Source organism: Thiothrix sp. (genome assembly GCF_028714775.1).
In the GTDB taxonomy this organism is placed as follows: Bacteria; Pseudomonadota; Gammaproteobacteria; order Thiotrichales; family Thiotrichaceae; genus Thiothrix.
This window is the reverse complement of sequence record NZ_JAQTLS010000012.1, coordinates 1-115,343: the sequence shown is the minus strand read 5'-3', so window position 1 is coordinate 115,343 and position 115,343 is coordinate 1. Positions and strand designations below refer to the sequence as shown.

The following is a 115,343-nucleotide window of genomic DNA, read 5'->3' as shown; positions in this document are numbered from 1 at the left end:
AAGGAACGTCACCCACATGTGGTTATCGGCGTCGGCGGCTGCGTTGCCAGCCAAGAAGGTGACGCGCTGCGTGCCCGTGCCCCGGTGGTGGATGTGGTATTCGGCCCGCAAACCTTACACCGCTTGCCGGACATGATCCGCCAAGTGCGCACCCAACACACGCCAGTGGTGGACATCTCCTTCCCCGAAATCGAAAAGTTCGACAACTTACCGGAACCGCGTGCCGACGGCCCGACTGCTTTCGTGTCGATCATGGAAGGGTGCAGCAAATACTGCACGTATTGCGTTGTGCCTTATACCCGTGGCGAAGAAATTTCCCGCCCCTTCGACGACGTGCTGCTGGAAGTAGCGCAATTGGCGGAACAAGGCGTGCGCGAAGTCAACCTATTGGGGCAAAACGTCAATGCTTACCGGGGCACGATGGAAGATGGCTCGATTGCCGACTTAGCACTGCTCATTACTTACGTGGCGGCAATTGACGGCATTGACCGCATCCGTTTCACCACGTCGCATCCCAATGAATTCAGCGACAGCCTGATCCAAGTCTACGCGGATGTACCGGAATTGGTCAGCCACCTGCATTTGCCCGTGCAAAGCGGTTCAGACCGCATTTTGGCAGCGATGAAACGTAACCACATGGCGATTGAATACAAAGCCAAAATCCGTAAATTGCGTCAAATCCGCCCCGACTTGTATATGTCATCGGATTTCATCATCGGCTTCCCCGGCGAAACCGAACAGGACTTTGCCGACACCATGAAGCTGATCGAAGACATCGGTTTCGACAACAGTTTCAGCTTCATTTACAGCCAGCGCCCCGGCACGCCAGCCGCCAGCTACCCCGATGATGTGCCGCTGGAAGTGAAAAAAGCCCGTTTGCAGCACCTGCAAAGCCGCATTTTGGAACAAACCCACACCATCAGCCGCAGCATGATCGGCACGGTACAACGGGTATTAGTAGAACGCCCCGCCCGCAAACATGAAAACCAAATGGCAGGCCGCACGGAAAACAACCGGGTGGTGAACTTTGATGGGCATCCACGCCTGATCGGCAAGTTTGTCGACATCCGCATTACGGAGGCTATGCCGAACTCACTGCGCGGGGTGGTTGTGGCGGTGGAAAGTGAGGATACGCGGATGTTAATGTTACCCCTCTAAATAAAATCATCCCAAACCGCTAAGGAGTGAACCCATGATAATGAAAACCACGCTAAAACCCCTGATTGCCTGTGTTTTGCTGGTAGGCATCGGTAGCTTACAAGCAGAAGAGGCGAAAAAAGCCCCCGACATGCTGGATGTCAAACAAATTGGCATGGAACTGGCGCTGGACATTGCCCGTGAGGCCGTGCTCGATTGCCGCGCTAAAGGTTACAACGTGGCGGCGGTGGTGGTTGACCGCAGTGCTTCCGTACAGGCGGTGTTGCGTGACACGCTGACAGCGCGTTTCACCCTGCAAATCGCCGAAGAAAAAGCCAACGCCGTGATCATGTCGGGTGTCAGTTCTGGTGAATTCCGTAGCAGCCGTGCCGACATCAAGGATGAAATGAACGAAGTTGACGGCATCACCATGCTTGAAGGTGGCTTGAAAATCGAAAGTGGCGGTGCGTTATTAGGTGCTGTTGGTGTCAGCGGTGCGCCCGGTGGCGATAAAGACGCAGGCTGTGCGCAAGCAGCACTGGACAAATTAGCAGAACGGCTAGAGATGATGTAATTACCCTCACCCCAAACCCCTCTCCCGCCAAGCGGGCGAGGGGCTAAAGGTTTTAGAGCGCCGCGATGCGGGCTAAAGCGTCTTCGAGGTTTGCCATGCTGGTGGCGAAGGAAATGCGGATATGCCCTTCCAAACCAAATGCCGAACCGGGGACGACGGCTACGCCAGTTTTATCCAGCAGGTACGCGCTTAATGCCAGATCGTTTTCCAGCCCCAAACGTTTGATCATGCCAGCCATATTCGGGAAGCTGTAGAACGTGCCATCGGCAGGCAGGCATTCCACCCCATCCATCGCATTGAAAGCTTTCAGCACGAACGCATGGCGCTGTTCAAAAGCATCCACCATGGTTTTGATGAAGCTTTGGTCGCCATCCAATGCTACCCGTGCGGCGTATTGCGAAATCGACGTGGGGTTAGACGTGCTTTGCGACTGGATAATGTTCATCGCTTGGATCAGCTTTTCAGGCCCGCCTGCGTAACCAATGCGCCACCCGGTCATGGCATACGCCTTGGAAACACCGTTCAGCACGATGGTGCGATCGAATAAATCAGGGCAAGCATTGAGGATGTTGACGAATTTCTTGCCCGCAAACAGTACGTGCTCGTACATATCGTCGGTCGCAATCAAGACTTGCGGGTGACGGCGCAACACTTCACCCAAGGCAGCCAACTCTTCCAGCGTGTAGGTCACACCCGTGGGGTTGGAGGGGCTATTGATCACAAACAAGCGGGTTTTAGGGGTAATCGCCGCTTCCAGCTTGGCAGCGGACAGCTTGAAATTCTCAGCTTGCCCTGCTTCGACAATCACAGGCTCGCCATCTGCCAACAACACCATGTCAGGGTAAGAAACCCAATACGGCGCGGGAATAATGACTTCATCCCCAGCATTCAACAAGGCTTGGCATAAGTTGTAGAAACTTTGCTTGCCGCCGCATGACACCAAAATTTGCTTGGGGGAATAGTCCAAGCCGTTGTCGCGCTTGAACTTGCGGATAATCGCCTGTTTCAGCGCAGGAGTGCCATCCACAGCCGTATAGCGGGTTTCACCTTTTTGAATCGCCTCAATGCCTGCCTGCTTGATGTGGTCTGGCGTATCAAAATCAGGCTCACCCACGCCCAAGCCAATAATGTCACGCCCGGAGGCTTTGAGTTGTGCTGCCAGCGCACTGACTGCCAAGGTAGGTGAAGGTTTGACGCGCCCAACGCGCCCTGAAAGTTGTATATCCACTTAAAAACCAACCGTATTTACGTTTTTCCAGAATGCCCGGCAAAATGCTGTCACTCGCCGAGCCTTTGAAGCCCTGTTGCGGGGCAATAATGTTACTGCAAGATGGCGCTGCGCATAAGCTAAAAAATCAATTTTCCGCTACGCATACCCCATTTGGTTGTCAGAAGCCCTACTCTAGTTTTACCCGCAAGCACGACGCCGACGGCGCAACCAACCGCAACGCCCGCCCCAAAGTAGCGCGGTTAGCAAGCACATGAATCCCCTGCTTCGCCCGTGTCACCGCCGTATACAGCAACTCGCGCCCCAGCAGCGGCAAGTCTTCCGCTTCCGGCAAAATCAACAGCACGCGGGTAAATTCCGACCCTTGGCTTTTATGGATGGTCATTGCCCACGCGGTTTCGTGCGCAGGCAAACGGATCGGCGCAACCGCCCGGTATTGCCCCGCTTCCCCGGTCGGGAACCACACCCGCAATTCCCCGCTGGCATTCGGTAGCGCAATGCCAATATCACCGTTGAACAAATTCTGGCGGTAATCATTTTGCGTCACCATCACTGGCCTGCCCACATACCACGGCCTCAGCACACCCGATTGCACTGGCAGCAGGCGTTGCATCACGCCATCCACCCACACATTCAAGGCTTCCACACCCTGCCGCCCCTTGCGTAAAGGCGTGAGGATGCGCAAGGCATTAAACGCGCTAAATACCGCTTCCGTTTCGCCCGCCTGCACTGCATCCGCATACGCCGCCCAACCGTGCCGCAGGAAGGCCGCATCCAGCCCGCCGCCCGATTCATCCAAGCTCACTTCGGGAAATTCCGGGGAAGCCAGCACTTCCAGCAAACGCTCTTCATCCGCATCGCGGATCGCTTGCGCCAGTTGCCCGATGCCATCCTCCGCGCCGAAACGGTAACTTTTCTGCAAAACCGTGATGCTGCCCTGCAATGCTGGAGCCGCACACAAGTCGCGGAAAATCGATCCCGTTTCCACCGATGCCAACTGGTCTTTATCGCCCAACAAGATCAGCTTAGCCTGCGGCGGCACGGCTTCAAACAAATGCGTCATCAAGGAAATGTCGATCATGGAGGCTTCGTCAACGATGACCACATCGGCAGGCAGCGGATTTTCAGCATGATGGCGGAACCCCACCCGATTGGGGATGAAACCCAGCAAACGGTGCAAAGTACTGGCCTGCGTTGGAATACGTTCGGCAATTTCCGTGGGGAATGCCAAACGTTGGCGGGTTTCGGTGATGGATTCTTGCATCCGCATCGCCGCTTTACCCGTTGGCGCGGCAAGCAAAATACGTTCGGGGCGGATTCCCTGTTCCAGCAAGTGCGCAAGGGTGCGGGTAACGGTGGTGGTTTTGCCTGTGCCGGGGCCACCTGTGATGATTTGGAAGGCATCACCCCGAGCTAAACGTTCGCGAATGCATCCCACCAAACGCTCTTCATACCGCCAGTAGCGGTACAACCACGCATGGCTATCACCCAAAATCAGCGGTTTGTAATCCCCCGGTTCACCCACCACTGCCCCTTGCACGGCATCGCGGTCAAAATTAGGCAAACCAGCCAGCGGCGCGGCAATGACCCCATTGCGGGTACTCTCGCTGACATATTTCGCCAGCAAGCGCAACGCGGCATTGTCCGCAGCGCCACCCAGCCGTTGCAGCAAGGTGGCAAGCTGTTCATCCAGTGGATGAGATATAGCTGCTATCAAATTGTTTTTACGTACTCTTTGAGGAATGCGTTGAAACGCGCCCCCACTTCTGGGTGACGTGAGGCATATTCCACATTGGCTGCCATATAGCCCATTTTCGAGCCGCAATCGTGGCTTTTGCCGGTCATGTGGAAAGCATTGACCTGATATTCACGCATCAGCAAGCCGATGGTGTCAGTCAACTGGATTTCATCCCCTGCACCCAACGGAGTGCGTTTCAGCCAGCCCCACGTGTGCGGGGAAAGCACGTAACGCCCGACTACGGCGAAGTTGGATGGCGCTTCGTCTTGGGCAGGTTTTTCCACAATCGCGCTCAACGGCACGGATTCACCCGGTTCTACGGTTTGCCCGTTCAAATCCACGATCCCGTAGGACGACACTTTTTCCATCGGTACAGGTTCGACCATGACTTGACTAAAGCCAGTTTCATCGTACAAGCGCAGCATCTCGGCGAGGTTTTCCTTGCTCAAATCGCTGGCGTATTGATCTAGGATCACGTCCGGCAGCACTACCGCGAAAGGCTCGTTACCCACTACCGGGAACGCACACATGATGGCGTGCCCCAAGCCTTTGGCCTGCCCTTGGCGCACGTGCATGATGGTGACATCACGTGGGCAAATGGAACGCACTTCGTCCAGCAACTGACGTTTGACGCGCTTTTCCAGCATGGTTTCCAACTCGAAACTGGTGTCAAAGTGGTTTTCGATGGAGTTTTTACTGGAATGCGTAACCAACACGATTTCATTGATCCCGGCAGCGATACATTCGCTCACCACATATTGGATCAACGGCTTATCAACAATCGGCAGCATTTCTTTAGGGATGGCCTTGGTCGCTGGCAACATGCGCGTGCCTAGCCCCGCGACCGGAATGACTGCTTTGCGGACTTTATGATTATGATGCATGAAAAGTGTCCCTCTTATTCCTCAAGTGATTGTGCAATGCGTGAAACTGTACCGTATTACAGCCTGTTTATCATCATTTCCTCATGGTATCCTTCCGCGATTGTTTTCTTGCAGTAAAGTCATGATGAAACCTGTTCTGGCCCTAATTGGCCGCCCTAATGTTGGCAAATCTACCCTGTTTAACCGTCTGACGCGCTCACGCGACGCGCTGGTGGCGGATTTCCCCGGCCTCACCCGTGACCGTAAGTATGGCACTGGCGACCTGAACGGGCGCGGTTACTTGCTGATTGATACCGGCGGTTTAAGCGGCGAACAGGATGGCATTGATGCACAAATGTTCAAACAAACCCAAGCCGCGATCCAAGAAGCCCATGCCATCCTGTTTATTGTGGACGGTAAACAAGGCATGACCGCCGCTGATGAGAGCATTGCGCAAGACATCCGTGCGACAGGCAAACCCATTTATTTGCTGGTCAACAAGATTGACCGTGTTGACCCTGATCAAGCAGCGGCAGAATTTTACGCACTGGGCTTTACAGAAGTTTTCATGGTTGCCGCCATTCAAGGGCGTGGTGTCACCGTCATGATGGAGGCCGTGCTTGACCATTGCGGCGCGACCTCGACGGAAGAAGACGAGGCAGAGCAAGAAGATGGCAGCATCCGTATCGCTTTCGTAGGGCGTCCGAATGTCGGCAAATCCACGCTGGTCAACCGCATTATGGGGGAAGAACGGGTCATCGCTTTCGACCAACCCGGCACAACCCGCGACAGCATTTTCATCCCCTTCGAGCGCGATGGGCAGAAATACACCCTGATTGACACCGCTGGGGTACGCCGCCGTAGCCGCGTGGACGAAACCATCGAGAAATTCAGCATCATCAAGACACTGGATGCTATCCAACGGGCGCACGTGGTCATTATGCTGGTGGACGCCCACGACGTGATCGCCGACCAAGATGCGCATTTGCTGGGGCTGATCCTTGACGCAGGCAAAGCACTGATCCTCGCGGTCAATAAATGGGACGGGCTGGAATCCGACCAGCGCGATTGGATCAAGCAGCAGTTGGAAATCAAACTGCCATTCATTTCGTTTGCGGAAACCTATTTCATCTCCGCCCTGCACGGCTCCAACGTAGGCTTGCTGTATGCGGCAGTGAAACGCGCTTACGATTCCGCCATGATGAAAGTGCCAACCCCACGTCTGACGCGGATTTTGGAAATGGCAATCCAACAGCACCAACCACCGCTGACCCGAGGGCAACGCATCAAGCTGCGCTACGCCCACCAAGGTGGCAGTAACCCGTTCCGCATCATTATTCACGGCAACCGCACAGACTATGTGCCAGAAGCCTACACGCGCTATCTGGCAAACTATTTCCGCCAAACCCTCAAGCTGACTGGCACACAGTTACGCATCGAATACAAGTCGGGCGAAAATCCTTACGAGGGTAAGCACAAAACCCTTACCCCACGTCAGGAACACACCAAAAAACGCCAGATGGCGCGGGTGCGGGAAATCAAGAAAAGCGAAAAGAAGAAAAAATAAGCGCGGCATAGCAGCATAAGGCACTTATATTTTGGCGAAGATTCCTGTAGTTTTCGCGCCTTTAGTGTCTTGGAGCATAAAACGCTATGTCACGCATTGTTATTCTGGGTGCTGGTGTCGCCGGACATACAGCCGCAAGATACCTTGGCAAGTGGATCGGCAAACAACACGAAATTGTTGTCGTTTCACCCAATGCCAAGTGGAACTGGATTCCCTCCAATATCTGGGTTGGCGTCGGGCAGATGACCGAAGATGATGTCACCTTTGAACTGCGCCCGATTTACAACAAACTGGGCGTAGCTTTCCACCAAGCCAAAGCCTTGTCCGTACACCCTGAAGGCAGCGCTGACAGCGACACCCCCTATGTCATGGTGGAATACACCGACCCGGCACGTAGCGGGGAAAGTGAAAAAATCAGCTACGACTACCTGATCAATGCCACTGGGCCAAAACTGAATTTCGCAGCTACCCAAGGCTTGGGGCCGGAAGCTGGGCACACAGTTTCGGTTTGTACTGCCTCTCACGCGCTGGAAGCCAACGAAAAGCTCCAAGCCACCATCGACAGCATGAAAGCTGGAGCCAACAAGACCTTCGTGATCGGCACAGGTCACGGTATGTGCACCTGCCAAGGCGCGGCGTTTGAATACATCTATAACGTTGACCACACCCTGCGCGAAGCGGGCGTGCGCGATAAGGCGCGTATTGTCTGGCTGAGCAACGAATACGAACTCGGCGATTTCGGCATGGGCGGTGTACACATTGCACGCGGTGGCTACATCACCAACGGCAAAACCTTCGCCGAATCGCTGATGGTGGAACGCGGCATGGAATGGATTGTGCGTTCGCATGTCACGAAAGTGGAAGCCAACAAAATCCACTACGAAATACTTGATGGCAGCTTCCACGAACTGGATTTCGACTTCGCCATGCTAATCCCACCCTTTGCAGGTGTCGGGCTGAAAGCATTCAGCAAGTCCGGCGACGACATTACCGCGCAAGTGTTTGCCGCTAACGGTTTCATGAAAGTGGATGCGGATTACACCGTCAAGCCGTTCTCGGATTGGAGTGCGCAAGATTGGCCTAAGACTTACCAAACCCCGGCTTACCCGAATGTATTCGCGGTTGGTATCGCTTTTGCCCCACCGCACCTGATCAGCAAACCGATGCAAAGTGCGAACGGCACACCGATCAACCCTGCCCCACCACGTACTGGGATGCCTTCCGCGACGATGGCGAAAGCCGTTGCCATGAGCATCCGTGATATGGTCAAGGGGGCAGAAAAACCTACCCATACCGCCTCAATGGCAACCATGGGCGCGGCTTGCGTGGCTTCCACTGGCTCCCACATCTTCAAAGGGACTGCCGCTACCATGACGGTATTCCCAGTCGTGCCGGATTACGAAAAGTACCCCGAATACGGGCGTGATTTGGATTTGACCTTCGGTGAAATTGGGCTGGCAGGACATTGGATGAAATACCTGCTGCACCACATGTTCATTTATCAGGCGAAATTGCGTCCGGGCTGGTCATTGTTGCCAGATTAATGCATTGCGGGATTTATTGAGGAAAACACCATGTCAGTCAAAAACAAAGAGCCTTACCAACAGGCGTACTACCCGCCTGTGCCGACGGGGATTACCCGCTACATGCGGACATCCATCATTTGGCAGTTGTACCGTTTCGTGATCATCAACCTGAAAATGCTCAAGTTGATGGCGAAATCGCACCACTAAACGGCAAGTCGCTTAAGCCAACAGCAGTTTAAGCGACACCAACAGCGAGACCGTCACTAACACCGGGCGGATCAGGCGCGTACCATGCCTGACCGCCATGTGTGTACCGATGTAACTGCCGACCATCTGCCCTACCCCCATTACTAAACCTACCAACCACACGATATGCCCCGACAAGGCAAAGAACAGTAGCGCGGCAATATTGCTGGTGAAATTCAGCAATTTGGTATTTCCTGTCGCTTTCGGCAAACCAAACCCCAACAACGCCACATAACCCATGGTGTAAAATGTACCCGCGCCGGGGCCAAAGAAACCGTCGTAAAAACCTGCACCGAACCCTACAGTTACAGCAAACACTGGCGGTGAAATAAGCTGTTGCTGATCCAAATCGCTGATTCTCGGCGAAAACAGGAAATACAGCGCGAACAGCATCAACAGCAACGGAATCGCCTTTTCCAGCAAGCTGGAATCTACCTGCTGCACCAGCAACGTACCGCATACCGAGCCGATGAATGTCAGCGCGATTGCCAATTTTTGCCCTTTCACATCGACCAAGCCGTGACGGGTGTAATTATATGCCGCCGTCGAAGAGCCGAAACTGGCTTGCAGTTTGTTGGTTGCCAAGCTTTCCAACGGCGTGAAACCTGCCCACAGCAGCGCGGGAATGCAAATGAGGCCACCGCCGCCACCGATGGCATCGACCCATCCGGCAATAATCGCCAGAATAAATAGGATCAATAATAAAGAGGGATCAAACGCAGTATGGAATAAAGCTAATATCATGCAGTGCAGTATAATGGAGGCTTCGTAAAACCAACACGGATGTCGACATGCTGCTAAACATCGAAAAACCTTACACCGGCAAATACGCCCTATCCCATCTCGGTTTCCGCCCGTTCTTCCTTGCCGCTGGCGTGTTTGGTGTCATAGGGATGCTGTTGTGGCTGGGCATGTACCATTTCAACTGGTTATTGCTGCCATCCACCTATGCGCCGATGAGTTGGCACGCGCATGAAATGGTTTTCGGTTACGCCGTTGCGGTCGCTGCTGGTTTTCTGCTGACTGCGGTTAAGAACTGGACAAACATCCAAACCATCCACCAACAACCCTTGCTGATCCTCGCGTTGGTATGGCTGTTGGTACGGGTGCTGCCCTTTACGGGTTTCCTGCCGCTGGCGGCACTGGTCGATACTGCCTTTTTGGTGTGGCTGAGCGTGGAAATCGCACGCCCGATCATCAAGACCAAACAGTGGAACCATGCGGCACTGGCAGGCAAAATTGCGTTGCTGGTTCCTGCCAATATTGTGTTTTACCTTGGTTTGCTAGGGTATTGGCCTGCGGGTTTGCAAATCGGCTTATATACAGGTTTCTACATTATTCTGGCGCTGATTTTCACGATGGGGCGGAGGGTGATCCCGTTTTTCATTGAACGCGGTGTGGGTTGCCCGTTTGAAGCGAAAAATGATGTGTGGGTTGACCGCATCAGCCTGATCCTGTTTTTGCTGTTTGCCATCGCGGATGTTGCGGCAATGGGTACGGGCAATACGGCTGCCGGTTTCCTCGCAGCAATCTTGGCACTGGCGCAAGTGCCCTTGCACGCCTTCCGCTTGGTTGGTTGGTATCACCCGAATATCTGGGAAAAGAACCTGTTGTGGGTACTGTATCTTGCGTATTGCTGGCTGATTGCCGGTTTCGTGTTGAAATTCCTCGCGGCTGCGGCAGGCGTTTCACCTTGGATCGGGCTGCACGCTTTCAGTGTTGGCGGTATTGGCATGATGACCATAGGCATGATGGCGCGGGTGGCACTGGGGCATACCGGGCGTAATGTGTTTGACCCACCGCCGATCCTGATGGTGATTTTCTTGCTGCTGTTCAGTGGCGCATTCATCCGCGTGCTGAATGTGTGGCTGGTTCCCGAATTTTATGGCGTGTGGATTTTAAGCGCACAATTACTGTGGATTGCCGCTTTCAGCCTGTTCGTGTGGCAGTATGCGCCGATGCTGATCAAGCCACGCATCGACAAACGTTACGGCTAAATTTCTAACCTTGAGTAACATTATGCAAATCCAAAATCCACTGGCACAGAACCGCTGCAACGAACTCGACCTGATTGGTAAGCACTTGCCGCTAAGCAATGCCACCGCGCTGGAACTCGGCTGTGGCACGGCGCGTATGACGCGCTTGCTTGCTGAACGCTTTCCGCTTGCCCGTATCATTGCCACCGAAGTTGACCAAATCCAGCACGCCAAAAACCTCGAAGAGCAACAAAATGACGGACGCATTGTGTTCAAATCCGGCGGTGCTCAAGCTATCGACGCCCCGGATAACAGCATCGACGTGGTATTCATGTTCAAATCCCTGCACCACGTTCCGCCCGAACTGATGGCGCAAGGGATGCAGGAAATCGCCCGCGTACTCAAACCCGGCGGTTTGGCATGGATTTCCGAACCCGTATACGCAGGGGATTTCAACGACATCCTGCGCCTATTCCACGACGAAAAGGTGGTGCGCGAACTGGCGTTTCAGGCGATATGCGAAGTGGTTACTTCCGGCAAACTGGAACTGGTCGAGCAAATTTTCTGTAACACTGAGTCACGCTTTGCCAATTTCGAGGAATTTGAAGAGCGCATCCTCAACGTGACGCACACCAACCACCAGCTTGATGATGCACTGTATGCCACCGTGAAAGCCCGCTTCGCAGCTCACATAGGAGCGGAAGGGGCACGGTTTGATAACCCGATACGGGTCGACCTATTACGCAAACCGGGTTAATTCCCTGCGCCGTATTTCAATAGACTTGGCGGGCAAACAGGCGTTCCAGCCTGTGCTGCCAGCGTTGCATCCGCTCGCCACGTGGCTCTTGCGGAACAGCGCCATGCAGGGAACGGCTTTTAGGAAGCTGCCGGAACATTAAGGGTAGTTTGTCATTGTGCCGGAATGGCTCTGCCATCGTATTCATTTGTGCCACACTCCTGTCGCTTATTTATATTTTTTAACCACGCCAGCCGTATTGGCGACGCTTGTGGCAAGCATAGCGTGTAGATGTGCAGAAAATGTGTAGAGCAGATGAAAGGTTTTTGTATACCGGGGCGTAATAGCTACGCCCGGTTAATGAGCTTACTGGCGTTCGAGCGGACGGGCATCCGCTGCGATCTTGTCCAATACGCCGTTGATAAATTTGTGTGCCTGTTCCGCGCCAAATTTTTTCGCCAGATTAACGTATTCATTGACCACCACTTTGAAAGGGGTTTCGATGTGGTTTACCAGTTCGCAGGTAGCTACCCGCAACACGGCATGTTCAATCGGGTCAACTTGGGACAGTTTGCGGTCAAGGTGCGGGGAAATCCGGTTTTCCAGTTCCTCACCGCCCTCTATCGCGCAACGCATCAGTTTATGGCAAAAGGCCGCATCCGACTTGCGGAAATCTTCCGCCAATTCACGATCTTCCTGAAAGTACAGGTATATCTCATTGAATTCATTACCTGTGATAATCCATTGATAGACGCCCTGCATTGCCAGCCGCCGTGCAACACGACGACGGGCAATTAATTGCTGGGATTCCGAAAGGGGTTTGCGACCAGCCATTTGTGTTTATTTCCTGATCTTACGCAGCAAAGAAACCATTTCAATCGCAGACAGAGCCGCTTCCGCGCCTTTGTTGCCTGCTTTTGTCCCTGCCCGCTCGATAGATTGCTCGATGGTATCCGTGGTCAGGACACCAAAAATAACCGGCAGTTCGTGTGCCAAACCAACCGATGCCAGCCCTTTGGAGGCTTCACCTGCGACATAATCAAAGTGCGGCGTGCTGCCACGGATAACCGCGCCCAACGCGATAATGGCATCGTAATCACCATTAGCCGCCATTGCCTGTGCCACCAATGGCAGTTCGTATGCGCCCGGCACACGTACTACATCAATGTCTTCCTCTTTCACGCCACCATGACGCTTGAGTGCATCAATTGCGCCGGAAAGCAGGCTTTCGACGATAAAACTGTTAAAACGCGCAACGACGATGCCGTATTTTGCTTCCTGTGGTGCGTAATCACCTTCGATAACATTGCAGCCCATTGAATAATCCCAACCTTAATCCTGAACGTAATCAACAATTTCCAGACCGAAACCAGCAATCCCGTGGAAGCGTTTGGGCGCACTCATCACGCGCATCCGACGGATGCCGAGGTCAGAGAGGATTTGCGCACCAATGCCGTAGGTTTTTAGCTCAGCCGGTGAAGAGCGGGCATTGTCCCGCACTACGGGGCGAGATTCAAACCCTTTCAACTGTTGCAACAGGTTTTGTGTTTGGATCGGTTCACGCAGGATAACGATTGCGCCCTTACCCTCGTCGCTGATACGTTTCATCGCACTGCGTAAAGGCCAACCGCAACCCGGCTCCGTTAATGCCAGCAGGTCGCATAGCTCATTTTCCAAATGCACACGCACCATGACGGTATCGTCGGCACTGACTTCACCTTTGACCAGCGCCAGATGTATGTCGTGTTTGGCGAGTTCTTGGTAAGCAACCAGATGGAATTGGCCGTATTCCGTGGACACATCTTTTTCAAAGATACGCTCGATGGTCTTTTCATTTTGCACACGGTAACGGATCAGGTCTTCGATAGTCCCCATTTTGAGGCAGTGCTTTTCGGCAAAGATTTCAAGGTCAGGGCGACGTGCCATTGTGCCGTCTTCGTTGAGGATTTCCACGATTGTCGCGGCTGGCTCAAAACCTGCCAAACGTGCCAAATCGCAGCCCGCTTCGGTATGGCCTGCGCGGGTCAATACCCCGCCCGGTTGCGCCATCAAGGGGAAAATATGCCCCGGCTGTTCAATGTCGGCAGGCTGGGCATTCGGTGCAACCGCCGTGCGCACGGTATGGGCACGGTCATAAGCCGAAATGCCTGTCGTTACACCTTCCGCCGCTTCAATCGACACGGTGAAATTGGTGCGGTGTTCTTCGTCTGTCGCGGAAATCATCAGTGGCAGGTTCAACTGCTTGCAACGCTCACGGGTCAGGGTCAGGCAAACCAAGCCGCGCCCTTCTTTGACCATGAAATTGATGTCTTCCGGTCGCGTGAGGGAAGCCACCATTAATAAGTCGCCTTCATTTTCGCGGTCTTCATCGTCAACAATAACGACCATTTTACCGGCGGCGAGGTCTTCGAGTATCTCTTCTGTGGTGTTGAATTGCATAGGGTTCCTGCATCTATCCATGCGACTGACTGGCTAACGTGTGGGTACAGTCTACTTTAGGGTTGAAAAGGCGCAATCATACGCGAAAACGCGAAATGTGACCAATGCTAGCCTTTTCCGCCATGAAATAACGCAAAAGCCCCCTTAAGCCGCAGCCTTGATTGTTCTTCAACAGCGGAAACAGTAATATTCCTTATGTGTAGTGCATATTGCGGACTGCAAGGATAAAGGAGAGGGTATGTCAAACATCAAAGGCAAGGGGCATTGCCAATCGTGCCAGATTCGGCACTTAAGCATTTTCGCCCAATTGCCGATAGACCGACTGGTTGAAATACAGCTCTTCCAGCCGTCTGTAGTTACCTATGCTGCTGATGAAACGGTCTATCATCAAGGTGATGTGGCACTGAATGCCTTCACCTTGCGCCGGGGGCTGGTCAAGCTGATCAAAACCCTTCCCAATGGGCGCACCCAGATTGTCCGCGTATTGCGGGCAGGCGATTTGTTTGGCTTTGACGGCTTTGCTGGTGAACCTTACAACCATACCGCCATCCCCTTGAGTGAAATCGAAGTTTGCCGCCTGCCACTGGGCGAACTGATGGAGCTGAAAAAACAAAACCCTGAAATCGAAAACACCATGATGCGCCGCTGGATTCAGCACTTGCGTGAAGCGGAAGACATGATGCTGGAACTGGGGGCAAAAAAAGCTGCCGAACGTTTGGCCTCATTCCTGCTGCGCTGGTGTGAGAACATGGGTGGCGGCTGGGTAGTGCTGCCGCTTTCCCGTGCTGAAATCGGCGAGTTGCTGGGATTGACGATTGAAACGGTCAGCCGCTTCCTCTCAGACTGGAAACGCCAAGGTTTCATCAACGAACAACGCGGCAGCATCCAAATACAAAACGTTGAGGGTTTACGTAAAACAGCTTGTTCCAGCGGAAGCTGCTGAAGGTGAACCGGATGTCAGCAGAAGCCAACCTCAACCTTTACATTACTGCTGTCCACCCCTGCCCTTATTTACCCGACCGGCAAGCCGTCAACCTGCTGGTTGACCCTTGTTTCAGCATGACCACAAAGTTGTATGCCCGTTTGTTGGACAGCGGCTTTCGGCGCAGTGGAACCGATGTCTATCGCCCCCACTGCAAGACATGCACGTCCTGCGTTTCAACGCGCATTCCGGTCGAACATTTCAAACCTAACCGCTCGCAGCAACGGACCAAGCAACGTAACCGCGACTTGCAGGTACACGTCAACCGGGGGGAAGGTTTCAAACCCGAATACGGTGAGTTATACCGGCAATACATCAACCAACGCCACAAAGGCGGCGGGATGGAAACGGATAGCATGGAAACATTTGCCGGTTTCCTGCTCAGCCGCTGGAGCGAAACCTTATTGGTGGAATTCCGTGACGGTGATGACCTGCTGGCAGTGGCAACGGTCGATGAAACACCCAATGGCCTGTCGTCGGTATACACCTTTTTCGCCCCCGATATTGGTGAAAAACGCGGCTTGGGAACGTATGCGGTACTGTGGCAAATCGACTATGCCCGCGAACGGGGTTTGCCCTATGTCTACCCCGGCTATTGGATTGCTGAGTCACCAAAGATGAATTACAAGACCCGTTTCCAGCCGATTGAGGGCTTGAGAAATGGTGTTTGGGAAACGCTGGAACCAGCCGATAAAAGGTCGTGCAGATCGTCTGAAAGTTAATGGTTGCGGTTATATTTCATGCTAGTTTTTGGGCTACCCCGTCACCGCATGAGAGTCAACAATGCTCAAAACTTTCACCCTGAATACGATTTCCCATCAGCAAAAAACCCCTGAAAGTGGCCTGATTTACTGGAATGTCACTGATGAAAACAGCCGCAAACGCAAAATCACGGGCATCACGGGCTTAAGCCAGCAAGGTTTCATCAAAACCGTCACCTCACAGCACCGCCGTGAACTGCCTTTGGTGGAAATTCTTTCCCAACATGGCGAAGGCGATACATTTTGCATCGACTTCTCACTGTTCAATGAAACATTTGGTTATGTACCACGGGAAATCCACCCAGAAAGCCAAGCAGCTCCACCGCCCGCCAACCGCCTGAGAGACAGCTTGCGGGCGTTGTTCCAGATACCTTTCCGCTAAGGATTAATGGCGGAAGTGGCGCATTCCGGTAAAGACCATCGCCATGCCATGCTCATTCGCAGCCGCAATGACTTCCTCATCGCGCATGGAACCACCCGGTTGGATTACCGCTTTGATACCTGCTGCTGCCGCGCTGTCGATGCCGTCACGGAATGGGAAGAAAGCATCCGATGCCATGACCGAACCCGGCACAACCAAACCTGCGTGTTCGGCCTTGATACCAGCGATACGTGCGGAGTTAATGCGGCTCATTTGGCCTGCGCCCACACCGATGGTCATGTCGTTTTTCGCGTAAACAATCGCGTTGGATTTGACGAACTTGGCAACTTTCCACGCAAATTGCAGGTCGCTCAATTCGCTTTCAGTCGGCTGGCGCGTGCTGACGACGGTCAGTTTATCCAGTAACGGGATGTCAGCGGTTTGTACCAACAGGCCACCGTTAACACGCTTGTAATCCAGACGGTTAGGGTTTTCAGCACCCCACATATCCACGGTCAACAGGCGCACGTTCTTTTTCGCGGCAACCGCTGCTACTGCTTCTGGTGAAACTCCCGGTGCAATGATGACTTCGACAAATTGGCGGTCGACGATGGTTTTCGCGGTTTCGCCATCCAGCGGGTAGTTGAAGGCGATGATGCCGCCGAATGCGGATTCGGGGTCAGTGCTGTAAGCGCGGTTGTAGGCTTCCAGAATATTTGCGCCGACTGCCACACCACACGGGTTGGCGTGCTTAACGATCACGCAGGCCGGGGCGGTGAATTGCTTCACGCATTCCAGCGCCGCATCGGTATCGCCAATGTTGTTGTAAGACAATTCCTTGCCTTGTACTTGGGTGGCGCTGGCAATGCAGCCCGCCGGAGCATCGTATTCAGCGTAAAACGCACCTGCTTGGTGGCTGTTTTCACCGTAACGGCAGTCTTGTTTCTTTTCAACTTGCAGGCTGAAAGTGCGTGGGAACGCTGCGGGCTGTTCGTGCGTTGCACCATCCACCCGTGCGCCGAAGTAGTTGGCAATCATGCCATCGTAACGTGCGGTGTGTTCAAAGGCTTTGACCGCGAGGCTGAAACGGGTTTCAGGCTTGATGCAGCCGCCACTGGTTTCCATTTCGGCTTGGATGCGCCCGTATTCGCCGGGTTCAACCACAATGGCGACGTGGGCATGGTTTTTGGCACTGGCGCGAACCATTGCCGGGCCGCCGATGTCGATGTTTTCCACAGCGTCGTCAAAGCTGCAACCGGGCTTGGATACGGTGGCTTCAAACGGGTACAGGTTAACCACGATCAGGTCGATACGCCCAATACCGTGTTCTGCCATGATGGCATCGTCCACACCACGACGACCGAGGATGCCACCGTGAATTTTCGGGTGCAGGGTTTTCACCCGCCCATCCATCATTTCGGGGAAGCCGGTATGGTCGGAAACTTCAATTACCGGGATGCCCGCAGCCGCCAGCAATTTGGCAGTGCCGCCGGTAGAAAGCAGTTCAACGCCTTGGCTATGCAGGAATTGGGCGAATTCCACCACGCCAGCCTTGTCGGAAACGCTCAACAAGGCGCGGGTTACGGGCAGGTTGGAAACAGTCGTCATCGTGTGAATCTCTGGGGGGAATGAAAAACAGAGTATTCTATGTCCATGCCTGTTTCCCTGCAATGTCAGATTTGTTGCGGCTCCCCTTCTGCTTGCGCTGCCGCTGGCTGTGGTTTCGGTGGTTTGGGCGGTTTAGCTTGCCACAAACCGCCATGATTCAAGGCTTGCCAGCCCCAACGCAGCCAACCCAACAACGCCACTGCCAACCACAATGCCCATGCCAACATCAGCAAGCGGTAATACAGGATCGGGACGCTGATCACTGCGGGTTGCGGCAAGGTATTACCCGCCCGGTCCTGATACCACATGAGATTTTGCGCCCACGAACCATTGCCCGCGATCTGCATGTCCGGCGTTCCCAGTAGCCCATTTGCCACCGCCCCCACCAAGGATGGCAGCGCAAACAGCGTCAGCAACACCAAGCCGATTTGCATGAGGTTAAATTTCCAATACGGCAATTCACCCGACCATTTGCCACGCATTGCCAAGGCAATCAGCCACAAGGCCATCAGTACCATCAGGTAAGGGCTGCTTTGGCTCAAACCGATACCGAGCAGGAACCATTGCCAGCTTTTCAGCGGGGTAAGCCCAGAACGTCCCAACACCAGCGCGAACACCAGCAATACACCCAACATGCCCCAAAACAAAACAGCAGGCCCTGCCAATGGCCCTTGTACCCACAATACCCAACGGTCTTCCGGCAGTTGCAGGTGGAATTCGCTATTCACACTCGGCAAACCCAAGTCCAGCGCGGGGAAAGCGTAACGGGTCGGCATCGCCCCCGCTTCCTGCCATTCCAGTACCGCTTCCTGTTTGCGCGGCAGCAACGGCAGGATAACTTTGCCCTGCTGTTGCTGGATGGCTTGTTTCGTGCCGTCGATGCTTAAGCTTTTCAGCACGGCATTGTCAGGCAAGGTAATGGTGTGTTGCGAACCACGGCTGCTATCCAAGTTCAGGCGCAAACTCACTTCCCGCGCCCGCTTGCCAACCTCAATCTGGGTCTGGCTGGCAAGGATCGTGACGGTTTGCCCCGCCGTGCCTTGTGGACGGTTTACTGCCAACTTCAGGGTTTCACCTGCCCATGGTTTCCACAGCAATACACCTTGCGCATCATCTTCTTGGTAATCGTTGACGGGTAGGCCAGTAGCCTCCACATGCCACACGGTGCTTGCTGCAACTTGCCACTCTTCCAGCCATGCGCTGTTTTTGCTGGCAGTTAGCGTGATTTCCCCGGTTTGCGGCAGGCGTGATGTCCACTCCAAACTGTCTTGTTGCGGCTTGAGGTTGATTTGTAAGGCATTGTCCTTGATGGTGAATTGCTCGCTCAACGGCTGTTCGCCCACCAATAGCGGTATCGACAAGCTGATGGGCGCGGCACTGTCAGAAACACGGGTAATGGTGGTGACAACATACCAATCCAGCCCCAAATCCAGACGGCGCTGGATTTTCACAAAGGCGGGCAAATGCGGCATGTCTTGCGTGCCTGCATCCGCCACGGCTGCGGTACGGTTAAGCTGCAATTGGTCTTCGGGGACACCGTTATCGCGGATGCCATCCACTTGCCAACCTGTACCCTGCCATGTCACGCGGTGCGGCTTGAGCGGTAATGGCAAGGCCAAACTGCTGCGTGCCGGTAATACGCCTTGCAATACAACATCGTGCTGGCCTTGCGCCAACACCACCCACAGTTGCTGTTCGTCATCGCGGCGCAGGGCTTGTGCCGGTTTGCCATCCACTACCACGGTTTGCGGCAACCACGTACTTTGGCTCCCCGGCAGCGGCAAAGCGACCTGTTCGGCGGCATGGGCACGTAAACGCACCTGCAAGCCATTGTCCTGTAAGGCAATATCCATCACGTCAATTTGCGCACAGGCGGGTAAACATTCCGGCGCACGCAACAGGCGTTCTTGCAGGGTTTGCAACATCGCATTGTCCAGGGTCGGTGATTCCGCAGCGACCACAGGCGTAGTTTGCAACCACAACAGCAGCGGCAAAGCCAACAACAAGCCCATGCCCACTTGCGCCCCATTACTTATATGCGGCAGTTTCCGCCATGCAGTGAAATCACCCGCCAGCAATGCCAAACGTGCAGCCAAGACCAACATCACCGCTACCCCCAGCACTTTCAGTAAGGAATAAACCAGCGGGGAAACCAACCATAAGTTAGCCGTCTCTTCTGGAGTAATCACACCTGACCATTCCAGCGTTACTGTTTTGCCCTGCCAACTGGGTAAACCCGGCCCGGTTTGGATCATGCTGTTGGGGTCAATATTGCGCAAGTTGGCAACCCGTTTGGCATCCAACCCACCGCTCACGGAGGCGGATCCGTAACTGTAGCGCCCCTTGTCAGCCATTGCTTGGGTGGGAGCCATTTTGCGTTCGGCTTGTTGTGCCAAGTCCGACAAAACAGCATTGGCTTGTTCTGTTTCCATTTTCCCAGACATTTCGACAGCGGCATCCGCAGGCATAGCAGGTTCCGCAGCCACAGGCGACGGCGCAGGTGGTGGAAGCGGGACTCCGGGCGGCGCGGCGGCTGGCACGGCATCATACTTCTGCATTGCCCCACCCAAACCAAAGCCAAAACCGTCGGTATCACGCAGCGCGGCACTTTCCTCCAATTGCGGGTACAAGGCCGTGCGCACCGTGGTGATGGTGTAAGGCAACACAATCAACACCAAGGCCAACAAACTTACCCAACGGTAATAACCCAGCCAGCGTTGCATCCAGCCCGTCGGCAAGGCACGCAACAGCGCCGTAACCGCCAATAAGTTCAGCCAGATGTATTGCGGCGCTTCGGGCTGATGCCATGTCAATGCCAAAGCCACACCCGCAACCGCGCCCCAACGCCAACCGTACAAATAACCCGTAGCCACCAATGTCAGCAGCACAAGGAATAAATCCAGCAAATCCCACTGCTGCAACCACGTATCCGGCAAGTTATCCGTACCCGTCGCCGCGAACAACAACCAACCCGGTGGCAAATGCAGGGTCGTGGTCACTTTCTGCAATTCCTGCTGCCAACCACTGACTGGCAGGCCAGAACGCCCCGCCTCATAACGGCTATCCGCTTCAAGATTGATCGAACGCTGACGCACTTCCACGCCATCCGCTTGCCCTTGTGCTTGGCGGGTAATCAATTGCGCTTCACCACCCAAGCTCACGCGCCCCAAATGGATCGCAGGCAACACTTCCAGACGTGATTGCTGTGCCAATGTGCCATCCAAACGGTCTTGCAAGGTGTACCCCGCACCGTCGGAATCCAGCCACAGTTGGCGCGTCAGGCTCAGTTGCGCAGGGCTGTCGGTCATACCCCGGTGCTGTTCCACCAACTTCATGGCGCTGCCCGCCGTCAGCAAGTATGCAGGCAAACTTGCCCAGTCTTCCGGCAAACGGGTTTGCGTCGGGTCAACGCTGTTCACGCCTTCCACCTGCACTTGGCGGATGTGCGTGTCTGCTTCAAATACCCACACCTCTTCTGGTGGCCACGGGGCGGCACTGGTGGGTAAAGCCAAATGGTCGAGGGTAGTGGTGGCGCGTCCGGTCAGTTTGATTGTCCATTCGCCGGGGCGTAGCTGCACTTGCAGCTTGCCGTCCTGCCCCATACGGGTCGGTAACGGGCTATCCAATTGCAGAGGGATAAAATCTGCCAGCAGCACCGGAGCCAATTCCGCATTACGCTGCTTGCCGGATACCCGCAATTGGATGCTGGTGGTCACTTCCAGCGGGTGCGAATCGGATACCTTACGGAACACCTGAACATCAAGGTTATCTTCGCTAGCGGTATCGTTAGTGCGGTTCAACCACAAACCGCCTTCGTCATTGAATTCTGGGGTAGCAATCGCCGCACCATTAACCGCCAATTGCACCAACCCGGTTTCCGGGGCAACAAACAAGGCTTCCGGCAACTTGTCCCAAAAAAACTGCCCAGTGATGTCGTAACTGCCTGCTGGCAATTTCAACACCGGGTAATTGTCCTTTTCTGTCACCACCACGGGCTGTTTGCCCTTGTCTTGCACCTGCTGCGGCCAATGCTGCACGTCACCGGGCAAACGCACCACGGTTTCTGCATACACTTCCCAATGCTGGGTAAATGTGCCGCCTTTATCGGTCAATTGCAGCTCTAAACGTCCGGGCCACGCGCATTGGCGGCTATCTTCGTTAAATAGGTAGGGGCAAGCATGATCTTGATGCCCATCCAACGCCCATCCTACCCACGGTTTGAGCGGGTCGGGAACTTGGTCGGGAGGCAAAGGGTCGGCGCGTGCCGAAGAAAGCAGGAAGCAAGTCAGCAACAGAGCGAGAAAACGCAACATGGTGGTGTCCTCTGAAATATTATTCTTAGGAACTATTATCACCTGTTGGGGGCATAGAGTATATGCCCCCTATCGCCAATTATTCCCACTCAATCGTCGCAGGCGGTTTCCCCGAAATATCATAAACCACGCGGGAAATACCGCGTATTTCATTGATAATCCGCCGTGACAGCAGATCAAGGAAGTCATACGGCAAATGCGCCCAACGTGCAGTCATGAAGTCGATGGTTTCGACCGCCCGCAGTGCAATCACGTAGTCGTAACGGCGACCATCGCCCGTGACACCCACCGATTTTACGGGCAGGAACACCGCAAACGCTTGCGAAGTCTTGTCGTAGAGGTCGTGTTTGCGCAGTTCTTCAATGAAGATGTGGTCAGCCAAACGCAGCAAGTCGGCGTAGTCTTTTTTCACTTCGCCCAAGATACGCACGCCCAAGCCAGGGCCGGGGAACGGATGGCGGTAAACCATTTCCGGCGGCAAACCGAGTTCCACGCCCATCACGCGCACTTCGTCTTTGAAGAGTTCGCGCAGTGGCTCGACCAAACCCATTTTCATGTTTTCTGGCAAACCGCCAACGTTATGGTGCGACTTGATCAAGTGCGCCTTGCCTGTTTTCGCGCCCGCAGACTCGATCACATCGGGGTAAATCGTGCCCTGCGCCAGCCATTTTGCGGAAGTTAGTTTGGAAGATTCTTCGTCGAAAATTTCGATGAACATGCCGCCGATGATCTTGCGCTTCTTTTCCGGGTCAGTGACACCCGCCAAGGCAGACAGGAAACGTTCTTCCGCATCCACACGGATGACTTTCACACCCATGTGTTCGGCGAACATCGCCATTACTTGGTCGCCTTCGCGGTAACGCAACAGGCCAGTGTCAACGAAAACGCAGGTCAATTGCGTACCAATCGCCTTGTGCAACAAAGCCGCCACCACGGAGGAATCCACGCCGCCAGACAAACCAAGGATGACTTCATCCGTACCGACTTTTTCGCGCACAGTACGGATGTTTTCTTCGATGATGTTCGCGGTCGTCCACAAACCCGCGCAGCCGCAGATGTCTTGCACGAAACGTTGCAGGATGCGCTTGCCCTGCCTAGTGTGGGTCACTTCTGGATGGAATTGCAGCGCGTAGAAATGGCGCGTTTCATCCGCCATGCCTGCAATCGGCGCAGAGGCCGTGCTTGCCATCAGCTTGAAGCCTTCCGGCAGTGCGGTAACTTTATCGCCGTGCGACATCCACACATCCAGCAGGCCGAAACCGTCAGGCGATACGTGGTCTTCAATTTCTTTCAACAGCGCCGTATGCCCGTGCGCCCGCACTTGCGCGTAACCGAATTCGCAATGGTCGGAGGTTTCCACCGCGCCGCCCAGTTGCACCGCCATGGTCTGCATCCCGTAGCAAATGCCCAGCACGGGTACGCCCAAACTGAACACGTTATCCGGGGCTTTCGGCGGTTCGGCATCAGTGACGGATTCAGGGCCACCGGAGAGGATAATGCCCTTCGCACCGAACGAGGCTACCGCGTCAGCATCCACATCCCACGGGTAAATTTCGCAGTAAACACCGACTTCACGCACGCGCCGCGCAATCAATTGGGTGTATTGCGAACCGAAGTCGAGGATCAGTACGCGGTCAGCATGAATATTTTGTGTCATGAAATTACACCCGGTAGTTTGGTGATTCTTTGGTGATGGTCACGTCATGGACATGCGATTCACGCATCCCCGCGCTGGAAATACGCACGAACTGCGGCTTGGTGCGCATTTCTTCCATATCTTTGCAGCCGACATAACCCATGCTGGAACGTACCCCGCCCATCATCTGGTGGATGATTGGAGCCAATGGGCCTTTGTATGGCACGCGGCCTTCAATCCCTTCCGGTACGAGCTTGTCAGCGGCATTTTCAGAGCCGTCTTGGAAGTAACGGTCGCTGGAACCTTTCGCCATCGCGCCCAAAGAACCCATGCCACGGTAAGATTTATAGGAACGCCCTTGGAACAATTCCACTTCACCCGGCGCTTCTTCTGTGCCCGCGAACATGCCACCCAACATCACAGTATGCGCCCCCGCTGCCAAAGCTTTGGCGATGTCACCGGAATAACGGATGCCGCCGTCAGCAATCAATGGAACGCCAGTGCCTTCCAACGCTTTCGACACGTTCATCACCGCAGAGATTTGCGGAACGCCCACGCCTGCAACGATACGGGTGGTGCAAATAGAACCAGGACCGATACCGACTTTCACCGCGTCTGCACCCGCTGCGACCAGTGCCAATGCCGCTTCACCCGTGGCAATGTTGCCGCCAATGACTTGGACTTCAGGGAAGTTTTTCTTCACCCATGACACGCGGTCGAGTACGCCTTGGGAATGCCCGTGTGCGGTATCGACGATGATCACGTCTACACCTGCTTCGACCAGCGCCCGCACGCGGTCTTCCGTGCCGTAACCTACACCGACCGCTGCACCGACCAACAACTGGCCTTGGTCATCTTTACAGGCATTCGGGAAGTCGGTGGATTTTTGGATGTCTTTTACTGTAATCAAGCCGCGCAATTGAAATTGGTCGTTGATGACCAGCACTTTTTCAATGCGGTAAGTGTGCAGCAATTTGCGGATTTGGCCTTTGCTTGCGCCCTCCTCCACCGTCACCAAGCGCTCTTTCGGGGTCATGATGGTGCTGACAGGTTCATCAAGCTTGGTTTCAAAACGCAGGTCACGCCCGGTTACGATACCGACCAAATCTTCGCCTTCCACCACAGGTACGCCAGAAATGTTATTGGCGCGGGTCAAGGCCAAGACATCACGGATCGTGGTGTTAGGCCCAACCGTAATCGGGTTTTTGATGATACCGCTTTCGTATTTTTTCACCGTGCGTACTTGATCAGCTTGCGCGGCAATGCTCATGTTTTTATGGATAATGCCCATGCCGCCCTCTTGGGCGAGTGCGATGGCAAGACGGGCTTCTGTTACCGTATCCATCGCCGCCGACAACAGCGGAATATTCAAGGTAATGTTGCGGGTCAAAGGGGTTTGCAAGCTGGCGTCAGCAGGCAAAACCGTGGAGTGTGCAGGTACTAAAAGAACGTCGTCAAAGGTAAGGGCTTCCTGAAGGATACGCATGAGGCTTATGTCCGGTCTGTGAAAATAAGCGCTTTATTATAGGGTTTGACCTTAGCCCGGTAAACTGTTATCAAACTACACCCGATCTAAGCAAACGCGCCATGCAAACCGAACGTACCGTTTTCACCGTTTCCCAACTCAACAGCGAAGTCAGCCACCTGCTGACCCACGGCTTCCCTGCCCTGTGGGTAGAAGGCGAAATCTCCAACCTCGCCCGACCCTCATCCGGTCATATCTACCTGACTTTGAAAGATGCCGGGGCGCAAGTCCGCTGCGCAATGTTCCGCAACCGCGCTATGTATTTGAAAATCCGCCCCGAAAACGGCATGAAAGTGCTGGTACGCGGCAAAGTCGGGTTGTACGAACCGCGCGGCGAATTCCAGATGGTGATAGAACAGATGGAAAGCGCGGGCGAAGGCGCATTGCAACGCCAGTTCGAGGAACTCAAACGCAAGTTGCACGCACAGGGGCTGTTTGCCGACGAACACAAGAAGCCGCTACCCACCTTCCCGCGCTGCATCGGCGTCATTACTTCACCCACGGGGGCAGCGATCCGCGACATCCTGCACGTCTTGAAACGCCGCTGCCCACAAATTCCGGTGATGGTTTACCCTGTTGCGGTGCAGGGCGAAGGTTCCAAAGAACAAATTGTGCGAGCCATCCAACAAGCTGGGCGCGAACAGCGCTGTGATGTGCTGATTCTGGCGCGGGGCGGCGGTTCCATCGAAGACTTGTGGTCATTTAATGAGGAAAATGTCGCGCAGGCCGTTTACGCTTGCCCCCTGCCCATCGTCAGCGGCGTGGGGCATGAAATCGACTTTACCATTGCCGATTTCGTTGCCGATGTCCGCGCCCCCACACCTTCGGCAGCGGCTGAATTGGTCGGGCCGGAAATGGCGGTGCTGCAAACCCATGTCCAACGCTTGCAGCACCAATTGGGGCGCATCCAACAACGTTACCTGCAACGGGCGGACGAACACTTCCGGCGCTTGCAACAACGGTTGGAAAACCAACGTCCCACCAACCGCTTACAGCAGAAAGCGCAGCGGCTGGATGAATTGGATATGCGCCTTGCCTCCGCGTTTACCCGCCACCTACGCCGCCAACAACAACACCTAGGAAATTTGCAAACCCGCCTGCAAACGCAATCCCCTACCCGCAGCATCCGCCAGCAGCAAGAACAGCTTACCCGCTGGCAACACGCCCTGCCCCGGCTGATGCAACAACGGCTGGACAAAGCCCGCGACCACCTGCAAATACAGGTCGGGCAATTGCAGGCACTTAGCCCATTGGCAACACTGGAACGCGGTTACGGGATTGTGCGGGCGAATGCGGAGGGGCAAGTGATCCGCAGCGTTGCGCCGTTACGGCTGGGGCAGACGGTGTTTACCCAACTGAAAGACTGTGGGTTTGAGAGTATCATCACAAAAATTCAGCCCATAGCCTAATACCACCACTCACGGAGGACGCACTATGTTTAACGTGAAACTACGCAGTCATAACTTTAAAAGCATTCACTGCTTATTACTCGCTATCACTTTGCTTTTTCAAGCAAATATCGCAAATGCCATTTACCCATACGCACCCAAGATGGAAATTGGCAACCCACAAAATCTTAGCGAAGCCACCATATTCTCCGCTTATACAGGTGAACCCGCCTTTTTCTGGGATGACCGCAATAAAGAATTAAACTTATGGAAAACGGATGGTGCATCGAAAAACGATTTACATCTCGCCACGTTTCCAGTCAATAACCATTCCGATTTCAATGGCTCACTTCCAAAATTTCATGCGCTCGGCGAACGGGTGCTGTTTTGGGTCGATGATGGCAAGCACGGTTTTGAGTTGTGGGCAAGCGATGGCACACAAACTGGAACACAGTTGCTGGTGAATGCCTCACTCGCATATGAACCCACTTCCCTGCAAACCGCCACGTACTATTACTTCATCGCGAATGATAGCGGACAAGGTTACACAAACCCAGCCACGCTATGGCGCACAGACGGTACAGCAGCAGGAACACAAGCTATCGCGCATTTTGCCGGAGGTGAATATTTCAGCCTGATTGATTCCCCTCATGATGGTCTGTTAATAGTCAGCAAATCGAATGCCGCAATGGATACGCTGACGTTATTTTCACTGAATACCGAAACAACGCAGCAACAACACATCCACACATTTAAAGGCAATGCACCGTTAGTCGATGGATCGCATTTTTTCGGGAAGTACCTCTACTTTGCCCTAAGTGACATGGGGCAACACGATCCTGACGAATGGTGGCGCACCGATTTAACCGACGCAGGCACACAACGTTTACTCAGCGTCCCACTCATGAATGGGGAATGGAAAGAAGCACCGCATTTATTCAGTTTTGGGCAATATGCCTATTACATGGCAATGGATGGCATACGCCCAGCGGGACTATGGCAAACCGATGGTACAGCCGCCGGAACAAAAGCCTTGTTGGAAAGTAAGGGCGGTCAATACAACGGTGATAGCGGACAAGATTGGCCTGCAATACCTGTCCCGTTTGTCGTGCGAGGGGATAAGCTGATTTTCCCGACCTTTTCCCAACACAGTCCGTACAGTAGGCAGTATTCACAGTTATGGAGTTTATCCAGCACCCATGCCGACAAATTGGTGCTGTTAGGGGAATTTATGAACCCGATGTTGCTACGTCCACATGAAGCGGATCACTCCTCACCCTTGTACTTCAGTACAGAACACGAACGCTGGCAAACCGATGGCACACCCGCAGGTACGAAAGTCGTAGGTATTGATCCCTTGCGTACAAGGTGGAAAGCGCATGAATGGAAAGATTCTGAGGGAATTGGCACTCCATTCCCGCTCAATACAACACCACCAACATGGCTAGTCACTTATGATGATCCGCAACACGGCTGGGAATTATGGGTTACTGACAGCACCTTAAAAAATACGCATCGGTTGGCGCTCAATAAATAAGTAGCCCAAGTAGCCAAGGGGGTATTTTACGAAGCGCTGCCAAACCCTGCCACCACATCAAACAACTCCGCATCAATCCCCTCTTGCCGCAGTTGATGGTAGCTATGCGTCAACCCTTCCAGCATTTCGCCGATATTCTTCTCTGCCCGCTGCATGGTTGCCAGACGGCTAGCATTTTCACTCGCCAGCGATTCGGCACAGGCGCGGAACAGCGATACGAACAGGTATTCGCGGATCAGTGCTGCCAAGGTCTTGGGGCTAGAGCCAAGCGGTTCGGGCAGCTTGTCGGTCAGCCACGGTTGAGCCAACAGTTTGCGCTGCCATTCGGCATCCAGTGGTAACAGACGTTGGGTGACAGGTTCGTAATGGCCTGAAACCGCGCCCGGACGGTTGTGGAACAGGTATAAGCCGCTGATTTTGCCGCGCTCACGGGCGCTTTCTGTTGCCACCACCAGTTGCCCAATCAGCGCGGTAACAGCACTCACCGAATTCGGCACGTTAAACAGCCCCGTCAGCGGCAACTCGGCATCTTCCAGCCTGTCACGCATCCGTTCGCCGACTACCCACACCAGTTTATCACCCGGCAAGCCAGTCAGGGCATGGGTGACGAATTCCGCCAACACGTCGTTGAATTGCCCGACCAAGCCCTGATCCGTGCCGAATACAATCACCCCGGTTGCCATGCCGCTCTTGTGTTGGGTTTCGGTTGCCAGCAGCGGCACGTCAGGTTGGCGCAAACAGGCGACCAAGCCCAATTCGACGGTGTGGTAATAGGCTTCCAGCGCGTGGACAGCGCGTTCATATTGCCCGATGTTGGAGGCGGACAACGCCTTCATGGTATGCACCACCGATTGCAGGTCAACAGTTCCGTCAATCCGGTGGCGCAGGGTTTCGATGCTGTCGCTCATGGCGCTGGCCTGAAACCGGCGGCGACATACAATTGCTGTTCGGCAGCCTGCATTTGTTCCAACGGCACGGTATCAAACTTGCCGTCGCTCAGGGCTTGCAGCAGACTGATTTGTGCGGCGACGGGCACGGGTTGGTGTTCGGCTTGTTGCAGACAAGCGCGGATGCGTTGCCCGTGCGCCAATACCTTGCGGGTATTGTCATCCAGCCGTGTACCAAAGCGGGCGAAACCTTCCAGTTCCTCGAATTGTGCGTAAGCCAGCTTGAGGCTGCCCGCCACCCTGCGGTAATCCGCCAGTTGCGCTTTGCCACCGACCCGCGACACCGAACGCCCCACATCCACCGCCGGTAATACCCCTAATTCAAACAACTTGGGCGACAAGTAAATCTGCCCGTCAGTAATCGAAATCAGGTTGGTGGGGATATAAGCCGCCATATTCTGCGCTTCGGTTTCAATGATCGGCAACGCCGTCAACGAACCACCGCCGAAACGTTGGCGCAAGTGCGTAGAGCGTTCCAGTAGGCGTGAATGGATGTAGAAAATGTCGCCGGGAAATGCCTCACGTCCGGGCGGGCGGCGCAACAGCAAGGACAGTTCACGGTAAGCCCGCGCATGGTTGGTGAGGTCGTCGTACACAATCAGCACGTCGCGGCCTTGATGCATGAAATGTTCGGCAATGCTGGTGGCGGCGTAAGGCGCAATATACGTCAGCCCCGGCGGGTCGTTGCCCTCAGTGACCACCACGATGGTGTAAGCCATTGCCCCATGTTCACGCAGGCTCGCAACCACTTTCGCCACGGCAGATGCCCGCTGCCCAATCGCGCAATACACGCACAGCACATTCTGGTCATGCTGGTTGAGGATGGTATCGACCGCGATGGTGGTTTTGCCGGTCTGGCGGTCGCCGAGGATCAGTTCGCGTTGCCCACGCCCAATGGGAACCAGCGCGTCGATCACCTTGATGCCGGTTTGCAAAGGTACAGTGACCGGATCACGATCCATGATCGGGGCGGCAGGACGTTCAATCGGTAAGCGTTGGGTAAAAGCTAGCACGCCCTTGTCATCCAGCGCCACGCCCAGTGGGTTGATAACACGCCCGATCAGCGCATCGCCGACCGGCACATCCATAACCCTGCCAGTGCGTTCCACCTCATCTCCGGCTTGCAAATGCCAGTAATCGCCCAGCAACACCACGCCGATGTCGGTTTCCGCCAAATCGAAAGCAATGCCGTAAAGTCCACCGGGGAATTTCACCAATTCTTCAAAGCCCACATTCGGCAAGCCGGTAACGCGGGCAATGCCAGTCGCAACGCTGCTGACGTGCCCGATTTCACGTGCCTGCAAAGGCGGGGTGAAGGCTTCACGCGCTTGGCGGATGCTTTGGAATGCACCCTCCAGTGCGGAGTGCAGGGTAGTGTCATACATGGGCGGGTTCCGGGTGCGGTGCAGTCGGAGCAGCGGGAGGCGTTAGCGTGTGGAGCAAGTCCCCGATGCTTGCCTCCAGCGCGGTCAGGTAATCCGCAATGCTCCATTCCAGCTTGTGACCGTTGCTGATGAGTTCGATGCCGCTGAGCAACTCCGGCTCAGTCTCGAAACGGATACTGGGTTGGATAGGCAACATGCTTTGCACGGTCTGCGTAAGCGCTGCCTGTTCGGTGGGCGGCAGCAGGAATGCGCTGCGGATCAGCACTTGGCAATCCTTTTGTCCAGCGGGCGTACACATTTGCACTTTTTCCACCATACCCAAAGCTTGCAAGCGGCGGATGAATACCGCGACCATGCGTGCTTCCAGCCCGGTATCTGCCAGATCGGTCAGGGTTTTGCGGGTAATGGCGAACACTTCTTGGCGGGTACGGGTAGCAATGCCACGGCTCAAGCTTTGCTGTTCCCTATCCAAAGCTTCCTGCCATTGGGCACGTAAGGCAGCAGCTTCCGCACGGGCAGCTTCCAGCAATTGCTGACGGGCGGCTTGTGCTTCGGTCGTGGCTTGTTCCAACAGAGTGGCATGTTGCTGCTCGAATTCGGCATTTTTGCGCTCGAATTCCTCGCGCTCCTGTGCGGCAGCAGCTTGCGCAGCTTGCATATCTTGCATCTGGCGGAGGAGGCGTTGTTCACGACCGTCAATAGCATCCAACACCGGCTTGTAAAGGAAGCGCTTCAGCAGCCACATCAGGATCAGGAAGTTAACCGCTTGAGCGCCAACGGTGAACCAGTCAATTAGCACAAGCTGTCCCTCCCGCTGCTATGGTAGCAATGGCGTGACTCCAAAAGGGGTTGGCAAAAATCAGGATCATGGAAACCACAAAACAGTAAATGGCAATGGATTCAATCATCGCCAACCCCACAAACAGCGTGCGGGTAATGGTGGGCGCGGCATCCGGCTGTTGTGCCAACGAGCTAAGTGCGGTAGCAACGGCGCGGCCTTCCCCCAGTGCCGGGCCAATGCCGCCAATGGCAATGGTCAACCCGGCAGTAACGATGGAGGCAATCGCAATCAGGGTCATGTTATCCATGAGTATTTCCTTGTGTTATTAACATGGGTCAGGCTCCCTCGCCGCGTGTCGCCGCAGCGATATAGACGGTAGCGAGGATACTGAAAATATAGGCTTGCACCATCCCGGTCAGCAGGTGCAATACATTCATCACCACCGGGAAAAATAGCGGGGTAATGGTCAACAAAATGGCGATAATCATCCCGCCGCTCATGACATTACCGAATAAACGGATCGCCAGCGCCAAGGTGCGGGAAATTTCGCTGATGATATTGAACGGCAACATCACAGGTGTCGGGTGCAAATAAGATTTGAGGTAGCCAAGCACCCCCAGTTCGCGTATCCCGAATAGCGGCACGGCAACAAACACACAGATTGCTAGCGCGGTACTGGTAGACAGCGAGCCAGTCGGCGGCTCGTAGCCGGGAATGACCGCTGCCAGATTCGACACCACAATGAACAGGAACAGCGTGCCAATGAAACTGATGTATTTGCGTGACTGGGACAAACCAACTTCCTCAATCTGCGCCTTTACTCCTAGCACAATCACTTCCAACACATGCTGCCAGCGCGAAATGAATATATCGTCGCTTAGCTTGCGGGTAATCAGCCATGCGCCAAACGTCAGCGCCAGCATCAGCCCCCATGTTGTGACGATGGTCAGGTTGAGTTTTGCAAAACCGTATTGCCAGAAAATCAGCTCGTCGGAACTAAGGTGCATGGCGATGCTCCTGTGGTGAAGGGCTGAAACGGGTCAGCACCATGCGTGCCAAGGCAAAGCCCAGTAGCGCTGCTAACAGGCGTTGCCAATCCCCTGCCCCAACCGCATAAAACCCACCCAGTGTCAGCCCGGTGCGTAGCAAAAAGCTGCCCATGAACCACACAGCAGGGTTGTTAGCGGTGGCTCCTTTACGCACTGTCCACCACAACCCGCCGAAGAAAAACACACCAAGTGCCGCGCCTGCCAGCAGCGGCGGTGCCAAACTTTCAATCATGTTTTTGCTCCTTATCGTCGCGCATCGCCCGGTACTCCTTTCTGAGCCAGTGGCAAACATTCACGCACCCCAGAAACAGCCCCACCATCAGCAAGTTCAGTGACCAGATGTACTTGCCGGGGCAACATTGATCCAACCACCAGCCACCAACCAGACCAATCAGCACGGGTATAACCACTGACCAGCCGACGATGCCCAACATCCCCAAGTTCATCCAAACACGGGGTTTCCCCTCCCGTTGCGCTTTCAGCTTACGAGTGGCTTTCGCACTGACTTTGCGCAAGAAATCGGTATCGTCATCGGCGGGCTTCATGGTGGTTTCCTCATGTCTGGCGGACTCCAGTTAAACGGCGGATGAAACCACTTTCCAGCTTTGCCAAGGCTGCCCGCAGTTCACGTTCGCGTTCATCCAGATTCAGGTATTCTTCTTTTACGGCGGCGGATAATTTCCCCAGATCCGCGCCGCCTTGGGCATTGCGTACCGAAACCCGCACTTCGTTTCCGGCTTTGACCAAAATGCCTTCGTCCACCGCAATGTAAACTTCGCCCTCTGCTTCGGTGGTATAGCTGAGGATGCCGGGTTCCAATGCTGCCACGCAATCTAGCCGCTGGGGCAACAGGCCGAAAGAACCTTCCGGCGTATCCACGACCATACTTTGCACCCCAGCCTTCTCGGCAAATACTGCGAAAGGCAGCAGGATTTGCAGGTGCATCAGCTCAGGCATGGCTGACCTCCGGCACTATCACTTCCTCAATGGAACCAATCATGTACAGCGCACTTTCCGGGAAATCCTTGAATTCGTCATTGAGGATGCGTTCGCAGCCATCCAGCGCGTCTTCCAAACTGACGGTTTTGCCCGCCATGCCGCTGAATTGCCCAGTGGTGTAAAACGGTTGGGTGAGGAAACGCTCCAAACGCCGCGCCCGGAATACCACCTTGCGGTCTTCCTGCGACAGTTGTTCCAGCCCCAGCATGGCGATGATGTCCTTGAGGTCTTCGTATTGCGCGAGGGTGCGGCGCACCGCCTGTGCCAGATGGTAATGGCGTTCGCCGACAATGCCGGGGGTGAGCATTTTGGACGACGATTGCAGTGGGTCGACTGCCGGGAACAAGCCTTCACTCGCCCGCTTGCGCGATAGCACGATGGAGGCGGACAGATGCGAAAAAGTATGCACTGCCGCCGGGTCAGTGAAATCATCCGCAGGCACATACACCGCCTGTATCGACGTAATCGCCCCCGCATCGGTATTGGCAATGCGTTCTTCCAGTTGCGCCAGTTCCGTCCCCATTGTTGGCTGGTAGCCGAGGCGCGAAGGCATTTGCCCCATCAGCCCGGAAATTTCCGACCCGGCCTGAATGAAGCGGAAAATATTGTCGATCAGCAGCAGCACGTCACGCTTTTCATCGTCACGGAAATATTCCGCCATTGTCAGCGCGGCATGACCGACGCGGGCGCGGCTACCGGGCAGTTCATTCATTTGCCCGAACAGCATCACCATGCCGGGTAATACGCCAGCGTCCTGCATCTCACGGTAGAGTTCCTCACCTTCGCGGCAACGTTCACCAATACCGCAGAACAGGCTGACGCCATTGTGATGCCCAACCATGTTGTGAATCATTTCGGTCAGCAATACGGTTTTGCCCACGCCTGCGCCGCCGAACAACCCAGCTTTGCCACCGCGTTCCAGTGGAACCAGTACGTCAATGACTTTGATACCAGTAATAAAGACTTCAGAATGGGTGGAACGGCAGGAAAGCGACGGTGGGACGTGATGTACGGAGCGCCACTCGACGTTTTCTGGGGGTGGCTGCAAGTCGATGGGCTTACCGAATACGTCAAACATGCGTGACAGGATGCTGTGACCAACAGGCGTTTGCAAGGGCGCGGCGGTATCTTCTACTGGCATCCCCCGCGCCAGCCCTGCGGTTGGGGTAAGGGCGATGGCGCGTGCCCGTTGGCTGTCAAGCTGGGTGAGGACTTCAAGGACGATCTGCTGGTTTTCCCCCGTGCGCAACAACGTGCGGATGTGGGGCAGGCGTTGCGGAAAACGCACATCAATGACGCTACCCCGCACTGCTACAACGCTACCGATATTGGCAGGAGGCGGGACAGATAGATTGGTTTCTCGCAGACCCATATAAGCATCCCTGTATTCCTTGATGCCTATGACGGTACTCCATGCCGGATGCCTTGTCTTTGATGAAAGTGGATAAAAGCGCTGAACACCACCAACTTAATGCGCTTCGTTCAAATCCCCCGGTACGAATGACTTGACGATGCGACTGACGCTGGCGTCGTAGTTGGTTTTTAAGGCTTTCGGGTATTGCAGGTACAAGGTATTGATTGCGGATTGCCCAACGTAGCTTTTCACGTACAGGATGTCCCTGCCCTTGTAGCCAGAAAGCGCATACCAGTTACTGCCTTTCTTGCGGTAAGTAACGGTATCAAAATCCCCTACCGTGCTTTTCATCTCGCTGGCAACCGTAGCATCCAGCACGTTGTTGATGCCGCTGGCAGTCATCTGGAAACCGTGGCGGTCGTGGAATCTACGCCCGTCATCATTTTCTGGGGGCGGTTCCATGCTGAAACTGCTGGGGTAATCGACACAGAAGCCGAAGCGGTCGTTGCAGTAGTTGGTGTAGTCGGTGGCGAAAGCGGGCAGCGACAACCAAAGCAGCAGGAAAAGTGCTTTGAATGGGGTAGTGAATAGGGGTTTCATTGTTCAATCTCCTTCTTGTAAAGCGGGGTCATCGAAACGCGCAAGATCGACTTCCAGTAGCTCAATCGGTTTACTGCGACGGATGCCAACACTGTTTTCAATCAGCAGTTCCAATAACTTATCGCCGTCGATCAAGGTAATGGGCGCAGCACCGGGAAAAAGTGCCGCTTCTGGGCAAGTGCTGGCAAACTTTCCAATAGTGATCAGCGTACCCCGAATTGCCTTATGGTAAGGCAGAGCACCACGCAACTGGTCAATTACGGGGCGCCTTGTACGCGCTTCACCTGCACGACTTCGGTAATCGTGGTAATGCCGACTTGCACCCTGCCAACGACATCAACACCTTTGTCACCGGATTGTTTGGTGACTTCCACATCTTCGTAACCCATTGCTTCAAGCAGATCAGCAATCATGCGCTCAAAGCGGTAGGGGTTCATCGCAGTCAACTGTTCGCGCAGCAACTGCTTTTGCTGGTCGTTGTAACGTTTGGCGGCATCTAGTAAATCACGGCGTGGGTCGTGTGTTTTTTCTGGCAGCGCTTCGCCCAGCCAATTGCGCCCTGAGTCGGTGATTTGGTAGCGGTTGCCTTCACGGTTGATCAATCCGCGTTCGACCAAGTTAGTTAGCCGTTGGTGCAAGGTACTTTGGCAGGAAGACTCCGAGGCGAATTTGGAAACCTGATGCAAATAGGCTGTCCAGTCCGGCATTAAATCGCCGCGTTTGGCTTGCTCGCGCCCTGCCAGCAGTTCCAGCAAAGCTATTTGCCCTTCCTGATCATCCAACTCATGCAACGTGGCGCTGTCTTTTTCCAGAAACGCTTTGCCTTTGGCGGACGGCATCCAGCGTCCTGAATTATCCGTTTCCATCAATTCAAAGTTGTTGATGAACATGTATGATCCATAGCTGTGGCGCGGGTTCAACACACCGTTATCTTGCTGCCAAATCGCCAACGCAAGTTTGGCATCATCACCTTGTAAACGGGCAGGAATCCACGTATCCGGGTCTGACCAATCGACAGGTTTTTGGGGAGTACCCGTCTGTTCATGGATGGCGGTGATCATGCCCCTCAGCGCCGTAACCGTCGAACCTGCCGCAGCACCCATGAGGGCAGCAGCTTGTGCATAGGTAGGAAATAAGGGAGTGCGGACTTTATGCATGGGGTATTGATCAAGTTTCAGGAGGATATGTGCAGTTTACCCCTCCAGCACTGACGAATGCTATAATGCAGCAAGACCAACACAATGGTTATCAGGAACGCTGCATGACTCTCGACGAACTCAAGACCCAGATTACCCTCGGCGAAGACAGCCGCCGCCAGTTCAAGCAGGACATCACCAATGCTGACGCACTGGCTGCGGAGATGGCGGCATTTTCCAACTCCGATGGTGGCGTTATCCTGTTGGGTGTCGCGGATGATGGTTCATTGCCCGGTCTGACGCTTGCAGATGTTTCCCGCCTCAACCAAATGATCAGCAATGCAGCTTCCCAACACATCCGTAGCCCGATTACTGTGCAAACGGAAAATATTTCATTAGGCGACGGACGGCTGCTTATCGTGCTGACCGTTCCCAAAGGCTTGGATAAACCTTACTTTGACCGTAACGGAGTTATCTGGCTGAAAAGCGGTGCGGACAAGCGCCGGGTCAATTCCAAAGAAGAACTGCGCCGTTTGTTCCAGAGCGTAGATTTGCTGCACGCCGATGAAGTGCCTAGCAAAGTCGGCATAGAGGCCATTGACCACCGCAGTTTAGGCAGCTTCCTGCACGACACCTACAGTCTGGAACTCCCTGAAAAAGATGCTGATTTATTGCGCCTATTGCAGAACATGAACCTTGCAACAGCGGATGGCTTGCTGAATCTGGCTGGCGTCTTACTGTTTGCCAAACACCCTGAATGGATAAAACCTGCCTTTATTATCAAGGCAGTAACATTTCCCGGCAATGCCATTGAAGCAAGCACTTACGTGGACAGCGAAGACATTGGCGGTAGGCTTCGCGACGTATTCGATGACACACTGCGATTCATCATGCGCAACCTGCATAAGCGCCAAGGCAACCAAAGCGTGAATTCGGTTGGGGAGCCAGAAGTGCCGCGCCTCGTATTTGAGGAATTGCTCGTCAATGCCCTGATCCACCGTGATTATTTCATCAGCGCTCCGGTCCGGGTACTGATTTTTACCGATAGGATTGAAATCATCAGCCCCGGACATTTGCCCAATAACCTTACGGTGGAAAAAGTAAAAGCGGGCAATTCCAACTTACGCAACCCGATTCTGGCATCATTCATTGCCAAAAAATTGCTGCCCTATCGCGGTTTGGGGTCAGGTATTTTACGGGCGTTGGAGGCATGGCCGCAGATTGATTTCAAAGATGACCGTGATGCGTGCCTGTTCACTGCCACTATCTGGCGTCCTGCGGTTTAAGCAGCCGTCATTTTCAAGAACACCGATTCACTGACAATACTGCTCTCATTCTCCACCCTTTCCACAAACAGCACGCCATCCAGATGATCACATTCGTGCTGGATGATACGTGCAACAAAACCTTCATAATTCGCCTCTACCGTTTCACCGTAGCGGGTCAGGTAACGAACCCGCAATTCGGCGGCTCGCGGCACGGGCGAACGTGCATCTGGCACGCTTAAACAGCCCTCCCAATCCGTGACCATATCGGCGGACTGCCAAAGGATTTCAGGGTTAAGCATGGCAACCGGCTCCATCAACGGCGCATCCGGGTAACGCGGATTTGGGCGTGATGCCACGATAATGATACGAATCGAAACAAATACTTGCGGGGCTGCAATGCCGATACCATTGGCAGCAAGCATGGTTGCCAACATCGCGTCGATCAGCGTTTGGATGTCAGGGTCGTGTGGGTCAGCCACTTCCTGCGCACGTTGTTGCAGGATGGGTTCGCCCCGACTGGCAATGGGCAATAAAAGTTGGGAAGGGTCAGCCATCGGCAAGCCTCGCAGATTTTCAGTGTGACCCGATTATAATGCTATACTGCCGCTAGCAAACCCAAGGAACCACACAACTCATGCAGCCTAGCGAAGAACAAAACGTTGCGGGACTCCTACCCCACCCTGCCGACGGGCAAACGCCGACGCCGCGCTGGGAGTATTGGTTGCCTCTGCTGACCCGCCTGTTTGTGTGGGGAATCATTTTCGGGGTACTGACCCTGCTCAGTTCCTTTTTTACCCTGATTTTCCTGACCTTTGTTTTTGCCTACCTGCAATCCAGCGCGGTGGACATGCTGTCGCTGCGGGTGCGTTGGTTGCGTACCGGGCTGGTATTCCTCACCGGAGGCTTGTCGCTGAGTGTCATTATCGCTGTTAGTATTTTACTCGCACCAAAAGTGTATGGGCAGGCAACCGGATTCGTGCAGGGCTTTTTCGTCTACATGGATCGGGTGGACACGGAATTGCTGGATTTGGCGGAACGTTACCCCAAGTTACAGGAAGCCATCCCTGAATTGCGCCGCCCTGTTGCCCCCGCCCAACCCGCACCAGCAATACCTGTCTGGGCGAATGGCATCGTCCCTGCTGTCCCCACGCCACCTACGGAAACAACGCCGCCACCGCAACGGGCTTTCCGCGATTCACCCAGCAGTTGGTTACTGGGAATGTTGGCAGGAACAGGAAAATCGCTGGATGCCAATGAATCCGTGCGGGTTGTGCTGGATCAGTTGGCTGACATCAGCCGCCAAGCCGTGGGGCTGTTTTCCACCTTTATGCTAGCACTGCTGTTTTCTTTCCTGATTGTGTTGGACTTGCCGCGACTGGCAGCCAGCGTGCGGGAGTTAGAGAATACCCGGCTGCGCTTCATTTATGTGGAGGCGGCGGACAATATTTACGAATTCGGCAAAGTGCTCGGCAACGCCATGCAGGCGCAATTTTACATCGCGGGCGTGAATACCCTGCTAACGGTCATTGGCCTGTACTTGCTGGGAATGGGGCAACACGTTGCTTTCCTCTCCGTGATCGTGTTCCTGTGCAGCTTTATTCCCGTCGCGGGGGTATTCATCAGTTCAGTACCCATCTGCCTGATTGCACTGAACATGGGCGGTGTCCACATGATGCTGCTGGGCATCGGCATGATCACCGTCATCCACATGATGGAAGGCTATATACTTAACCCATTGATTTACGGGGCAAGACTACGTATCAACCCGGTCATTGTGCTAATCATCCTGACGCTGGGGGGCAAACTGTTCCATATCTGGGGGCTGGTGCTGGGCGTGCCAGTTTGTACCTATATTTTTGGCCATGCCATCCGCTATGAAAAACCCTTACGGTCACGGATTTTCCAACGCTCTAACTGATCATCAACACTCCAGCGCGGACGGTTCAACGTGTAGGACACCCGGAATACTGACCAAGCGTTCCCCCACGTAAATCAGTGGCAGACGGCTGCGTTCCCACGACGGCACACCCCGTTCCTGAAAAATGTGCTTGAGTGAATGATGCCCTCCGCGATAGGGGATGTACATGCTTTCCCCGCCCTGCCGAAAACGCACCGTGACGGGCACATGCTGTGCCTGCACATAAGCTAGCCACGCCCCCAGTTGCGCTGGCTGTAAGATGCAGTGCAAGATGGGAATCGCCAGTTCCTGACTCACATCCCATGCCAACACCTGAGCCGGATCATGATGCTGCAACGGCAGCATGGTATACACATCATCACGGAAACGCCGGATTTCGCAACCTGCCCACGCAACACACGGCTCTGCATCCGGTTTGGCATGCAACACATCATGCAGCACATGCAATAGCTTCTTCTCTTCCGGCATCGGAAAATGTTGTTGTGCCAACCATTCGCGCAACAGGGCTTTTTGCAAGGGAATATCCAGTGTTTTTAACTGGCGGACGGATAATGTACCGCTACGGCTACCCGCCACTTGCGCGAGCTTTTCCGGCAGAAAACTTGCCAACAAAGCACGGCTTTCACCCTGCAAACGCGCGGCACGCGCCAAAGTCTTGCCAACCACAGGCCAACGCTGTTGCAACAATGGGATCACTTGCTGGCGCAGAAAATTACGGTCGAAACGGGTATCGACATTGCTGGGGTCTTGCAGGCAATCCAGCGCATGGTTCCGAGCATATTCCACCAATTCTTCGCGGCTGAATGACAACAGCGGGCGTCCCAACCAACCTTGCGCAAACGGGCGGATTTCTGGCATCGCCGCCAACCCATCAACCCCACTGCCACGCAACAAATGCAGCAACAAGGTTTCGGCCTGATCATCCTGATGGTGTGCGGTAAGCAATATTTCCCCAGCTTGCAAATGCTGGCTGAAAGCGGCGTAACGGGCATGACGGGCAACAGCTTCCAAACTTTCCCCCGCTGGGATTTGAAGGTGCAGGCATTCGCAAGCAAACGGCATGTTCAGGGCAACGCAAACTGCACGGCAATGTTCCGCCCATTCCGCAGACATCGACTGTAAACCGTGGTCAATATGCAAGGCGCGAAAAGGCAGGCGCGGGAAAGCTACCTGCAACGTCGCGCAGGCATGGAGCAATACGTGAGAATCCAACCCGCCACTGAAAGCTATTAAATAGCCCGTGGCAGGATGCTTATTGAGAAATGCTGACAGGGCATCGGTGGGGGCGCGTAACATACGCCCTCCTTACTCCTCGAACTGCCCGAAGCCCATGATGCGTTGGTAACGCTTATCCAGCAGGTTGTCGATTTTCAGCGCATTCAAGGCACGCAGGTTGGTATCCAACGCCTCACCGACCGCACGGGCAGCGGCTTCCATATCGCGGTGTGCTCCACCCAAGGGTTCGGGGATAATCTGGTCAATCAAACCAAGGGATTTCAAACGGTCGGCAGTAATACCCATCGCATCAGCAGCATCGGCCGCTTTGTCGGCGCTTTTCCACAAGATCGAGGCACAACCTTCCGGGGAAATGACCGAGTAGGTAGCGTATTGCAGCATCATTACGCAGTCGCCCACACCGATAGCCAGCGCACCACCAGAACCGCCCTCGCCAACTACCGTACAAATAATGGGGGTACGCAGTTTCGCCATTTCGTACAGGTTACGGGCAATCGCTTCACTTTGACCGCGTTCTTCCGCACCGATGCCGGGATATGCACCCGGTGTGTCGATGAAGGTAATGATCGGCAGGTGAAATTTTTCCGCCAAGCGCATCAGGCGCAAGGCTTTGCGGTAGCCTTCTGGGCGCGGCATCCCGAAGTTACGCAGGATATTTTCCTTGGTGTCGCGGCCTTTTTGATGTCCGATGACCATCACCGATTGCCCACGGAAACGCGCCATGCCACCGATGATAGCCTTATCATCAGCAAATGCGCGGTCGCCGTGCAGCTCCTTGAAATCAGTGAACAAATACCTGATCAAGTCCAGTGTGTACGGGCGCTTGGGATGGCGGGCAAGCTGTGAAATCTGGCGCGGTGTCAACTTGGCGAAAATGGAACGGGTCAGCGAGTTGGCTTTTTCCTCCAGCTTACTGACTTCTTCACTTAAGTTAATTTCCGCATCACCAACGTAACGCAGCTCTTCAATCTTCGCCTGTAGTTCGGCGATAGGTTGTTCAAAATCGAGAAAATCCGGGTTCATTGCCTGTCTTTTTTCCGTAACCCTAAGTCAAGCGGACAATTTTACATAGCTTGCCCCCGGATTACGACCTTAAAATACTTCCCCTTGGTGATATGCCCCGATCGGCGGGCTACCAATATAATTGCGCCTTCTTAGTGGAGGTCGTTATGCCCAAGTTTGTGTTTGATATTGATGGTTTTGCGGATTTTGAGGAGCGCGTGCTGAAAGCCTCAGCGGATCATCCGGTGTTGGTAGATTTCTGGGCAGACTGGTGCGGCCCTTGCCTGTTCCTCGACCCGGTGATGAAAGCAGTGGTTGCCGAATACCACGGCAAAGTTCTGCTGGCAAAAGTGGATACCGAAGAAGACGAAAACCTCAAGCTCGCAGGGCGTTACAAAGTGCGCGGTTTCCCCACCGTGGTGCTGATTGAAAAAGGCGAAGAAGTCGCCCGCTTCAGCAGTAGCAGAACCAAGCCGTTTGTACGTGAATTCATTGATAGCAATAGCACTTTTTTGGTGAAAACAAATTCCACTCATCTTTAAGCGCTAGCGTTACTAGGCAGATCGTGCCATCATCTGGGACAGGTTTCAAATAACAAAAAATCTCGATCTCCCGGAGTGGCACAACAATGAAAATTAGCACCCTGACGTATACTGTCGCGCATGGCTTTTCCTCTATATTGCCAAATATTTCATCACCACAACTCCTCATCCTGATCTTTGGTCACTCGGACTTTCTGGAACACACGCACCCCTTTGAGGTACTGACAGAAAAATATCCGCAAGCGACGTTCATGGGCTGTTCCAGTGCGGGTGAAATTCTCGGCAAACACATCCACGACAACAGTTTGGTTATTGCCTTAGCCCAATTTGAATCCAGCCGCCTGCACATGACCCACATTGCAATAGACGGGGCGCAAGACTCCCATCATGCAGGCCGGGTACTGGCTGACAGGCTGACTGGCGATGATTTAAAAGGCATTTTCGTACTTTCCGATGGCCTGAATGTCAACGGCAGTGAACTTGTCCAAGGTTTCAATGATGTCGTGGCAGGTGTCACCGTTACAGGTGGGCTAGCAGGCGATGGCGAGCACTTCAAAAAAACTTGGGTGCTGAAAGACGGCAAACCAACCAGCCATACCATCGCCGCGCTCGGCCTGTATGGTGATGTCAAAATTGGGCATGGTTCTAAAGGCGGCTGGAAACCGTTTGGTCCTGCGCGTGAAGTGACCCGTGCTGAACACAACGTATTGTATGAACTGGCTGGCAAACCAGCGCTATCCCTGTACAAGACTTACCTCGGTGAAATGGCTGAAGGCTTACCGGCTACAGGCTTGCGCTTCCCCTTAGCACTGAGCCAACCGGGCGAAACCAAAGAATTGGTGCGTACCATCCTTGCGGTGGATGAAGCTACCCAATCCCTCACCTTCGCAGGCGACATTCCAGTGGGGGCTTACGCGCAATTGATGCGGGCAAACCTTGAACAACTGGTGGAAGGTGCGGAAGATGCTGCATTGATGAGTGCCACCAAAACTGACGCAGAAGTGCTGTGCATTTCCATCAGTTGCGTCGGGCGGCGCATGGTTATGGGCACTGATGCGGAAGAAGAAGTCGAAGCGGTATTGGATATTTTGCCGGAATCAACCCAGCAAATCGGTTTCTATTCCTACGGGGAAATTTCACCTTACGCCAAAGGCAGTTGCGACCTGCACAACCAAACCATGACCCTGACTACCCTTCACGAATAATCAGGCTTAACCTTAACTGTTGCCATCATCTGATTGATAGAAAAAAAATCACATGATGGCGACAGGGTAAGAACCCAATACCCGCACGACTTCTGCTTCATTACGCAAAGCTTCCAGCGCTTGGCTGATACTCGGCTCTTGCACATGACCGCTCACATCAAGGAAAAACAGGTATTCCCAATTGGTGGTACGTGATGGGCGCGACTCAATACGGGTCATATCCACGCCGTTTTCAGCCAATGGTTTTAGCAGGTGATAAAGCGAACCGGGACGGTTGCGGGTAGATACCAACAGCGAAGTGCGGTCATTACCACTGGGGCTGACGGCTTGATCGCCGATGACAAGGAAACGGGTGGTGTTGTTGGGGTTGTCTTCAATACTGTCCTGCACAATTTGCAGACCATAAATGGGGGCAGCTTGGCGGCTACCGATGGCTGCTACGCCATCATCCAACGAAGCTAGCCTTGCGGCTTCGGCATTACTACTGACCGGAATGCGTTCTACATTCGGCAAGTTCTTATCCAGCCAATAACGGCATTGCGCCAACGATTGTGCATGGGAATAAACCTTTTTCACGCTTTGCCAATTGTCGTGACGGCACATCAGGTTCTGGTGGATACGCAAGGAAATTTCCCCGCAAATCCGCAAACTGGACTGCACGAACATATCCAAGGTATGCGTGATCACGCCTTCGGTGGAATTTTCAATCGGCACAACACCGTAACGCACCCTGCCCGCTTCGACTTCACGGAAGACTTGCGGGATGGAATCGACCGGCAGTGTGCCCACCGCCTGCCCGAAATGCTTAAACGTAGCTTCCTGCGTGAACGTACCTTCCGGCCCCAAATAGGCGATGCGCATGGATTCTTCCAGCGCAAGACAGGAAGCGATAATTTCACGGAACAGGTGCGTGATTTGTTCATCACGCAATGGCCCCTCATTCAGCGACTGCATCCGGGTGAGGATTTGCGCCTCACGTTCCGGGCGGTAAAATTTCGCATTCGGGTCTTCCGCCAACTTGGTGTGCGCGACTTCTTCGGCACAGCGGGCGCGTTCGTTCAACATTCCCAGAATCTGGGTGTCGATGGCGTCGATGCGTTCACGCAGGGCAGCAAGCCCTGCATTCACGGCGGAAGTCTTGGTCGAATCACTCAAAGCAGTCGTACCTTCAGGACGCCCGGAATAGCTGCCAGATCAGCCAGCGTAGCGTTAGTCACAGGAGAATCCACATCCATCAACGTATAGGCCATATTGCCTTTGGAATCGTTCATCATGTGGGCGATATTCACGCTAGCCTGCCCCAATACGTGTGAAATTTTGCCCAGCATATCTGGGTGGTTCTGGTTCACCAGCGCAATACGGGCAAGCCCGGTACGCCGCAATTTCACGTTCGGCAGGTTGACGGAATTGCAGATATTACCGTTTTCGAGGTAATCACGCACCTGATCCGCGACCATAATGGCACAGTTTTCCTCGGCTTCGCGGGTGGATGCCCCCAAATGCGGCAACGTAACTACCCGTGGGTTGGTACGCAGTTCATTGCTGGGGAAATCGCACACGTAGGCGTAAACCTTACCGCTTTCCAGCCCTGCCAATACTGCACTGTCGTCCAAGATGCCATTGCGGGCAAAGTTAAGCAGGACTACGCCGTCTTTGAGCTTTTGCAGGCTGTCAGCATTGATCAGGTTACGGGTGCTATCAATCAGCGGCACATGGAACGTGATGAAATCCGATTGTGCCAGCAAAGCGTCGATATTGGGCGCTGCTTCGACATCAGAATCCAGTTGCCAAGCGCGTTCGATGGTAATGGTTGGGTCATAACCGATAACATTCATCCCAAGACCACGGGCAGCATTGGCGATTTTGACACCGATAGCTCCCAAGCCAACGACGCCGAGGGTACGTCCCGGCAATTCAAAACCAGCGAACTTTTTCTTGCCTGATTCAACCGCGACCGCCATTTCTGCATCAGTGCCTTCAAGCCCGCGCACGAAATCTATTGCCGGGCCAATATTACGGCAACCTATCAGCATCCCGGCAAGCACCAACTCTTTTACTGCGTTGGAATTCGCACCCGGTGAATTGAAGACGACAATGCCACGGTCAGACAGGGCTTTTACGGGAACGTTGTTCGTGCCGGAACCCGCACGGGCTACTGCCAGCAAGTTGTCGGAAAACGGGTAGTCATGCAGTTTGAAAGAACGCACCAAGATGGCATCAGCATCGGCGGCATCGTTGGAAACGGCGTAACGGTCAGCCGGGAGACGGCTTAAGCCTTTTTGGGAAATGGCGTTTAGAGTTTGTATTTTATACATAATGATAACATCCTGTGGTAATCGTCAGACTAAAGCCCGACCTACAGGCATGTACTTGTAGGCCGGGCTTTATAGCCCGACATCCTAATTTCAAGAAATATTTTTTACCCGTTCTTTTGCGCGAAGTCTTGCATAAAGCTGACCAGCGCATCCACGCCTGCTTCCGGCATAGCGTTGTAGATGCTCGCACGCATCCCACCGACGGAACGGTGGCCTTTCAAGGTAGTCAAGCCTACTTTGCCTGCTTCAGCAAGGAACGGTTTGTCGAGGTCGGCATTTGCCAGCGTGAACGGGACATTCATCCACGAACGGCAATCCGCATCAACTGGGCTGTTGTAGAAACCGCCAGAATTTTCAATCGCGGCGTACAGTTTCTGTGCTTTACGCTCGTTGAGGACTGCCATGCCTGCCAAGCCACCTTGCGCCTTAATCCACTGGAATACCAGACCAGACAAGTACCACGCATAGGTTGGCGGGGTGTTGTACATGGATTCGTTGTCGGCGTGGATTTTGTAATCGAACATGGTCGGTGTGCCCGCAACGGTTTCACCGATCAGGTCTTCACGCACGATCACGATGGTCAAGCCAGCCGGGCCGATGTTTTTCTGTGCGCCTGCGTAGATCAGGCCGTATTTGCTCACATCCAGCGGACGGGAAAGGATCGTAGACGACATATCCGCCACTAACGGCACGTCACCTGTTTCAGGAACCCACGCAAATTCGACGCCACGGATGGTTTCGTTCGGGGTGTAGTGCAGGTAAGCCGCATCCGCATTGCATTTCCATGTGTCAAATGCCGGAACGCTGGTGTAATTGCCTTCTTTGGTGGAAGCAACCACGCTGACGGAACAGTAACGCTTAGCTTCTTTGATCGCTTTGGCAGACCAGTCGCCAGTATCGACGTAATCCGCCGTGGTTTTACCACGCAGCAGGTTTTGCGGAATCATCGCAAACTGGCTGCTCGCGCCACCTTGCAGGAACAGCACCTTGTAGTTCGACGGGATACCCATGATTTCACGCAAGTCAGCTTCCGCTTGGGCTGCGATGGACATGTATTCCTTGCCACGGTGGCTCATTTCCATGACCGACATGCCGCTGCCATTCCAGTCCAGCATTTCGGCTTGTGCTTGTTCGAGGACGGACTGTGGCAGCATGGCTGGGCCTGCGCTGAAATTGAATACTCTCGTCATTGTGTTTTTAGCTCCTATTCTTCAGAAGTTTCTTCGGTTGATTCTTCAGTCAATTCTTCGGCGTTATCGGTCAGTATCGGGGCAATTTGCACCAGCTTTTCACCCTCGTTGAGGCGGATCAGGGTCACGCCTTGGGTGTTACGGCCTACGATGGAAACGTCTGCTACCGGGGTGCGCACTAGCGTACCACCATCGGTGATCAGCATGATTTGACATTCCTCACGGACTTGCACTGCACCGACCGCATTACCGTTACGTTCCGATGTTTGGATGGCAATCACGCCCTGCCCGCCGCGCCCTTGCACGGAGAACTCATCCACACGGGTACGTTTGCCGTAACCATTTTCGGTGGCAACCAGCAATTCACCTTCGCCGACGATAATCAGCGCATTGACTTCCTGCCCTTCTTCCAAGCGGATGCCACGCACGCCGGTAGCTGTACGCCCCATCGCCCGCACGTCGGATTCGTGGAAACGGATCGCCTTGCCGGAAGTGCTGAACATCATCACGTCGTTATTACCGTCAGTCAGCGCCACATCCACCAACTTGTCGCCGTCACGCAGGTCAACGGCAATGATACCGGCGGTGCGTGGACGCGAGAAATCAGTCAATGGGGTTTTCTTGACCGTACCTTCGGAAGTCGCCATGAAGATGTATTTGTCTTCGGCGTATTCGCGGATCGGCAATACTGCATTGATGCGTTCGCCCTCTTCCAACGGCAATAAGTTAACCATCGGCTTGCCACGGGAAGAACGCCCCGCCATTGGCAATTGGTAAACTTTCAGCCAATACATGCGCCCACGGCTGGAGAAGCACAACAGGGTGTCATGCATACTGGCAATGAAGAGTTTTTCAATGAAATCCTCTTCCTTCATGGAAGTCGCTGCCTTACCGCGTCCACCGCGTTTTTGCGCACGGTAAGTGTCGAGCGTTTGCGCTTTGGCATAACCCGCGTGCGACAGCGTGACCATGACTTCCTCATCGGCAATCAGGTCTTCCATGCTCAGGTCTTCGCCAATCACATTGATTTCAGTACGGCGTTTGTCACCGTAAGTATCACGGATCAACAGCAATTCATCGCGGATCACTTGCAGCAAGCGGTCAGGATTGGCGAGGATTTCCAGCAAATCGGCGATCTTGTCGAGCAATTCACGGTATTCGCCAATGATTTTATCTTTTTCCAGCCCGGTCAGGCGGTGCAAACGTAAGTCCAAAATAGCTTGGGCTTGAACTTCAGACAGCCAGTAACCATCTGGATGCAAACCGTACTGTTCCGCCAGATCATCTGGGCGGCAAGTGTCCGCTCCTGCACGCGCCAGCATGTCACTGACAATGCCGGAATCCCAAGCACGAGCCAGCAAACCGACTTTAGCATCGGCAGGGCTAGGAGCCGCTTTGATCAGGGTAATAATGTCGTCGATGTTGGAAAGCGCAATCGCCAAACCTTCCAAAATGTGCGCCCGCTCACGCGCCTTGCGCACTTCAAAAATGGTGCGGCGGGTAACAATTTCGCGGCGGTGGCGCAAGAAAGCTTCCAGCACGTCTTTCAGGTTCAGCAAGCGCGGCTGACCGTCCAACAGGGCAACCATATTGATACCGAACACACTCTGCATTTGCGTTTGTTTGTAGAGGTTGTTTAGGATCACATCACCGGATTCACCACGCTTGAGTTCGATCACCATGCGCATCCCGTCCTTGTCGGACTCATCGCGCAGTTCGGAGATGCCTTCGAGCTTTTTCTCCTTCACCAATTCAGCGATTTTTTCCAACAAACGGGCTTTATTGACCTGATACGGCAACTCAGTGACGATAATGGTTTCGCGGCTGGTGCGTTCATCCACCTCGACTTCAGCACGGGCGCGGACGTAGATGCGGCCTTTGCCAGTGCGGTAAGCTTCGCGGATACCCCGCGCACCGTTGATGATACCAGCGGTCGGGAAATCAGGGCCGGGCAGGTATTCCATCAGGTCGCTGATGTCCATGTCCGGGTCGGCAAGTAGCGCCAAGCAAGCATTCACCGTTTCGGTCAAATTATGCGGCGGAATATTGGTCGCCATGCCCACCGCGATACCGGCAGAACCGTTGATCAGCAGATTGGGAAGGCGTGTCGGGAAAACCGCTGGCTCTTTCTCATTGCCATCATAGTTGGGCACAAAATCGACGGTTTCTTTGTCGATGTCAGCCTGCAATTCGTGGGCGATTTTCGACATGCGGATTTCGGTGTAACGCATCGCAGCGGGCGAGTCGCCATCCACCGAACCGAAGTTACCTTGCCCATCAATCAGCATGTAGCGCAATGAAAACGGTTGTGCCATACGCACTGCCGTGTCATAAACAGCGGTATCGCCGTGTGGGTGGTATTTACCGATCACGTCACCGACGATACGGGCGGATTTCTTATACGGTTTATTCCAGTCGTTACCCAGTTCGCTCATAGCGAATAATACGCGGCGGTGTACTGGCTTCAGCCCGTCACGCACGTCTGGTAAGGCACGCCCGACAATGACACTCATCGCATAGTCGAGATAGGATTGGCGCATCTCGTCTTCGAGGTTAACCGGGATAATTTCCTTGGCAAATGTGGCCATATTATTGTTCGATCACCTAAATCATGAAGTGCAGGATTATATCAGAAAATATGGGATTGTGCGTGTTTGAGAACAGCGTGTTACACCAACCTGTCACCGCCTTACGCGGGGTGGGGGAAGTGCTTGCCGAAAAGTTAGCAAAACTCGGTATCGTGCATGTCTTGGACTTGTTGTTCCACCTGCCGATGCGCTATCAAGACCGCACCCGCATTTACCCCATCGCCAGTTTGCGGGCTGAACAGGAAGTGTTGGTCGAAGGCGAAATCGAATCCACCGAAGTCGTCAACCGTGGGCGTACCATGCTGTTGTGCCATATCAACGATGGCAGCGGCATTCTGACCTTGCGCTTTTTCCACTTCACCACTGCACAGAAATACAGCTTTGCCAAAGGGGTGCGCATCCGCTGTTTCGGCGAAGTGCGGCAAGCGGGTTTCAAGCTGGAAATGGCGCACCCAGAATACCGCTTGCTGGCGGGTAACGACCCCGTGCCGCTGGAAAATACCCTTACCCCGACCTACCCCACCACCGATGGTTTGCAGCAGCGCACCTTGCGGCGGCTGATTGAAACGGCCTTGCTGCATGTCGATGAATTAGTGGATTTATTGCCGGAAAATGTGGTGCGGCAACAGCGTTTTTTACCTTTGGGGGAGTGTTTGCGGAAGGTGCATACACCAGAGGGAAACCCCTCCCCAACCCTCCTCTTATCAGGGGAGGGAGTTGCCCGCCGCCTCGTTTTTGAGGAACTACTGGCTCATCAACTGGGTGTGCAGCAGGCACGGCATGAATTAAAACAAGTATTGGCTCCTGCAATGTTAGAAACCAACCATTTCTGGGAGAAATTACTGCGTGCTCTGCCCTTTGCACCAACCAATGCCCAAGCCCGCGTGATCCATGAAATTACCCACGACTTGCAACAAACGACACCCATGAACCGGCTGGTGCAAGGCGATGTCGGCTCAGGCAAAACACTGGTGGCAGTAGCTGCGGCCTTGCACGCCATTGCTAACGGTTTTCAGGTGGCGTTGATGGCTCCCACCGAATTGCTGGCGGAACAGCACTACCAAAACCTGCAACGTTGGCTGGAACCCATCGGGGTTGAAACCGTGTTCATTTCCGGCACACAAACCCCGCGCCAGCGCCGCCGCAAAGTCGAAAACCTGCTACTAGGCATCGGACATATTGCCGTCGGCACTCATGCGCTATTCCAAAATACGGTGGAATTCCTGCAACTGGGGCTGATCATCATTGACGAACAGCACCGCTTCGGCGTCCACCAACGTTTTGCCCTGCGCGAAAAAGGCAAGCAAGGCGACCATTATCCACACCAATTAGTGATGACAGCAACACCGATTCCACGCACGCTAGCAATGACGGCTTACGGCGACCTTGACTATTCGGTGATCGACGAATTGCCGCCGGGACGCACGCCAATTACTACCGTTGCGCTGAGCAATGAGCGCCGCGATGAAGTCATTGAACGCATTTCCGCCGCTTGCCATGAAGGGCGGCAAGTTTACTGGGTGTGTACTTTGATTGAAGAATCTGAAGCCCTGCAATGCGAAGCAGCAGAAAAAACCGCTGAAACCTTACGCGAACGCTTGCCCCACGTCGCAGTCGGGCTGGTACACGGACGCTTACACGCCAATGAAAAAGAAAGCATCATGCGCCAATTCAAGTGCGGCGAATTGCAATTGCTGGTGGCGACCACCGTGATTGAAGTCGGAGTGGATGTGCCGAATGCCTCACTGATGGTCATCGAAAATGCCGAGCGCATGGGCTTGGCACAATTACATCAATTACGCGGACGGGTCGGGCGCGGCAGCGTTGCCAGCAGTTGCGTGCTGCTTTACCAAGCACCCTTGGGCAAGACTGCCCGCAAGCGGCTGGACGCAATGCGCACCACGACTGACGGTTTCAGAATCGCGGATATTGATCTGGAATTACGTGGCCCCGGTGAAGTGTTGGGTACTCGCCAAACCGGGGATGTACGCTTGAAAATCGCCAGTTTGTTGCGTGATCAGCATTTATTACCGACAGTGCAGGTAGCAGCGCGGGAAATTGTGGCGCAGTATCCTGAGCGGGTGGCGATGCTCACCCAGCGGTGGTTACAGCGGGTGGGTGAGGATACGGCGACGCGGTTTTTTCAGAGTTAATCATCAGCCGTGAGTGCAGTAAAAATCTTCTAACCTGCGGGTAAATTTTCCGGTTACAGAATTGTAATGAAATACGTCATAGCATAAGTCAGCAGCGGCAAAACTTGTTCCTGCCAGAACAGCAATCTCTTTAAACCCATCCCGATTTTTGTCTTGTATCCGAAAAAAAATCTGACGAAAATCAGGGTACAGCATGGGGTTTATACCTGTCAGACGTTGTGGTTCTTTCTTATCCACCTGAACCATTGCTACATCAGCAACGACATAAACGGTAGCACGGATGTTTTGCTGCTGGTTTATCACCATGCGCACCACATCAACATCAGCGGGCGGGCTAACAGAACCTATTGACTTTGCATCTGGTTTGACTGTATTACATGCAGTCAGAATTACAGCAAAAAAAATAGGGATAATAGGAATTTTCATGAATACTCCTTGTCCAATAGGACGAGTAGAAAACAGACATTTATGGAGTGCACAATGCGGACGTATCCTCAAACAAGGAAGTTCTTGATTGGTTTGGAACTTATCAGTTTTCTCCTGCATCTACCAAGCAGCGGGATACGTTTTTTGTTACAAAAACTATTTGTGTTTTATCAAACCTACATTTCACCACACAAAGGTTATCAGTGTGCCTGCCATACGCACAATGGGGAAGCCAGTTGTTCCGACCACGCGCTTCACGTTCTGGAAACTTATCCACTCCTGACTGCAATTCACCTTATTTGGCAACGTAGCCGTCATTGCCGTGCAGTATCCAAACAACACGGTTTTACTCTGAAGCATATGTATTTGCGGCATGGTATCGCTGTTGCAGGTATCGTTGCCCTTACTGGCTGCGGCGGTGGTGGGGGCGGTGGAGGCGGTGGAGATACGACACCACCTCCAACACCAACGACTTTAAGTGGCAAGTTTCTTCTGTCCAGTAATGGTACTGACATTGCGGCAGGAGGGATTGCCTATACATTGACTTCTGCGGCGGGAGCTAGCTCTGCGCAATCGGCGATGACAGCCACGATTGCCGCCCAAACTAGCGGCATAACCGATGCTAATGGCAGTTTTAGCTATGTGGCTGGAGATAGCATCAGTTTCAGCATTGGCGGGCGAGTATTCTCCGTTCCGGCTGCAACTAAAATCACAGCACAGGAGCTTGCGACACCTCTGTGCAGCGGCAATCCTGACTTTGTGAAATGCCGTAACACCACCACAGAAAATATCGAACGTTTTCTGATTGGTTGGGATGTGGATCATAATCCGAATAATGGTGTTAATTTTTCCAGTGCTGCCTCTGCGCCAACAGTGGCATTTACCAGTGACCAATTTGCTGATGCGCTAGCGGTACAACTGGCGAAGGAGGGCATTTCCCCTCCAGCAACGTTCAAGCCGTCACTGGGAATGAATACGGAAGCACCACAGGCGGAACAGAACTCAATTGCACAGGCTGTCCCGTTCGTTGACATTTTCCGGGTTGCACGTCCATTTAAAGAACTTTCAAGTTGTGGTAGTGGCAGCATCGATTACGATGCTAATGGCTGGCCTGTACCTGCTGCGAACAGCACCTCCTGCACCATCAGAACGGTATTGGTGAATAATGCCACAGCAGAAAATATCCCAGCAGGCATTTATACCGTTCTTTACGATGGCAAAGGGACGCTTGAATACGGCAATGATGCAAGCCTTGTACCTGGATCAAATAACATCCAAGGGAAAGAGGAAATTACTATCAGCTTCAACAATGGGGGAATGATCAACTTAAGCATTAAAACAACAGACGTGCATGACCCTATCCGTAACATCCGTATTATTATGCCTGGCGGTATCTGTGAGGGTAATCCATTTGTGAGGGTTGCAGATGCTTCCCACTGCCCATCTGGCACATACCGAGATTTTGCAGAAACACTGAAAACCAATTCCGACCCCACCAAAGGCCGTAACGCCATCGTATTCAATCCTGATTACCTGCGTTTCATGAAGGACTTTCGCGTCATCCGCATGATGAATCTCATGGAAGCCAGCCCTAGTAAAAATGCCTGCACTGGACTAACTGGCAATGCCTATAGTACCTGCCTATTGCAAGATTTCACGTGGGCACAACGGGCACAAATGGATGCTGCTACATGGGGTGGTTCCACAAATACACCACTACTTGAACGCTATGGGCGAGGTGTTCCTTTGGAAGTCGCTGTCGAACTCGCCAACCAACTGAATGCACACCCGTGGTTTAACATCCCTCACAATGCCACCGACGATTATGTAACGAGGTTTGCCGATTATGTTGAGAAGCATCTGAAACATGAACTAAAAGCCCACATCGAATACACTAATGAAGCGTGGAATCCTATTTTCTGGGGATCACTGTATGTGCGTAAAAAAGGTATGGATCTTGGCTTGGGTGCTGGTTATGACAATTATGAATACTGGGCGGGTGCACTTTACTATGCGAAACGTGCCACTGAAATTTTCCAGAAGTGGGAGAACGTATTCGGCGATAATAGCAGATTGGTGCGCATTCTCGGTACAGTCCAGACGGATATTTACCTCACCCGCAATATGCTAAATTACGGTGATACGAAAAACCATGTCGATGCCGTCGCCATGAACGCCTATTTTTTAGCTTGCCAAAAACGTCCGCCTCTATCTACTCCCCCGTCTACTCACGTTTGTAACGATCGTGTAAAAATCCCAAAAACCTTGGATGAAGTAACGACGTTGGATGAGGTTTTCGCTGCCATTGATAACACCTATGACCCTTATGGATTGCCCGCATTGCGCACACTCATTACCAATCAAGCGGCGGAAGCCGCTAGATTTGGCAAAGCGTTGTATGCGTATGAGGGAGGGCAACACTTAACCGTTGACGGTGATACAGATGCAATACGCCGAACCTTGTTTGAAGAAGCCAACCTATCACCTGAGATGGGAGTACGTTATACAACCTTACTCAATGCTTGGAAGGATGCGGGCGGTCAGCAATTCATGTTGTACACACAGCCCCAATCATTCCATACATGGGGTCTGTTTGGTATCAAGCGGAGCCTAAACGAGCGCCGCAGTAGCGCCCCCAAATACGACGCATCAATGACCTTCCAAGAAACTCAAGGCAAGTGCTGGTGGTGCGGTTCTTAAGCTGAAAGCTAATCCGGGTAAAGCTCTGCCAAACCCGAATCGTTGGATGTAACCTGTGTGGCAGGCTTGAAAGTTTGAATAGCCTGCCACAACGCCGCACCCTTCCAGCCACTGCTGTCACGCCCGAATAGTGCGGTATTCAATGTATCCAGTTCGGCTTGCAAAGCAGGGGCAGCCTGTTCGCGCAGCGCCGAAACCAAGGCAGGATGAATATTCAAACCAACATCCATCCACTGTAACAATGCATCGTGTGCAGCTTGCGCTTGGTTCTGGCGGCAGGCTTGTTCCAATTGCCGTAATACTACCCGCGCATCAGCTTTAGGGGGTAAAACGGAAGATACTGCCGTTTTTGGTGCTGAATTCCGTTGCTTTTGCTGCCAGAGGCGTACCAGCCAACCAAGGCTCAACAACGACCACAACAGTAGTAAAATTGCGGCAATCTGTTCCCATAATGACCATTTGGTTGATGCTGGGGGGACGGGTGTAGGTGCTGCCGCCGCAGGGGCGGATGCTTGTTGTTGGGGACTTACTGGCGAGGGGGGCGTAGCCCCCGCTGGGGCTACCTGCCCACCGCTGACGTGCATTTTTACCGCATTAACTTGGGCGGTTTCTTGCTTGCCAGTGGCGATATTCCACCAATCGAGAGTGATCGGCGGTAATTCGTATTCACCGTTATACGGCACGACGATGACCCATTTTTCTTGGCGGACACCAATGATGCCATCATTATTGGTCTCGTTACGCAATTCGGGCTGGTCAGTGTATGCCTTGATACCAGCGGGGGCTTGCACCTCCAACTTGGGTAATTGTTCCGCAGCCAGTCCCTCTGCCACGATAGCTAAAGTCAGGGTAACGGGTTCGCCAGCCTTGAGTTTGTCGACCGGGGTTTGCCAGTGGGCATTCAGCGTAATGCTTTGGGCAGGCAACCATTGTTTACCGTTATAAGCGGCAGGTTGTGTCTGGATTTGCAGTGTCATTGGTTGGGAAAAACGCCGGATACGTTTCCCCGAAATCCCAAACGGGTCAAAACTATTAGGGCCGGGTTCAGCCAGAATGCCCTCAAAGGCGGTACGCCCCAGTGTCAGCTCGCCACTTTGTTGCGGAAACAGTGCATAACGGCGTTCGATCACCTGATAGTTACGCCCATTACGCATCATAGTGGTGTTACGGGTACTACCGATTTGCTGGATGTTGCCTTTACCTGCTTCGATAGGCGGATGGCTCAAAGTCGCTTGCTGCTGCAAAGGGGCAATGTGCAACATGCGCTGGGTAATAATGGTTTGCTGTTGGACGTAAGGCTGTTTCGGCTCAGCTTCCAATTCGATGAGAATGTCATCATCTGTACCGCCTGCTGTCGGTGGCGGCTGATCCAACACTTGCAATTCAGGGACTTGGCACTGTTCGCCGCCAAACTGGATGGGGGGAATTTTTAGTGTACCCGTGTTGCGAGGATACAAGTTTAACTCCCACAAAGTTTGGACGCTGCTGACGCCATTAATCATATTGAAACTGTTACTTTGGGAGCGCCCGCGAATCTCGAAGTCTTGCTGTAGCGGGGAAAAATCCGGTTCGCTGTCAACAACACCATTCGCCGTAAAGGTCAGCGTCACTGGGTCGCCCAACGCCACCGGGTTGCGGTCAAACTGGGCAGTAATGCTGGCAGCTTGTACCCATAAAGGGCTGAGCCAGAATAAAACAAGCAGTAAGAACCTTACCATTCATCACCCCTTGCTTGCGTGCCACGCTGTTGGTATTGGTACTGGAATTTGCGCCGCCACAGGCCAGCCGGATCATCGGGAATGCGCCGCAACCATTGTTCTGTTGCCTGTTCCTGCTCTCGCTGTTGCGGGTCTTCCTGTTGAGCCTGTGCTTCTTTTTCTTTATCAGATTCTTGCTTACCCTTGTCAGCTTGCTGTTGCTTTTGTTGTTCGGCTTGCTTCTCCGCTTCTTTTTCTTTTTGCTCGCCTTCTTTGCCTGCCAGATCCTGTTTGTCCTGCTGTTGTTGCTGGGCTGCTTGGTTCTGCTGCTGGTCTTGTTGTTTTTGCTGTTGCTGCTGGTTCTGGTCAGATTTGTTTTGTTGCTCTTGCGGTTGGTTCTGCTTTTGCTGCTCTTGGGCTTTTTTCAATACGTCCAAATTATACTTGGCATCCTCATTTTTAGGGTCTGCTTTCAAAACACGCTCGTAAGCCTCTATCGCCTCCCCAAGCTTGCCCTGTTTTGCCAGTGCATTGGCGTAATTGTATTGTCCGATAGTACTTGTACTATTAGCATACTGCTTGGCAGCGGTAGCATAGTCTTGGCTTTTATAGGCTGCTGCGCCCTTCCATTCGGGATCGTGGAACAATTTGGCAGCATCAGCGGGTTTGCCGCTATCCATCACTTGCTGGGCTTGCTGGTCGGGCGTTTTCCACAAATCAGTCCAGCCGAAAGCATTGGCCTGTTCGGGTTGCGGCAACAGGACGCAAACCAGTGCAGCTCCCAGCCAACCACGCCGGAATGTCAGCGCTGCCAGCGGTAACAGCAGCAATACCAACCAATAGCCTTCGTTCACCCACGTATCAACTTGCCGCCCTTGGCCTTCGGTCAGTTTGCCATCGTTTTCAGCCTGCCATTGGGCACTCAACGCGCTCAAATCAGCATCCCCTAATGCAGCATGAGCAAACACACCGCCCCCGACATTGGCAATGTCCTCCAATTCATCCAGATTGACTTTTGCCACCACCGTTTTGCCCGCACTATCAAGCAGGAAGCCCCCCTGCCCGCGTGGGATCGGTGCACCAGCCGCCGTCCCGACTACCAACACGGATACCTGATAGCCTTGTTGCCGTGCTTCTTTGGCAGCACTTTTGGCAGCATCCGGGTCGCTTGCCCCATCAGTAATCAACAGGATATGGCCTTTCGCCATGCCCGCTTGCTTGAGCAATTCCGCCGAACGCTGGATAGCAGGTGTCGCCCTACTGCCCTGTGCAGGCATGATGTCGGGGGAAAGGTTTTTCGCCTGCTCTTGAATGGTGTCAATATCATCGGTCAGCGGCGAAACCATGAAGGCATCCCCGGCAAATACGACCAACCCGGTCTGGCCATCTTTGCGTGCCTTGAGCACATCCAGCAGTTTGAAACGCGCCAAGGTCAGGCGGTCGGGCTTTTCATCTTCGGCAGACATGGAAGCGGAAAAATCCATTGCTACCACCAATGCCTGCTGGTTGCGGAATACCGGCACTTCGCGCTTTTCCCACGCAGGCCCAGCCATTGCCACTACCGCGACCACGAGTGCGGAGGATAAAATAACCAGCGGCAGCAAGCCCAGTTTGCCCGCTTTACCACTCAATACAAAAGGCATCAAATGTTTATCGACGATGCGCTCCCACTGCCCTTGGTGTGAACGGCGTAACCAACGCATTCCCCAAACTGCCGGGATTACCAGCAGCAGCCAGAACCATGCAGGATGCATAAAGTGCAGGTTGTTCAAGATGTTACTCCGAGTCTATCCTTAATACCGCCGCTAACAGTGCCAGCACAAACGCCAGCAGCAAAGGCCAACGGAAAAGCTCCTGCTGGGGACGCCAGTGCTCCGCTTCCTTTTCAACGGGTTCCAAACGGTCAAGTTCGGCGTAGATTTTGTGGAATTCTTCCGTGTCGCGGGCGCGGAAGTAAACGCCACCTGTTTTTTCCGCGATGGCCTTCAGGGTGGTTTCATCCAAGTCAGCGTTGGGATTCATCAACTGGAAACCGAATACGCTGCGCATGGCGTCACTTTCCGAACCAATCCCGACGGTGTAGATTTTCAGGCCAGCACTTGCTGCCATTTCCGCCGCTTCCAGCGGGCTGACACTGCCTGCGGTATTTGCCCCATCCGTCATTAGGATCAAGACGCGGTTTTTTTCCGGGCTATCCTGCAAACGCTTGAGGGAAAGGCCGATGGCATCGCCGATAGCAGTACGTTCACCTGCCAAACCCAGCGCGGATTCATTCAGTAATTGCAGCACGGTTTGGCGGTCGAAAGTCAGCGGGGTTTGCAGGTATGCCTGATCGCCAAACAACACCAAACCGATACGGTCGCCCGTGCGCTTGCGGATGAATTCACCTGCCACGGCTTTGACTGCATCCAAACGGTCGACAACCTCCCCGTTAAGGATGAAATCTTGCTCCTGCATACTTCCCGACAGGTCAACCGCCATCATCAGGTCACGCCCTGCCATCGGTAACGCTACCGTGTCGCCGATCCATACCGGACGCGCCGCCGCCGTTATCAGCATCACCCACGTGAGTATTCCCAGAATCAAGGCCAGTAAGCTGTGCCATGAACGCGCCAACAAGCGGTTGCCTTGCTGAAAATCCTCCAGAAACGGGATTTTCAGTGCCACACCCGCTTCCAGTTCTGCTGGTTTCAACCAACGGCGCAATAGCCACGGTAGCGGCAACAACAAAAACATCCACCACCAGAGGAAGTTATACATGGGTATTCCTCCGTTGCAGCTTGATCCACTCGCGGATGGCTTGGGTTAGCGCCTCGGTTTCCACCTGCGTTTCCGCGCGGTAAGGCAATTCGGTCAGCAAGCTGTCAAACTTACCCTTGAACAAGTTCGTGCCTGCCTTTTCGTCGAGGAAATCCAGCCACGCCCCCCCGGTCAAACCGGAAACTTGCTGCCGCCCGTATTGGCTGATCGCAACCCGGCGCAGCAGCACAGAAAGTTCCCGTAGCAACGCCTTGGTATTCTTGCCGTATTTGCCCTGCAACTGGTCGAGTGTGCGTAGCGCCAATTCCAACCCATTGACTGTTGGCTTTTTCCTCTTCCACCACCAAAACAGGAATGCCACGCCCCCAATCAGCAGGCAAAGCAACACCCACCAGCCGGGTGCAAGCGGCCACCAGCCCACCGGGGCGGGCAAATGGATGTCGCGTAACGGCAAGTCAGCCGGGTTCATCGTATCCCCCGCGACAATTTCAGTAAGCGTTCGTTGCTGCTATCCGCTGTAGAAACTTGCACCAGTGGGATGTGGTAACTACGGCTAAATTCCTGCAAGGTTTTGAGCGCTTGTGCCGCCTTGTCAGCATAACGCTTACGCCACAATGACAGACCCAAATTAACCCATAATTTGCGTTTGCCATCCGTCAGACGCAGGTTGCCTTGTCCCGGTAATTGGTCTTCAAACGGGTCGTGGATGGAAATCAGCGTCAATTGCGAATGACGGCTAATCATTGCCAACTGGCGCATCGCTGCCGGAGTCGACTGGCGGAAATCGCTGAGCACGAACACTTGACTACCGGGTTGGGCAACACGCCGCAGGCGAGTCCAACTGGCTTGCAAATCACCACCTTTGGATTCATTGGTGGAACGCCGAGTCATGTCACTCAACTGGCGCAGGAAATGCAGCGCCGCCGAACGGCTGCGGGAAGGTTTCAGTTCTGTATGCCCACCGTTTTGCAAGATACCGCCGATACGGTCGCCTTCTTTGAGCGTTTTCCACAACAGTAATGCAGCAATTTCTGCTACCACCACAGATTTAAAGCGCCCACGGGTAGCGAAAAACATCGGCGGACGTAAATCCAACCACAACAAGACTGGCTTTTCGCGCTCTTCCTCGAAAACTTTGGTATGGACACGCCCACTACGCGCTGTCACCCGCCAGTCAATGGTGCGGATGTCGTCGCCGGGCTGGTAAGGGCGTGATTCGGCAAAATCCATCCCGCGACCTTTGTGGGCGGAACGGTGCAAACCGGCATGGCGGGCGCGGATGTGTTTTTTCGCCAGATGCAAGGTACGGACTTGCCCCTGCAAATTCAGCAGGGATTGCAGGGAACTGAAAACAATACCATCGCCTGCATTGTTGCGGTTCCCTTCGGCCCCGCTCGGGGAACGGCTTCGGCTACGCTCAGTGACTGCCATTAGGGTACTGCCACCAGTGCCAGCAATTCATCAACGACGTGGTTAGGGGTCATGCCATCCGCTTCCGCCTCAAACGTCAGCAACAAGCGGTGACGCAACACGTCGTGGGCAACGGCTTGCACGTCTTCTGGGGTGACGAAATCACGCCCTGCCAACCATGCATGGGCGCGGGAACAGCGGTCGAGCGCGAGCGTGGCACGCGGGCTTGCGCCGTAAGCAATGCTACCAACCAGCGATTTGCCGTAGCGTTCCGGGTTGCGGCTTGCCAGCACCAGTTGCAACAGGTAGGTTTCCACTTTGTCCGCCATGTAGACGTTCAGCACGTCTTGCCGAGCTAGGCGCACATCTTCTTGGCTGACCAACGGGGTAACTTCTTCTTTCTCACGCTTGGCTTGCTGCATGGCTTCCTTGCGCCCCAAGTGCAAGATAACTTTTTCCTCTGCCGGGGTCGGATAATCCACGACCACATGCATGAGGAAACGGTCGAGCTGTGCTTCTGGCAGGTGATACGTACCTTCCTGCTCAATCGGGTTCTGGGTTGCCATGACGAGGAATGGATCGGGCAAGGGCCATGTCGTCCCCGCTACGGTGATCTGGCGTTCCGCCATCGCTTCCAGTAACGCAGACTGCACTTTCGCGGGAGCGCGGTTGATTTCGTCCGCAAGGATCAGGTTGTGGAATAACGGGCCTTTCTGGAAATGGAACGAGCCATCATTGGGGTGGAAAACTTCCGTGCCGGTAATATCCGCTGGCAGCAAGTCGGGGGTAAACTGGACGCGGTGGAAATCACCTTCGATCCCCTGCCCCAGCATCTGGATGGCACGGGTTTTCGCCAGACCCGGCGCACCTTCCACCAACAGATGCCCATCTGCCAGCAAGGCAATCATCAAGCGGTTGATGAGTGATTTTTGACCGATTATTTTGCTCTGCAAATACTGGGACAACTTGTCAAAGTTTTCTTTTTGGTTCATGTTGGCTAGTCGTTATGTGGATGTAGGGCGAAATATACGCGCCCTATTCCCGTCGTTTCAAGTTAATCATCGTTAATCCAGCTACCCATAAAATTGAATCTATGAATATCCAGACACAAATCACATTCAAAATCCAGCAAGCCATGCAGCCCGACTTCCTTGAGGTCATCAACGAAAGTCACACACACAATGTGCCGCCCGGCTCCGAATCACACTTCAAGGTTACTATTGTCAGTAACCAGTTCAATGGGAAAAGGCTGATTGCACGCCATCGGCAGATTAATGGCATTTTGGCAGAGGAATTGAATGGCAAAATCCACGCGCTGGCGCTGCACACCCTGACGCCAGAGGAGTATGCAGTACGGGAAGGCAAAGTCGCGGAGTCGCCGCAGTGCATGGGCGGAGGGAAAGACTGAAGCCCCCTCCCGGCTTCCCCTTGTTAGGGGTTAGCCAAAAAACACATAGCCAAGGTTGATACCACTTTCCTCAAAGGGGGGAATCCGTACCGCGTTAGCCTGCTCTAGGCTGGTGCATTCCATCGAAAAAACAACGTGGTAATGTTCCCCCACTAATTGGTAGGCAATCAGGGTTTTGTCTTCTGGCGAAATGACCCAGTAAAACGGTACTCCGTAACGCTGCAACGCCATGAAATGGGTGAACAAGTCTTTGCGCTCATGCCCCGGTGAGGTGATTTCACACACCCAGTCTGGCAGCAGCTCCATGATCCCTGATGGGCGGGCAGGCAAGCGTTCTTTACGCCAACCCGCGAGATCGTGGGTGGGGCAATGGTTTTCGCTGTAACGCACACTGATTTCGGTCATAATCCACCAGCCGCCGATGCCGCCCTTACGCTTGAAGGGCGACACTTCATCCGACAGCCCCGCTTGCACCAAAGCGTGTTCGGAACGCGCCATTGGGCGTTTGACCACCTCACCACTGATCAACTCGACGCGCTCGCCTTGGGTGATGAGCAAATCATCTACGGTCTTAAGTTTGGCTGCTTCCACGGCGGTTTCCTAGCTGTGAGTGATGGTTGAAGTATATCACCAAGCTTCGACAAGGATGCTTTCCACATCAGCGCATCCAACAAAATCACTCGGATTCTGGTGATGATGGTGCGGCATTAGCCTGCTCCCATTTCTCCTGGCATAGCCTGTAATTTTTCCGGTAAAGCTGTGTACGGGGATGCTGATCCCCTAACTTTTTCTCGGCAATCCTGATAGCACGCTCGTACAGCGGCAGGGCTTGCGCAGTGTCGCCCTGATCGTAGTACAACGTTGCAAGGTTGTTCAGACTCGATGCCACATCAGGGTGTTCCGCTCCCAGCACCTTTTCCCAAATCGCCAGCGAACGCTCAAACAGCGGCAGGGCTTGCGCAGTGTCGCCCTGATCACTGTACAGCAACGCAAGATTGTTCAGACTCGTTGCCACATCGGGGTGTTCCGCTCCCAGCACCTTTTCCCAAATCACCAGCGAACGCTCGTACAGCGGCAGGGCTTGCACAGTGTCGCCCTGAGCGCGGTACAACTCCGCAAGGTTGTTCAATGTAGTGGCAATTTCTTTGGACTCTGGTGGAAACAAGATTTGCTGAACTTTAAGTTGTTGTTGGAGTGCCAATAAAGCCATGCGGTAATTTGCTGCATCTCTCTCTAACGATCCAAGCAAGCCCCAATAATCAGCGGCTTCAGTTTGCGAGGGAATCTTGCCCTGTTGGGTGTAACGCTGTTTACAGGCATTAAGGACAGCTCGGCGGCGGTGCATCGACCAGTTTTGGTTACGCACGAGCAGATTGACTAAATCTCCTGTTTTGACCAGCCCCATCTGCAATTGCGTGTGGAGCATCGCTTCGTAGACGCTGGCGTATTGTTCGTCCAACCACCAACCGAGTTCAGAGCGCATGGAATCGTAGTCGCCCTTATCTGCCTGTGCTGCCAAGTGCAAGAACAGTTGCGCGGTACTGCGGTCAGGTTCGTGGTAGTGGCGCAACTTTTTCAGCAGTTCTTTTGCCCATTGGGCGCGGGTTTGCACCGGACGTAAAGATGCTGCCAGCAGCGGGTTGACGTAACGGGCGAAGGTAACGGCATTATTTTCCGGGGTATGCGGTACGTCATCCGTTACCCATTCGAGCAAACCATTGACATCAAAATAGTGCTGGCGTAGCGTCGCTTCCAACCGTACAGTATCGGCCTTTTCCACCTCGCGGAAGTATTGCAGCAACAAATCCCACGGGATCAACGGGTTCATCATCCCCGCCCAACGCATGAATTTATCTACCGCCTCCCGTTCCGCTGACGGGATAGCTTGTAACAGCGCGTGATAAGTTTCCCGCAATGGCTGACCCAAAATGCCTTCCAACGTGGCAGATTTGGTTTGCGGCGCAAGCTGCCACCCACCCTTGCCCTCAAGCAAAATGCCTTTGTGCAACAACTCGGCACAAGTTTCCGCCAGCAATGACGGATAGCAAACCTTTCCATCACTTTCCAACCGCGCATAATCGTACAACAATCGTGCAAAATCACGATTCAAGGCATGACCACCCAGCCAGTTTTTCATCCGACCAAATCGGTTAGGATTAAACCGATGGTCGATCAGGTCTTTCAATTCCTTTTCGTTGATCGGGGTAACTGCAATTTCTTGTGGATTATCGCCAGCAATAGCATCCAACGCGCTGGGCGGCGTATCTGGAAGCACTGTGCAAGCAAACAACACCCGCCCATGCTGCCGCTCTTCGGCGGTTTGCTGCCAATATTCTTTGTCCAGCAAGGCGCAAGTATCGTAATAATGCCAAAGGGTATTGGTCTTTTCGGTGCGTGATAGGCTGCCCTGTTGCGGAAAATGGTCAACATTGCACAACAACAGCACCAAATGGTGTTCTGCACCCAACTCTTCCAATAAGATACGGAACGCGCTTTGCCAACGCTCAGGATTCAGACGGGATTTTTGTTCACGGATGCGGGTGATAATGCGGGTATGCAGCCTCTGATCAACCGCGAATTTCAACACCGCCCCCAACAACATTACCGCCACGCTCTCTTGCTGTTTCATGGTATCGGCAATTTCCACCGCCAACTGTGACCATTGCACCCGCCCTTCGCTATTGTCGGGTAAGGTTTGTTGCAGCAACGTTTGAAAATACGTTTGGGGGTTTTCCGCGCCAAGGATTTCCGCCCAATCCAGCGCGGCAATAATAAACGGTTTGGCATCCAGCGTATGGTCATGACAAGCCGCTTCCAGCAAATACCTGCGCCCACTGCCCAACTCGCCACGTAACACCAACGGACGGCAAGCGCTATCCTCCAGCCACGCACCGACCTGCCCGTTACGCACCAACGGGTGAAAGTTCAGCAAGGTGTGCCGGACAGATGCAGGATCAATGGTTGCAGCAAGCTCATTCATGGCAATAACAACATGGGGTAAGTGCTTGCCTTTATAGCTGAAATATCACCCGAACAACAAGGGGGAAATATCCCCCTTTTCGGTTTAGGCAGGCAGCTTACGCTCAATCTCCTGCAAATTCGCCACGACAATGCCCTTGTCCGTTGCCACTTCGCAATCGCTCAGCATCGTGCGTAGGAATACCACATGCTCTGACATATAGCGCACCTTACGCGGTGCTGCCCCACGCCCGACAGCGGTGCTGTACATCTCGGTGATGCGCTGGATTTGCGACATTTCGTCCAGCCGTGCACTGCGCAGGTAGTTCAGCAACGCAAGTTCGGCCTTGGTGATGCCCGTGAGGAACGTTGGCTCAGTCTCCTCTGCCTTTGTCACCAATTGCCTTGCCTGTGTCAGCTTGGGATTGAGTTCCGTCAGGTCAAGCGCTGGTGTATGCCCGCAAAGGGCGCGGACTACCCGTGTGGTCAGCCAATTGATGAGCGGATAACCCGCATCGGCTTTGGCCTCTTTCAAGGCAAACTCATAGGCTTTGCGGTAAGCATCTTCCATCGACTGCAAGGCTTGGGTGCGCTCTTCCCCACCCGACATGATCGCCTTGCGTTTGTAAAACTTGCCCAACTCTTCCATGCGGGTGAGGCTTTCCCCCAAACCCTTCATCATGGTTGTCAGGGTAGCCTCACTGTCTTTCAGCATCTGCGCTTTGAATGCTTCCAGTGTCGTGCCATCGGGTGGGGAAGATTTCCCCAAGGTACAAGCCAATGCCCACGCAGTTTGGAAACTGGCCTTATCTTCCAGCATAGTCAGGGGGTAATCCGCCCCCGCTGCATTCAACGCCGTTTGGTAGGCGGCAATGGCTTCGGCGTACATTTCCAGCTTACCGTAAGCACGCCCCAGTGCGTATAGGACGGGTACATGACCCAGCCATTCCAGCGGAATGACGGCGTGCAATTTTTTCAGGGTGGTCTGCAATTCCGGGTATTCATCCGCCTGCGAGGTGTCTGCCGAGTTGATCAGGTTGTTCAGTTCGGTAACAACCTCGACTTCCGCCACGAAATGCCACGGGTCGGCCTCCTCACCCTCTTTTTCACCTTCCGGTTTGCGGCTGGTCAGCAAGCGGTATTCCGGGTCGCCGTAACACTGGTACGCCCCCCACGTATTCGAGCTGGGGTATTTCTGCCACGTTGCCCGCCGCGCCAGCAGCACAGCTTTGCCGAAGGGATAGCCTTGCAACAAGGCGTCGTAACACGCCAAGGAAAAGACATTGGCGGCATCATCATTGATCGCCCAACCTGCCGCAATAATGGCACGGACACCCACTTTAATCAGTTCTTGGGCAAAACTGGCAGCCAAACGGCTACGGTTGGCAAGCGCAATATCGTCGGTGGAAGCGCTTGTTGCATTGCTAGCCGTTTCGCCTTGCTGTTGCTCTGCGTCCATGTGCGCCAAATGACAGCAGTTGACGAACACGAAATCAGGAACAGTACTCATCTGCCCAATTTCAACCGCCGTCAGGTAAATGCCATTCCCCAAGACCATGCCGGTGATGAATTGGTCTTTGTTTTTGTCGGAGTCAGGTTGGAAGCGGTACACCCCATGCCCCGCCAAGTGCAGCACGCGGTAATCGGCAGTCAACAATGATTTGAGGACTGCTTGCGCATCCGTGCCAATTTCCTTGGTAACGCGGCTAAAACCCTTGCGTTTCAGCAAGTCATAGACGGCTTCGGCTTCCTTGTTGGCAGCATCCAAGCGCGGGAAACGCGGGTCGTCATTCGCAGGTGGGTCGCCGACCACCAAGGCCGAACGTTCCAGCACGCTGCGTTTGGCGCGGGTAAATTGCCCCACCATTAATTGCCGCAACACCCCTGAACGCACCGAAAGCGGTTGGGATTCAAAATTGCGCCGGTCATACAGCAATTCCCACGGGTAGGAAGATGCGGCCTCATCCAACACCAGCACCATATTTTCCGTGTTGGGGGCTTGCTCCTTCATTTCACTCGGCAGTAACAATTCAAACAGGATATTGCCCAGCTCTTCATCCGATTCACTGGAAGACACGGCCTTTTCAATAAACTGGTCAACCAGCTTGCGTTGGGTCGATTGCAACACCAACTCTGCCCGCGCCCGGTCGGTGAGCGCGGTATATTTCAGCCCATCTCCGTGTTCCTCAATCTGCAAACGCCGCCACCAGCCGGTTGGCTCGCGGTACATAACGCGGCTGCGGCTGCCCGGCAAGGTTCCCATCAAGCTCCTGCCGGTGAACTCTTGGCGGAACTCGGGGTAATCGACGATCGTGCGCACCAAACGTGCCGCTTCCACCGCCCGGTCTTCGTACACCTCGATGAATTCCACACTGTCGATGCGCATCGGCGTACTACGTTCAGTCTTGCCCAACACGAGATTGGCCTGCCCCACCGCCCGGAGGATGGAGGTGATGGAATCCGCCAAATCAATGCCGCCACCGCCAACAGAACCTACCAGTAAAGTAGAAACCGGCACACGGACGTAATCACCCTTATCCGCAGGCGAACGTGCTGCCCGCACTGCCAGCGCGTAATCAATCAGCGCTGCCGAGAATGTTGACACCAACTCACCGGAACTCAGCTTGCCGACATCGCCCAAACCCACAATGACCGCCCCAGCGGGACGTTTACCCTTAGTATTGAACAGCACTGTCGAGGTTTTCAAGCCGCCGGGATACTTCCCCAAACGCAGCAATTCGGTCAGCCGCCCGTTCAGGCATTTGTCCAATACCTGCTCGGTACGCAGGATGGAATCGCCCTCGTAATGCCCCACCATCACCGGATTTACGGCGTATTCCAAATCGCCGTGTGTCACCTTGACTTCCACCTGCGGACGCAACTCTTCCTGCGTAATGCTGGTGTGGTAGCCCAGTGCAGCGGCTTGGATTTCCGTTTCATCAGGGAACAATTCCAAGCGCAGCAACGGCAACCACTGCTCAGGAATATTGCTGGTACGCGGGGGAACCCGATCCAATTGCTGGGCGGAACCATCCATCAGCAAACGCAACAGAGCTGGGATGTAATCGGGGTGGCTCGCCATACGCCCGTGTTCAACCGGCATAAACCACTGTTGCACTTTGGCATCGCGGGCATCAAGGCTGGTATTCCACAAGGTGACACCATCGCCTTCCCCGACCGCACGGAAACGCCAATTGCCGTGATCATCAACCAACGCGGAAGGTGTCAAGGTAGCAACACCATGGACATACAGCACCCGTTGGGGGTCAAGCCGTACCGCATCCAATTGGTCGCGCACCCGTTTGGCATCGACCAACAAACGGCTGGCAGGCCACTCATTGAAACCGCCCCCCTGTGTTTCAATGGGGATGCGCCAAGCCGTTTCCTCCAGCCAAGCGCTGGGTAATTGTTCCAGCAAACCGGGGTATTCGGCGAACTGCTTCAGCAATAAATCCTGTTGTTGCTCTTGCCCACCACCACTCAACACCAGCAAGCGGGTCAGGCGGTGTTGCCCCAGCAAAATTTGCGCGGCTGCATACGTGCCTTGCAAGGCCGTACCCAGCAACACGCAACGGCAATCGGCCTCATCTTGCAAGCGTTTCCACACCCCCGGTGTTTCGCTCATCATGCTTTTCAGCACCAAGCCACCCGTGGAATGCGCCAAAATCCGTAAAGTTAGTTTACGCCCTTTCCCTTTGGCCTGATCCAACGCGCGTTCCAGTGTTTCACCCAAGCGCCGCCCAGCATCCAGCAGCGAACGCCGCCAGTCGTAAGGGAAGGTTTCTACTTGATAATTGCGTTCCAACGCCGTCAACAAGGGGCGGTAAGCATTTTCCAGCACCGCTCCCGGCTTAACCCCGGCCTGTTCGGCTTTTAGGGAAGAGAAATCCCCCCACGCTAAAGCCCCCATGTCCAGCCACACCGGGCTGTCATTCACCAACAGGTTGGAACCCATGAAACCGGGGATGAAATAAACCGTACTGACTTTATCCCCCGCCCGCACAGTCACCGTTTGCGCAGAACGGGTTGGCTTTGTCCCCACCTTTCCCACCAACGGTAACAGGCGCGAATCCGTATCTGGGTGTAGGCGCAAGGCATTGATCAGCAGCTCCAACACCTGATCGTTGCGGAAGTAAGCAAAGTGGCTGCTTTCATCGCGTTGGTCTGGGTAAAAATACGCCCCATCAGTGCGCGTTCCCCCGCCGTACATGCTCGCGGTGTTGACCACATAGTCGTTTTCTTCCCCGAAGAAGCATTCTGTCGTCCACTCTTTGAAATACCCCAACAAGGTCGATGCCTTCACATTACCGGCAATGACTGTTAGGTTGGAGGCAAGCTGTACATCCGGGCGATTCAGCAAGCGGATCAGCGGGGAGGATGGCGACATCGCTTCCAACCCCGGCAAGGCTTCCGGTTGGGCACGTTTGGCTAGGACAGCCATCAGCACGAGGCGCACAAATTCGGCAATTTCACGCAGATAGGGGACGGGAATCAGGTTCAGCACATTGAATAGGATCGACAAGCCATCCTCAATCCGTGCCGAGGCCAACACCGTCCCACGAGCTGGGCAAGCAACCCGCACAAACCGTTCAACCACGATCTGCTTGTCTTGGAGCAGGTTTTCAATTTCCTGCAACTCCTCCCGTTCGGTTTGGCGTTCAGCCGTAGCGAATGCCTTTAATTCATCCACAGCGAAGATGTTGTCACTGTCTTGAAACTTACCACCGGACTCACGGGTACTGCGTTGCAATTTACCTTGGCACAACAGCTCCCCGACCAAACCACCGCGTGAATGGCTGATGATGTGCAAACGGGTATTGGGCGGCAGCAAACGCAACACCTGCAAGGCATTGTGTGTCGGGCTGACCGTCAGGGTGCGGTGTTCGAGGGTAAATACCTGCCCATTGTAAGGCGCAAACAGGCGCTGTAGCCAAGCACTGGCATTGTAGCCTTGGCGGGATTCCCACAAGTCACGGAAACTGCCTTGGGTGCTGGAAAACGTGCCATGTAGGAACAGTAACACCGGCTTACTGGTGTCAATCTGCATTTCCTCAGTGCTGGCAATGGGCTTGGCCTGCGCCGAAGTGCAATCCGGCAAGGCATTCGTATCGGCACAACGGTATACGCCGGGGTTAAGGATGCGCTTGGTTTCCAATTGCTCGACTATTTTGTCGGCAATGGCATTGCTGGCTACCCCTACCGGGTCGATATTCAGGACACGCAAAAATTTTAGCATCAGCCCCACAGCACCCCGGTTACGGGCAATGTCGAAACTGCTGGCATCAATCGGCGCGTCGGAGTCGGTGGCAGAACGGCTTTGGCTACGGACAGTTTGGGCTTTCAGGTCGCCTGCGCGTACCCAACGTTTGTAACCGCCCTCAAACTCCAATTCTAGGACGGTATCGTCGGTCGCCCCTGCCAATTCAATGGTTTCATTATCCCCTCCCCGCGTTAGCCCAATTTGTACTTCTTGGGCATAGCTGACAGTCAGGATGTCCGCAAATTTATTGTCCAACAACGGAAGACCCGTATTCCCTGTTAACAATTTACCTGTGACTTTAATCGCGTCCATGAAACCCTCGGCATTTTTTTAGATTAGCTAGTGTTGTAGTACAAAAGCCCGCAAAGTGCAGTGTGTGCCTGATAAAATAGGCTGATACGCAGCCGGAGCGTGCGTACCAGCCCTCTGTCTTACTGGGACAGCTTAAACAATTGTTCAACGATTGCCGCCAGTGGTGTCATATCAGCAGACGCCTTGGCAGCAGCGGCACGCCAACTTGCCGGAATAGCTTTTCCGGTTTGCCACGCACCCGTTGCCAAATTCTCGTAACGGCTGACAGCACGTGAACCTTTCGGCGGTGTCCAAAGAAAATCCGGGTGTGAATTGGTATACCATTCGCCCCCAATAATCTTACCGCTGGCATCCAATTCCAGATCGTAATAATAGTCCACGTCAATTACCGCATCATTCGTACTGGAATCCTCATGCACCTGCTCGTTACCGTTTTCACCCATATACGTAACGCGCATCACAATACCAACAAAAGTGGCGGCTTTAGGGCTGCGGTATTTCTTAAAAATGTCACTGCTGAATGCTGCACGGGACACCGTAGCTTCCGCTAGCACATCGCTTTGCTTGAAAGTCTGCGGGTTAAAATAGGTGTATTTGTAACCCAACAGCGGCTGGTTCCAAACCTGATAGTCAAAACTGGCATCCAACACCATGCTGCGCTTAGAAACGCCAATCTGGTTCACGACCGCCAAATGCCAAGAACCCGGATTGGAATCGGCGCAATCCGCAGCGGTGGGACGCCCGCCTTCCCGCGCACCGGGCGCACCCGTCGTTTCATCCCACGTCTCAGTCCCTAGCGAAACATCAACCGTGCCGGGTGCTGGTTGGGTTGGATCAGGCGGCTGGTCAGTCGGATAATCAGCGGCAACGAACGGGTTCATCAAGGTGACAACCCGCCCCGTGGCAGGGTCAAACTCCGGCTTTTCGGTATTACAGCGCCCGCCGATGAAACGGGTTTTAGGGTTAGATTTCGCCCACAATAAGGAACCCAGCGCCTTGATTTCGCAGGGGAAGAACGTGAGTGTAATATTATCCGGCGTCAGCACCTTCACGCTTTTTAGTGGTCGCGGCAGCATGAACGAGGCAGGTGACCAGCCGTGGCAAATCCCAAACCAGCCGGGAACTTCGCCGCGTTTGTCGAAATAGGCTTTACCATCCAGCCACGAAGCGCGGGTTAGGGTTTCGTTGGCATCCCCCACCAGCGCGTCGTATTTTTCTGCTGGGGATAGCTCATTCACCCACACTTCGCTACCGCTTTTAAGGATAACTTTGGAGGGATGGTTGCGGATGTAGTCAAACCCTTCTTTCCAACCGCCCGGCATACAACCTGCGTAACGGTTAGCCAATCCGCCGCTGGAGGTTGCCCAGTAATCGCCGCTCCACGGATGGGTTTCGAGACGCGCCGCTTTCAACCCCGCAGCTTCAATCGCGGGCAGGGTTTCATGCACAAAGGAATCAACCAGATTACGCGGATTGTCATTGCTGGCGTAAGCGGCGCGGGTACTAGCCTCTTTTCCAATGACCTTGCTGCGTAATTGGTCACGCCCTTGATTCCAATTACTGGTCGTTGCATCTTCGGCATTCGCGGGGCTGGCAACCGCAATTTCATTACCCGCAGCATCGTACTTGGTAGGAACTTGTTGCATAACATCGGCGGGGTTGCCATGCAATGCCCGCAAAAAAGCGTCGATTTTCTGTGAATCGAAAGTAGCCATCGGTGAGTCCTCGCATTGGTCGGAATATTGTATAAAGACTGGCGGAATTCTCCCAGAGAGTCTATAGCAATGGTTACGATAACGAGTAAAAAAGGATGCATCCGATGGCTTTACGACTTGCAGAAATGACCTTGGCGCAGGCTAATACCTACTACGCGCAAAATCCCCAACTCCGCTACGACCGGCCTTTACCCGCTTCGGCATATGACATTAATCCGACTGCTGCCCAGCAATTGTGGAAAGACCCTAGCCTTACCAACAACCGTTCGCTGCTGACCAAACTGATTGAAGTCGGGGGCAAATGGCAGGAAGTACCAACCCATATTCACAGCGACAAGGAATTACGCCTGATCGCTTACCAAAATGTGTGGAAAACTAAACAACGTGACCTGTTACGTTTCATCCAACCGGGCGAGTGGTACATCGGTTCTTCCCATCACAATCCGGGCAACCGCAAAATTGTTAAAGAAGTGTTCCATGATGAAGAAAAAGGCATGGAAATGCTCAAGTTCAGCATTACCCATATCCGCAATTACATCGGGGTGGCAGATGGCATGGTGGCAACCGACAGCCCACGCAGTTATTCCAACCAACACTCGGCGGGACACGTTAACCCCAAAGACTACCCTTCCCTGCTGTGGCGGGTAAAATTCCTCGGTGACATTACCCCTGCGGAACAACGGGCTTACATCAACAATATCCGCACGTGGGCAATGCTATTACAGAAAGTGACCAAGTTCCCGCCCGACTACAATGGCAATGACAACCTGATGACCAACACTTACGCCAAGGTCATTGAATTCGGGGGCTATGTAATGGATGCGGTGCTGGGTAGCGCCAGTGCCTTGGCGGAATTGCACAGCCAAGCCGAACAGGTCTATTGCTCCGAAGCGGGGATGCACTTATCGCTGAACCTTGGGTTAAATGCCCCGCTGAATAAAGCATCCGTCACTGCCCTATTCGGTGCGGACAAATGGCCTAAAGTGCAAGCCATGCTAAATGAGGGCAGCGATTTCTGGCTCAATGGCAAACATCAGGACTACTACGGTAATGGCACAGATGGCTACATGCAGAATGCCGAGCAAAACCGCTTAGTGGATATGGAACCCGCCCCGGATTGGCTTAAACCTTTGAAAGACCGGCTACCCGGTAGGCCGCTGGCAGGTGGTGGGTTAGTGTTCCGCCCGTGGGATACTGCCGACATGATCGAGCATTTCGTCAAAACCGCCATCCCCCGCCAAGGGCATGAAACGTGGGATGTTTCCAACGCGCAGGCAGAATTGCTGTTGTGGCTTAAACCCGGCATTTTCCATTCGATGGGTTTCAGCCGCACTAACCCACCACCGCCACCGTTGGTCATGCTGTTTGACACGCTGGTAGCGAAAGTACGGCGCAATTACGCCTCTTATGAGGAACTCCGCGCAGCCATCGTGCCGGAATTGCAATCAGCCCACCAGATTGTTGCACCAAAAGCACAAGGCGATGGGGCATTCGTGCCACCACACATGGTGACAACCATCCAAGGCGATGCTGATGAACTGATCGCCTTGGAGGCTGTAGGCCAGTTGTTCCACGAAGACGTATTACGCGCGAAGTAAAGCGGTAGTCACTTGGCAGCTTGCGGCGCTATTGCCCGCAAGCGCAGGATCATCAGGCGCACCGCCTCACGGCGCATTTCCTGCTTGATTGTGGCTTCCTCTTCCGCTGCCCCGAGCACGTAAGTGCCGTTGTAAACTTGGGAACGTTCCACATGCACGGAACGTTCCTGTGCCTCGCCCAACTCCTTACCGCTGACACGAAAAGTGACATCCAGCGTATGGTTGAACTCACGCACCTGCCGGGTTGAAGAGTAACCCGACACGATACGGTTTTCGCGCAATTCACTAATCGTCAGTAAAACGGGAGCATCTTGCGCTTGCTGCTTGATGCTTGCCCCAGCACTTTGCAGCCCATCACGCAAGGCAAGGCCGAAGTCGCTTTGCAGGTCGACACCTTGTAGGTAAATATTCTGCATCAGTTGCGGTAACGGACTGCTTCCACGCAAGTGGAACGGTTCGGCACATCCCGCTAACCAAACCACCAATACCAATAGGAATGCTATCTTTTTCATTAACTTGCCACTATGTTAACCAAACGGCCTTTCACCACAATCACTTTCTGAACGGTTATGCCTTCAAGGAATTTTTGCACATTTTCGTTTGCCAGTGCGGTCGCTTTGATGTCGTCCTCACCCGCCGAAGCACTCACCTGAATCTTGCCGCGTACTTTACCGTTGACTTGCACGATCAGCTCCAGCGTGTTTTGCACCAGTGCGGCGCTATCCACTTCCGGCCACAAGGTGTCGATGATGGCTTCATCATGACCCAATGCCTGCCACAGTGCATGGCAAATGTGCGGGGTAATCGGGGCAAGCATCAGCACCACTTTTTCCAGCGCGTCTTGCCGCACCGCACGCCCTTGTGCCGTCTCATCCGCAAAGCGGGCGATGTCGTTCAACAACTCCATGTTCGCGGCAACAGCGGTATTGAAGGTATGGCGACGTGCCATATCATCACCCACTTTTTGCAGGGATTGGTAAACCTTACGGCGCAAAGCTTGCTGTACATCATCCAACGCAGCCGTATTGACTGCTCCGGCACTACCTAAAGAAACGTGGTCAACCACTTGTTTCCAAAGGCGACGCAGGAAACGTTGCGCACCTTCCACACCGGAATCCGACCATTCCATGCTCTGGTCGGGGGGAGCAGCGAACATCGAAAACAACCGCAAGGTATCCGCGCCGTAACGGTCGATCATTTCCTGCGGGTCAACACCATTGTTCTTGGATTTGGACATTTTGGTAATGCCGCCTGCCGCAACCGCTTGCCCATCTTCCAGCAGTGTTGCCCCCGTCACCCGGCCTTTGTCATCGCGTTCGATATTGACCGCACTGGGTGGAAACCAGTCTTGCCCACCGCCGTCACGTTCGCGGTAGAAGGTTTCCGCCAAGACCATCCCTTGGGTCAGCAGGTTAGTGAAAGGTTCGTCCGAATCCACCAAGCCGTTGTCACGCATCAGCTTGTGGAAGAAGCGCGAATACAGCAAGTGCAGGATGGCGTGTTCAATCCCACCGATATACTGGTCTACCGGCAACCAATAGTTGGCGCGGGAATCCAGCATCGCAGCATGGCTATCAGGGCAGGTATAGCGGGCGTAATACCAAGACGACTCGAAGAAGGTATCAAAGGTATCGGTTTCACGGGTCGCCGCTTTGCCGCAGCAAGGGCATGTGGTTTGGTAAAACTCCGGCATCCGCTTGATCGGGGAACCGCCAGTTTCATCGAAAGTAACATCTTCCGGCAATACCACCGGCAAATCTTTTTCCGGTACGGGCACTGCCCCGCAATCATCACAATAGATAATCGGGATTGGGCAACCCCAGTAGCGTTGGCGGGAAACACCCCAATCACGCAGACGGAAATTCACCCGGAGACGGCCTTTCCCCTTTGCTGACAAGGCATTAGCAATGGCTTCAAATGCCGCTTCTGAGCTTAACCCATTAAATTCACCGGAATTGACCAGTACACCTTTTTCAGGAAACGCCGCAGCGCTCAGGTCAATGTCGCTCCCATCTGCTGGAGCAATCACTTGTTTGATGGGCAAGCCGTAAACTTTGGCAAACTCCCAATCACGTTGGTCATGCGCCGGAACTGCCATGACCGCACCAGAGCCATACGACATCAGCACGAAGTTGGCAACCATGATAGGTACGGACTCACCCGTTATCGGATGGATAGCCTTAATGCCAGTCGCCGCACCTTTCTTTTCCATCGTTGCCATATCGGCTTCAGCAACTTTGACCTGTTTGCATTCTTCGATGAAAGCTGCCAATTCCGGGTTGGTTTCTGCCGCTTTCAACGCCAGCGGATGCTGGGCAGCAACCGCCACGTAAGTGACGCCCATCAGCGTATCAGGGCGGGTGGTGAAAACGGTCAGCTTACTTTGTTCAGTAAGAGGAGCCAACGCAACACCGAAATCAAGTTCCACCCCTTCGGAACGCCCGATCCAGTTTTCCTGCATCGTGCGCACTTGTTGGGGCCAGCCCGGCATTTTGCCGATTTCTTCCAGCAATTCATCGCCATAGGCAGTAATCTTCAGGAACCACTGGTCAATTTCGCGTTGTTCAATCAGTGCACCGGAACGCCAGCCACGCCCATCAATGACTTGCTCATTTGCCAATACTGTCTGGTCAACCGGATCCCAGTTGACGGTGGATTTTTTGCGGTATACCAGCCCTTTTTCATACAACTGGGTAAAAAACCATTGTTCCCAGCGGTAGTATTCGGGTTTGCAGGTAGCAACTTCGCGAGACCAATCAATACCCAAGCCCATGGATTTCAACTGGTTGCGCATGTAGTTGATGTTTTTGTACGTCCACGCTGCCGGGGCGGTATTGTTCTTGATGGCGGCGTTTTCCGCAGGCAGGCCGAAAGCATCCCAGCCCATCGGCTGCAATACGTTTTTGCCCTGCATCCGCTGGAAACGGGCGATAACGTCGCCGATGGTGTAGTTACGCACATGCCCCATGTGCAGTACGCCGCTGGGGTAAGGGAACATCGACAGGCAGTAATATTTTTCCTTGTCTGGGTCTTCCGTCACTTCAAACGTGTGGTTGGCCTCCCAGAATTGTTGGACTTCCGGTTCCAGTGTTTTATGGTTGTACTGTTCCTGCATGGCACTACTCATCGGCAAGGGGCGTTGAAAAAAGAGCTGCTTAAAAGTGGGCGAAGCATACAAAGCTTACTGGCAATAAGCCAGTAACTTGCGCCGCAAACGATGGATTATAGCTTAACAAGTAGGGCAATTCCGCACACAGAACAGGGACAATCGCCGGAAAATTTTCAGATAACTTCCAGCAGTTTGCTGCGCAGGTTATCCGCTTCGCGCATCCCTTGGCGTGAGGTCATGATGGCCTGATGCCACTCATCGAACAACGCCCGCAGATCAGCATGGTTATGGCAATGTTCTAGCCGATCAACCAAACCCGTGACGCCGAATGCACCCACAAATGCCTTCAGGGTATTGACCATAAAATTACGCGCAAGCTGCACTTGTGTCGGGTTGTTATCAGTCGGTAAGGGGCGGAACAGTGTGTTTGACAGAGCCACCTTAACAACCGCATCGGCGGGGACGGGGGCATGGACGGCAGGAGTTTCAGGAGTAACAACAGGTGCGGGGGAACTGCTCACAGGTACAATATACCCATCCGCTTCTAGCTGGCGCAGGACTTGATGAATGTCGGTAATGCCGGGGAGTATCCGCATATCATCGGTGGTGCGTTTGCCATCAATATAAATCAGGACACGCCTTATGGCTGGAAGCAGCCCACCTGCTTTGGTTTCAACTTCTTCGCGCCCTTTAGGGGTCTTTACAAACACTCCGTCCATGATTAGCTTCCCTCCATGCTACCCGACCTGACACTGCCATAGAGTGTACATGAAGTTGCCATAGAAACGACAGATAGATTCCCCCAAAATCACCCTAGTGTCGTAATTACCCGACACCCAGCAGCGCCAACACACCCAATGCGGCAAAGATCACTGCCGCAACACCATGCACCACCTTCAGCGGCAGTTTGTGCGCCATTTTGTCACCCAGCAATACGGCTGGCACATTGGCAATCATCATACCTAACGTCGTACCTGCCACCACCCACACGAGCGAGGCATACTGCGCTGCCAGTGCTATCGTGGCAATTTGGGTTTTATCACCCATTTCGGCGAGGAAAAAGGCAATCACCGTGGTAGTGAAAATCCCGTAATGCGAGGTATCGACGTTGGCATCATCGTCATCCAGCTTGTCGGGAATCATGATCCATACCGCCATTGCCAGAAAACCCAAACCCAATACCCAGCGCAGCACATCCGTCCCTAACACGGCGGTCAGCCATGCGCCAATCGCCCCCGCACCCGCGTGGTTAAACAAAGTGGCAACCAAAATACCGAGGATAATCGGGACAGGACGGCGGAATTTCGCGGCGAGAACCAAAGACAGCAGTTGGGTTTTATCCCCCATTTCTGCCAATGCAACGATACCAGTTGAAACGAGAAAAGCTTCCATGAGCAGAACATATCCAAAGAACGGGGACTGGATTTAAACAAACGACCGGAAGGATGTCCAGCTTTGCACCAACACCTGCCAGCGTGTGACATAAGTCAGCAGAACCCAACCATCACAGGCTTAGAATGAAGATGTCCAATAAAAAAGGGAGTAATCCAATGAAGAGTTTCATACCTAGCTTGCTTATCAGCGCCGCATTGTTGTTCGCCGTTAACACCGCCCCGTGTTGGGCAGAAGATGAGGAAGACGGCGAAGCCTATAACGCAGCCGTTGGGGTAGAAAGTACGAGTGGAGATGCCGTAGGTTATGCCAATTCAGGCGACTATGAAGACGCGGCTGCATCAGCAGGTGCAGGCTTCGACACCGCCGCAGACCCCATACCCCCAGTAGATTTAAGCGGTTGCGACCCGCACTGCACGGTTGACCCTGCTGACCTCAAACAGTATGACCCACCGCAACCTTCCCTGAAACCGTCTTACGTGCCACCACTGTGGCCTTCCGAGTAAGGTGAAGTTCCACCAAGGCGTTACCCTTTAATACGGGCAGCGCCTTGTTGGTGAGGGTGTGTTTATTCTTCCACACCCAGCAAACCAGCACCCCGGTCTTTTGGCACGTCGGTGATATTGCGCAATTGGCGGCTTTGCTTGATCAGGTCGTGGATGATAGGTAATAGGATCAGCTCAATCGCAGCGAGCATCTTGCTGCCGGAGACTACCAGCGTGCTGCGGCGGGACATGAATGCGCCCGGAATATCCGCCAGTAACGGCTTAAAGTCTGGCATGAATTTCTTGCCAAAATGGATGACAAGGTAGCATTCGTCTGCCGTCGGCATTTCCTCATCACCAAACGGGTCGGAAGTGTCCACCACCGGGATCATTTGGAAATTGATGTCGGTGCGTGAGAACTGCGGGGTGATGTAATGCACATAGTCGTGCAAACGTTCCAAAATGGATGCCTGCACTTCTTCCTTGGAGTAACCACGCATTGCGGTATCACGTTGGATTTTGCGCATCCATTCCAGATTGGCGTTTGGTGCCATACCGATGCTTAAGTCGGGGTATTGGGCAATATTGATGTCACCCGCGACCACGGCGCCGTGCAAACCACGGTACAGCAACAAATCGCTGTCGCCGTCCATTTGTTCCCACGGGGTGAATGTGCCGGGTTCCTGACTGTATTTTGCTGCCATTTCTTTGGTGTGCAGGTAATGGCGGCTCATGCCCGTGCCCGTTGCGCCGTATTGCACAAACAAGGTTTCCAGTTTGTCCAGATGGTTGCCGTCTGGCCCGAAGTGGCTCAGGATGCGCCCTGCTTCCTTGGACTTGCGCATTTCTTCGCGCATGGTTTTACGGTCATAGCGGTGGAAGGCGCTGCCTTCGATATACACGGCTTTGACCCGTTCGCGCCAGAAAATGCGTTCCAACGCTTTGATAACAGTAGAAGAACCCGCACCGGACGAACCCGTAATCGCGACAATAGGATACTCTGCTGACATGCGCTAACCTCTTAAATCTGTGGTGGTTGCTGATTAATCATGGATATTTCTTGCAATCCTAAAGCATAAACCATCGGTTTTCAGCGCAAAACTGCCCATTGTGCATAGGGAAGCCGCAAAATGTGACGTGTGCCATGCCCCGCACATTCTGGTACGATAGCCGCCTTGATTTGAAATGCACAAATGATACGACGATGAGCAGAACTACCCAACTCCAGCAAGCCCTTGCCAACCGCATCTTGATCCTTGACGGCGCGATGGGCACGATGATCCAACGCCATAAACTTCAGGAGGCCGATTACCGGGGCGAACGCTTCCACGATTGGCATTCCGATGTCAAAGGCAACAACGACTTGCTGGTGCTGACCCAACCGCACATCATCGGCGGCATCCACGCCCAATACCTAGCGGCGGGCGCGGACATCCTCGAAACCTGCACCTTTAACGCCACACGCACCTCCATGCACGACTACGACATGCAGGAATTGTCCTACGAAATCAACGTAGCGGCAGCGAAACTGGCGCGTTCGGTAGCGGACGAATACAGCACGCCGGATAAACCTCGTTTCGTGGCGGGCGTATTGGGGCCGACCAGCCGCACATGCAGCATTTCACCGGACGTAAACGACCCCGGCTTCCGCAATGTTACCTTCGACGAACTGGTGACAGCCTACATGGAATCGACCCGTGGCCTGATCGAAGGCGGCGCGGACATAATCCTGATCGAAACCATTTTCGACACGCTCAACGCCAAAGCAGCCGTGTTTGCGGTCAAGCAAGTGTTCGACGAAGACGGGATCGAATTGCCGATCATGATTTCCGGCACGATTACCGATGCTTCCGGGCGCACCCTTTCCGGGCAAACCACCGAAGCATTTTACAATGCGCTGGCACATGCCGATGCGATTTCCTTCGGGCTAAACTGCGCACTGGGGCCTGACCTGTTACGCCAGTATGTCGAAGAAATGTCGCGTGTGTGCGCTTCACACGTTTCCGCCCACCCAAATGCCGGTTTGCCGAATGAAATGGGCGAATACGACATGGATGGCGCAGCGATGGCTGTACACATCCGTGAATGGGCGCAAAGTAGCTTCCTGAATATCGTCGGCGGCTGCTGCGGCACGTCGCCTGCGCACATCAAAGCCATCGCTGACGCCGTTGCCGGAATTGCGCCGCGTAAACCACCGGAACTCGCCAAAGAATGCCGCCTTTCCGGGCTGGAGCCGTTCAACATCGGCGCAAACAGCCTGTTTGTGAACGTGGGCGAACGTACCAACGTTACAGGTTCCCTCAAATTCAAACGCTTGATTAAAGAAGGCAATTACAACGAAGCCCTGCAAGTCGCATTGGAACAAGTGGAAAGCGGCGCACCCGTGATCGACATCAATATGGACGAAGGCTTGCTGGACGCGGAAAAAGAAATGACCCGCTTCCTCAACCTGATCGCGTCTGAACCGGACATTGCCCGCGTACCGATCATGGTCGACTCCTCCAAATGGGACGTGATCGAAGCCGGGTTGAAATGCATCCAAGGTAAAGGCATCGTCAACTCGATTTCGATGAAGGAAGGCGAGGAAAAATTCATCCACCAAGCCAAACTGGTGCGCCGTTACGGGGCTGCGGTGATCGTCATGGCGTTCGACGAGCAAGGCCAAGCGGATACGCAAGCACGTAAGATCGAAATCTGTGCTCGGGCTTACAAAATTCTCACCGAGCAAGTCGGCTTCCCGCCCGAAGACATTATTTTCGACCCGAACATCTTTGCGGTCGCTACGGGTATCGACGAACACAATAATTACGCGGTGGACTTTATCGAAGCCACGCGCTGGATTCGTCAAAACCTGCCCTACGCGCACATTTCCGGCGGGGTTTCCAACGTGTCGTTCTCGTTCCGGGGCAACAATCCGGTGCGCGAAGCCATCCATAGCGTGTTCCTCTACCATGCGATCAAGGCTGGTATGGATATGGGGATTGTGAATGCGGCGCAAATGGCGGTGTACGACGATATTCCAGCGGAATTGCGTAACGCCGTCGAAGACGTGATCCAGAACAAGGATGCAGGTGCGACCGAACGCTTGCTGGATATTGCCGCAAAATACAAAGGCGACGGCAAGACCGAAGAGAAGAAAGAAGACCTCGAATGGCGTAGCTGGCCTGTCGAAAAGCGCCTCGAACACGCGCTGGTGAAAGGCATTGATGCCTTCGTGGATCAAGACACCGAAGAAGCGCGGGTGAAACTCGGTCGTCCGTTGCTGGTCATCGAAGGCCCGTTGATGGATGGCATGAATGTGGTCGGCGACTTGTTTGGGGCGGGCAAAATGTTCCTGCCGCAAGTGGTCAAATCTGCCCGCGTGATGAAAAAATCGGTGGCTTACCTTGACCCGTTCATGGAACTGGAAAAGGCTGGTTGCGAGGTGCAAGCCAACGGCAAAATCCTCATGGCAACCGTGAAAGGCGACGTGCATGACATCGGCAAGAACATCGTCGGCGTGGTGTTGCAGTGCAATAGCTACGAAGTGATCGACCTCGGTGTGATGGTTTCCGCCGAAAAAATCCTGCAAGTGGCTCGGGATGAGAAGGTCGACATTATCGGCCTCTCCGGTTTGATTACGCCGTCGCTGGATGAAATGGTGCATGTGGCGAAAGAAATGCAGCGGCAAGATTTCCATGTGCCATTGCTGATTGGCGGGGCGACGACTTCCAAGATTCATACGGCGGTGAAGATTGAGCCGCAGTACAAGAACGACATCGTGGTGTATGTGCCGGATGCGTCGCGTGCCGTGGGCGTAGCGAGTGCGCTGCTCTCCAAAGAACAAAAGCCGGATTATGTGGCGGGTATTCGGGCGGAATACGAGCAAGTGCGCGTGAAGCGTGCGGCGAATCAGACTGAGCGTAAGTTGGTGAGTCTAGCGGAAGCGCGGGCGAATGGGTTTAAGGTGGATTGGGCGAATTACACGCCACCGAAACCACAAGCCACTTCTCCCCTCGTGTTCAACGATTATCCATTGGCGGAATTGGTGGAACGGATTGATTGGACGCCGTTTTTCCGTAGTTGGGAATTGGCGGGGCGTTTCCCTGACATCCTCACGGATGAAGTCGTGGGCGTAGAATCAACCAAATTGTATGCTGATGCCCAAGCGATGCTGCATAAGTTGGTGGAAGAGAAATGGGTGCAAGCCAAAGCGCTGGTGGGTTTCTTCCCCGCCAATGCCCAAGGTGACGATGTGGTGCTGTACACCGATGAAGGCCGCAGCCAGCAACTGACGGTACTGCACAATTTGCGGATGCAGATGGAGCGTAACGGGCAACAGCCGAACTTCTGTCTGGGTGATTTTGTTGCTCCGGTCGAGTCCGGCAAGGCGGACTGGATGGGCGTGTTTGCGGTGAGTACGGGCTTTGGGATTGAGTCGCACTTGAAAGCCTTCCGCGAAAAGCACGACGATTACAGCGCGATTATGCTGGAAGCCTTGTGTGACCGTCTGGCGGAAGCTTTGGCAGAACGGATGCACGAGCGCGTGCGCAAGGAATTCTGGGGTTATGCGGCGGATGAAACGCTGGATAATGACGCGATGATTGCCGAGAAATATCAGGGGATTCGCCCTGCCCCAGGCTATCCGGCTTGCCCTGACCACACCGAAAAGGCCACGCTGTGGTCGTTGCTGGATGTGGAAGCGAATACCGGAATGCAACTGACCAGCTCCTTTGCGATGTATCCGGCATCTTCGGTGTCGGGCTGGTATTTCAGCCATCCTGAATCACGTTACTTCGGTATCGGGCGCATTGCGCGGGATCAGGTGGAGGATTATGCCAAACGTAAGGGAATGACGGTTGCGGAAGCGGAACGGTGGTTAGCTCCGGTGTTGGGGTATGAGGCTTGACACACTTGAATACTGATATTGAAGTCCATATTAAAGCATTGTTATATTTGAGATCATTCAGGCTGGTCATCTTATCAGCCTGATCTTAAATTAAACCTATCTAGGCAAGAATATAGAATGAAAATTATTAGAAATGTTCTCGTAAAATTACCTGAAGCAGAAAAAGAAATAAAAGTAAAGAACTGGATCACACATCCTCATAATGCCGAGGTAATAGTAGGTCAACATCAATTCTTCGAAGATGGAATTTTACATGTTTTAATTTCATCAATAATCACACTAGATAAAAATCCAGCACTTAATGACACTAGGGAAATCATACTTCCATTGAGCAAAATACACCTTGCTGAACAATATATTGAAAAAGAAGCAAACCTACTTTCTGTTATAACAAAATCATCAAAAGAATTATTTTCTCCCATTCCGTATATTTTATTTGCTTATGAAACACCAAGCGAACTCGAGTGGCTAAATGAAACATCAGGATACGAAATACATGGAACCCCAACCATCACAGAATATTTCAGTGTTCGTGAATGTCAAAATATACATCAAGACCTCCTGAATGATAGATTAAATGGAGTAATTCTACTATCAGAGGCACTTTGCCACAAAAACTATATGGGTAGATATAGAGATTACATGAGATTCTTTGAATTGGCATTTAATCGGAAAATATCTCAGCTAGATCATAAACTTTATCAATTTTTGCAAGGATTTAATGAGGCAAATTATACAAAAGAAGAAATTAAAGAATGGATCACACACAGAAATCCATCATCTCATGCAGATCGTGGATCATTCGCCATTGAAAGGATGGTAAGACCATATACACAAAGAATTGAACAAGCAGCATATGACGTATTGTACAATAAAAAAGATTGGCACAATCCTTCAAAAGAAAGAAGAAATATCTATTTCCCATCATTTTTCAGCATATCCGAAAGTGGAAAAACCGCTGCTAGACCTGGAACCGAACTTACATTAACTGCTCATTCTGACGATCATTTTTCCTCATACAAAATAAAAAACTACACGCTGGAATTAAAAACGAGTGGCAACCTAAAAATATGGGGGCACAATTATAACATGCCTTTTGGAAAAGTCACAGCACCAATAAATTAATCACAAAAAACCCCATCAAAACTTCAGTCATCGCATTTGATTTAATTTTAATTAAAAATCAACCCATCAAATAAACTGACGCGAGCACAAACATAAAATCAAAAAATAAAACAACACAATCTGACACTTAAATCATTAATTATTGTTATTATAAATATTTTCTATTCATCGTGGCATATGAAAAATTTTGGGCAGTTACTTATCTAAATCACTAAAACCCACTTGCCCGCAAATCCGCAATCCGAACCATCATGGCACGTTCCAGGTCATACGGAATATCCTGAAAACCGTGGTGTTGATAGAAAGCCCGTACTGATTCATCCAACGGATGGGTAATCAAACCGTAACAACCTGCCACATCCGCAATACGCAACACCGTTTTAAAAGCGAAGAACAATAATGACGTTGACAAGCATTGCCCTTGATAGTGGGTATCGACTGCCAATTGCCCCAGCAAAATAACTGGAATCGCCTCTGGTTTATTACGTTGCTGCGTCTTGACCAAAAACTCACGGCGTATTTCTGCGGCAAGCAGCGTGACGTAACCCGCTATCTTTCCTGTTTCGGTGTCACACACAATATTGGTACGCGATATATCCGCTTTGTGATTTTTCCATGCGTGGCGTTGAAACCACTCATTCAACGAAGCCCTGCCACAATCAAATTCGGCACGGTTGTCATCTTCGCTCAACGGACGTGGCTTGCTTATTCCCATGCAGGCTTCATCCCCGCAATACGTTGTAATGCAGGTATCGCTTGCGGTGGTGTGTTGAGCCATGCCTCGAAATCTTGCCAGTGTTTAGCAGATATTTCGACCACTACCCGCCCCATCATTTCAATCTCAGCAGACTCCAAAGCTTTGCGCCGGACAAAATCGCTAAGGCTGGTATGGGCGTATTTGGCAGCCGTTTCCAGCAAATTTCTCTCTGTTTCACTGACACGCACACTCAGTATAGAAGTTGTCATCAGGTTCACCCTTAAATCATGTATGACAAAAACATACGCCGATTAACGTTACGATGCAAGCACACCGCCTTGAATGTCCACACTAAAAACCCTAACATGAATCGCTACTTTTCATCGGTACAAAGGAAGTATGTATGCAAAAGTCTGGATACGCCGCATTATGCTACACGCTGGCGGCGGCACTGCTGACCACCACCCCTGCCCTCGCGGACAGGCAAGCGCCGGACACTTACTGGCAGGAAAGCTGGCAGTGTGGGCAAGAAGCCAATCCCAGCCGGGAAATGGTGCAGATGCTGATCGAAAGCGGTTCCCTGCACGGCTATACGGTCAATGGCGTGACCTTACCGATACTGGTGGGGCAACGATTGGAGCAGCTTGGCACGGTCATGTTCATCCAACAGGGGGATCAATGGCATACCTACCCGATTGCCGCAGGCCACACAGTCGAAGGTATTTATAGCACGCCCGCTTACGACCGCATTATGTTGTTCAGCATGTGGGCAATTGAAGGGCCGGGCGATGAATATACCGTGCTACGCGGCAAGAAGCAGCTTGCCAGCATTGACTGCCTCAAGATGGGTTTCCCGAAGGATTTGAACCAGCCGCTGTGGGCGAGTGAATACCTGAGCCTACACGATTTCAATATCGACAAAGATGGCAACGGGGCGCTGATCGGTGTTGCCAACCTTGAGCGTGACGGGCGCGAACAGCAGCGTTTTTACCAATATACCACCCATGATTGGGGGAAAACGTGGGGGAAACCTACACCGATCAAATCCCCCGCCGCGAAATTACCGGGTGTTTTCCAACCTGCCAAGGAAACCGCACCTGCGCCGCAACTGCTGGATAGCCTGCGGCGAAGCCTTGATCAAGGAACCAATTCTACGCGGATCGGCGTATAGCTTTGTCCGTTACTGAATCCCATGCCGGTGCTAATCCCTGCCCCATAAGACGGGGAACCTGACAAATCGTGTAGGACATCCAGCAAACGGATGTTCTGGGCGTAAGCAGCGGATGGGTCAAGGTATTCTTTTTGCCCCTTTTCCCGTAAGTGCTGACCCAGTTGGACAATGTGCGCTGGTGGCGCATCCAAACTAAAACTGTTCAACTCATCAAACAGCAAGGCTTCCATCAGGAAGTAATAGGCAGGCAAGATTTGCGGCAGTGGGTGCGCATAATAATAAGGGCGGGCAGGCTCATTGGCATAAACCTGTTCAAACTGCTCGGGGAAATACGTAGCGGTCAAAGCGCGGTAAATATCGGGGGTAGTGTGTATGCCTTGCGGATCAAGGCCAAAATGCCGTGCAATCTTTTGGTTAAAGCCTTCCACAGCGGTATTGATCATGCCCATGCGTTCGTGCGCCAGCGGTGAAGCGCGGTTGCCCGCACAGGAGATGTAACGTTTGCCGATCCCCACCTGTTCAAATAGCAGGTACATCAGGTCTTCGCTGGTACGCCCACAGCGTTCATAGAAAGGGTGCAGCACCGCGAAATAATACTGGGCAAAACTCACGAAATGGTAGACCGATTGCCGGTCAACTTCCCCCAAAAGACTTTCCACCTTGCGCGTATACACCGATAGCAAAGCATCAAGATTAGCAGGGCTTGGCGCATTAAAACGGTAATCGCCAAAGCCAGTGGGAATATTCCTGATTTCCCCCGCAATCCGCGTTACCGCATCGGACTGGAGCCGCCGTGTTTGGGATGGGTAAAGCATGATGGATTCATTACCCGCCATCCCCAGAAAATGGATGCAGCGCAGTTGGTCGATAAACGAGCCTTTGTATTCCTCAACGATCTGCGGAACCAGCGCATGGAAGCGCATCGACAGGCTTTTATCCTTTTCCATCACCGAAGCGCGGGAGTAACAATTTTCCTTGATACTGTTAGGGGAGCGGTACGGAAAACGGCTCTCCAATGTGTGCAAGCCTCGCACATCACACTCCTGCATCCATTGCAGGGCATGGCACTCCTCACCCATCTCTAGCATCCTGTCGAACAGGCATTGTGCCGAGACAAGGATACCCTCATATAAACTTGTATCGCTGAAAAAACGGTGCCAGAAATGCTGGATTTCTTCTCTATCCTGAGTAATAGCGTCTTTCAACATGAACACTCCTTGTTCAGTGCTGTGGTGTGTTGGGAAAAGATTACTTATGTCGTACCAGAGTATAGGAAGCCTTTGCGGTATACTGACTACCACTTATCAAAAAATATTACAAAATTGTGAAATTTATTTTACGCGGGCAATGCAACGTTACATGCCCGCTTGATTTGCTCATTTTTTAGTCAAAAATCAGTCGTTATCCAGCCCCAATGCCTCACGTACCAATGCCTTTTGCTGGCGCTGGTGCATGTACAAAGAACCGACAGCCGGAGCCGCCATTGCCGGACGGCTGACGCACACGACCTTGGCGTAGTCATACGCTTGGAAACGGTGCTTGATACCGTTCCACGCGCCCTGATTGACTGGCTCTTCCTGACACCAGATGACCGCTTCGGCGTTCGCGTAATATTCCATCACATCCACCAATTCCTGCGCCGGGAACGGATAAAGCTGCTCAATGCGCACGATGGCAATGTCGTTCAAAGCCCGCGCCCGCCGCTCTTCCAGCAGGTCGTAGTAAACCTTGCCGCTGCACAGGATCACACGACGCACTTTTTCCTTGGCTTCCACGTCGCTGATGTCAGCATCATCCAGCACCACTTCAAACTTACCGACGCTGAAATCATCCAGAGTGCTCACGGCTAGCGGATGGCGCAACAGGCTTTTCGGCGTAAACACGATCAACGGTTTGCGGTATTTGCGGATCATTTGCCGCCGCAGCATGTGGAAAACCTGCGCGGGGGTGGATGGGATGCAGATGTGCATATTTTCCTGCGCCGCCATTTGCACGAAGCGTTCCAAACGGGCGGAGGAATGTTCTGGCCCTTGGCCTTCCAAACCGTGTGGCAGGAACATGGTCAAGCCGCACAAGCGCTGCCATTTCTGTTCGCCGGAACTGATGAACTGGTCGATGACCACTTGCGCCCCGTTCACGAAGTCGCCGAATTGCGCCTCCCAGATAACCAGCGTTTCCGGCTCGGCGGTGGCGTAGCCGTATTCAAACGCCAGTACCGCTTCTTCTGATAATACCGAGTCGATCACGGTAAATTTGGCCTGCCCCTCAGCAGTATGTTGGAGCGGAACCCATTGCTCGCGGCGTTGCTGATGGTGCAAAACCGCGTGGCGGTGGGAGAATGTGCCGCGACCGCAATCCTGCCCGGAAAGGCGTACTTCAAACCCTTCTGCCAAGAGGGTTGCGTAGGCAAGGTTTTCCCCAAAGCCCCAATCGGCAGGCTGTTCGCCGCGCCCCATGGCCGCCCGTGCTTCCAAGACTTTAAGGACACGCGGATGCACCACGAAATCTGCCGGAATGCCGCTTACCCAACCCTCACTGATCTCCCGGATGCGCTCAAGTGGGCAAGTGGTATCAATCTCTTGACGCCAGCGTTGCCCCCGGTACTGTTTCCAATGGGTCTGCAATTTTGCGGGTAAACCTGAACGGGTCTGGCTGTTGCAGCAGGTAATCCCGCCGTTTGCCAACTTGATACGGTAGGCATCCACCAAACCACTCGCACCCGCTTGCGACACCACGCCATCTTCTGCCAGCTTGGCGGCATATTTGGCGCGGGTCGAAGGCAAACTGCGGATAATCCCGTACATTACTGGCTGGGTCATGTTCGGCTCATCGGCTTCGTTATGCCCCAGACGGCGGTAACACACCAGATCAATCACCACGTCTTTTTGGAACAACTGGCGGTATTCCAGCGCCACTTTGGTCACGTAGACCACGGCTTCCGGGTCGTCGCCATTGACGTGGAAGATCGGCGCATTGATCATTTTCGCCACGTCGGTCGGGTAATAGGTAGAACGGCTATCCGATACCGTGCTGGTAGTGAAACCAATTTGGTTGTTAATGACGATGTGGATCGTGCCACGGGTGCGGTAGCCACGGGTTTGCGCCATGTTGAAGGTTTCCATCACCACGCCCTGCCCGGAAAACGCTGCGTCACCGTGGATGGAAATGCCCAGCACTTGGTTACCATCGCGGTCTTGGCGACGGTCTTGGCGGGCGCGGACAGCACCTTCCACCACCGGGCTGACGATTTCCAGATGCGAGGGGTTGAATGCCAAAGCCAGATGCACCGAACCACCCGCCGTGCTGACATCGCAGGCGTAACCTTTGTGGTATTTCACGTCGCCGGTATAGCTTTCATCCACCTTGCCTTCAAACTCGTGGAACAAATCCCCAGCGGGTTTGCACAGCACGTTGGTCAGCACGTTCAAGCGCCCCCTGTGTGCCATGCCGATGACGATTTCTTGCAAGCCTTGTGCACCACCTTCGTGGATCAGGGTTTGCAGCAAAGGGATCAGGCTTTCGCCGCCTTCCAGACCAAAACGCTTTTGCCCAACGTAGCGGCGGTGCAAGTATTGCTCGAAACCTTCCGCTGCTGTCAGTTGTTCAAGGATTTTGCGCCGTTCGGGATGGCTCAGTTTGCCAGTGCCCATTTCGGGTTCGATACGGCGTTGCAACCAACGTTTTTCCTGCACGTCCAGAATGTGCATATATTCAAAGCCGGTCGTCCCAACATACGTGGTGCGCAAAGCGCGGAGAATATTACCGAGGGTTGGCTTGGCCTTAATATTGAACGAACCGGGATTAAACAGGGTGTCGGGATCAACATTTTCCAACTCATGGTGTTCCAGCATCAGTTGCGGTACACCGACCTTATAAGCGTAATCGCCCAGCGGGTTGGTGTCGGCTTCCAAATGCCCCAAATAGCGGTAGGCATTGATCAGGCGGGAAACGCGCAATTGCAGGCTGCGGTGTTCCATGATCGCGCTGTCTTCCGCTGGCAGAACTGCCGGAGTAAGTGCGGGGGCTGTTTCCAGTTGTTGGAAGTATGCCTGCCACTGTGCATCCACACTGCGCGGGTCTTGCTGGTATTGGGTATAGAGTTGTTCGAGAAAGACTGCATGTTCGCCGTCGAGAAAAGATTCATCCATAGATTGATGGTTTTTCATGCATTTACGCTCCAGCCTAGCCTGTTGGAAAAAAGGTTACGACCAACATCGGTGCTTGTTGTGTATATTATTTGTTTGTAAAAAGAGTCGGGCATTATAGCTGATAGACGGCAGATTAATAGCGCACAGCAACATTTTAGCCAGCTTCATCAGAAATCCGCTGCATCTCGTCTGATAGCTCCTATACTTTGGTGACTGATGTATACAATATGCACGGATTGCGGGTGCGTTGCGCCCCTAAGTAATAACGAAAATAAACCACACAACGCTAACAAGGATTGTTTGTGACAGGAGATTGGTATGCAGGATATTGATATGCAAGCCCTATGCGGCTACGCGAAACAGTTTTCCGGTCTGGATGAGCAGCAAATGGCGGTGTTGCAGCAAGTCTATCCCGATGTCAGCGGGCGGCTTCAAGAAGTGACCAACACCTTTTACGGGAGCCTACAAGAAATCCCCAAAACCCACACCTTCCTCGAAGGGCGCATTGAAGACTTAAAAAGAACCCATGTGGCATGGCTGAACGAGCTATTCACCAGCGACTTTGGCGAAGATTACACCCGTAAGCTCTACAAAGTGGGTGATGTACACGTCAAGGTGAAACTGCCAGTAGAATTCATGGCGGGCGCAATGGTCATTATCCAATCTGAACTGATCCGCATCTTCGGTGAAATTTACGCCGATAACCAAGAGAAAATGCTTAAGGCTATCCGTGCACTCAATGCGGCGTGTGGCTTTTCCTTGCTGATCATGCAGGAATCTTACCAATCTTCTTCAATGGCGGAAGAGTTGGAAAAATTCCTGCGCATCACTGGCATGAGCCGGGTGCTGTTCAACAATCTGGCGCGGGCTTACCGCTAAGCATTGCTTGCGCCACAGCTTCCGCAATCCTGACACCATCCACCCCGGCAGAAAGGATACCACCTGCGTATCCTGCGCCTTCGCCTGCCGGATATAAGCCTTTGACATTCAGGCATTGCAAGTCTTTGCCACGGGTGATACGCAACGGTGCTGATGTGCGGGTTTCCACCCCCGTCAGCACTGCGTCATACAGGGAAAAGCCTTTGATCTGGCGTTCAAATGCAGGCAAGGCTTCGCGGACAGCTTCAATCACGTAACCGGGCAAACTGCTGTCAAGACTAGTCAGGTGTACGCCCGGTTGGTAAGACGGCTCGACCGTCCCCAATTGGGTGGAAGCAATGCCTTTGATGAAATCCCCCACCAACTGCCCCGGCGCGAGATAATTGCCACCGCCGAGTTCATAAGCGCGGGATTCCCACTGACGCTGGAATTCCAACCCTGCCAATGGCCCACCGGGGTAATCATCCGGGGTAATACCGACCACAATTCCCGCGTTGGCATTGCGTTCAGCACGGGAATATTGGCTCATGCCATTGGTTACAACCCGCCCTTTTTCCGAGGTAGCCGCCACCACTTGCCCGCCCGGACACATGCAGAAACTGTACACCGAACGCCCATTCTTGGCGTGATGCACGATCTTGTAATCCGCCGCACCCAGCTTTTCATTGCCCGCGTGTTTACCGAAACGTGCTTGGTCGATCAGTGCTTGCGGGTGTTCGATGCGGAAACCCACCGAAAACGGCTTGGCTTCCATAAACACGCCGCGTTCGTGCAACATGGTGAAGGTATCCCGCGCACTGTGCCCTAACGCCAGCACCACATGGTCGGAATAGATTTGTTCGCCGCTGGCAAGCACCACCCCGCGCAACTGTCCGTGTTCGAGCAAGACATCGGTGACTTGTTGCTTGAAACGGATTTCGCCGCCCAAACGTTCAATTTCGTGGCGGATGTTTTCCACCATTTTTACCAAACGGAATGTGCCAATGTGCGGCTTGCTGAGGTAGAGGATTTCTTCCGGTGCGCCTGCTTTGACGAATTCAGTCAAGACTTTGCGCCCGTAATGCTTGGGGTCTTTGATCTGGCTGTAGAGCTTGCCGTCGGAAAACGTGCCCGCCCCACCTTCGCCGAATTGCACATTCGATTCAGGGTCTAGCTCGCCTTTGCGCCACAAACCCCATGTATCTTTGGTACGTTCGCGGACTTTTTTGCCACGCTCCAGAATGATTGGGCGGAAACCCATTTGCGCCAACACCAAACCTGCCATGATCCCACACGGCCCAAAACCGACCACTAGCGGACGTTGCGACAGGTTTTCCGGCGCTTGGGCAACAAAACGGTAAGTGGTATCAGGACTGGGGGAAACGTGGTTATCGTCGGCAAATTTCGCCAAAACACTGGTTTCATCGCGTAGCGCCGCATCAATCGTGTAGACCAGCACAATAGCGTCGCGCTTACGGGCATCATAACCGCGCTTGAAAACGGTGAACTCCAGCAAATCGGCAGGCGCAATGCCAAGACGCTGCACAATCGCGGCGGGCAATACTTCAGCGGGATGTTCCAGCGGCAGGCGCAGTTCGGTAATGCGTATCATGGGGCGACAGCTTATGGCTCAGCAAAAGCGCGATTGTATACTACCTCGGTGCATTCTGCCTGCCCTTACCCCGCATCACACGCCGTTGAACACCACACTGCGCAAGCTCAGCTCCGTGGCATCTTCCAGCCATGTCCCATGCAACTCAGCTTGGATAGCAAACAGCATTTGCCCACTGCTGCTAGTCGCCTCAATTTGTACCCTAACCCCCTCTTCCAGATGTGCAGCGTTTACCTGCAACCCCACTTTTCCGTGATTTGAGCCTGTCTGTTTCAACAGCAACTCAGCGATCTCGCCAGCCATGTCTTTCAACACTTCCAGCGTCAAAACTTTCTTTTTCATAACAGCCCGTAGAGATAAACGGTACTTGATTATATGATTGTTTTTACGGCACAGTAAAGGGAATGCTACGGTAACACGCGGTAACAGAGGGCAAGCGGGTAGCGAAGCGAGGCTCTGCCCCGCTTCGTGTCCTTTACACTTGGGTTACGGCGGTGGGTCAACCCATCCACTCGTCCCATCCAAAGGAATAGTATCCGGCAAGGTTGGCATGACCGCAGGCAACTCATTGTTCACGTAGTAGAACAAGTTTGGTACTTGCGTGGTAAAGCCATTCAACGCCACTTGCGTTTTCGCCGCCGCACTAACTTCTATACCCCAAGCAGCAAAGTAATTGCTGTAATCCTTACCCGCAATTTTTGAAGCAGCGAGATACATGAAGTCATTACCATTGAGGTTACTGGCATCCGTGCGGTTGTAGTTACCCATACCTAGCAAGCCTTTCACTGCATCCCATTTATTATTTGAGACAGAGGTATCTTTGACCGCGTCGCTGAGGATACGATCCATCAGGTACATTTTGGTGTATACGTCCCACGATTGTTGGGTGTAAGCCAATTGCATGTAGAACGATAACCGTTCAAAGGCATTGTCATACGTCCCTGTTCCAGACCACAGCGGATGACTACTGTTAGCTGTCGTACCTGCCCCAATAGCTGCTTGCAGGATGGTGAATGCTCCCTGATTGGATGGGCGATCTTGAGTTGGATGCTTCGCTAAGTTTTGCGCCACAGTCCATTTCCATTGGGTATGTAACGGGAACATATTGTTAGACACTTCCGTACTACGCCCACTATAAACTTTCAGACGTTCACGTTGCAGGTTATGTCCCATTTCATGGTTTTCACCCCAATCCACCGGCATAATGGGACTACCAGAATCGAACGGATTACCTGAACACAATGCCCCGCAAGCCGCATTCACATCTGAGTTGATGTGCTGGATTTTAGGCTTCGCATGGATCACTGCATCCGTACACAGATTCTTGATGCTACTACCGTAATTGACACTAACCAACCCCATGCTGCTACAAAATGCCTGAACTTCCGCATCCAAGGATGGTAAACCAACCCCCGTAAACCCAGCGTAAGCGTAGTTACCAGCAATCAGATAACTATTCAAGTCATCAATGTAGTCCTTCACATCCTGTGTCGTATAACCATTACTACTATTACCATCCTGTTTCGCAAACGCTGACAACATATTGGATTTCAATGTATGAATTTCAGCATACGGCGTTTTAATGTCCGCCCAATCACTATTGCTGCTGATAACCGCACTCAAGAAAGTTTGGATAGATGTATCGTCAAACGCTGTCAACAATGGATTATCCAGTACATTGCTGAATTCCACTGTGAATGGTACTGCACTACTAGCAGCACCCGTCCACCCCAGATAGATCGGCCCACCATAAGGCGTCGAGAAGGTATAGGTCTGGCCTACTTGCAGCGTCACCACCGGACTCGTCATGTAACGTGGGCGACTGTACTGGTTGTCATTCCACAAACGGGTGCTTTCGCGCAGGTAATTGAACTTCAATTTGACCGTATTGCTACTGGCATCCGTGCGACGGATAGTGATGGATTTTCCCGGTGGCGCATACAGTCCTGTACTAGTCCACTCATCAAAACCCGTCGGTGTATAAGTCAGGGTTTTACTGATGCCGCTTTGACTATTCAAGTCTACCTGCGCATCTGTAAAATCCCCCATGTCCGGTTGGTAAATATTATTGGAACGGGCGTAATGTACTGCGTAATCGGCAAACAGTGCTTTAAAGAAGGTGGTGTTGTCGGTGGTGCTCTTGTCCATCGGATACTGGATATTGGCGCGGTATTTATCAGCCAACAACGTAACCACTTTCAGTAAACGGAAACCATCACTCTGTTCAAACAGGTTTATACCTTGCCCATCAAGAGCGTTTAATGCGGTACGCACGGCTTCTACCCCGCCAGTAAATTGGGTTTGCATCGTATTGCCGCTGGTAGCATCTATGACAGTGGTGGGGTCACACGTGACTGTCCCTACATTGTTGACGCAATTGGTATCACTGAACCCGAAATTAAGCGCCCCTTCTGCCAAGGCATTGATCACAGTTTGGATAGCATCTAGGCTACCGCCATTTGCCGATAACAGGCTGGTGGGTACAAAGCCAACCAATTTTTCTTGCCGCCAATAGTTATCCGTCGTAGTCAGACCAAACTGCGCCATTAGACTCTTTCCCAAAGCCGTCATACCGCCGTCGTATTGCAAGTACAATACGGGAATACCCTGCGCTTGTGCATCTTTGACTGCCTGCACAGTGGCATTTACATTAACGGGCGTAGTGTAGTTAGTGTCGTAAGTACCATCTTCTTGTCCAATAACTAGCAAATCTGCCCCTGTCAGGCAATTTACCAACGCGGTATTTTCGCACGCATCCTGTGCATTGACCGTTACGGTAGAAGGATAAGCATTAGCAAACCATTGGTGCGTCGTTGCATCATGTTTAAACCAATAATCATCAGGCTGGTGTGCTACCACCACCTTAAATGGGCGAGTGGCAAGGTCACTACGCTGAGTCAACCATTCCAAGGTACTTTTGAGAAATGCCTGCATTTGGGAATTAGCCGTTCCTCCCGGTTGGGAAGTACGGGTCAAATCATGCAAGGGATTCTCCCCAAATACAGCATAGCGTGCGCCGTTATCCTTAATACCCGCCAGTGCCAGATTTTTGTTGAGGGAACTGCTTTGTTTGGCTGCTACGTTGGAGACTAAAATTGGGAAGTTTTCTCCCATACTGAGACTATCAAACCAAACGGAATCATGGCTCGGATCCCAATCAATCCCCGTAACACTTCCAGCAGCAAGGCTACCATCGGCTGCTAGTTTAAAAATGCTTTTGATGCTCTGTGCTTGACGAGATTTGATGGCAGTTACCGTAGCGTTGGTTTCAGTCACCAACTCCTGTTCAGTTGTCACACTAGCATCACCCGTACTTAAAGCATCTGCCACTGATGAAATGCTAGTAACAACGACCACAACAGGTGCACTTGCAGTATTGACACCATCACTGGCAGTCACTGTAAAGTTGTATGTCGTGCCAGCCTGCAATGCGCCACTGACGGTAATATTACCTTGCGCATCAATCGCAAACGGCACTCTCGCACCTGTTAGGGAATAAGTGATGGCGTCCTTCTGGTAATCAACCGCATTCACCTTGACCACAAACTGCCCCACCGCAACACTGTGGCTCAACTGAAAACTGTACGCTGACAAATTGAGTGCTGGGGCAGGAGGTGCTTGACCGTAAACTTCCACTTCCCGCATATGCAAACACTCTGTACCACCTGTTTTTGGAACCGCTTTAACGATGACATAAGTACCCGACTTTGGGGTTGCCAGCAGAATTTTTTGTGCATTAGCGGTATCTGCCAGCGTGAATACCTTGTCCCCCGCACTCATGCCACCATTAGTGGCACTGTTTGCACTGACATAGACTTCCGCACCATTCAAACGCGATGTCCATGTATCACGCCCAGTCACCACAATGCGGGAAACCAGTGTCGGCGCAGGCAGCTTGACCTGCCACCAGTCACCCACTTCACAGTTGGTGTGATTTGTCGTTTCAAGTTTGTCATCAATCGCATTACCTGCCGCACTGGAACTATTATATGTACTGCTCTGTGTCGCTATGCCAAATTCCAGCGCAAGGTTAAACGGTGCTTGTACCGTAACAGGCACACTGACCGTGCCAAGACCATCTGTCCCTTTTACCGTAAATGTGTAGGTCTCCCGATTGAGTTCACCTGTTACAGTAATATTGCCCTGTGCATCAATCGCAAAAGGAACTGTGCCATCAATGCTGTAGGTAACGGCTCTGCCTGCATACTGAATAGCTTTAACCGTACCCACAGCCCCACCTTGTGCAGTGCGATGCTTGACTTCAAAGGCGTAACTGGTTTTTGAGAATTCCAGAGTGTCAGAACCAATGCCCTTGACAGCGACTTCTGCCATGTGCAAACAGGCACTGCCATTCGTTTTGATAATGACATAACGGGCGGAACGTGCTGGGTCTACTGTGACTGTCTGTGTAGCATCACTAGTGAGTGTTTTTACCAGTTCTGCGGCACTCCAAGTATTGTTGGATGCCGGTGTATTGGAGATATAGACCGTTGTGCCATTCAGACGGCTGTTGACTACAGCCCCCCGGTTTGTAACGACAACCTCAGAAATATGGGACTCACTTTTCAACTCAAGCTGCCACCAGTCACCGGATTGGCAATTGGCATGGTTATAAGTGTTGGTATTGCCATCAATAGCATTGGAAGCTGGGTATGAACCACCGCCATCCGAATAGGTAGTACTTTGGGAGGCCATGCAGTAGGGCGCAAGATTCAATGGTGTAACAGGTGCGATGACAGCCAAATTGAAGGCAGGCAAGGCAACGGATAGGGATTTACCATCCGTAACGCTAATGATGATATTGCTGGTGATTCCCACATCCGCTGCTGTTGTTGTGCCCGTCAATGCGCCCGTAGAGGTGCTGAAGCTTGCCCAAGATGGTTTGTTCGTGATACTGAATGTTTGGGCATCACCATCAAGGTCTTCAGCCGCTGGAGTGAAACTGTAAGCACTGCCAACCTTTACGCTGGTGGCTGGTGTGCCGCCGATGGTGGGGGCACGGTTCGGCTGCACGACTGTTAGGTCGAATGCGGTAAGGCTGGCACTCGCATCCTTGCTATCTTTGACACTAATCACAATACCGCTAGTAGTGCCTACATCGGCTGCCGCTGGCGTACCACTGAGTTTGCCCATCGTGGTGTCAAGCGTAGCCCATGACGGAGTTTTATTGATGCTGAACGTTTTGCTGTCACCAGCATCTTCGTCGGTAGATGCTGGGGTAAAACTGTAAACACTTCCAACATTTACGCTGGTGGCTGGCGTGCCACTGATGGTTGGGGCATGATTACCCCCACCACTTGTGCAATCACGCTGTAATGAATCACACAAATGCTGTTTGGCAGTGGTTGAATCTACCAACGTCATGCTTTGCCCAGAGGCACTTCGTGCTGCTTGCAAAACAGCCGCAGGATCAAAAGGGTCATCAAAAGACAGGGATGTTATATTTTGCAGCGCATCCACCACACTAGACGCAATCTGGATACCATTGTCAGGCTTGCCATCCGCATCAAGCGTCAATAATAAACGCACCCGATTCAACACTTGTGGGTCATCTAAATTCGCATTGCTCCCTGCTAATCCTAGCGGAGTGACAATTTTATCCGCCAAAACGTTTATATTGTTTGGTCTGTCAATCGGGACTGCCCTACCCAACAATATGTTCCCAAGGTAAAAGCTGACAGGCTGTCCTTCCACATAGTAGAACACACCATCGGCATCCGTTACCCCCGTTACGCCACTGCCTGCATCGTAGCGGACACCTTGTGCAACACCGTCAAGAAGCACGGCTTTGACGGTTGTAATATTTCCTGTATTACCGCCTCCTGAGCCACCGCCACCGCCTCCACACGCCGTTAGGAGCAGCAAATAACCGAGAAAGAACCATCGTAAAAGTATGTTTACTGACATTCTTAATAGCATTCCTTAAGTAAACCGAAGCACTAACTGCAATCTCGAAAACCCCAAGAATTTTATCAACTCTCGGAGGTCGGACACGGTGATGAACTCACCAACGTGCTGCCCGCAACAGGGCTAGTCATGGAGGGTGCGGCGTTCGCCGCATTAGCTGCAAACAAGCTCGACACAGCAAGCCACAGCAGGACAAAGAAAAAGGAACGGGCGGACTGTCTCATGGTATCTCCCTCACCTAACCACCATTTCACATTGCAGGTATAGGTCTGTCTTATTTCGCTGATCAATGGTTCAAACCGTACTATAATCACCGCCCAGCGCGAGGGCGTAACTGCCAGTTTCTCCAAGGCTATCACTATCCTTTATCCTGAACGCCAGATAAACGGGGTAATTGAAGAATGACTTTCAAGGAAACCATGAAAATAAAAAATCTCAGTGACTTGGAAGTCTTCGTGCTGACGGCGGAAAGTGGCAGCCTTTCCGGCGCGGCGCGGGTGCTGAACATCTCGCCAGCCATTACCAGTGCATCGCTGAAACGCTTAGAAAGCGACCTTGGGTTGATGCTATTTGTGCGTTCCACCCGCAGTTTGCGCCTGACACATGAAGGCGAACGCCTGTTACCCGCCGCGAAGCTGGCTCTCCAAGAGTTGCAAGACGCTATCGAAGAATTGAACACAGGCAAACAGGTGATTCGCGGTCACTTACAAATTTCTATCCCTTCGGATTTGGGGCGCAACCAAGTGCTGAATTGGCTGGATGATTTCCAAACCACTTACCCCGACGTGACGATTCGCCTGCACTTGAGCGACAGCCTGACGGATATGTACCGCCAACCCATTGATGTTGCCATCCGTTACGGTGATTTGCCCGACTCCAACTTGATCGCCCTGCCCTTATTGCCGCAAAATCGCCGGGTATTGTGCGCCTCCCCTGCCTACATCAAACGGCATGGGAAACCCACAACGCCGGAGGAATTGCCAAACCATAACTGCCTGCGCTTTCACCTGAATGACAGCGTGCATGAACAGTGGAATTTTTACCGTGATGGGCAAACCCTGTCAGTCTTGGTTAATGGCAACCGCCGCGCCAATGACGGGGATGCCGTTCACCGCTGGGCATTGGCAGGGCATGGGATTGCGTACAAGTCGATGCTGGATGTGTTGCCGAGCCTGCGCTCTGGTGAATTAATCCGGCTTTGCCCGGATTGGGATGGGGAAACCACACCGCTGTGGTTGGTATGCGCTGACCGCCGCCAATTATCGCCGACCGTCGTGCGCTTGCGGGAACATTTGCAACAATGCTGCCACGAGGCCGGAAAAGCCCCGTGAGCAACGCACTGCATCCCTACTCATGCCGCAGCGCATCAATCGGGTCAAGCCGTGCGGCGCGTTTCGCTGGCATATAGCCAAACAGCACCCCAATCCCCGCCGAAAACACGAACGACAGCAAGTTAATGCTGGTATTGAAGGTATACGGCACTTGCATGATTTGCGACAGCGCCACTGATGCCAGCGTTGCCAAGGCAATCCCCACCAAGCCGCCCAAGGATGCCAACACCACCGCTTCGATGAGGAATTGCAGCAGCACTTCGCGTTCCAATGCGCCAATTGCTAAGCGGATGCCGATTTCGCGGGTACGTTCGGTGACGGAAACCAGCATGATGTTCATGATACCGATCCCACCCACCAGCAAGCTGACCGACGCCACCGCCGCTAGCAAAGCAGTCATGATTTGGGTCGTGCCAGACATGGCTTCGGCAATTTGACGGGTATCTTGTACGTTGAAATTATCGTCCTTGTCTTCCCCCAAACGGCGGCGCTCGCGCATCAGACTGGTTAACTGCTCTTTGACGCTGGTGATGTCGTTTTCATCCTTGACCGAAACTTGGATACTGGAAACGTTTTGGTTGCCCGCTAAACGCCGTTGCACCGCTTTGATCGGCATGATGACGGTATCGTCTTGGTCACGCCCCATTGACGCTTGCCCTTTGGATACCAAAATCCCGATGATTTCGCAGGAGAAATTGTTAACGCGCAGGCTTTCACCCACGGGTTGTTGCGTACCGAACAGTTCACGGCGAATGGTTTCACCGATGATGCACACGGTTTGCCCTGCTTTTTCTTCGGCATCACTGAAGGTACGGCCTGAAGCGATTTTCCAGCTTCCGGCGATGAAGAAATCGTTGGTCGAACCCGTGATGCTGGTTGACCAGTTGTTCGCCATTGACACCACGGTGGCGCTCTTGCTTACTTCCGGCGCAACCGCTGCGAGACCCGTAATTTGGTTACGGATGGCTGCCACATCTTCAAGGGAGAATGGTGGGGAGCCGCTAGCGCCTCCACCCGGAGGCCCCATCATGCGTTGCCCGTTACGGATTTGCAGCAAGTTACTGCCAAGGCTGGATACCTGATTTTTCACCGCTTGGGTTGCGCCATTGCCCAATGTCACCATCGTGATGACAGCCGATACGCCAATCACAATCCCCAAAATGGTCAGGAACGAGCGTAACAAGTTGCGGCGGATTTCGCGTAGGGCGAGTAAAAAGCTGCTCCATAACATCAGGTGATCTCCCGTTTGCGCACATCGCTGTCGATGTTGCCGTCGACGAAATGGATAATGCGTTTGGCGTATTCCGCCATATCCGGCTCGTGCGTCACCATCAGCACGGTAATGCCTTTGTTTTCGTTCAGATCGGTAAGCAAGGCCATGATTTCGTTGCTAGTTTTTGTATCGAGGTTGCCCGTTGGTTCATCTGCCAGCAGAATGGTGGGATTGGTGACAATTGCCCGTGCAATCGCTACGCGCTGCTGCTGCCCACCGGAGAGTTCCGCCGGGGTATGATGCCCCCAGCCTTCCAACCCGACTTGTTTCAAGGCAGCTTGCGCTGCGGCGTGGCGTGCTTCGGTCGGTTCGCCGCGATACAGCAGCGGAAGTTCCACATTTTCCTGTGCTGAAGTCCGCGCCAACAGGTTAAAACCTTGAAACACGAAGCCTAAGTAATGCCGCCGTAACAGGGCACGTTCATTGCGCGATAAGCGTTCCACATGCACATCACGAAACAGGTATTCCCCGCCTGTGGGCACATCCAAACACCCCAGAATATTCATGACCGTGGATTTGCCGGAACCACTCGGCCCCATGATGGCAACGAAATCACCTTGCTCAATGGTCATATCGACCCCCAGCAAGGCCAGAAAACTGGCTTGCCCTTGCCCGTAGGTTTTGGTGATGCCATGCAATTCAATCAGGGCACTCATGGCACGCTACCCACGCTTTCGGTGATGACCTGCATTCCGGCTTTCAAATTACCACTGATGATTTCGGTCATTTTCCCATCGCTAATGCCGGTTTTAACTTCAACGGCAACGGGCACGTTATTTTCCAGCACCCAGATTTTTTGCATCCCATCGGGGCTGGCGGCGGAAGACGTACCGTTGGGACGTTTCTTTTGCCCCCCCATACCCGGTGGGCGTGGCATCAGTTTGGAAATAAAACTGCTGTTAGCCGGGGCGGTAGTTGCAGCGGCGACTGGCGGACTAAAGCGCAAAGCTGTGTTGGGAACCAGCAAAACGTTTTCCCGCGCTTCGGTCTTGATGGTCGCCGTTGCAGTCATGCCGGGGCGCAAGGTCAGGTCAGTATTTTGCACCGCCAAAACCGTAAGGTAGGAAACCACATTGTTGGAGGTATCCGCGCCCAAGCTGATGCGGGTAATTTCGGCGGGGTATTTGCGCCCCGGCCATGCATCTACGGTGAATTCGGCTTTCTGCCCTGCTTTGACTTGGCCTACATCGGCTTCGTCTACGCCGACTTCAACTTCCATTTGTGCCAAATCTTCCGCCAAGGTGAATAAGGTGGGCGCAGACAAGGACGATGCCACGGTTTGCCCCGGTTCGACCGTGCGGGTCAGCACTACCCCGTCAATTGGGGAGGTGATGCTGGCTTTACCAAGATTGGTTTGTGAGGAACGCAATTCGGCATTGGCGGAAGTCACCGTGGTTTTGGCGACAAGTTCATCCGCTTGGGCGCGTTCCAAAGTGGCAGATGCGGAATCCAGTTCCGATTTAGCGGGCAGTTTACCGCCGGAAGCGCTGTATAACTGGCGCAAGCGGCTGAGGTTGGTACGGGCTTCTTTCACCGTCGCGGCAGCTTGTTTGACCTTGGCTTGGGCGGAAGCCAGCGATGCTTTGCCTTTGGTAATGGTGTCGTTCAACTGGGTGGTGTTGAGGCTCGCCAATTTCTGGCCTTTTTTCACCACGTCGTTGGCATCAACCAGCACTTCATCGACCGTTCCGGAAAGTTCCGTGCCAATATCCACCTGATTTTTAGGCTGTAAATTGCCTGTAGCCGTGACCGTTACACTGAGGTTGCCGGTTTTCACTTCCGTGGTTTTAAAACTGGTTTGGCTATTAGAGGCGGGCTTAGTGAAAAAGTAATAGCCCGCCCCGATTGCCATCAGCACTGCCACTAACAGGATGATAAGTTTCTTACTTTTCATCGCCAGTGGCTTGCTGCCACCCGCTGCGAGGACGGCTTGTACGGAAGCATTGCTGGTCGATTTATTGCTATTGTCCATGAGATAACTCCTACCATGCACCGCCAACGGCTTTGTAAAGACTGATGAGGGATTGGGTGTTTTCGGCCTGTACCGCGAGCAGGCTTTCCTGTGCGCTAAGGGTGTTACGTTGCGCATCCAGCACGTTTTGGAAATCTGCCGTGCCCGCATCAAAGCTCAATTTCGCCAGCTTTTCGGCACTACGCGCCAATTCTAGGTTATTCGCCAAAATCGGGCGTTGCTGGGCTTGCGCTTGCAGGCTGGAAAAGGCATTTGCCACGTCTTGCAAGGCCACCAGCACCGCTTTTTGGTAGCTGGCAACGGCTTGTTCGCGGGCAGCATCCTTGGCAACCACTTGCTGTTTCAACTTGCCACCGTCAAACAGCGGCGCACTGATGGAAGCCAGCAAGGAACGGGCAATATTCGCGGGGTCGAACAAATCCGAAAAGCTCACGCTGCTGTAACTGAGCGAGCCACCGAGGTTGAAACTGGGGTAACGGTTGGCCTGGGCTTCCCCCACCCGCAGGCTGGCGGCTTGCACCTTGTATTCGGCAGCGCGAATGTCGGGGCGTTGGCGGATGGCATTGGCGGGGATATTGTTTGCCAATTGTACCGCTGCGCTAGGAATTGCACCGCCACTTGCCAAGCGTGAAACCAAGGCTTCTGGGGGTTTGCCGGTGAGGATGGCAAGCGCGTGTTGGCTTTGCGTCACGGTATTTTCTAGCGCGGGAATTTGCGCTTGCGACTGCCCAAGGCTGAGATTGGCCTGATCGGCTTCCAAACCGCTGGCAAGCCCCGCTTGTTGTTTCAGCGTGATCAAACGCGCGGTTTCGTTACGGGCAGCAAGGCTTTGGCGGGAAACTGCCAAGCGGGCTTGTGCCAAGCGTAAGTTGACGTAGGAGCTGGCAACTTCCGCCGCCAGTGACGCTTTCACGTCTTCCAAACTGGCTTGGGTGGCTTGTAAATCAGCATTGGCAGCACTGCTGGCAAGGCGGTTGCCGCCGAAGATGTCGAGCTCCCAACTGGCATCGAGGTTGGCGCTGTAACTTTCCTTACTGTCCGTATTGCGCCCCGACATCCCAGCCGACAGGCCGGGTAATAGGCTTGCCCCGGCAATCACCCGTTGGGCGCGGGCAGCACGCAGGCTGGCTTGTGCCGTTTTGATGTCAGGGCTGGCCTGTAAGGCTTCTTGGATCAGGGAAGTCATCAGCGGATCGTTAAACTTTTGCCACCACCCTGCTTGGATTGGGGCGCGATTGCTGGCTTTTCCCCCCTGAATAACGCTGGAAGTGTCGCTGTTTGCGCTGTCACGGACGCTGGTTGCGGGGGTGCAGGCAGCGAGTGCAACGCACACCGCCAGCCCTGTTAGTAAGAGACCCGATTTATGCAAGGTCATGTTATTACCGCCTGTCATTATTTGCAGATGTTATTAAGTGTGGCGCACTTATCCGTAAAGGTGGGTAAGGTGAATGTAAAAAAATGTAAACGCTTGGTCGATTACGTTAAGGCCAAGAAAACTCGTGTAAAGGAATGTAAAACCGCTTTTTTCACCAGCCAATACCCGTGATCATACGCCCAACAGATTTATTTACACAGGAGATTCGACATGGATACTAACACCTTACGCCGTTGGGCAACCCCGCTGACCATTGGGGCATTCTTACTGATGGCTGTAACTGGCGTACTGATGTTCTTTGAAATTCGCCTTGGTTTAGTCAAATTCGCACACGAATGGCTGGGCTGGATTATGCTGCTGGCAGTAGGTCTACACGCGGCACTGCACTGGAAATCCTTCAGCCGTTATTTCTCCCAAAAATCCGCTGTTACCATTATCGCTGTATTTGCGGTCGTAACCGTTGCTGCCATGCTGATACCCAGCAATGAACAAGGACGCAGTGGCAGACCGGGCGGTATGCAAGCCGCACAAGTGCTGATGAGCGCACCACTGGAACAAGTGGCGGGCATTACTGGCACAACCGTGGAAGGTTTGCGGGCGCAACTGTTAGGCAGCGGGCTGGAAGTCGCTGAAACTGCCACCTCACTGGAAGACATCGCCAAACAAAACCAACGCAATCCGATAGACGTTTTGAATGGGGTGATTGGGGGAAAATAGAGACTGTAAAGCATTCTCTGCAATTTCCACCGCTTATCCCTTGTTCAAATCGAGAATTTGCTGGGCTGCCCGCAAGCCCGACAGGTATGCGCCGTGCACACTGCTGAAATGCTTGCGTTCGGTGGCTTCTCCGGCAAAAAACACCGTATTCCCCAGACGTTCTGCCAGATGGTCGCGCATGTCCGGTGTTGAACCGATGCTGTTGAAGGAATATGCGCCACGAGCAAACGGGTCGGCATTCCAGCGGGTAATCTGGTAATCGAGCGGATCAGGGATGGCGTTGCCGAACAGGGTACGCAAAGTTTGCATGGCATCAGCGACGATTTGCGCGTCAGACCACTGTTCAATGCGTTTGCCCCGCTCTGCCGCATTGAAACCCAACAATACCGACCAGCCAGCCACGCGCTGCAAACTGACCCATTCCGTCCACGCGCCCGGTTCGGTAGGGATGTATTCCAGCCAGTCTTGATCATCAGGCCAGAAGGCAGTGGGGAAGCGCAGGTAACACTTGTTCAGCGTTCCCATTCCCAGCGTGTCAATGGCGGTTTGCTTACGCGCTGGCAAGGGCGGGGAAAACGCAACCTGCCCGGTTTTCAGCACCCCCAATGGTAGCGTGATAATCGCATGATCTGCCTGCAACTCACCCCGGTCAGTCTGTATGCTGACTTGCGGATTTGACCATTCGAGTTTTTGCACGGTGTGTTGCAGTTTTACATCCAGCCCGCTGGCAAGATGTTCGGTTATCACCTGATAACCCTTACTGAACAGAGTATCGTCGCCCCGGAAAGCGGCTGCGGCATCGTACCAATACGCCGACAACTCATGGATTCCGCCTGCATATTCCTGTTCCAGCGTGCTGTTGAAAATGAACTGTGCCAGTTGGTGTTCACGCACTGTCAAACTATCCCAACCCAGCGCCTTGTGGACAGCCGCTTGCACCGATTGATCTTGGTTGGCGGATTGGGCAGATTCCAGCGCGGTGTCGATACGTTGCTGCCAGCGTTCCAACTCACGGGTTTCAGCATCACTCAGCGGCTTGCCTTGGCTATTATACGTGAGGGTGTTGTCATAGCGGGTGGTCAGGCGAGTTGCTTTGATCTGGTCAGCTAACGCCGACAAGGGGTTATCTTTTGCGCCATGAATCCAGCTTGCCCCCAAATCCACCGGCATTTGCTGCCAGCGGTTGCTCGTCCATAAACGCCCGCCCAGCCGGTCACGTGCTTCGACCACAGTGACGGAATGCCCTTGCTGGTGCAGCGTCTGCGCGGCAGTTAGCCCAGCAATGCCTGCCCCGACCACGACAATGCGTTTGACGGAAGCGGCAGGTAGTGGTGTAACGGTGCTACCTGCCAGCAAGCCCGCGATCAGTTGTAAAAATCTTCTGCGGCTCATCGGATTTGTTACCTCGGTTCTTGTTGAGTAGTGCAATGAATCCCGCCGCCACCCGCCGCTATGCCATCAATGTTGATTTGCACAATGTCACGCTGCGGAAACAACTGCTTGAGCGTGTCATGCGCAGCTTTATCAGCTTTGGCATCGCCGAATTCTGGCGCAATCACCGCGCCGTTACATACGTAGAAATTGATGTATCCGGCAGCAAAGTCGTCGTTGGCATAGGCCGGGCGGATATTGCTGGGGGCAGTCATCACCGCGACTTCCAGCCGTTTACCGTGTACGTCGGTGGCGGTTTTGAGGATTTCCAAGTGGCGTGAGGTGATGGCATGATCGAACGATTGCGGGTCAGGATCATAACCTGCCACGACCACACCGGGGCGAGCAAAGTGGGCGTAAAAGTCAGTGTGTCCGTCAGTGATGTCTTTGCCTTTAATACCCGGTAGCCAGATGATTTTTTGCAGTCCCAGTAAGCGTTTGAGTTCGGCTTCGCAGTCGGCTTTGCTGACACCGGCGTTGCGATTGGCATTCAATACGCAGCTTTCGCTAATGATAGCAGTGCCGTGACCGTCGACTTCGATACCGCCGCCTTCTAGGATCAAATCAGTTTCCAGCAGTGGCACACCCGCAATTTCTGTGATCAGCGGAGCGACTTTTGCATCCTGTTTAAATGCCTGCTTTTCACCCCAGCCGTTGAAGTTGAAATTGACCCCCGCTTTTTTGCCAGCCGAGTTGGTGACGAAGACTGCGCCCGTGTCACGCATCCACAAATCGTCCAGTGGCGCAACGATCAGTTTGACCACTGCTTTTCCTATCAGGTCGTGGGCAAGGTCATAGTCGGCTTCGCGTACCAGCATCGACACGGGTTCATAACGGGAAATGGTGGTGGCAATGTTTGCCAGATTGCGGCGCACTTCTGGCAACAGCTTTTTACCCCAGATAGTTTGGGATGCGCCAAATGCCATCCAAGTACGGGTGTGGGGTTCGCTTTCGTCGGGCATTCGCCAGCCGGTGGTGACGGGTTCAGTTGCCCACCCTCGTTGCATACTGATAAGGCTTGCAGTCGTCAAGGCGATATGGGTAAGAAAATGGCGGCGGTTTAGCATGGTAACTGTCCGTACTGATGTTCTTTGAAATTCGCTTGGGGCAATTGGGGAAAAATAGTTGCCCAATCAACCACGCGGGTGATGTTGACGGTGCAAATCCTGCAAACGGGCTTGGGCAACATGAGTGTAAATCTGCGTGGTAGACAAGTCACTGTGCCCCAGCAACATTTGCACCACCCGCAAATCCGCCCCGTGGTTCAATAAATGGGTGGCGAAAGCATGGCGCAAAGTATGCGGGGAAATGTGCCGAACAATCCCCGCTTGCAGTGCATAACGTTGGATCAGCACCCAAAACATCTGCCGGGTCATGCCACCGCCCCTTGCCGTAACGAAAACATGCTCGTCGATGCCCTTGCCGTGCATAAATACCGGACGGGTTTCGCGCAAATAGGTTTGCACCCATTCATGCGCTTCTTCCCCCATCGGCACAAGACGTTCTTTGCCACCTTTGCCGGTGATGCGGATTACGCCGTTTTGCAGCGAAATTTCATTCAGACGGATACCCACCAACTCAGAAACGCGCAAGCCCGTGGCATACAGCAACTCTAGCATCGCCCGGTCACGCATTCCCAGCGGATTGCCGGTATCCGGGGCATTCAGTAAATCATCCACCTCTTCCTCCGATAAGGTACTGGGCAATGTGCGGCCTTGGCGGGGTGCTTCGATTTGGGCGGAGGGGTCATCCTTGCGCAGGTTTTCGCGCACTAACCAACGGTAAAATCGCCGCAGGCTGGATAATAAACGCGCCGTAGTAGCTGCTTTTGTGCCTTCGCCTACCCGTACCGCCAGATATTCGAGCAGATCGCCCCGACTGGCTTGTTCGAGCGAGACTTTGCGAGCATCTAGCCAGTGACACACCAACCGCAGGTCACGTTCGTAACTGATAAGGGTATTACGGCTCACGCCGCGCTCTGACCAAAAAGCGTCCACAAAGCGGTCAATTAATGCCTGATTAAGGCAAGTTAAGCGAATCATAGCAGGTAGGGATTTTTTTACAGGCTTCATGGTCTGATTGGCGAAGAGTTAAAACAACAAGCAATCCTTACACTAAAAAGGGGTCGAGCATAATGACTAATAACGAATACCAAACGTTGGGGATGAACCAGCACATGCTGCGGGAATTCCGGGCGCAATGCAACCAACGGGAACAAGAAGCAGCAGATGCGCAAAAAATCAAAATCGAATACCCAAACTTTGGTAATGAAGTGTTGGCTTACCCGATTTTTTCCAACCATGCCTGCAACGACCAAAGCGCGGAAGAATTGCTGAGCAGCGGTATCCAAGAAGAAGATTGCCAGCGCTGGCACTTTTTTTACGCCCCCGACCCCAACAAATTGCCACACGAATCCCGTTGGGAAGCCATGAACCAAGAGTTGGCGGAACTGAAATCCCGTTACCGCAACATGACTTCGCCGCGCTTGGCGGTTTTTACTGGGGCGATGCTGATGATTATTGCACTGGTAATGCGTGGGCATTTCCTATTGCCGATCCTGCCGATTTTGCTGCTGGTCGGGTACTGGCGTTATTCGGAACTGGGCTTGCGGCAAGCACGCCACGACCTGATTACCCACCTGAAGCAAATGGGTGCGTTGCATGAGCAAAAAGAAAACATCAAATTCCAGCTTGATAGCTTGCCCCCGCCTGCGGAAGTCACGCATTTGAAACAGCGTTACCAACAAGCGGTGGAGCAACTGTTACGCAATACCCTGCTGCATGTCTTACGCCCCCACGAGCTAGGCAACTTGTCAGAGGTGTTGCAGAAATACCGCTGGGAAGGTTTTATCACGGAAAGCTGGGGATACCTGCAATTGCCCTTGAAAGCCCAAGAAAACAGTGAAATCAGCCAGATACTACTGGACGAAGGCAATATTACCTTGACTGCCCTGCAACGGGAGCTGCACGGACGCAAAGGTGAAACGCTGTTCCGCGTGCAATACCTGCATGTGTGGTTATTGACGGAAAGCGGCCTGTTGCACGGTTACGCCTACTACGACCGGGTAATGGATCATTTCTTGTACGAGCAGCACGAATTTTACCCGTATGCGCAACTGAGCTATAGCCGTGTGACGGAACAGCCGCTACCGGAGCAGGCAATCATCAAACAACGCTTGCCTGATGAATTGCAGCGCCGTTATTTCCGCCAACCCTTGACGATCTTATCGGTAGGAACCACGGCGGGGAAAAATTATGAATGTGCGATGCTGCCTGCGACTGAACGCCCATCGCGCCAGAATGAATGGCTAGACCGTTACGGGCTGGATACTGATGTTAGCCGCCTCAATCGCCGCCTGCATGAACGTATGTACGGTTCAGCACAAGCAGCGTGAGGGGATTGCTTACAGCGCCATTAAGGCTGCCATTTTTTCCGCTGTCGGGCGTTCAACCACGCCCTTTTCAGTGACAATGGCATCAACCAAGGAAGCCGGGGTGACATCGAACGCCGGGTTCCACGCCTGTGCCTGAAGTGCAGCAATACGCTGGTTGCCAACGTTGAGGATTTCTTCTGGGGCACGCTCTTCAATCGGAATGTCGTTGCCAGTCAGGGTTTTCATGTCGATGGTGCTGGTTGGGGCAACCACCATGAATTTGACCCCGTGGTAACGGGCATTGACCGCAAGGCTGTACGTGCCAATTTTATTGGCTACATCACCGTTGGCGGCAATGCGGTCGGAACCGACGATAACCCACGATACTTTACCCTGCCTCATCAAGCTAGCCGCCGCACCTTCGCAAAGCAAATGCGCCGGAATCTTATCTTTCACCAATTCCCATGCGGTCAGGCGCGAACCTTGCCACCACGGGCGGGTTTCATCGGCGTAAACGTGCTCAATTTTGCCGTTACTGTAAGCGCTACGGATGACGCCTAAGGCTGTCCCGTAGCCACCAGTCGCCAATGAGCCGGTATTGCAATGGGTCAAGACCCCGTGGGAACGCGGGATCAAGGCACTGCCCAACTCGCCCATGAGGTAGTTGGCTTCAATGTCTTCTTGGTGGATGCGCTGGGCAAGCTCCAGCAACGGGCTTTCCGGGTCACTCTCAATGCTGTCGAGCGCCGAACTCATGCGCTGCAACGCCCACATCAAGTTGACGGCAGTCGGGCGGGAATTCATCAGCAGGTCTTTTTCCGCATCCAAACGCACACGCCAGTCGCCCGGATACTGTTTGTAACTCTTGCGGGCAGCCATCACCATCGCATAGGCAGCCGCAATCCCAATGGCTGGCGCACCGCGTACCACCATGTTGCGGATGGCCTCCGCCGTGTCTTCTGCGCCGTATAATTGCACATACTGTTCGTTATGCGGCAGTTTGCGCTGATCCAGCAAAACCAGATGATTATCTTTCCATTCAACGGCACGTATCGAATCGTGTTGACTCATGATGATTTTCGGCATAAATAGGTTGGTTTAAAGTGGCAATCTTACAACACCCCCATGGAAATTGAATTACTGGTTATCCCCGAGTGGGTTATTACTGTCAATTCCGGCAATCAGGTACTGCGACACCACGCTGTAGCAGTCGATGATAGCAGGATTGTAGACATACTGCCTGCCTCGGAAGCAGAAAAACGTTATAAACCCCGCCAAGTTGTGGCGTTACCGCAACATGCTTTGCTGCCGGGGCTGGTGAACGCGCATACCCATGCAGCAATGGCCTTGCTGAAAGGTTTAGCGGACGATTTACCGTTGATGGACTGGTTACAAAACCACATTTGGCCTGCGGAAAGCCGTTGGGCGGATGCTGAATTTGTCTACAATGGTTCACAATTGGCGATTGCGGAAATGATCCGTTCCGGCACGACGTGTTTCAACGACATGTATTTTTTCCCGGAAATGACCGCGCAGGCAGCCGATGAAGCCGGTATCCGCGCCTCCATCGGCCTGATCGTGATCGACTTCCCCACCGCATGGGGCAGCGGCCCGCAAGAATACCTTCAAAAAGGCTTGGCTCTGCACGACCAATTGGAAAGCAAACCCTTGCTGACCACCGCGTTTGCCCCACACGCGCCTTACACCGTGTCGGACGAACCGCTCAAGCAAGTGTTCCACCTAGCCTGTGAAATGGACATTCCCGTGCACATGCATGTCCACGAAACGGCGTTTGAAGTGCAGCAAGCCTTGGCGCAAAACGATGCAGCCCCACTGGCGCGTTTGGAAACCCTCGGCCTGCTCGACAAACATTTCCTCGCGGTACACATGACCCAGTTGACCGACGAAGAAATCGAGTTGCTGGCAGAAAAAGGTACACACGTCATCCATTGCCCCGAGTCTAACCTCAAACTCGCCAGCGGTTTCTGCCCTGTCGCGAAACTGCTGGCTGCGGGCGTCAACGTTGCCTTGGGCACTGATGGCAATGCCAGCAACAACGACCTCGACATGCTCGGTGAAATGCATACCGCCGCGCTCATCGGTAAAGCGGTTGCCCACGACGCCAGCGCCATCCCCGCCACCCAAGCCTTACGCATGGCAACCATCAATGGCGCTAAAGCCTTAGGGCTAGACAACACCATCGGTTCGCTGGAAATCGGCAAAGCGGCGGATATGCTTGCCGTCGATTTGGGCGTGTTGGAAACCCAACCGCTGTACGACCCGATTTCGCATCTGGTGTACTGCGCCAACCGCAACCAAGTGACCTACACCTGGGTAGCGGGCAAAGCGCTAATGGCAAACCGCAAACTGACTACGCTTGATGAAACCGCCCTGATCGCCAAAGCGCGTTCATGGCAACAAAAAATTCAAACGGTGTGAAGGCTATTTACCTCGTTTCATGACTTCAAAAGCAGGACGCAACATTTCCGCCAATAGCATAGAGCCGCTGGCGGAAAGGTGATTGCTATCGGAGTATACGGATTTACCATTATAAGCTATACGACACTTGCCATCTTCTCTACACAAATGTGGCAGCGGGTCAAGTAAATGAATGCCATATTTTTGGCTCAACTTTTCAAAGAAAGGGCGCAATGAAGCTGCACGTTCTGGATAGGGATTATCTACCCATATATCGGTCTCGCCAGCACTATGAAATGCCAGCCAACGTGGCACAGTTCTATCCATTTCAGGCACAGGTAATACCAGCCAAATACGCTTACCTTTTGCAACTAATGTTGCGACAGACCTTTCTAAACCGTATTCAAATGCCAATTTTGGATCAGTCATTGTACTTGATCTCAGTTTAGAAACCGAGACTCCATCATATTTTGTGTTACCATAAATGCTTTCAGCCCATCTTCCCGCTAAAAACACATCTTGGATAGGTAACTCATCAAGTGCCCTCAATGAATTTTCATTAAACTCCTTCCATTTTTTATTATACAATGACGTAGCATTTCCCTTATATACATCTAGCAAAAAAGGAGAGTTACTCAAACTTGTTTGCAAACCTTTTAATGCATATTGATTTGCCAATCTTGCAAAAACAGGAACAATCGCATTAGCATGACTACTTCCCAAAACAATAAATTGCGGCTCTATTAATAACAAATGACCAAACATACAATCTTTTACAGAAAGCGGGGTATGATGGCATTTTTTAGCCAGAGGATTCATATCATTCACACCCTCCGCATAGACAATAGCCTCTGGACTAATAAGCCTTGGAAAATCATTACTTAACCAGAAACTCGCGCCGGTTATAAATAACACTAGTTGCGCCGTAACAACCCATTTGACCAAAGATTTGCTAGGACGAATAGGTAAGCGACGTGCGGGTTGCTCAACCCATTGCCATGTTAAGTAACTCAATACAAAGCACAACACCAGCAATAAAAGCGTTTCATACCAAGGAATCATATCAGGAGAAAGCACGTAAGAACGCAGACTGAACAAGGGCCAACGCCATAAATAAATAGGATAAGAAATCAAACCAATACCAACAAAAATTTTCCAAGACAAAAACCGAGAAACCAAGGTTTGTCGAAAACTATGGAGATGAATCAATAGAGCCGTTCCAAATACTGCCACCAATTGGTGAATAAAAGCAATTTCACCTATAGTGCTACCAGGTATTACCACACTTGCCAATATAACCGCCAGCGCCATAAAAGCCAACCACTCATAGTTATTGATTGTTGATTGTTTGCTGTTGATGACTGGTTGATAGTTAAAATGAAAGTAGGCCAATCCAACTCCACACAATAATTCCCAAGCACGCGATGGCGACCAATAAAATCCTGCATTAGGGTGAAATATCGCCGACCAAACAGCCAAGCCAAAAGACATCAACAATGCACCAACCAATCCCCATTTCACCCAAAGTGAAGACATATAACGAATCAAAATAAATAAAAATAAAGGCATTAACAAATAAAACTGTTCCTCAACACCAAGAGACCATAAGTCCAACAAAGGATTAGCATCGACTGATGAAGCAAAATAATTTCCCGAAGCACTCCAAATACTAATATTAGGAATTATTAAAACAGTGGCTAGCACATGCCGACCTAAAAGTTTGAAGTCCTCTGGGAGTAATACAAACCAACTCAGCCCCATAGTCACCATCAACATAACAGCCAAGGCGGGCAAGATACGTCGGAATCGGCGTAAGTAAAAAGTGCGAAAGGAAAATTTGTCATCCTGTATCTGTCGCAAGATGATGCCTGCAATCAAGAAACGAGACTGTAAACTGAACTGTGTAACTGCTATATAACAGCGGACCCCCCGCAAGGAGCAGTCACATGGAAACCCTTGATCCCGTCCTGATGGATGAGCTTTTAACCGATTGCAAAACGCCCGCTGA

Annotated in this window: 91 protein-coding genes and 1 pseudogene (1 of these 92 running past the window's edge); 29 read left to right on the top strand and 63 right to left on the bottom strand. The window is 53.1% G+C overall.

Annotated elements, in window-relative coordinates; all coding sequences use genetic code 11:
* On the top strand, nt 1–1,158 hold the 3' portion of the coding sequence (gene miaB / locus PHE17_RS12905) for a tRNA (N6-isopentenyl adenosine(37)-C2)-methylthiotransferase MiaB (RefSeq protein ID WP_301016279.1). 207 nt of this gene lie to the left of the window's left edge; 1,158 of the gene's 1,365 nt are visible here — the last part of the coding sequence; its start codon lies beyond the left edge, outside the window; the stop codon is at nt 1,156–1,158.
* A 34-nt stretch (nt 1,159–1,192) separates the two neighbouring features.
* Nucleotides 1,193–1,711, top strand: coding sequence for a heme-binding protein (locus PHE17_RS12900; RefSeq protein WP_301016278.1), 519 nt, complete (start codon nt 1,193–1,195; stop codon nt 1,709–1,711).
* Between the two features lie 52 nt (nt 1,712–1,763).
* Here PHE17_RS12900 and PHE17_RS12895 read toward each other — a convergent pair whose 3' ends face one another.
* The 3 genes from PHE17_RS12895 to galU form a co-directional block, all read right to left on the bottom strand.
* Nucleotides 1,764–2,939 (bottom strand): pyridoxal phosphate-dependent aminotransferase, encoded by a 1,176-nt coding sequence (locus PHE17_RS12895; protein WP_301016277.1) that lies wholly within the window; start codon nt 2,937–2,939, stop codon nt 1,764–1,766.
* A gap of 169 nt (nt 2,940–3,108) precedes the next feature.
* Nucleotides 3,109–4,656 carry an exodeoxyribonuclease V subunit alpha gene (gene recD / locus PHE17_RS12890; protein WP_301016276.1) on the bottom strand — a complete coding sequence of 516 codons (1,548 nt, stop codon included), beginning with the start codon at nt 4,654–4,656 and terminating at the stop codon, nt 3,109–3,111.
* Nucleotides 4,653–5,561: a UTP--glucose-1-phosphate uridylyltransferase GalU gene (galU, locus tag PHE17_RS12885; RefSeq protein ID WP_301016275.1), complete on the bottom strand. Its 909-nt coding sequence runs from the start codon at nt 5,559–5,561 to the stop codon at nt 4,653–4,655. Before galU ends, recD begins: the two co-directional genes overlap by 4 nt.
* 124 nt (nt 5,562–5,685) lie before the next feature.
* Here galU and der point away from each other — a divergent pair, with 124 nt between their 5' ends.
* The 3 genes from der to PHE17_RS12870 all read left to right on the top strand — a co-directional run bounded on the left by der (nt 5,686) and on the right by PHE17_RS12870 (nt 8,840).
* On the top strand, nt 5,686–7,107 hold the full coding sequence (gene der, locus PHE17_RS12880; protein ID WP_301016303.1) for a ribosome biogenesis GTPase Der: 1,422 nt from the start codon (nt 5,686–5,688) through the stop codon (nt 7,105–7,107).
* A gap of 86 nt (nt 7,108–7,193) precedes the next feature.
* Nucleotides 7,194–8,651: an FAD-dependent oxidoreductase gene (locus PHE17_RS12875; protein WP_301016274.1), complete on the top strand. Its 1,458-nt coding sequence runs from the start codon at nt 7,194–7,196 to the stop codon at nt 8,649–8,651.
* 30 nt (nt 8,652–8,681) lie between these two features.
* Nucleotides 8,682–8,840: a hypothetical protein gene (locus PHE17_RS12870; protein WP_301016273.1), complete on the top strand. Its 159-nt coding sequence runs from the start codon at nt 8,682–8,684 to the stop codon at nt 8,838–8,840.
* 12 nt (nt 8,841–8,852) lie between these two features.
* Here the strand turns inward: PHE17_RS12870 and PHE17_RS12865 are convergent, their stop codons facing one another.
* On the bottom strand, nt 8,853–9,623 hold the full coding sequence (locus PHE17_RS12865; RefSeq protein WP_301016272.1) for a TSUP family transporter: 771 nt from the start codon (nt 9,621–9,623) through the stop codon (nt 8,853–8,855).
* Nucleotides 9,624–9,670: 47 nt separating this feature from the next.
* Between PHE17_RS12865 and PHE17_RS12860 the strand changes: the two genes are divergently transcribed.
* Complete coding sequence (locus PHE17_RS12860; RefSeq protein ID WP_301016271.1) at nt 9,671–10,876, top strand: NnrS family protein; 1,206 nt, start codon at nt 9,671–9,673, stop codon at nt 10,874–10,876.
* A 22-nt stretch (nt 10,877–10,898) separates the two neighbouring features.
* A complete protein-coding gene (locus PHE17_RS12855; RefSeq protein ID WP_301016269.1) occupies nt 10,899–11,612 on the top strand; it encodes a class I SAM-dependent methyltransferase in 714 nt (237 codons plus the stop codon).
* Nucleotides 11,613–11,628: 16 nt separating this feature from the next.
* On the opposite strand, the gene PHE17_RS12850 is transcribed toward PHE17_RS12855, so the two are convergent.
* The 4 genes from PHE17_RS12850 to ribBA all read right to left on the bottom strand — a co-directional run bounded on the left by PHE17_RS12850 (nt 11,629) and on the right by ribBA (nt 14,030).
* Nucleotides 11,629–11,799 carry a hypothetical protein gene (locus tag PHE17_RS12850; RefSeq protein WP_301016268.1) on the bottom strand — a complete coding sequence of 57 codons (171 nt, stop codon included), beginning with the start codon at nt 11,797–11,799 and terminating at the stop codon, nt 11,629–11,631.
* Between the two features lie 158 nt (nt 11,800–11,957).
* Nucleotides 11,958–12,425, bottom strand: coding sequence for a transcription antitermination factor NusB (gene nusB, locus PHE17_RS12845; RefSeq protein ID WP_301016267.1), 468 nt, complete (start codon nt 12,423–12,425; stop codon nt 11,958–11,960).
* Nucleotides 12,426–12,431: 6 nt separating this feature from the next.
* Nucleotides 12,432–12,908 carry a 6,7-dimethyl-8-ribityllumazine synthase gene (ribE, locus tag PHE17_RS12840; RefSeq protein ID WP_301016266.1) on the bottom strand — a complete coding sequence of 159 codons (477 nt, stop codon included), beginning with the start codon at nt 12,906–12,908 and terminating at the stop codon, nt 12,432–12,434.
* 15 nt (nt 12,909–12,923) lie between these two features.
* Entirely contained in the window at nt 12,924–14,030 is a 1,107-nt protein-coding gene (gene ribBA / locus PHE17_RS12835; RefSeq protein ID WP_301016265.1) for a bifunctional 3,4-dihydroxy-2-butanone-4-phosphate synthase/GTP cyclohydrolase II, read from the bottom strand.
* 238 nt (nt 14,031–14,268) lie between these two features.
* On the opposite strand from ribBA, the gene PHE17_RS12830 reads away from it, so the two are divergent.
* The 3 genes from PHE17_RS12830 (at nt 14,269) to PHE17_RS12820 (ending at nt 16,155) form a co-directional block, all read left to right on the top strand.
* Nucleotides 14,269–14,973, top strand: a complete 705-nt coding sequence (locus PHE17_RS12830; RefSeq protein WP_301016264.1) for a Crp/Fnr family transcriptional regulator — start codon at nt 14,269–14,271, stop codon at nt 14,971–14,973.
* An 11-nt stretch (nt 14,974–14,984) separates the two neighbouring features.
* A complete protein-coding gene (locus PHE17_RS12825) occupies nt 14,985–15,734 on the top strand; it encodes an arginyltransferase (protein ID WP_301016263.1) in 750 nt (249 codons plus the stop codon).
* A 61-nt stretch (nt 15,735–15,795) separates the two neighbouring features.
* Nucleotides 15,796–16,155 carry a hypothetical protein gene (locus tag PHE17_RS12820; RefSeq protein WP_301016262.1) on the top strand — a complete coding sequence of 120 codons (360 nt, stop codon included), beginning with the start codon at nt 15,796–15,798 and terminating at the stop codon, nt 16,153–16,155.
* A gap of 3 nt (nt 16,156–16,158) precedes the next feature.
* On the opposite strand, the gene purH is transcribed toward PHE17_RS12820, so the two are convergent.
* The 4 genes from purH to guaB form a co-directional block, all read right to left on the bottom strand.
* Entirely contained in the window at nt 16,159–17,742 is a 1,584-nt protein-coding gene (gene purH / locus PHE17_RS12815; RefSeq protein WP_301016261.1) for a bifunctional phosphoribosylaminoimidazolecarboxamide formyltransferase/IMP cyclohydrolase, read from the bottom strand.
* A gap of 65 nt (nt 17,743–17,807) precedes the next feature.
* Nucleotides 17,808–22,055, bottom strand: a complete 4,248-nt coding sequence (locus PHE17_RS12810; RefSeq protein WP_301016260.1) for a hypothetical protein — start codon at nt 22,053–22,055, stop codon at nt 17,808–17,810.
* A gap of 79 nt (nt 22,056–22,134) precedes the next feature.
* The gene (guaA, locus tag PHE17_RS12805) at nt 22,135–23,712 is read right to left on the bottom strand and encodes a glutamine-hydrolyzing GMP synthase (protein ID WP_301016259.1); all 1,578 of its coding nucleotides are present in this window, start codon (nt 23,710–23,712) and stop codon (nt 22,135–22,137) included.
* Nucleotides 23,713–23,716: 4 nt separating this feature from the next.
* Nucleotides 23,717–25,177 carry an IMP dehydrogenase gene (gene guaB, locus PHE17_RS12800; RefSeq protein ID WP_301016258.1) on the bottom strand — a complete coding sequence of 487 codons (1,461 nt, stop codon included), beginning with the start codon at nt 25,175–25,177 and terminating at the stop codon, nt 23,717–23,719.
* A 101-nt stretch (nt 25,178–25,278) separates the two neighbouring features.
* Here guaB and xseA point away from each other — a divergent pair, with 101 nt between their 5' ends.
* Both xseA and PHE17_RS12790 read left to right on the top strand, forming a co-directional pair.
* Complete coding sequence (gene xseA / locus PHE17_RS12795; protein WP_301016257.1) at nt 25,279–26,625, top strand: exodeoxyribonuclease VII large subunit; 1,347 nt, start codon at nt 25,279–25,281, stop codon at nt 26,623–26,625.
* Nucleotides 26,626–26,767: 142 nt separating this feature from the next.
* Nucleotides 26,768–28,141 carry a hypothetical protein gene (locus PHE17_RS12790; protein WP_301016256.1) on the top strand — a complete coding sequence of 458 codons (1,374 nt, stop codon included), beginning with the start codon at nt 26,768–26,770 and terminating at the stop codon, nt 28,139–28,141.
* Nucleotides 28,142–28,167: 26 nt separating this feature from the next.
* On the opposite strand, the gene PHE17_RS12785 is transcribed toward PHE17_RS12790, so the two are convergent.
* The 11 genes and pseudogenes from PHE17_RS12785 to PHE17_RS12735 form a co-directional block, all read right to left on the bottom strand.
* On the bottom strand, nt 28,168–29,049 hold the full coding sequence (locus PHE17_RS12785) for a F0F1 ATP synthase subunit gamma (protein ID WP_301016255.1): 882 nt from the start codon (nt 29,047–29,049) through the stop codon (nt 28,168–28,170).
* Nucleotides 29,046–30,473: an alternate F1F0 ATPase, F1 subunit alpha gene (locus tag PHE17_RS12780; RefSeq protein WP_301016254.1), complete on the bottom strand. Its 1,428-nt coding sequence runs from the start codon at nt 30,471–30,473 to the stop codon at nt 29,046–29,048. Before PHE17_RS12780 ends, PHE17_RS12785 begins: the two co-directional genes overlap by 4 nt.
* Entirely contained in the window at nt 30,466–31,272 is an 807-nt protein-coding gene (locus PHE17_RS12775) for a hypothetical protein (protein WP_301016253.1), read from the bottom strand. The genes PHE17_RS12780 and PHE17_RS12775 overlap by 8 nt, the downstream gene beginning before the upstream one ends.
* A complete protein-coding gene (locus PHE17_RS12770; protein WP_301016252.1) occupies nt 31,262–31,561 on the bottom strand; it encodes a F0F1 ATP synthase subunit C in 300 nt (99 codons plus the stop codon). Before PHE17_RS12770 ends, PHE17_RS12775 begins: the two co-directional genes overlap by 11 nt.
* A 28-nt stretch (nt 31,562–31,589) precedes the next feature.
* Complete coding sequence (locus PHE17_RS12765) at nt 31,590–32,261, bottom strand: F0F1 ATP synthase subunit A (RefSeq protein WP_301016250.1); 672 nt, start codon at nt 32,259–32,261, stop codon at nt 31,590–31,592.
* The gene (locus PHE17_RS12760; RefSeq protein WP_301016248.1) at nt 32,251–32,535 is read right to left on the bottom strand and encodes an ATP synthase subunit I; all 285 of its coding nucleotides are present in this window, start codon (nt 32,533–32,535) and stop codon (nt 32,251–32,253) included. Before PHE17_RS12760 ends, PHE17_RS12765 begins: the two co-directional genes overlap by 11 nt.
* A complete protein-coding gene (locus PHE17_RS12755; protein ID WP_301016247.1) occupies nt 32,528–32,848 on the bottom strand; it encodes an AtpZ/AtpI family protein in 321 nt (106 codons plus the stop codon). The genes PHE17_RS12760 and PHE17_RS12755 overlap by 8 nt, the downstream gene beginning before the upstream one ends.
* A gap of 10 nt (nt 32,849–32,858) precedes the next feature.
* On the bottom strand, nt 32,859–33,260 hold the full coding sequence (locus tag PHE17_RS12750; RefSeq protein ID WP_301016246.1) for a F0F1 ATP synthase subunit epsilon: 402 nt from the start codon (nt 33,258–33,260) through the stop codon (nt 32,859–32,861).
* Nucleotides 33,253–34,674 (bottom strand): F0F1 ATP synthase subunit beta, encoded by a 1,422-nt coding sequence (atpD, locus tag PHE17_RS12745; protein ID WP_301016245.1) that lies wholly within the window; start codon nt 34,672–34,674, stop codon nt 33,253–33,255. The genes PHE17_RS12750 and atpD overlap by 8 nt, the downstream gene beginning before the upstream one ends.
* A 96-nt stretch (nt 34,675–34,770) precedes the next feature.
* On the bottom strand, nt 34,771–35,256 hold the full coding sequence (locus PHE17_RS12740; protein WP_301016244.1) for a hypothetical protein: 486 nt from the start codon (nt 35,254–35,256) through the stop codon (nt 34,771–34,773).
* A gap of 3 nt (nt 35,257–35,259) precedes the next feature.
* Nucleotides 35,260–35,645 (bottom strand): annotated as a pseudogene (locus tag PHE17_RS12735) (restriction endonuclease).
* Between the two features lie 833 nt (nt 35,646–36,478).
* Between PHE17_RS12735 and PHE17_RS12730 the strand changes: the two are divergent.
* Nucleotides 36,479–37,678, top strand: a complete 1,200-nt coding sequence (locus PHE17_RS12730; RefSeq protein ID WP_301016243.1) for an RNA-binding domain-containing protein — start codon at nt 36,479–36,481, stop codon at nt 37,676–37,678.
* Here the strand turns inward: PHE17_RS12730 and def are convergent.
* The gene (gene def / locus PHE17_RS12725; RefSeq protein ID WP_301016242.1) at nt 37,675–38,214 is read right to left on the bottom strand and encodes a peptide deformylase; all 540 of its coding nucleotides are present in this window, start codon (nt 38,212–38,214) and stop codon (nt 37,675–37,677) included. The two genes, PHE17_RS12730 and def, sit on opposite strands and share 4 nt — an antisense overlap.
* Nucleotides 38,215–38,294: 80 nt before the next feature.
* Between def and PHE17_RS12720 the strand changes: the two genes are divergently transcribed.
* A complete protein-coding gene (locus tag PHE17_RS12720) occupies nt 38,295–39,578 on the top strand; it encodes an AI-2E family transporter (RefSeq protein WP_301016241.1) in 1,284 nt (427 codons plus the stop codon).
* Between the two features lie 3 nt (nt 39,579–39,581).
* On the opposite strand, the gene tilS is transcribed toward PHE17_RS12720, so the two are convergent.
* Together tilS and PHE17_RS12710 are read right to left on the bottom strand one after the other, a co-directional pair.
* Nucleotides 39,582–40,874, bottom strand: coding sequence for a tRNA lysidine(34) synthetase TilS (gene tilS, locus PHE17_RS12715; protein WP_301016240.1), 1,293 nt, complete (start codon nt 40,872–40,874; stop codon nt 39,582–39,584).
* 9 nt (nt 40,875–40,883) lie between these two features.
* Nucleotides 40,884–41,837 carry an acetyl-CoA carboxylase carboxyltransferase subunit alpha gene (locus PHE17_RS12710; protein WP_301016239.1) on the bottom strand — a complete coding sequence of 318 codons (954 nt, stop codon included), beginning with the start codon at nt 41,835–41,837 and terminating at the stop codon, nt 40,884–40,886.
* 146 nt (nt 41,838–41,983) lie between these two features.
* Here PHE17_RS12710 and PHE17_RS12705 point away from each other — a divergent pair, with 146 nt between their 5' ends.
* Nucleotides 41,984–42,358: a thioredoxin domain-containing protein gene (locus tag PHE17_RS12705; RefSeq protein WP_301016238.1), complete on the top strand. Its 375-nt coding sequence runs from the start codon at nt 41,984–41,986 to the stop codon at nt 42,356–42,358.
* Nucleotides 42,359–42,444: 86 nt separating this feature from the next.
* Nucleotides 42,445–43,563 carry an FIST N-terminal domain-containing protein gene (locus tag PHE17_RS12700; protein WP_301016237.1) on the top strand — a complete coding sequence of 373 codons (1,119 nt, stop codon included), beginning with the start codon at nt 42,445–42,447 and terminating at the stop codon, nt 43,561–43,563.
* Between the two features lie 48 nt (nt 43,564–43,611).
* On the opposite strand, the gene pheA is transcribed toward PHE17_RS12700, so the two are convergent.
* The 4 genes from pheA to gyrA all read right to left on the bottom strand — a co-directional run bounded on the left by pheA (nt 43,612) and on the right by gyrA (nt 49,656).
* Nucleotides 43,612–44,718, bottom strand: coding sequence for a prephenate dehydratase (gene pheA, locus PHE17_RS12695; protein ID WP_301016236.1), 1,107 nt, complete (start codon nt 44,716–44,718; stop codon nt 43,612–43,614).
* Complete coding sequence (locus tag PHE17_RS12690; protein ID WP_301016235.1) at nt 44,715–45,878, bottom strand: phosphoglycerate dehydrogenase; 1,164 nt, start codon at nt 45,876–45,878, stop codon at nt 44,715–44,717. The genes pheA and PHE17_RS12690 overlap by 4 nt, the downstream gene beginning before the upstream one ends.
* A 104-nt stretch (nt 45,879–45,982) precedes the next feature.
* Nucleotides 45,983–47,068 (bottom strand): 3-phosphoserine/phosphohydroxythreonine transaminase, encoded by a 1,086-nt coding sequence (gene serC / locus PHE17_RS12685; protein WP_301016234.1) that lies wholly within the window; start codon nt 47,066–47,068, stop codon nt 45,983–45,985.
* A 14-nt stretch (nt 47,069–47,082) separates the two neighbouring features.
* On the bottom strand, nt 47,083–49,656 hold the full coding sequence (gyrA, locus tag PHE17_RS12680; protein ID WP_301016233.1) for a DNA gyrase subunit A: 2,574 nt from the start codon (nt 49,654–49,656) through the stop codon (nt 47,083–47,085).
* A 62-nt stretch (nt 49,657–49,718) separates the two neighbouring features.
* On the opposite strand from gyrA, the gene recG reads away from it, so the two are divergent.
* Nucleotides 49,719–51,809, top strand: a complete 2,091-nt coding sequence (gene recG, locus PHE17_RS12675) for an ATP-dependent DNA helicase RecG (protein WP_301016232.1) — start codon at nt 49,719–49,721, stop codon at nt 51,807–51,809.
* Nucleotides 51,810–51,812: 3 nt separating this feature from the next.
* On the opposite strand, the gene PHE17_RS12670 is transcribed toward recG, so the two are convergent.
* Entirely contained in the window at nt 51,813–52,235 is a 423-nt protein-coding gene (locus PHE17_RS12670) for a hypothetical protein (RefSeq protein ID WP_301016231.1), read from the bottom strand.
* An 84-nt stretch (nt 52,236–52,319) separates the two neighbouring features.
* On the opposite strand from PHE17_RS12670, the gene yidD reads away from it, so the two are divergent.
* Nucleotides 52,320–54,935 carry a membrane protein insertion efficiency factor YidD gene (gene yidD, locus PHE17_RS12665; protein WP_301016230.1) on the top strand — a complete coding sequence of 872 codons (2,616 nt, stop codon included), beginning with the start codon at nt 52,320–52,322 and terminating at the stop codon, nt 54,933–54,935.
* 8 nt (nt 54,936–54,943) lie between these two features.
* Here the strand turns inward: yidD and PHE17_RS12660 are convergent, their stop codons facing one another.
* From PHE17_RS12660 to PHE17_RS12635, 6 genes are read right to left on the bottom strand one after another with little or no spacing between them, the layout of a single operon-like run.
* The gene (locus PHE17_RS12660) at nt 54,944–56,653 is read right to left on the bottom strand and encodes a BatD family protein (RefSeq protein WP_301016229.1); all 1,710 of its coding nucleotides are present in this window, start codon (nt 56,651–56,653) and stop codon (nt 54,944–54,946) included.
* On the bottom strand, nt 56,647–58,404 hold the full coding sequence (locus PHE17_RS12655) for a VWA domain-containing protein (protein WP_301016228.1): 1,758 nt from the start codon (nt 58,402–58,404) through the stop codon (nt 56,647–56,649). Before PHE17_RS12655 ends, PHE17_RS12660 begins: the two co-directional genes overlap by 7 nt.
* 4 nt (nt 58,405–58,408) lie before the next feature.
* A complete protein-coding gene (locus tag PHE17_RS12650) occupies nt 58,409–59,392 on the bottom strand; it encodes a VWA domain-containing protein (protein WP_301016227.1) in 984 nt (327 codons plus the stop codon).
* Nucleotides 59,385–59,861, bottom strand: coding sequence for a DUF4381 domain-containing protein (locus tag PHE17_RS12645; protein WP_301016226.1), 477 nt, complete (start codon nt 59,859–59,861; stop codon nt 59,385–59,387). Before PHE17_RS12645 ends, PHE17_RS12650 begins: the two co-directional genes overlap by 8 nt.
* Nucleotides 59,858–60,823 carry a DUF58 domain-containing protein gene (locus tag PHE17_RS12640; protein WP_301016225.1) on the bottom strand — a complete coding sequence of 322 codons (966 nt, stop codon included), beginning with the start codon at nt 60,821–60,823 and terminating at the stop codon, nt 59,858–59,860. Before PHE17_RS12640 ends, PHE17_RS12645 begins: the two co-directional genes overlap by 4 nt.
* Nucleotides 60,823–61,794, bottom strand: a complete 972-nt coding sequence (locus tag PHE17_RS12635; RefSeq protein ID WP_301016224.1) for a MoxR family ATPase — start codon at nt 61,792–61,794, stop codon at nt 60,823–60,825. The genes PHE17_RS12640 and PHE17_RS12635 overlap by 1 nt, the downstream gene beginning before the upstream one ends.
* A gap of 101 nt (nt 61,795–61,895) precedes the next feature.
* Here PHE17_RS12635 and PHE17_RS12630 point away from each other — a divergent pair, with 101 nt between their 5' ends.
* Entirely contained in the window at nt 61,896–62,210 is a 315-nt protein-coding gene (locus PHE17_RS12630; protein ID WP_301016223.1) for a BolA/IbaG family iron-sulfur metabolism protein, read from the top strand.
* Between the two features lie 30 nt (nt 62,211–62,240).
* Here PHE17_RS12630 and PHE17_RS12625 read toward each other — a convergent pair whose 3' ends face one another.
* From PHE17_RS12625 to PHE17_RS12610, 4 genes are all read right to left on the bottom strand, one after another.
* Nucleotides 62,241–62,801, bottom strand: coding sequence for a Uma2 family endonuclease (locus tag PHE17_RS12625; protein ID WP_301016222.1), 561 nt, complete (start codon nt 62,799–62,801; stop codon nt 62,241–62,243).
* Nucleotides 62,802–62,886: 85 nt separating this feature from the next.
* Complete coding sequence (locus PHE17_RS12620) at nt 62,887–65,190, bottom strand: tetratricopeptide repeat protein (protein ID WP_301016221.1); 2,304 nt, start codon at nt 65,188–65,190, stop codon at nt 62,887–62,889.
* 84 nt (nt 65,191–65,274) lie between these two features.
* Nucleotides 65,275–70,740 carry a CHAT domain-containing protein gene (locus PHE17_RS12615; RefSeq protein WP_301016220.1) on the bottom strand — a complete coding sequence of 1,822 codons (5,466 nt, stop codon included), beginning with the start codon at nt 70,738–70,740 and terminating at the stop codon, nt 65,275–65,277.
* 119 nt (nt 70,741–70,859) lie between these two features.
* Nucleotides 70,860–72,455, bottom strand: a complete 1,596-nt coding sequence (locus PHE17_RS12610) for a hypothetical protein (protein WP_301016219.1) — start codon at nt 72,453–72,455, stop codon at nt 70,860–70,862.
* Between the two features lie 104 nt (nt 72,456–72,559).
* Here PHE17_RS12610 and PHE17_RS12605 point away from each other — a divergent pair, with 104 nt between their 5' ends.
* The gene (locus PHE17_RS12605; protein ID WP_301016218.1) at nt 72,560–74,053 is read left to right on the top strand and encodes a hypothetical protein; all 1,494 of its coding nucleotides are present in this window, start codon (nt 72,560–72,562) and stop codon (nt 74,051–74,053) included.
* Nucleotides 74,054–74,061: 8 nt separating this feature from the next.
* Here PHE17_RS12605 and lptE read toward each other — a convergent pair whose 3' ends face one another.
* The 4 genes from lptE to PHE17_RS12585 form a co-directional block, all read right to left on the bottom strand.
* Nucleotides 74,062–74,565 carry an LPS assembly lipoprotein LptE gene (lptE, locus tag PHE17_RS12600; RefSeq protein WP_301016217.1) on the bottom strand — a complete coding sequence of 168 codons (504 nt, stop codon included), beginning with the start codon at nt 74,563–74,565 and terminating at the stop codon, nt 74,062–74,064.
* The gene (gene leuS / locus PHE17_RS12595; protein ID WP_301016216.1) at nt 74,565–77,168 is read right to left on the bottom strand and encodes a leucine--tRNA ligase; all 2,604 of its coding nucleotides are present in this window, start codon (nt 77,166–77,168) and stop codon (nt 74,565–74,567) included. The genes lptE and leuS overlap by 1 nt, the downstream gene beginning before the upstream one ends.
* A 167-nt stretch (nt 77,169–77,335) precedes the next feature.
* Complete coding sequence (locus tag PHE17_RS12590) at nt 77,336–77,881, bottom strand: hypothetical protein (RefSeq protein WP_301016215.1); 546 nt, start codon at nt 77,879–77,881, stop codon at nt 77,336–77,338.
* A gap of 106 nt (nt 77,882–77,987) precedes the next feature.
* On the bottom strand, nt 77,988–78,554 hold the full coding sequence (locus PHE17_RS12585) for a TMEM165/GDT1 family protein (RefSeq protein ID WP_301016214.1): 567 nt from the start codon (nt 78,552–78,554) through the stop codon (nt 77,988–77,990).
* A 158-nt stretch (nt 78,555–78,712) separates the two neighbouring features.
* Between PHE17_RS12585 and PHE17_RS12580 the strand changes: the two genes are divergently transcribed.
* Nucleotides 78,713–79,060, top strand: a complete 348-nt coding sequence (locus PHE17_RS12580; RefSeq protein WP_301016213.1) for a hypothetical protein — start codon at nt 78,713–78,715, stop codon at nt 79,058–79,060.
* A gap of 62 nt (nt 79,061–79,122) precedes the next feature.
* On the opposite strand, the gene PHE17_RS12575 is transcribed toward PHE17_RS12580, so the two are convergent.
* Nucleotides 79,123–80,049, bottom strand: coding sequence for a phosphoribulokinase (locus PHE17_RS12575; RefSeq protein WP_301016212.1), 927 nt, complete (start codon nt 80,047–80,049; stop codon nt 79,123–79,125).
* Between the two features lie 194 nt (nt 80,050–80,243).
* Here PHE17_RS12575 and metH point away from each other — a divergent pair, with 194 nt between their 5' ends.
* Complete coding sequence (gene metH, locus PHE17_RS12570) at nt 80,244–83,927, top strand: methionine synthase (protein WP_301016211.1); 3,684 nt, start codon at nt 80,244–80,246, stop codon at nt 83,925–83,927.
* A gap of 117 nt (nt 83,928–84,044) precedes the next feature.
* Nucleotides 84,045–85,052 carry a hypothetical protein gene (locus PHE17_RS12565; RefSeq protein ID WP_301016210.1) on the top strand — a complete coding sequence of 336 codons (1,008 nt, stop codon included), beginning with the start codon at nt 84,045–84,047 and terminating at the stop codon, nt 85,050–85,052.
* 211 nt (nt 85,053–85,263) lie between these two features.
* On the opposite strand, the gene PHE17_RS12560 is transcribed toward PHE17_RS12565, so the two are convergent.
* The gene (locus tag PHE17_RS12560) at nt 85,264–85,767 is read right to left on the bottom strand and encodes a GNAT family N-acetyltransferase (RefSeq protein WP_301016209.1); all 504 of its coding nucleotides are present in this window, start codon (nt 85,765–85,767) and stop codon (nt 85,264–85,266) included.
* Nucleotides 85,758–86,018, bottom strand: coding sequence for a DUF1778 domain-containing protein (locus PHE17_RS12555; RefSeq protein ID WP_301016208.1), 261 nt, complete (start codon nt 86,016–86,018; stop codon nt 85,758–85,760). The genes PHE17_RS12560 and PHE17_RS12555 overlap by 10 nt, the downstream gene beginning before the upstream one ends.
* A 134-nt stretch (nt 86,019–86,152) precedes the next feature.
* On the opposite strand from PHE17_RS12555, the gene PHE17_RS12550 reads away from it, so the two are divergent.
* Nucleotides 86,153–86,920 carry a hypothetical protein gene (locus PHE17_RS12550; RefSeq protein ID WP_301016207.1) on the top strand — a complete coding sequence of 256 codons (768 nt, stop codon included), beginning with the start codon at nt 86,153–86,155 and terminating at the stop codon, nt 86,918–86,920.
* On the opposite strand, the gene PHE17_RS12545 is transcribed toward PHE17_RS12550, so the two are convergent.
* A complete protein-coding gene (locus PHE17_RS12545; protein ID WP_301016206.1) occupies nt 86,887–88,128 on the bottom strand; it encodes a Fic family protein in 1,242 nt (413 codons plus the stop codon). The two genes, PHE17_RS12550 and PHE17_RS12545, sit on opposite strands and share 34 nt — an antisense overlap.
* A gap of 186 nt (nt 88,129–88,314) precedes the next feature.
* Nucleotides 88,315–91,086 carry a 2-oxoglutarate dehydrogenase E1 component gene (locus PHE17_RS12540; protein ID WP_301016205.1) on the bottom strand — a complete coding sequence of 924 codons (2,772 nt, stop codon included), beginning with the start codon at nt 91,084–91,086 and terminating at the stop codon, nt 88,315–88,317.
* A 300-nt stretch (nt 91,087–91,386) separates the two neighbouring features.
* On the opposite strand from PHE17_RS12540, the gene PHE17_RS12535 reads away from it, so the two are divergent.
* On the top strand, nt 91,387–91,947 hold the full coding sequence (locus PHE17_RS12535; protein WP_301016204.1) for a protoglobin domain-containing protein: 561 nt from the start codon (nt 91,387–91,389) through the stop codon (nt 91,945–91,947).
* On the opposite strand, the gene PHE17_RS12530 is transcribed toward PHE17_RS12535, so the two are convergent.
* From PHE17_RS12530 to PHE17_RS12515, 4 genes are all read right to left on the bottom strand, one after another.
* A complete protein-coding gene (locus PHE17_RS12530) occupies nt 91,919–93,538 on the bottom strand; it encodes an NAD(P)/FAD-dependent oxidoreductase (RefSeq protein ID WP_301016203.1) in 1,620 nt (539 codons plus the stop codon). The two genes, PHE17_RS12535 and PHE17_RS12530, sit on opposite strands and share 29 nt — an antisense overlap.
* 75 nt (nt 93,539–93,613) lie before the next feature.
* Nucleotides 93,614–93,880 (bottom strand): hypothetical protein, encoded by a 267-nt coding sequence (locus PHE17_RS12525; RefSeq protein WP_301016202.1) that lies wholly within the window; start codon nt 93,878–93,880, stop codon nt 93,614–93,616.
* A 144-nt stretch (nt 93,881–94,024) separates the two neighbouring features.
* Nucleotides 94,025–99,445 carry an ImpA family metalloprotease gene (locus PHE17_RS12520; RefSeq protein ID WP_301016201.1) on the bottom strand — a complete coding sequence of 1,807 codons (5,421 nt, stop codon included), beginning with the start codon at nt 99,443–99,445 and terminating at the stop codon, nt 94,025–94,027.
* A gap of 65 nt (nt 99,446–99,510) precedes the next feature.
* The gene (locus PHE17_RS12515; protein WP_301016200.1) at nt 99,511–99,669 is read right to left on the bottom strand and encodes a hypothetical protein; all 159 of its coding nucleotides are present in this window, start codon (nt 99,667–99,669) and stop codon (nt 99,511–99,513) included.
* Between the two features lie 195 nt (nt 99,670–99,864).
* Between PHE17_RS12515 and PHE17_RS12510 the strand changes: the two genes are divergently transcribed.
* Complete coding sequence (locus tag PHE17_RS12510) at nt 99,865–100,776, top strand: LysR family transcriptional regulator (protein WP_301016199.1); 912 nt, start codon at nt 99,865–99,867, stop codon at nt 100,774–100,776.
* Nucleotides 100,777–100,792: 16 nt separating this feature from the next.
* Here the strand turns inward: PHE17_RS12510 and PHE17_RS12505 are convergent, their stop codons facing one another.
* The 4 genes from PHE17_RS12505 to PHE17_RS12490 are packed head-to-tail and all read right to left on the bottom strand — an operon-like array spanning nt 100,793 to nt 105,396.
* Nucleotides 100,793–102,007 (bottom strand): ABC transporter permease, encoded by a 1,215-nt coding sequence (locus tag PHE17_RS12505; protein ID WP_301016198.1) that lies wholly within the window; start codon nt 102,005–102,007, stop codon nt 100,793–100,795.
* Nucleotides 102,007–102,705 (bottom strand): ABC transporter ATP-binding protein, encoded by a 699-nt coding sequence (locus tag PHE17_RS12500; RefSeq protein WP_301016197.1) that lies wholly within the window; start codon nt 102,703–102,705, stop codon nt 102,007–102,009. Before PHE17_RS12500 ends, PHE17_RS12505 begins: the two co-directional genes overlap by 1 nt.
* Complete coding sequence (locus PHE17_RS12495; RefSeq protein WP_301016196.1) at nt 102,702–104,021, bottom strand: efflux RND transporter periplasmic adaptor subunit; 1,320 nt, start codon at nt 104,019–104,021, stop codon at nt 102,702–102,704. The genes PHE17_RS12500 and PHE17_RS12495 overlap by 4 nt, the downstream gene beginning before the upstream one ends.
* Nucleotides 104,022–104,031: 10 nt before the next feature.
* Entirely contained in the window at nt 104,032–105,396 is a 1,365-nt protein-coding gene (locus tag PHE17_RS12490; RefSeq protein WP_301016195.1) for an efflux transporter outer membrane subunit, read from the bottom strand.
* Between the two features lie 210 nt (nt 105,397–105,606).
* On the opposite strand from PHE17_RS12490, the gene PHE17_RS12485 reads away from it, so the two are divergent.
* On the top strand, nt 105,607–106,113 hold the full coding sequence (locus tag PHE17_RS12485) for a DUF4405 domain-containing protein (RefSeq protein WP_301016194.1): 507 nt from the start codon (nt 105,607–105,609) through the stop codon (nt 106,111–106,113).
* Nucleotides 106,114–106,146: 33 nt separating this feature from the next.
* Here the strand turns inward: PHE17_RS12485 and PHE17_RS12480 are convergent, their stop codons facing one another.
* The 3 genes from PHE17_RS12480 to xerD all read right to left on the bottom strand — a co-directional run bounded on the left by PHE17_RS12480 (nt 106,147) and on the right by xerD (nt 109,586).
* Complete coding sequence (locus tag PHE17_RS12480; protein ID WP_301016193.1) at nt 106,147–107,505, bottom strand: FAD-dependent oxidoreductase; 1,359 nt, start codon at nt 107,503–107,505, stop codon at nt 106,147–106,149.
* Between the two features lie 8 nt (nt 107,506–107,513).
* The gene (locus PHE17_RS12475; protein ID WP_301016192.1) at nt 107,514–108,611 is read right to left on the bottom strand and encodes an agmatine deiminase family protein; all 1,098 of its coding nucleotides are present in this window, start codon (nt 108,609–108,611) and stop codon (nt 107,514–107,516) included.
* A gap of 66 nt (nt 108,612–108,677) precedes the next feature.
* Nucleotides 108,678–109,586 (bottom strand): site-specific tyrosine recombinase XerD, encoded by a 909-nt coding sequence (xerD, locus tag PHE17_RS12470; RefSeq protein WP_301016302.1) that lies wholly within the window; start codon nt 109,584–109,586, stop codon nt 108,678–108,680.
* Nucleotides 109,587–109,678: 92 nt separating this feature from the next.
* Here xerD and PHE17_RS12465 point away from each other — a divergent pair, with 92 nt between their 5' ends.
* Nucleotides 109,679–110,938 (top strand): hypothetical protein, encoded by a 1,260-nt coding sequence (locus tag PHE17_RS12465; protein ID WP_301016191.1) that lies wholly within the window; start codon nt 109,679–109,681, stop codon nt 110,936–110,938.
* 9 nt (nt 110,939–110,947) lie between these two features.
* Here PHE17_RS12465 and mtnA read toward each other — a convergent pair whose 3' ends face one another.
* The gene (gene mtnA / locus PHE17_RS12460; protein ID WP_301016190.1) at nt 110,948–111,988 is read right to left on the bottom strand and encodes an S-methyl-5-thioribose-1-phosphate isomerase; all 1,041 of its coding nucleotides are present in this window, start codon (nt 111,986–111,988) and stop codon (nt 110,948–110,950) included.
* 54 nt (nt 111,989–112,042) lie between these two features.
* On the opposite strand from mtnA, the gene PHE17_RS12455 reads away from it, so the two are divergent.
* Nucleotides 112,043–113,356: a TRZ/ATZ family hydrolase gene (locus PHE17_RS12455; RefSeq protein WP_301016189.1), complete on the top strand. Its 1,314-nt coding sequence runs from the start codon at nt 112,043–112,045 to the stop codon at nt 113,354–113,356.
* A 3-nt stretch (nt 113,357–113,359) separates the two neighbouring features.
* Here the strand turns inward: PHE17_RS12455 and PHE17_RS12450 are convergent.
* A partial coding sequence (locus PHE17_RS12450) for an acyltransferase family protein (RefSeq protein WP_301016188.1) occupies nt 113,360–115,343 on the bottom strand: 1,984 nt, incomplete at its 5' end.

Coding starts and splice junctions, on each gene's coding strand:
- PHE17_RS12610 (WP_301016219.1), bottom strand. CDS start 72,455: ATGGCTACTTTCGATTCACAGAAAATCGACGCTTTTTTGCGGGCATTG.
- PHE17_RS12505 (WP_301016198.1), bottom strand. CDS start 102,007: ATGTTATGGAGCAGCTTTTTACTCGCCCTACGCGAAATCCGCCGCAAC.
- PHE17_RS12560 (WP_301016209.1), bottom strand. CDS start 85,767: ATGGGAATAAGCAAGCCACGTCCGTTGAGCGAAGATGACAACCGTGCC.
- PHE17_RS12640 (WP_301016225.1), bottom strand. CDS start 60,823: ATGGCAGTCACTGAGCGTAGCCGAAGCCGTTCCCCGAGCGGGGCCGAA.
- galU (WP_301016275.1), bottom strand. CDS start 5,561: ATGCATCATAATCATAAAGTCCGCAAAGCAGTCATTCCGGTCGCGGGG.
- PHE17_RS12575 (WP_301016212.1), bottom strand. CDS start 80,049: ATGTCAGCAGAGTATCCTATTGTCGCGATTACGGGTTCGTCCGGTGCG.
- PHE17_RS12760 (WP_301016248.1), bottom strand. CDS start 32,535: ATGATTGAAAGTTTGGCACCGCCGCTGCTGGCAGGCGCGGCACTTGGT.
- PHE17_RS12645 (WP_301016226.1), bottom strand. CDS start 59,861: ATGAACCCGGCTGACTTGCCGTTACGCGACATCCATTTGCCCGCCCCG.
- PHE17_RS12565 (WP_301016210.1), top strand. CDS start 84,045: ATGAAAATTATTAGAAATGTTCTCGTAAAATTACCTGAAGCAGAAAAA.
- PHE17_RS12525 (WP_301016202.1), bottom strand. CDS start 93,880: ATGAAAAAGAAAGTTTTGACGCTGGAAGTGTTGAAAGACATGGCTGGC.
- PHE17_RS12755 (WP_301016247.1), bottom strand. CDS start 32,848: ATGAAGCCCGCCGATGACGATACCGATTTCTTGCGCAAAGTCAGTGCG.
- PHE17_RS12865 (WP_301016272.1), bottom strand. CDS start 9,623: ATGATATTAGCTTTATTCCATACTGCGTTTGATCCCTCTTTATTATTG.
- PHE17_RS12825 (WP_301016263.1), top strand. CDS start 14,985: ATGTCAGCAGAAGCCAACCTCAACCTTTACATTACTGCTGTCCACCCC.
- PHE17_RS12630 (WP_301016223.1), top strand. CDS start 61,896: ATGAATATCCAGACACAAATCACATTCAAAATCCAGCAAGCCATGCAG.
- xseA (WP_301016257.1), top strand. CDS start 25,279: ATGCAAACCGAACGTACCGTTTTCACCGTTTCCCAACTCAACAGCGAA.
- PHE17_RS12900 (WP_301016278.1), top strand. CDS start 1,193: ATGATAATGAAAACCACGCTAAAACCCCTGATTGCCTGTGTTTTGCTG.
- mtnA (WP_301016190.1), bottom strand. CDS start 111,988: ATGAGTCAACACGATTCGATACGTGCCGTTGAATGGAAAGATAATCAT.
- PHE17_RS12580 (WP_301016213.1), top strand. CDS start 78,713: ATGAAGAGTTTCATACCTAGCTTGCTTATCAGCGCCGCATTGTTGTTC.
- PHE17_RS12705 (WP_301016238.1), top strand. CDS start 41,984: ATGCCCAAGTTTGTGTTTGATATTGATGGTTTTGCGGATTTTGAGGAG.
- atpD (WP_301016245.1), bottom strand. CDS start 34,674: ATGGGTCTGCGAGAAACCAATCTATCTGTCCCGCCTCCTGCCAATATC.
- PHE17_RS12785 (WP_301016255.1), bottom strand. CDS start 29,049: ATGAGCGACAGCATCGAAACCCTGCGCCACCGGATTGACGGAACTGTT.
- ribE (WP_301016266.1), bottom strand. CDS start 12,908: ATGGGCTGCAATGTTATCGAAGGTGATTACGCACCACAGGAAGCAAAA.
- PHE17_RS12850 (WP_301016268.1), bottom strand. CDS start 11,799: ATGAATACGATGGCAGAGCCATTCCGGCACAATGACAAACTACCCTTA.
- serC (WP_301016234.1), bottom strand. CDS start 47,068: ATGACGAGAGTATTCAATTTCAGCGCAGGCCCAGCCATGCTGCCACAG.
- PHE17_RS12700 (WP_301016237.1), top strand. CDS start 42,445: ATGAAAATTAGCACCCTGACGTATACTGTCGCGCATGGCTTTTCCTCT.
- PHE17_RS12510 (WP_301016199.1), top strand. CDS start 99,865: ATGAAAATAAAAAATCTCAGTGACTTGGAAGTCTTCGTGCTGACGGCG.
- der (WP_301016303.1), top strand. CDS start 5,686: ATGAAACCTGTTCTGGCCCTAATTGGCCGCCCTAATGTTGGCAAATCT.
- PHE17_RS12500 (WP_301016197.1), bottom strand. CDS start 102,705: ATGAGTGCCCTGATTGAATTGCATGGCATCACCAAAACCTACGGGCAA.
- PHE17_RS12485 (WP_301016194.1), top strand. CDS start 105,607: ATGGATACTAACACCTTACGCCGTTGGGCAACCCCGCTGACCATTGGG.
- PHE17_RS12870 (WP_301016273.1), top strand. CDS start 8,682: ATGTCAGTCAAAAACAAAGAGCCTTACCAACAGGCGTACTACCCGCCT.
- gyrA (WP_301016233.1), bottom strand. CDS start 49,656: ATGGCCACATTTGCCAAGGAAATTATCCCGGTTAACCTCGAAGACGAG.
- PHE17_RS12545 (WP_301016206.1), bottom strand. CDS start 88,128: ATGTTGAAAGACGCTATTACTCAGGATAGAGAAGAAATCCAGCATTTC.
- xerD (WP_301016302.1), bottom strand. CDS start 109,586: ATGATTCGCTTAACTTGCCTTAATCAGGCATTAATTGACCGCTTTGTG.
- PHE17_RS12615 (WP_301016220.1), bottom strand. CDS start 70,740: ATGGACGCGATTAAAGTCACAGGTAAATTGTTAACAGGGAATACGGGT.
- PHE17_RS12860 (WP_301016271.1), top strand. CDS start 9,671: ATGCTGCTAAACATCGAAAAACCTTACACCGGCAAATACGCCCTATCC.
- PHE17_RS12490 (WP_301016195.1), bottom strand. CDS start 105,396: ATGACCTTGCATAAATCGGGTCTCTTACTAACAGGGCTGGCGGTGTGC.
- PHE17_RS12660 (WP_301016229.1), bottom strand. CDS start 56,653: ATGGTAAGGTTCTTACTGCTTGTTTTATTCTGGCTCAGCCCTTTATGG.
- PHE17_RS12820 (WP_301016262.1), top strand. CDS start 15,796: ATGCTCAAAACTTTCACCCTGAATACGATTTCCCATCAGCAAAAAACC.
- PHE17_RS12765 (WP_301016250.1), bottom strand. CDS start 32,261: ATGCACCTTAGTTCCGACGAGCTGATTTTCTGGCAATACGGTTTTGCA.
- PHE17_RS12770 (WP_301016252.1), bottom strand. CDS start 31,561: ATGGATAACATGACCCTGATTGCGATTGCCTCCATCGTTACTGCCGGG.
- PHE17_RS12585 (WP_301016214.1), bottom strand. CDS start 78,554: ATGGAAGCTTTTCTCGTTTCAACTGGTATCGTTGCATTGGCAGAAATG.
- PHE17_RS12740 (WP_301016244.1), bottom strand. CDS start 35,256: ATGAAACCCCTATTCACTACCCCATTCAAAGCACTTTTCCTGCTGCTT.
- PHE17_RS12730 (WP_301016243.1), top strand. CDS start 36,479: ATGCAGCAAGACCAACACAATGGTTATCAGGAACGCTGCATGACTCTC.
- PHE17_RS12605 (WP_301016218.1), top strand. CDS start 72,560: ATGGCTTTACGACTTGCAGAAATGACCTTGGCGCAGGCTAATACCTAC.
- PHE17_RS12635 (WP_301016224.1), bottom strand. CDS start 61,794: ATGAACCAAAAAGAAAACTTTGACAAGTTGTCCCAGTATTTGCAGAGC.
- PHE17_RS12710 (WP_301016239.1), bottom strand. CDS start 41,837: ATGAACCCGGATTTTCTCGATTTTGAACAACCTATCGCCGAACTACAG.
- guaB (WP_301016258.1), bottom strand. CDS start 25,177: ATGCGTATCCTTCAGGAAGCCCTTACCTTTGACGACGTTCTTTTAGTA.
- PHE17_RS12590 (WP_301016215.1), bottom strand. CDS start 77,881: ATGGACGGAGTGTTTGTAAAGACCCCTAAAGGGCGCGAAGAAGTTGAA.
- PHE17_RS12750 (WP_301016246.1), bottom strand. CDS start 33,260: ATGCCTGAGCTGATGCACCTGCAAATCCTGCTGCCTTTCGCAGTATTT.
- PHE17_RS12550 (WP_301016207.1), top strand. CDS start 86,153: ATGCAAAAGTCTGGATACGCCGCATTATGCTACACGCTGGCGGCGGCA.
- PHE17_RS12540 (WP_301016205.1), bottom strand. CDS start 91,086: ATGAAAAACCATCAATCTATGGATGAATCTTTTCTCGACGGCGAACAT.
- lptE (WP_301016217.1), bottom strand. CDS start 74,565: ATGAAAAAGATAGCATTCCTATTGGTATTGGTGGTTTGGTTAGCGGGA.
- PHE17_RS12465 (WP_301016191.1), top strand. CDS start 109,679: ATGACTAATAACGAATACCAAACGTTGGGGATGAACCAGCACATGCTG.
- PHE17_RS12515 (WP_301016200.1), bottom strand. CDS start 99,669: ATGAGACAGTCCGCCCGTTCCTTTTTCTTTGTCCTGCTGTGGCTTGCT.
- PHE17_RS12650 (WP_301016227.1), bottom strand. CDS start 59,392: ATGTATAACTTCCTCTGGTGGTGGATGTTTTTGTTGTTGCCGCTACCG.
- PHE17_RS12620 (WP_301016221.1), bottom strand. CDS start 65,190: ATGAATGAGCTTGCTGCAACCATTGATCCTGCATCTGTCCGGCACACC.
- PHE17_RS12480 (WP_301016193.1), bottom strand. CDS start 107,505: ATGAGCCGCAGAAGATTTTTACAACTGATCGCGGGCTTGCTGGCAGGT.
- PHE17_RS12535 (WP_301016204.1), top strand. CDS start 91,387: ATGCAGGATATTGATATGCAAGCCCTATGCGGCTACGCGAAACAGTTT.
- metH (WP_301016211.1), top strand. CDS start 80,244: ATGAGCAGAACTACCCAACTCCAGCAAGCCCTTGCCAACCGCATCTTG.
- PHE17_RS12780 (WP_301016254.1), bottom strand. CDS start 30,473: ATGTATGACACTACCCTGCACTCCGCACTGGAGGGTGCATTCCAAAGC.
- tilS (WP_301016240.1), bottom strand. CDS start 40,874: ATGTTACGCGCCCCCACCGATGCCCTGTCAGCATTTCTCAATAAGCAT.
- PHE17_RS12520 (WP_301016201.1), bottom strand. CDS start 99,445: ATGTCAGTAAACATACTTTTACGATGGTTCTTTCTCGGTTATTTGCTG.
- PHE17_RS12855 (WP_301016269.1), top strand. CDS start 10,899: ATGCAAATCCAAAATCCACTGGCACAGAACCGCTGCAACGAACTCGAC.
- PHE17_RS12495 (WP_301016196.1), bottom strand. CDS start 104,021: ATGGACAATAGCAATAAATCGACCAGCAATGCTTCCGTACAAGCCGTC.
- PHE17_RS12830 (WP_301016264.1), top strand. CDS start 14,269: ATGTCAAACATCAAAGGCAAGGGGCATTGCCAATCGTGCCAGATTCGG.
- PHE17_RS12720 (WP_301016241.1), top strand. CDS start 38,295: ATGCAGCCTAGCGAAGAACAAAACGTTGCGGGACTCCTACCCCACCCT.
- PHE17_RS12475 (WP_301016192.1), bottom strand. CDS start 108,611: ATGCTAAACCGCCGCCATTTTCTTACCCATATCGCCTTGACGACTGCA.
- nusB (WP_301016267.1), bottom strand. CDS start 12,425: ATGGCTGGTCGCAAACCCCTTTCGGAATCCCAGCAATTAATTGCCCGT.
- guaA (WP_301016259.1), bottom strand. CDS start 23,712: ATGACACAAAATATTCATGCTGACCGCGTACTGATCCTCGACTTCGGT.
- PHE17_RS12670 (WP_301016231.1), bottom strand. CDS start 52,235: ATGAAAATTCCTATTATCCCTATTTTTTTTGCTGTAATTCTGACTGCA.
- purH (WP_301016261.1), bottom strand. CDS start 17,742: ATGACGACTGTTTCCAACCTGCCCGTAACCCGCGCCTTGTTGAGCGTT.
- def (WP_301016242.1), bottom strand. CDS start 38,214: ATGGCTGACCCTTCCCAACTTTTATTGCCCATTGCCAGTCGGGGCGAA.
- PHE17_RS12790 (WP_301016256.1), top strand. CDS start 26,768: ATGGAAATTGGCAACCCACAAAATCTTAGCGAAGCCACCATATTCTCC.
- leuS (WP_301016216.1), bottom strand. CDS start 77,168: ATGCAGGAACAGTACAACCATAAAACACTGGAACCGGAAGTCCAACAA.
- PHE17_RS12455 (WP_301016189.1), top strand. CDS start 112,043: ATGGAAATTGAATTACTGGTTATCCCCGAGTGGGTTATTACTGTCAAT.
- PHE17_RS12875 (WP_301016274.1), top strand. CDS start 7,194: ATGTCACGCATTGTTATTCTGGGTGCTGGTGTCGCCGGACATACAGCC.
- PHE17_RS12555 (WP_301016208.1), bottom strand. CDS start 86,018: ATGACAACTTCTATACTGAGTGTGCGTGTCAGTGAAACAGAGAGAAAT.
- PHE17_RS12810 (WP_301016260.1), bottom strand. CDS start 22,055: ATGTTGCGTTTTCTCGCTCTGTTGCTGACTTGCTTCCTGCTTTCTTCG.
- PHE17_RS12690 (WP_301016235.1), bottom strand. CDS start 45,878: ATGTATAAAATACAAACTCTAAACGCCATTTCCCAAAAAGGCTTAAGC.
- PHE17_RS12530 (WP_301016203.1), bottom strand. CDS start 93,538: ATGATACGCATTACCGAACTGCGCCTGCCGCTGGAACATCCCGCTGAA.
- ribBA (WP_301016265.1), bottom strand. CDS start 14,030: ATGCAATTCAACACCACAGAAGAGATACTCGAAGACCTCGCCGCCGGT.